General features: G+C 62.9%; 111 protein-coding genes, 1 tRNA gene and 1 pseudogene (2 of these 113 only partly in view). 55 read left to right on the forward strand and 58 right to left on the reverse strand.

Going from position 1 to position 112,129, the window contains the following annotated elements:
* From G9473_RS13260 to G9473_RS13280, 4 genes are all read right to left on the reverse strand, one after another.
* Window positions 1-383, reverse strand: partial view of a hypothetical protein gene (locus tag G9473_RS13260; RefSeq protein ID WP_291133823.1) — the 5' portion only. It extends 91 nt beyond the left edge of the window; the window shows 383 of its 474 coding nt (coding positions 1-383); the start codon lies at window positions 381-383; its stop codon lies beyond the left edge, outside the window.
* Window positions 380-961, reverse strand: a complete 582-nt coding sequence (locus tag G9473_RS13265; RefSeq protein WP_291133825.1) for a hypothetical protein — start codon at window positions 959-961, stop codon at window positions 380-382. Before G9473_RS13265 ends, G9473_RS13260 begins: the two co-directional genes overlap by 4 nt.
* Window positions 962-2,430: 1,469 nt before the next feature.
* Window positions 2,431-3,897, reverse strand: coding sequence for an exopolysaccharide biosynthesis polyprenyl glycosylphosphotransferase (locus G9473_RS13275; protein ID WP_291133826.1), 1,467 nt, complete (start codon window positions 3,895-3,897; stop codon window positions 2,431-2,433).
* Window positions 3,894-4,421: a transcriptional activator RfaH gene (locus G9473_RS13280; RefSeq protein WP_291133827.1), complete on the reverse strand. Its 528-nt coding sequence runs from the start codon at window positions 4,419-4,421 to the stop codon at window positions 3,894-3,896. The genes G9473_RS13275 and G9473_RS13280 overlap by 4 nt, the downstream gene beginning before the upstream one ends.
* A gap of 736 nt (window positions 4,422-5,157) precedes the next feature.
* Here G9473_RS13280 and G9473_RS13285 point away from each other — a divergent pair.
* The 4 genes from G9473_RS13285 to wecC all read left to right on the forward strand — a co-directional run bounded on the left by G9473_RS13285 (window position 5,158) and on the right by wecC (window position 10,063).
* Window positions 5,158-5,508 carry a MarR family EPS-associated transcriptional regulator gene (locus tag G9473_RS13285; protein WP_291133829.1) on the forward strand — a complete coding sequence of 117 codons (351 nt, stop codon included), beginning with the start codon at window positions 5,158-5,160 and terminating at the stop codon, window positions 5,506-5,508.
* Between the two features lie 359 nt (window positions 5,509-5,867).
* On the forward strand, window positions 5,868-7,685 hold the full coding sequence (gene glmS, locus G9473_RS13290) for a glutamine--fructose-6-phosphate transaminase (isomerizing) (protein WP_291133831.1): 1,818 nt from the start codon (window positions 5,868-5,870) through the stop codon (window positions 7,683-7,685).
* A 6-nt stretch (window positions 7,686-7,691) separates the two neighbouring features.
* On the forward strand, window positions 7,692-8,828 hold the full coding sequence (wecB, locus tag G9473_RS13295; RefSeq protein WP_291133832.1) for a non-hydrolyzing UDP-N-acetylglucosamine 2-epimerase: 1,137 nt from the start codon (window positions 7,692-7,694) through the stop codon (window positions 8,826-8,828).
* 11 nt (window positions 8,829-8,839) lie between these two features.
* Window positions 8,840-10,063, forward strand: a complete 1,224-nt coding sequence (gene wecC, locus G9473_RS13300) for a UDP-N-acetyl-D-mannosamine dehydrogenase (RefSeq protein ID WP_291133834.1) — start codon at window positions 8,840-8,842, stop codon at window positions 10,061-10,063.
* A 23-nt stretch (window positions 10,064-10,086) separates the two neighbouring features.
* Here the strand turns inward: wecC and G9473_RS13305 are convergent, their stop codons facing one another.
* Entirely contained in the window at window positions 10,087-11,196 is a 1,110-nt protein-coding gene (locus G9473_RS13305; RefSeq protein ID WP_291133836.1) for a glycosyltransferase, read from the reverse strand.
* A gap of 13 nt (window positions 11,197-11,209) precedes the next feature.
* On the opposite strand from G9473_RS13305, the gene G9473_RS13310 reads away from it, so the two are divergent.
* From G9473_RS13310 to G9473_RS13370, 13 genes and pseudogenes are all read left to right on the forward strand, one after another.
* Window positions 11,210-12,439, forward strand: coding sequence for a hypothetical protein (locus tag G9473_RS13310; protein ID WP_291133837.1), 1,230 nt, complete (start codon window positions 11,210-11,212; stop codon window positions 12,437-12,439).
* 512 nt (window positions 12,440-12,951) lie between these two features.
* A complete protein-coding gene (locus tag G9473_RS13315; RefSeq protein WP_291133838.1) occupies window positions 12,952-13,839 on the forward strand; it encodes a hypothetical protein in 888 nt (295 codons plus the stop codon).
* A gap of 161 nt (window positions 13,840-14,000) precedes the next feature.
* Entirely contained in the window at window positions 14,001-14,801 is an 801-nt protein-coding gene (locus G9473_RS13320; protein ID WP_291133840.1) for a sulfotransferase family 2 domain-containing protein, read from the forward strand.
* Between the two features lie 123 nt (window positions 14,802-14,924).
* Window positions 14,925-16,010 (forward strand): glycosyltransferase, encoded by a 1,086-nt coding sequence (locus G9473_RS13325; protein ID WP_291133842.1) that lies wholly within the window; start codon window positions 14,925-14,927, stop codon window positions 16,008-16,010.
* Window positions 16,011-16,084: 74 nt separating this feature from the next.
* A pseudogene (locus tag G9473_RS13330) lies at window positions 16,085-16,840 on the forward strand (IS5 family transposase).
* Window positions 16,841-16,944: 104 nt separating this feature from the next.
* A complete protein-coding gene (locus G9473_RS13335) occupies window positions 16,945-17,967 on the forward strand; it encodes an SDR family NAD(P)-dependent oxidoreductase (RefSeq protein WP_291133843.1) in 1,023 nt (340 codons plus the stop codon).
* The gene (locus G9473_RS13340) at window positions 17,967-19,094 is read left to right on the forward strand and encodes an NAD-dependent epimerase/dehydratase family protein (RefSeq protein ID WP_291133845.1); all 1,128 of its coding nucleotides are present in this window, start codon (window positions 17,967-17,969) and stop codon (window positions 19,092-19,094) included. Before G9473_RS13335 ends, G9473_RS13340 begins: the two co-directional genes overlap by 1 nt.
* A 17-nt stretch (window positions 19,095-19,111) precedes the next feature.
* On the forward strand, window positions 19,112-20,242 hold the full coding sequence (wecB, locus tag G9473_RS13345) for a non-hydrolyzing UDP-N-acetylglucosamine 2-epimerase (RefSeq protein ID WP_291133847.1): 1,131 nt from the start codon (window positions 19,112-19,114) through the stop codon (window positions 20,240-20,242).
* A 66-nt stretch (window positions 20,243-20,308) separates the two neighbouring features.
* Entirely contained in the window at window positions 20,309-21,484 is a 1,176-nt protein-coding gene (locus tag G9473_RS13350; RefSeq protein WP_291133848.1) for a glycosyltransferase family 4 protein, read from the forward strand.
* Entirely contained in the window at window positions 21,481-22,413 is a 933-nt protein-coding gene (locus G9473_RS13355; protein WP_291133850.1) for an NAD-dependent epimerase/dehydratase family protein, read from the forward strand. Before G9473_RS13350 ends, G9473_RS13355 begins: the two co-directional genes overlap by 4 nt.
* Before the next feature lie 114 nt (window positions 22,414-22,527).
* Window positions 22,528-23,226, forward strand: coding sequence for a PIG-L family deacetylase (locus G9473_RS13360; protein ID WP_291133852.1), 699 nt, complete (start codon window positions 22,528-22,530; stop codon window positions 23,224-23,226).
* Between the two features lies 1 nt (window position 23,227).
* The gene (locus tag G9473_RS13365) at window positions 23,228-23,794 is read left to right on the forward strand and encodes a sugar transferase (protein ID WP_291138478.1); all 567 of its coding nucleotides are present in this window, start codon (window positions 23,228-23,230) and stop codon (window positions 23,792-23,794) included.
* A 14-nt stretch (window positions 23,795-23,808) separates the two neighbouring features.
* Window positions 23,809-24,651 (forward strand): formyltransferase family protein, encoded by an 843-nt coding sequence (locus tag G9473_RS13370; protein WP_291133853.1) that lies wholly within the window; start codon window positions 23,809-23,811, stop codon window positions 24,649-24,651.
* A 146-nt stretch (window positions 24,652-24,797) separates the two neighbouring features.
* On the opposite strand, the gene G9473_RS13375 is transcribed toward G9473_RS13370, so the two are convergent.
* The 3 genes from G9473_RS13375 to G9473_RS13385 all read right to left on the reverse strand — a co-directional run bounded on the left by G9473_RS13375 (window position 24,798) and on the right by G9473_RS13385 (window position 28,170).
* Complete coding sequence (locus G9473_RS13375) at window positions 24,798-25,277, reverse strand: NUDIX domain-containing protein (protein ID WP_291133855.1); 480 nt, start codon at window positions 25,275-25,277, stop codon at window positions 24,798-24,800.
* Window positions 25,274-27,190 (reverse strand): nucleoside-diphosphate sugar epimerase/dehydratase, encoded by a 1,917-nt coding sequence (locus G9473_RS13380; protein WP_291133857.1) that lies wholly within the window; start codon window positions 27,188-27,190, stop codon window positions 25,274-25,276. The genes G9473_RS13375 and G9473_RS13380 overlap by 4 nt, the downstream gene beginning before the upstream one ends.
* 146 nt (window positions 27,191-27,336) lie before the next feature.
* Complete coding sequence (locus G9473_RS13385) at window positions 27,337-28,170, reverse strand: tyrosine-type recombinase/integrase (protein ID WP_291133858.1); 834 nt, start codon at window positions 28,168-28,170, stop codon at window positions 27,337-27,339.
* 110 nt (window positions 28,171-28,280) lie between these two features.
* Between G9473_RS13385 and G9473_RS13390 the strand changes: the two genes are divergently transcribed.
* The 9 genes from G9473_RS13390 (at window position 28,281) to G9473_RS13430 (ending at window position 36,979) form a co-directional block, all read left to right on the forward strand.
* Window positions 28,281-28,529 (forward strand): XRE family transcriptional regulator, encoded by a 249-nt coding sequence (locus G9473_RS13390; RefSeq protein ID WP_291133859.1) that lies wholly within the window; start codon window positions 28,281-28,283, stop codon window positions 28,527-28,529.
* A gap of 398 nt (window positions 28,530-28,927) precedes the next feature.
* Window positions 28,928-29,380 (forward strand): hypothetical protein, encoded by a 453-nt coding sequence (locus tag G9473_RS13395; RefSeq protein ID WP_291133861.1) that lies wholly within the window; start codon window positions 28,928-28,930, stop codon window positions 29,378-29,380.
* The gene (locus tag G9473_RS13400; protein WP_291133862.1) at window positions 29,377-29,937 is read left to right on the forward strand and encodes a hypothetical protein; all 561 of its coding nucleotides are present in this window, start codon (window positions 29,377-29,379) and stop codon (window positions 29,935-29,937) included. The genes G9473_RS13395 and G9473_RS13400 overlap by 4 nt, the downstream gene beginning before the upstream one ends.
* Before the next feature lie 195 nt (window positions 29,938-30,132).
* Window positions 30,133-31,557, forward strand: a complete 1,425-nt coding sequence (locus G9473_RS13405) for an O-antigen ligase (protein ID WP_291133864.1) — start codon at window positions 30,133-30,135, stop codon at window positions 31,555-31,557.
* A gap of 114 nt (window positions 31,558-31,671) precedes the next feature.
* On the forward strand, window positions 31,672-32,355 hold the full coding sequence (locus G9473_RS13410) for a polysaccharide biosynthesis/export family protein (protein WP_291133865.1): 684 nt from the start codon (window positions 31,672-31,674) through the stop codon (window positions 32,353-32,355).
* Window positions 32,356-32,365: 10 nt separating this feature from the next.
* Entirely contained in the window at window positions 32,366-34,543 is a 2,178-nt protein-coding gene (locus G9473_RS13415) for a polysaccharide biosynthesis tyrosine autokinase (protein WP_291133866.1), read from the forward strand.
* Window positions 34,544-34,578: 35 nt separating this feature from the next.
* Entirely contained in the window at window positions 34,579-35,757 is a 1,179-nt protein-coding gene (locus G9473_RS13420; RefSeq protein WP_291133867.1) for a hypothetical protein, read from the forward strand.
* A 452-nt stretch (window positions 35,758-36,209) separates the two neighbouring features.
* Window positions 36,210-36,419 carry a hypothetical protein gene (locus G9473_RS13425; protein ID WP_291133869.1) on the forward strand — a complete coding sequence of 70 codons (210 nt, stop codon included), beginning with the start codon at window positions 36,210-36,212 and terminating at the stop codon, window positions 36,417-36,419.
* Window positions 36,420-36,760: 341 nt separating this feature from the next.
* Window positions 36,761-36,979 (forward strand): hypothetical protein, encoded by a 219-nt coding sequence (locus tag G9473_RS13430; protein WP_291133871.1) that lies wholly within the window; start codon window positions 36,761-36,763, stop codon window positions 36,977-36,979.
* A gap of 255 nt (window positions 36,980-37,234) precedes the next feature.
* Here G9473_RS13430 and fabI read toward each other — a convergent pair whose 3' ends face one another.
* The 3 genes from fabI to G9473_RS13445 are packed head-to-tail and all read right to left on the reverse strand — an operon-like array spanning window position 37,235 to window position 40,098.
* Complete coding sequence (gene fabI, locus G9473_RS13435; protein WP_291133872.1) at window positions 37,235-38,059, reverse strand: enoyl-ACP reductase FabI; 825 nt, start codon at window positions 38,057-38,059, stop codon at window positions 37,235-37,237.
* 7 nt (window positions 38,060-38,066) lie between these two features.
* A complete protein-coding gene (locus G9473_RS13440) occupies window positions 38,067-39,104 on the reverse strand; it encodes a YihY/virulence factor BrkB family protein (protein WP_291133874.1) in 1,038 nt (345 codons plus the stop codon).
* A 4-nt stretch (window positions 39,105-39,108) separates the two neighbouring features.
* The gene (locus G9473_RS13445; protein ID WP_291133876.1) at window positions 39,109-40,098 is read right to left on the reverse strand and encodes a DnaJ C-terminal domain-containing protein; all 990 of its coding nucleotides are present in this window, start codon (window positions 40,096-40,098) and stop codon (window positions 39,109-39,111) included.
* Between the two features lie 252 nt (window positions 40,099-40,350).
* On the opposite strand from G9473_RS13445, the gene pdxH reads away from it, so the two are divergent.
* Window positions 40,351-41,028, forward strand: coding sequence for a pyridoxamine 5'-phosphate oxidase (pdxH, locus tag G9473_RS13450; RefSeq protein ID WP_291133878.1), 678 nt, complete (start codon window positions 40,351-40,353; stop codon window positions 41,026-41,028).
* 10 nt (window positions 41,029-41,038) lie between these two features.
* Window positions 41,039-41,869: a PhzF family phenazine biosynthesis protein gene (locus tag G9473_RS13455; protein ID WP_291133879.1), complete on the forward strand. Its 831-nt coding sequence runs from the start codon at window positions 41,039-41,041 to the stop codon at window positions 41,867-41,869.
* Here the strand turns inward: G9473_RS13455 and G9473_RS13460 are convergent.
* Window positions 41,866-43,008 carry a serine hydrolase gene (locus G9473_RS13460; RefSeq protein ID WP_291133881.1) on the reverse strand — a complete coding sequence of 381 codons (1,143 nt, stop codon included), beginning with the start codon at window positions 43,006-43,008 and terminating at the stop codon, window positions 41,866-41,868. The genes G9473_RS13455 and G9473_RS13460 overlap by 4 nt on opposite strands.
* A gap of 35 nt (window positions 43,009-43,043) precedes the next feature.
* Here G9473_RS13460 and G9473_RS13465 point away from each other — a divergent pair, with 35 nt between their 5' ends.
* Window positions 43,044-43,385 (forward strand): hypothetical protein, encoded by a 342-nt coding sequence (locus G9473_RS13465; protein WP_291133882.1) that lies wholly within the window; start codon window positions 43,044-43,046, stop codon window positions 43,383-43,385.
* A 3-nt stretch (window positions 43,386-43,388) separates the two neighbouring features.
* Here G9473_RS13465 and mnmA read toward each other — a convergent pair whose 3' ends face one another.
* A complete protein-coding gene (gene mnmA / locus G9473_RS13470; RefSeq protein WP_291133883.1) occupies window positions 43,389-44,558 on the reverse strand; it encodes a tRNA 2-thiouridine(34) synthase MnmA in 1,170 nt (389 codons plus the stop codon).
* Window positions 44,559-44,728: 170 nt separating this feature from the next.
* Here mnmA and G9473_RS13475 point away from each other — a divergent pair, with 170 nt between their 5' ends.
* The 5 genes from G9473_RS13475 (at window position 44,729) to G9473_RS13495 (ending at window position 51,895) form a co-directional block, all read left to right on the forward strand.
* Entirely contained in the window at window positions 44,729-45,124 is a 396-nt protein-coding gene (locus tag G9473_RS13475) for a hypothetical protein (RefSeq protein WP_291133885.1), read from the forward strand.
* Window positions 45,124-45,423: a DUF1153 domain-containing protein gene (locus G9473_RS13480; protein ID WP_034905904.1), complete on the forward strand. Its 300-nt coding sequence runs from the start codon at window positions 45,124-45,126 to the stop codon at window positions 45,421-45,423. Before G9473_RS13475 ends, G9473_RS13480 begins: the two co-directional genes overlap by 1 nt.
* Before the next feature lie 316 nt (window positions 45,424-45,739).
* Window positions 45,740-46,933: an efflux RND transporter periplasmic adaptor subunit gene (locus G9473_RS13485; protein ID WP_291133887.1), complete on the forward strand. Its 1,194-nt coding sequence runs from the start codon at window positions 45,740-45,742 to the stop codon at window positions 46,931-46,933.
* An 84-nt stretch (window positions 46,934-47,017) separates the two neighbouring features.
* Window positions 47,018-50,557: an efflux RND transporter permease subunit gene (locus tag G9473_RS13490; protein ID WP_291133889.1), complete on the forward strand. Its 3,540-nt coding sequence runs from the start codon at window positions 47,018-47,020 to the stop codon at window positions 50,555-50,557.
* A 117-nt stretch (window positions 50,558-50,674) separates the two neighbouring features.
* A complete protein-coding gene (locus G9473_RS13495; protein WP_291138482.1) occupies window positions 50,675-51,895 on the forward strand; it encodes a DUF445 domain-containing protein in 1,221 nt (406 codons plus the stop codon).
* 22 nt (window positions 51,896-51,917) lie between these two features.
* Here G9473_RS13495 and G9473_RS13500 read toward each other — a convergent pair whose 3' ends face one another.
* The 4 genes from G9473_RS13500 to G9473_RS13515 form a co-directional block, all read right to left on the reverse strand.
* Window positions 51,918-52,850 carry an energy transducer TonB gene (locus tag G9473_RS13500; RefSeq protein ID WP_291133890.1) on the reverse strand — a complete coding sequence of 311 codons (933 nt, stop codon included), beginning with the start codon at window positions 52,848-52,850 and terminating at the stop codon, window positions 51,918-51,920.
* A 17-nt stretch (window positions 52,851-52,867) separates the two neighbouring features.
* Window positions 52,868-53,794 carry an energy transducer TonB gene (locus G9473_RS13505; protein ID WP_291133891.1) on the reverse strand — a complete coding sequence of 309 codons (927 nt, stop codon included), beginning with the start codon at window positions 53,792-53,794 and terminating at the stop codon, window positions 52,868-52,870.
* A gap of 68 nt (window positions 53,795-53,862) precedes the next feature.
* Entirely contained in the window at window positions 53,863-54,792 is a 930-nt protein-coding gene (locus tag G9473_RS13510) for an electron transfer flavoprotein subunit alpha/FixB family protein (protein WP_291133892.1), read from the reverse strand.
* Between the two features lie 34 nt (window positions 54,793-54,826).
* Window positions 54,827-55,573 (reverse strand): electron transfer flavoprotein subunit beta/FixA family protein, encoded by a 747-nt coding sequence (locus tag G9473_RS13515; RefSeq protein ID WP_291133894.1) that lies wholly within the window; start codon window positions 55,571-55,573, stop codon window positions 54,827-54,829.
* 265 nt (window positions 55,574-55,838) lie between these two features.
* Between G9473_RS13515 and G9473_RS13520 the strand changes: the two genes are divergently transcribed.
* Window positions 55,839-56,375 carry a DUF6265 family protein gene (locus tag G9473_RS13520; RefSeq protein WP_291133895.1) on the forward strand — a complete coding sequence of 179 codons (537 nt, stop codon included), beginning with the start codon at window positions 55,839-55,841 and terminating at the stop codon, window positions 56,373-56,375.
* Window positions 56,376-56,489: 114 nt separating this feature from the next.
* Here the strand turns inward: G9473_RS13520 and sucC are convergent, their stop codons facing one another.
* The gene (sucC, locus tag G9473_RS13525) at window positions 56,490-57,689 is read right to left on the reverse strand and encodes an ADP-forming succinate--CoA ligase subunit beta (RefSeq protein WP_291133897.1); all 1,200 of its coding nucleotides are present in this window, start codon (window positions 57,687-57,689) and stop codon (window positions 56,490-56,492) included.
* 145 nt (window positions 57,690-57,834) lie between these two features.
* Here sucC and G9473_RS13530 point away from each other — a divergent pair, with 145 nt between their 5' ends.
* Window positions 57,835-58,611, forward strand: coding sequence for a 3'(2'),5'-bisphosphate nucleotidase CysQ (locus G9473_RS13530; protein WP_291138485.1), 777 nt, complete (start codon window positions 57,835-57,837; stop codon window positions 58,609-58,611).
* 54 nt (window positions 58,612-58,665) lie between these two features.
* Here the strand turns inward: G9473_RS13530 and G9473_RS13535 are convergent, their stop codons facing one another.
* On the reverse strand, window positions 58,666-59,361 hold the full coding sequence (locus G9473_RS13535) for an OmpA family protein (protein WP_291133898.1): 696 nt from the start codon (window positions 59,359-59,361) through the stop codon (window positions 58,666-58,668).
* A gap of 242 nt (window positions 59,362-59,603) precedes the next feature.
* Between G9473_RS13535 and G9473_RS13540 the strand changes: the two genes are divergently transcribed.
* Entirely contained in the window at window positions 59,604-60,914 is a 1,311-nt protein-coding gene (locus G9473_RS13540) for a hemolysin family protein (RefSeq protein WP_291133900.1), read from the forward strand.
* A gap of 127 nt (window positions 60,915-61,041) precedes the next feature.
* Here the strand turns inward: G9473_RS13540 and G9473_RS13545 are convergent, their stop codons facing one another.
* Genes G9473_RS13545 through G9473_RS13585 form a run of 9 tightly spaced genes read right to left on the reverse strand, consistent with a single transcriptional unit; the run spans window position 61,042 to window position 68,756 of the window.
* The gene (locus G9473_RS13545; protein WP_291133901.1) at window positions 61,042-61,452 is read right to left on the reverse strand and encodes a DUF3035 domain-containing protein; all 411 of its coding nucleotides are present in this window, start codon (window positions 61,450-61,452) and stop codon (window positions 61,042-61,044) included.
* A 2-nt stretch (window positions 61,453-61,454) separates the two neighbouring features.
* Window positions 61,455-61,994: a signal peptidase II gene (lspA, locus tag G9473_RS13550; RefSeq protein WP_291133903.1), complete on the reverse strand. Its 540-nt coding sequence runs from the start codon at window positions 61,992-61,994 to the stop codon at window positions 61,455-61,457.
* On the reverse strand, window positions 61,991-64,858 hold the full coding sequence (ileS, locus tag G9473_RS13555; protein WP_291133905.1) for an isoleucine--tRNA ligase: 2,868 nt from the start codon (window positions 64,856-64,858) through the stop codon (window positions 61,991-61,993). Before ileS ends, lspA begins: the two co-directional genes overlap by 4 nt.
* Window positions 64,855-65,790 carry a bifunctional riboflavin kinase/FAD synthetase gene (locus G9473_RS13560; RefSeq protein ID WP_291133907.1) on the reverse strand — a complete coding sequence of 312 codons (936 nt, stop codon included), beginning with the start codon at window positions 65,788-65,790 and terminating at the stop codon, window positions 64,855-64,857. The genes ileS and G9473_RS13560 overlap by 4 nt, the downstream gene beginning before the upstream one ends.
* Entirely contained in the window at window positions 65,790-66,296 is a 507-nt protein-coding gene (locus G9473_RS13565) for a dihydrofolate reductase (protein WP_291133908.1), read from the reverse strand. Before G9473_RS13565 ends, G9473_RS13560 begins: the two co-directional genes overlap by 1 nt.
* Window positions 66,293-67,375 carry a 5-(carboxyamino)imidazole ribonucleotide synthase gene (locus tag G9473_RS13570; RefSeq protein ID WP_291133910.1) on the reverse strand — a complete coding sequence of 361 codons (1,083 nt, stop codon included), beginning with the start codon at window positions 67,373-67,375 and terminating at the stop codon, window positions 66,293-66,295. Before G9473_RS13570 ends, G9473_RS13565 begins: the two co-directional genes overlap by 4 nt.
* A complete protein-coding gene (purE, locus tag G9473_RS13575; protein WP_291133912.1) occupies window positions 67,375-67,869 on the reverse strand; it encodes a 5-(carboxyamino)imidazole ribonucleotide mutase in 495 nt (164 codons plus the stop codon). Before purE ends, G9473_RS13570 begins: the two co-directional genes overlap by 1 nt.
* Entirely contained in the window at window positions 67,869-68,555 is a 687-nt protein-coding gene (gpmA, locus tag G9473_RS13580) for a 2,3-diphosphoglycerate-dependent phosphoglycerate mutase (RefSeq protein WP_291133913.1), read from the reverse strand. The genes purE and gpmA overlap by 1 nt, the downstream gene beginning before the upstream one ends.
* Window positions 68,556-68,594: 39 nt before the next feature.
* The gene (locus tag G9473_RS13585) at window positions 68,595-68,756 is read right to left on the reverse strand and encodes a hypothetical protein (RefSeq protein WP_291133915.1); all 162 of its coding nucleotides are present in this window, start codon (window positions 68,754-68,756) and stop codon (window positions 68,595-68,597) included.
* A 136-nt stretch (window positions 68,757-68,892) separates the two neighbouring features.
* Between G9473_RS13585 and G9473_RS13590 the strand changes: the two genes are divergently transcribed.
* The 5 genes from G9473_RS13590 (at window position 68,893) to G9473_RS13610 (ending at window position 72,187) form a co-directional block, all read left to right on the forward strand.
* A tRNA-Thr gene (locus G9473_RS13590) sits at window positions 68,893-68,967 on the forward strand.
* A gap of 233 nt (window positions 68,968-69,200) precedes the next feature.
* Entirely contained in the window at window positions 69,201-69,965 is a 765-nt protein-coding gene (locus tag G9473_RS13595; protein ID WP_291133917.1) for an SDR family oxidoreductase, read from the forward strand.
* Between the two features lie 31 nt (window positions 69,966-69,996).
* Window positions 69,997-70,965 carry a thiamine pyrophosphate-dependent dehydrogenase E1 component subunit alpha gene (locus G9473_RS13600; protein ID WP_291133918.1) on the forward strand — a complete coding sequence of 323 codons (969 nt, stop codon included), beginning with the start codon at window positions 69,997-69,999 and terminating at the stop codon, window positions 70,963-70,965.
* A 1-nt stretch (window position 70,966) separates the two neighbouring features.
* Window positions 70,967-71,953, forward strand: a complete 987-nt coding sequence (locus G9473_RS13605; protein WP_291133920.1) for an alpha-ketoacid dehydrogenase subunit beta — start codon at window positions 70,967-70,969, stop codon at window positions 71,951-71,953.
* Window positions 71,954-71,956: 3 nt separating this feature from the next.
* Window positions 71,957-72,187, forward strand: coding sequence for a biotin/lipoyl-containing protein (locus G9473_RS13610; RefSeq protein WP_291133922.1), 231 nt, complete (start codon window positions 71,957-71,959; stop codon window positions 72,185-72,187).
* Window positions 72,188-72,378: 191 nt separating this feature from the next.
* Here the strand turns inward: G9473_RS13610 and G9473_RS13615 are convergent, their stop codons facing one another.
* Genes G9473_RS13615 through G9473_RS13625 form a run of 3 tightly spaced genes read right to left on the reverse strand, consistent with a single transcriptional unit; the run spans window position 72,379 to window position 75,374 of the window.
* Window positions 72,379-73,176 (reverse strand): TIM barrel protein, encoded by a 798-nt coding sequence (locus G9473_RS13615; protein WP_291133924.1) that lies wholly within the window; start codon window positions 73,174-73,176, stop codon window positions 72,379-72,381.
* Between the two features lie 8 nt (window positions 73,177-73,184).
* Window positions 73,185-73,937, reverse strand: coding sequence for an SDR family NAD(P)-dependent oxidoreductase (locus G9473_RS13620; protein WP_291133925.1), 753 nt, complete (start codon window positions 73,935-73,937; stop codon window positions 73,185-73,187).
* Between the two features lie 9 nt (window positions 73,938-73,946).
* A complete protein-coding gene (locus G9473_RS13625; RefSeq protein WP_291133927.1) occupies window positions 73,947-75,374 on the reverse strand; it encodes an aromatic ring-hydroxylating dioxygenase subunit alpha in 1,428 nt (475 codons plus the stop codon).
* A gap of 143 nt (window positions 75,375-75,517) precedes the next feature.
* Here G9473_RS13625 and G9473_RS13630 point away from each other — a divergent pair, with 143 nt between their 5' ends.
* A complete protein-coding gene (locus tag G9473_RS13630) occupies window positions 75,518-76,069 on the forward strand; it encodes a VOC family protein (RefSeq protein WP_291133929.1) in 552 nt (183 codons plus the stop codon).
* 46 nt (window positions 76,070-76,115) lie between these two features.
* Here G9473_RS13630 and G9473_RS13635 read toward each other — a convergent pair whose 3' ends face one another.
* Both G9473_RS13635 and G9473_RS13640 read right to left on the reverse strand, forming a co-directional pair.
* The gene (locus tag G9473_RS13635) at window positions 76,116-76,352 is read right to left on the reverse strand and encodes a hypothetical protein (protein WP_291133931.1); all 237 of its coding nucleotides are present in this window, start codon (window positions 76,350-76,352) and stop codon (window positions 76,116-76,118) included.
* A gap of 191 nt (window positions 76,353-76,543) precedes the next feature.
* Window positions 76,544-77,353, reverse strand: coding sequence for a LuxR C-terminal-related transcriptional regulator (locus G9473_RS13640; protein ID WP_291133932.1), 810 nt, complete (start codon window positions 77,351-77,353; stop codon window positions 76,544-76,546).
* 138 nt (window positions 77,354-77,491) lie between these two features.
* On the opposite strand from G9473_RS13640, the gene G9473_RS13645 reads away from it, so the two are divergent.
* Window positions 77,492-79,111, forward strand: coding sequence for an AMP-binding protein (locus G9473_RS13645; protein ID WP_291133934.1), 1,620 nt, complete (start codon window positions 77,492-77,494; stop codon window positions 79,109-79,111).
* A 153-nt stretch (window positions 79,112-79,264) separates the two neighbouring features.
* On the opposite strand, the gene G9473_RS13650 is transcribed toward G9473_RS13645, so the two are convergent.
* From G9473_RS13650 to G9473_RS13705, 12 genes are all read right to left on the reverse strand, one after another.
* Window positions 79,265-80,167: an SDR family oxidoreductase gene (locus G9473_RS13650; RefSeq protein WP_291133936.1), complete on the reverse strand. Its 903-nt coding sequence runs from the start codon at window positions 80,165-80,167 to the stop codon at window positions 79,265-79,267.
* A gap of 37 nt (window positions 80,168-80,204) precedes the next feature.
* Complete coding sequence (locus G9473_RS13655) at window positions 80,205-81,413, reverse strand: acyl-CoA dehydrogenase family protein (protein ID WP_291133938.1); 1,209 nt, start codon at window positions 81,411-81,413, stop codon at window positions 80,205-80,207.
* A gap of 34 nt (window positions 81,414-81,447) precedes the next feature.
* Window positions 81,448-82,200: a ThuA domain-containing protein gene (locus tag G9473_RS13660; RefSeq protein ID WP_291133940.1), complete on the reverse strand. Its 753-nt coding sequence runs from the start codon at window positions 82,198-82,200 to the stop codon at window positions 81,448-81,450.
* Window position 82,201: 1 nt separating this feature from the next.
* Entirely contained in the window at window positions 82,202-82,972 is a 771-nt protein-coding gene (locus G9473_RS13665) for an SDR family NAD(P)-dependent oxidoreductase (RefSeq protein WP_291133942.1), read from the reverse strand.
* On the reverse strand, window positions 82,973-84,133 hold the full coding sequence (locus tag G9473_RS13670) for a thiolase family protein (protein WP_291133943.1): 1,161 nt from the start codon (window positions 84,131-84,133) through the stop codon (window positions 82,973-82,975).
* Window positions 84,130-84,555 carry an OB-fold domain-containing protein gene (locus tag G9473_RS13675; protein ID WP_291133945.1) on the reverse strand — a complete coding sequence of 142 codons (426 nt, stop codon included), beginning with the start codon at window positions 84,553-84,555 and terminating at the stop codon, window positions 84,130-84,132. The genes G9473_RS13670 and G9473_RS13675 overlap by 4 nt, the downstream gene beginning before the upstream one ends.
* Window positions 84,556-84,610: 55 nt before the next feature.
* Window positions 84,611-85,720 (reverse strand): acyl-CoA dehydrogenase, encoded by a 1,110-nt coding sequence (locus G9473_RS13680; protein WP_291133946.1) that lies wholly within the window; start codon window positions 85,718-85,720, stop codon window positions 84,611-84,613.
* Window positions 85,721-85,724: 4 nt separating this feature from the next.
* Window positions 85,725-86,966 (reverse strand): cytochrome P450, encoded by a 1,242-nt coding sequence (locus tag G9473_RS13685; RefSeq protein ID WP_291133948.1) that lies wholly within the window; start codon window positions 86,964-86,966, stop codon window positions 85,725-85,727.
* Window positions 86,967-87,057: 91 nt separating this feature from the next.
* On the reverse strand, window positions 87,058-87,438 hold the full coding sequence (locus G9473_RS13690) for a limonene-1,2-epoxide hydrolase family protein (protein ID WP_291133950.1): 381 nt from the start codon (window positions 87,436-87,438) through the stop codon (window positions 87,058-87,060).
* The gene (locus G9473_RS13695) at window positions 87,438-88,211 is read right to left on the reverse strand and encodes a ThuA domain-containing protein (RefSeq protein WP_291133952.1); all 774 of its coding nucleotides are present in this window, start codon (window positions 88,209-88,211) and stop codon (window positions 87,438-87,440) included. Before G9473_RS13695 ends, G9473_RS13690 begins: the two co-directional genes overlap by 1 nt.
* Entirely contained in the window at window positions 88,211-89,221 is a 1,011-nt protein-coding gene (locus G9473_RS13700; protein WP_291133954.1) for an NADP-dependent oxidoreductase, read from the reverse strand. The genes G9473_RS13695 and G9473_RS13700 overlap by 1 nt, the downstream gene beginning before the upstream one ends.
* Before the next feature lie 26 nt (window positions 89,222-89,247).
* On the reverse strand, window positions 89,248-91,401 hold the full coding sequence (locus G9473_RS13705) for a molybdopterin-dependent oxidoreductase (RefSeq protein WP_291133955.1): 2,154 nt from the start codon (window positions 91,399-91,401) through the stop codon (window positions 89,248-89,250).
* 121 nt (window positions 91,402-91,522) lie between these two features.
* Between G9473_RS13705 and G9473_RS13710 the strand changes: the two genes are divergently transcribed.
* Window positions 91,523-92,524 (forward strand): NADP-dependent oxidoreductase, encoded by a 1,002-nt coding sequence (locus tag G9473_RS13710; protein WP_291133957.1) that lies wholly within the window; start codon window positions 91,523-91,525, stop codon window positions 92,522-92,524.
* Here G9473_RS13710 and G9473_RS13715 read toward each other — a convergent pair.
* From G9473_RS13715 to G9473_RS13725, 3 genes are read right to left on the reverse strand one after another with little or no spacing between them, the layout of a single operon-like run.
* On the reverse strand, window positions 92,521-93,051 hold the full coding sequence (locus G9473_RS13715) for a molybdenum cofactor guanylyltransferase (RefSeq protein ID WP_291133959.1): 531 nt from the start codon (window positions 93,049-93,051) through the stop codon (window positions 92,521-92,523). The genes G9473_RS13710 and G9473_RS13715 overlap by 4 nt on opposite strands.
* Window positions 93,044-93,385 (reverse strand): putative quinol monooxygenase, encoded by a 342-nt coding sequence (locus G9473_RS13720; protein WP_291133960.1) that lies wholly within the window; start codon window positions 93,383-93,385, stop codon window positions 93,044-93,046. The genes G9473_RS13715 and G9473_RS13720 overlap by 8 nt, the downstream gene beginning before the upstream one ends.
* An 8-nt stretch (window positions 93,386-93,393) precedes the next feature.
* Complete coding sequence (locus tag G9473_RS13725; protein ID WP_291133961.1) at window positions 93,394-93,816, reverse strand: nuclear transport factor 2 family protein; 423 nt, start codon at window positions 93,814-93,816, stop codon at window positions 93,394-93,396.
* 130 nt (window positions 93,817-93,946) lie between these two features.
* Here G9473_RS13725 and G9473_RS13730 point away from each other — a divergent pair, with 130 nt between their 5' ends.
* Window positions 93,947-94,762: an SDR family NAD(P)-dependent oxidoreductase gene (locus tag G9473_RS13730; protein ID WP_291133963.1), complete on the forward strand. Its 816-nt coding sequence runs from the start codon at window positions 93,947-93,949 to the stop codon at window positions 94,760-94,762.
* Between the two features lie 18 nt (window positions 94,763-94,780).
* Here the strand turns inward: G9473_RS13730 and G9473_RS13735 are convergent, their stop codons facing one another.
* Complete coding sequence (locus G9473_RS13735; protein ID WP_291133964.1) at window positions 94,781-95,569, reverse strand: SDR family NAD(P)-dependent oxidoreductase; 789 nt, start codon at window positions 95,567-95,569, stop codon at window positions 94,781-94,783.
* A 105-nt stretch (window positions 95,570-95,674) separates the two neighbouring features.
* Here G9473_RS13735 and G9473_RS13740 point away from each other — a divergent pair, with 105 nt between their 5' ends.
* Complete coding sequence (locus G9473_RS13740) at window positions 95,675-97,294, forward strand: FAD-dependent oxidoreductase (RefSeq protein WP_291133966.1); 1,620 nt, start codon at window positions 95,675-95,677, stop codon at window positions 97,292-97,294.
* On the opposite strand, the gene G9473_RS13745 is transcribed toward G9473_RS13740, so the two are convergent.
* Both G9473_RS13745 and G9473_RS13750 read right to left on the reverse strand, forming a co-directional pair.
* Entirely contained in the window at window positions 97,291-98,571 is a 1,281-nt protein-coding gene (locus G9473_RS13745) for a cytochrome P450 (RefSeq protein ID WP_291133968.1), read from the reverse strand. The two genes, G9473_RS13740 and G9473_RS13745, sit on opposite strands and share 4 nt — an antisense overlap.
* Window positions 98,571-99,158: a carboxymuconolactone decarboxylase family protein gene (locus G9473_RS13750; RefSeq protein ID WP_291133970.1), complete on the reverse strand. Its 588-nt coding sequence runs from the start codon at window positions 99,156-99,158 to the stop codon at window positions 98,571-98,573. Before G9473_RS13750 ends, G9473_RS13745 begins: the two co-directional genes overlap by 1 nt.
* Window positions 99,159-99,327: 169 nt before the next feature.
* Here G9473_RS13750 and G9473_RS13755 point away from each other — a divergent pair, with 169 nt between their 5' ends.
* Genes G9473_RS13755 through G9473_RS13765 form a run of 3 tightly spaced genes read left to right on the forward strand, consistent with a single transcriptional unit; the run spans window position 99,328 to window position 101,623 of the window.
* Entirely contained in the window at window positions 99,328-100,659 is a 1,332-nt protein-coding gene (locus tag G9473_RS13755; RefSeq protein WP_291133972.1) for a cytochrome P450, read from the forward strand.
* Window positions 100,660-100,670: 11 nt separating this feature from the next.
* Complete coding sequence (locus tag G9473_RS13760) at window positions 100,671-101,072, forward strand: putative quinol monooxygenase (protein ID WP_291133974.1); 402 nt, start codon at window positions 100,671-100,673, stop codon at window positions 101,070-101,072.
* On the forward strand, window positions 101,069-101,623 hold the full coding sequence (locus tag G9473_RS13765; RefSeq protein ID WP_291133975.1) for a nuclear transport factor 2 family protein: 555 nt from the start codon (window positions 101,069-101,071) through the stop codon (window positions 101,621-101,623). The genes G9473_RS13760 and G9473_RS13765 overlap by 4 nt, the downstream gene beginning before the upstream one ends.
* 4 nt (window positions 101,624-101,627) lie before the next feature.
* Here the strand turns inward: G9473_RS13765 and G9473_RS13770 are convergent, their stop codons facing one another.
* Window positions 101,628-101,981: a nuclear transport factor 2 family protein gene (locus G9473_RS13770; RefSeq protein WP_291133976.1), complete on the reverse strand. Its 354-nt coding sequence runs from the start codon at window positions 101,979-101,981 to the stop codon at window positions 101,628-101,630.
* A 126-nt stretch (window positions 101,982-102,107) separates the two neighbouring features.
* Between G9473_RS13770 and G9473_RS13775 the strand changes: the two genes are divergently transcribed.
* Both G9473_RS13775 and G9473_RS13780 read left to right on the forward strand, forming a co-directional pair.
* Window positions 102,108-102,641, forward strand: a complete 534-nt coding sequence (locus G9473_RS13775; RefSeq protein WP_291133978.1) for a hypothetical protein — start codon at window positions 102,108-102,110, stop codon at window positions 102,639-102,641.
* Window positions 102,642-102,649: 8 nt separating this feature from the next.
* Window positions 102,650-102,991: a hypothetical protein gene (locus tag G9473_RS13780; protein ID WP_291133979.1), complete on the forward strand. Its 342-nt coding sequence runs from the start codon at window positions 102,650-102,652 to the stop codon at window positions 102,989-102,991.
* On the opposite strand, the gene G9473_RS13785 is transcribed toward G9473_RS13780, so the two are convergent.
* Together G9473_RS13785 and G9473_RS13790 are read right to left on the reverse strand one after the other, a co-directional pair.
* Window positions 102,988-103,506: a VOC family protein gene (locus G9473_RS13785; RefSeq protein ID WP_291133980.1), complete on the reverse strand. Its 519-nt coding sequence runs from the start codon at window positions 103,504-103,506 to the stop codon at window positions 102,988-102,990. The genes G9473_RS13780 and G9473_RS13785 overlap by 4 nt on opposite strands.
* On the reverse strand, window positions 103,507-105,102 hold the full coding sequence (locus G9473_RS13790; protein WP_291133981.1) for a fatty acid--CoA ligase: 1,596 nt from the start codon (window positions 105,100-105,102) through the stop codon (window positions 103,507-103,509).
* 109 nt (window positions 105,103-105,211) lie between these two features.
* Here G9473_RS13790 and G9473_RS13795 point away from each other — a divergent pair, with 109 nt between their 5' ends.
* Window positions 105,212-105,628 carry a PaaI family thioesterase gene (locus G9473_RS13795; RefSeq protein ID WP_291133982.1) on the forward strand — a complete coding sequence of 139 codons (417 nt, stop codon included), beginning with the start codon at window positions 105,212-105,214 and terminating at the stop codon, window positions 105,626-105,628.
* Here the strand turns inward: G9473_RS13795 and G9473_RS13800 are convergent.
* Window positions 105,625-106,164, reverse strand: a complete 540-nt coding sequence (locus tag G9473_RS13800; RefSeq protein ID WP_291133984.1) for a nuclear transport factor 2 family protein — start codon at window positions 106,162-106,164, stop codon at window positions 105,625-105,627. The genes G9473_RS13795 and G9473_RS13800 overlap by 4 nt on opposite strands.
* Window positions 106,161-107,162, reverse strand: coding sequence for an NADP-dependent oxidoreductase (locus tag G9473_RS13805; protein WP_291133986.1), 1,002 nt, complete (start codon window positions 107,160-107,162; stop codon window positions 106,161-106,163). The genes G9473_RS13800 and G9473_RS13805 overlap by 4 nt, the downstream gene beginning before the upstream one ends.
* 178 nt (window positions 107,163-107,340) lie before the next feature.
* Here G9473_RS13805 and G9473_RS13810 point away from each other — a divergent pair, with 178 nt between their 5' ends.
* Together G9473_RS13810 and G9473_RS13815 are read left to right on the forward strand one after the other, a co-directional pair.
* The gene (locus G9473_RS13810; RefSeq protein WP_291133987.1) at window positions 107,341-108,288 is read left to right on the forward strand and encodes an SDR family oxidoreductase; all 948 of its coding nucleotides are present in this window, start codon (window positions 107,341-107,343) and stop codon (window positions 108,286-108,288) included.
* Window positions 108,289-108,298: 10 nt separating this feature from the next.
* Window positions 108,299-108,763 carry a nuclear transport factor 2 family protein gene (locus tag G9473_RS13815; protein ID WP_291133989.1) on the forward strand — a complete coding sequence of 155 codons (465 nt, stop codon included), beginning with the start codon at window positions 108,299-108,301 and terminating at the stop codon, window positions 108,761-108,763.
* A gap of 7 nt (window positions 108,764-108,770) precedes the next feature.
* Here the strand turns inward: G9473_RS13815 and G9473_RS13820 are convergent, their stop codons facing one another.
* Together G9473_RS13820 and G9473_RS13825 are read right to left on the reverse strand one after the other, a co-directional pair.
* On the reverse strand, window positions 108,771-109,994 hold the full coding sequence (locus G9473_RS13820) for an aromatic ring-hydroxylating dioxygenase subunit alpha (RefSeq protein WP_291133990.1): 1,224 nt from the start codon (window positions 109,992-109,994) through the stop codon (window positions 108,771-108,773).
* A gap of 138 nt (window positions 109,995-110,132) precedes the next feature.
* Window positions 110,133-112,129 carry the 3' portion of a TonB-dependent receptor gene (locus G9473_RS13825; RefSeq protein WP_291133991.1) on the reverse strand. Its footprint extends 427 nt past the window's final position, so only the last 1,997 of its 2,424 coding nucleotides appear in the window; its start codon lies beyond the right edge, outside the window — the gene reads right to left on this strand; the stop codon is at window positions 110,133-110,135.

Here is a 112,129-nt window from a genome sequence, read left to right on the forward strand (position 1 = left end):
GCTTGCGGACCACGCGAGCCGACCCCCCCAACAACCTCTTCCACATATTGATCGAAGCTGAGTTCCTCGCGCCGGGACGTGGCAGTATGCTGCTTCTCAAGGTCACGCAGGGCCTGCTCGGCCGCGTTGAGCCGCGCCTCTGCCTGCGCCAGCGCCAGGGCACGATAGCCGCGGTCGTCGGCCGGCGTGAAGTCCTGCCCGCTGATCTCAGGCCGATCGAGAATTATCGCCAGCCAGCTTGCCACCCGCTGCGGATCGGGCTGCGCGGTTGCGCCGTGCTTGCGGGCATTGCCCGCGACCCTCGCCTTGCCGCGGGCTGTCCGCGGACCGGTGCTCTTTTTCGCATTGGCCCGGTTGCGACGCGTAAGGTGATCTGCGCTCATTGGTCGATGATCACGCCCTCGTCCGCCCGCGCCTGCACCAGCGCATCGTAGTCGCGCTTCACTTCGCGCCGGCGACGCTCCAGTTCGCGGATTTTGGCATCGTGGACTTCTGGCGCATCGTCAGCGCCGTTACCATCGGTCAGCGCCCCGTGGGTGGCGGCGCTCATCAGGTCGAGGGGATCCATGCCGAGCTGGGCGAGCTCGGCCTCGGCAGCGTCGCGGACCTGCGGGTCTCGCGACGTGATCCTGTCTACCAGCTGGCAAGCGGCCTGCTTGGCGTCCGTGTCATCGAAGACCTCAGTAGGGTTCCAGAGGTCATCGGAGTCATGAGCCGTGCGCGCGGAAGCTTTCGCTGCAGCCTTGTTGAATTCCTGCCACGCCTTCTCAACGACGGCCCTTGTGATCTCGCTACGGATCGTGCGCCTGATGCTGGCATCGCGCATCGCGCGGTGCTGGCGAAGCTCCCATTCGATGGCGACCAGGTTCTCGGCGATCACCGCTTCATGCGGTGTCCCCGGGTTCAGCGAGGCGAGCAGACCGGTGTGGAACGCCTCGTAGGTCTCGGGATTCTCGCCCACGAGCGGCGCGCGCGGCGACAGGAGCTGCGCGAAAGATTCAAGGCCAAAGCGGGCCGGGTCGGGTGGAGCAGGTTGGACGCGTTTACGTTGCCTTACCATAGCACACCTTCAATGCTTACGACTTTCCAGAACGATGTCCGGCCAGTCGCGGTTGGCTCTCTCCTAGAACAGATGTTGGTATTCGCTGCGGCATTTTGAAGGGGCAAACCGCTGGCCATCACGACCCAATGAGGGACGTAAGTTACGGCGAAGGAAGAGCGAGGCTTTTGCCAAGTTGGAGCGAGTTCGTCCTGCCCCGGCATCAATGCTGAAGCGATTATGGGGACCTGATCGGTTGCTGTTCCCTGTGAGAATTGGGTCAACGTTCGCTTGTCGCCCATGCCGGCGGCTGGCTGAAGACCGAGATCGTCGAGCCTGCTGGCGTCAGTGTCACTGTTCTCGCGGCACACTTTTGGGTATCGAGGCAGGCTCTTAGCACGCTGCTCAACGGCAAGGCCGGTCTCTCTGCCGATATGGGATCCGCTTCGAGAAGGCGTTTGGCGTCAAGGCGGATACCTTGCTGCGAATGCAGACGGCCTATGAATTGGCTCAGGCATGCGCGCATGAGCACGATATCAAGGTCTGCAAGTTCGCATAGGCAGCCTGACCGACAGAGGTATACTACCCCTCGAAGAAGAGGCCCGCCAAGATTGGTCTCGATTACCAGTGCTCGCGATCGCTTATCGTTTCTCGGCCTCGCGTCCAAACAGCCTAATTCCGCCCGTCATGGGCCCATCGGTTGTAAGCGGATAGCGCGCATCTTTGCGCGCCAACCCGCGTTATCGCCCATGGGCGCGGAGGCCGCCTTTTAACACATTATAATTCAATCATAATTTGCGATAATCTAAGGCGCCTCGCCGCGCGCTACAGCGAGCGTTCAGCCTGGAATTGATGCCGGAATGAGGTCAAAATGACAGGTGAAAACAGGAATAATTACTGGGTCGAAAGCCTCTTAAAGAGAACAACAAGAGGATTATATCAGGACGGGATAAACCGGAAATCCGGGCCCCGGGTACGGCTCCTCTTGATCGGGAGGCCCCTAGCACAAAAGACTGGTCATGGCCGACTAGCCCCCTGGCGAGCGCGATGAGAGCGGGCGGTTGCGCAAGGGCAAAAGCGGCAATCCCGCAGGCCGCCCGCGCAAAAAGCCCGACCGGCCACTCTCACTCGAAGAGATGTGACGTGAACCCAAGCTTGCCTCCAGCTTGCGTTAGATCCGCGCGGTTGAACCAATGGGCTGCGTAGCGGAGCCCGTAGGGCGTAGCGAAGCAGGCATTGCTTATCTGGTTCTGCGGCGAACGCCGCCGGGAGATCGATATTAGCGAGGTCGCCGCTCCGTCCAGATAGAGGAGGCTTGCACGAAAATCAGGCGGATGCGCGCCGCACATGTCCAGCGAATCAAGCTGCAATGGCTAAGCGGCGGCGAGGCATCACTTAGCGCCTGTTCCGATAACGATGACCCGTGCGGTTCTTAGCACGACGAGCAGGTCGAGCCAGAGCGAGATGTTCCGGATGTAATAGAAGTCGTAGCGAAGCTTGCAGAGGATGTCGTTCACATCGGTTACGTGCCCTTGGTTAACCTGCGCCCAACCGGTGATCCCAGGGCGGACGATGTGGCGATAGGAATAGAAGGGCAGTTCTTCCTCGTACCACTCTGCTAGGGCCTTCGCCTCCGGCCGCGGGCCGACGAAGCTCATGTCGCCCTTCAGTATGTTGAAGATCTGCGGAAGCTCGTCGATCCGTGTTCGGCGCAGAAAGCGACCGATCCGGGTGATTCGGTCATCGTCGCTGCGCGTCATGGCATTCTCGCGCTGCGCCTTTGCTTCTGCCACCGGGTCGCGCTCGCGCATGGTGCGGAACTTGTAGAGCCGGAAAGTGTTGCCGCGAAAGCCGACGCGGTCCTGGATGAAGAACGCGCTGCCGGGCGAATCGAGCTTGATGGCGAGCGCGATGATTGCGAACGCGATGAGGCAGAATGGCATCAGTACCAGTGCGCCAACCACGTCGATCAGCCGTTTGAGCGACATGTAGGAGACGTTCGGGATGAGCGAGCCGAGGTCATTCTCACTGAGGTGCGTGATCTTGACCTGCCCGGTCTGCATCTCCGCGATCTGGCGAAAGTGATAGACCGGGATGCCGGCGAGTGCAGCTTCCGCGAAAAGCCGTTCCCACCCGGGGGAATGCGAATAGTGAAGGTCGGCCACGATCGCCCAGTTCCGCCGGCCCGAGCGCACGAGCCCGGTCAGGTCGACCGCCGAGGGCGCGGGCAGATAATTGCCCGTAAGTTTAATCTCCGCGGCCCGTCCGCCCGGCACGATAACATGGGGCTTGAGCAAACTGCGACTGCGCACCGCAAGAAGGAAACTCGCGGCAAGCGTGCACGCGGCTCCGACCGAGAACAGCGAGGTCGAATAAGGGACGCGCAATGCCGCCATGGCCGCGAGCGCACCGCTGAAAACCAGGAAATTGACCGGGAGAATATACGACAGGTGCTGCGCCTTCGCATGCTCGCGCAGCTTCGAAAGCGCGTACCAAGCAACGAACGATGCTGCAGCGAGTACGATGAGGGTCTGGTTGAACGCCCCGGAGAACAGGGCGCGGCCCTGCAGCGCCCAGAGCGCAATGGTCGGGGCAAGGCCCAGAATGAGCTGGAGGGGCAGCTCAAACTGTCTCAACAACAGGGTCGTCCCGCCGATCTCGGAACGAACCCAGCGCTCGTCCTCGCCGCGATCCTGCACTTCATCGGTCGAGGGCGCATCGCCCTCGCCACTGTCCAGCGCCTCTGGCATTTGAGGCCCGTGCGACCGTTGGGCTGGCGCGGCGGTCGAACCAGGCCGCTCGAAACCGCCGGTGCCGCGGCTATCCATAGCGAGCATGCGCGAGGGCACCTTGTTCATCGACCGCCTCCGCTCGCGATCGCTGCACCCGAGGCGCGGCGCACACCGGCCATCGGCAGGCTCACCCGCGTCTTCTTTCCGATGAAATCGAGCAGGACAAGCACGCGGTCATTGGGCGCGATTCGTAGGACTTCCCCGACAAAGCCTGCAAACGATCCGCTCGCGACCTCGATTTCTTCGCCCTCGCCAACCTCCTGGGAAAGATCGATCACATCCTCGTCGTTGCACGCGGCGCGCAGGTCCGCGATTACCGAATCAGGTACTACGGAAGGCCGCCCCGCGAAACTCACGAGCCGGGAAACCCCATAGGTCGACCTGACGACCGACCATGGCGTGGAGGCTTCGGGATAGGAGGCGAAGAGATAGCCCGGAAACACGGGCCGTCGATAGGATACGAAGCGCCCTCCCTTGATCCGGGTGCGCTGCTCGAGCGGCTGAAAGGTGGTGAACCTCTGACGCTTGAGATTACGCCGCGCCATGGCGTCGGCGTTCGGCTTCGTTTGGACCAGGAACCAGCGTGACATAAGCCCCCATGCTTGCGACACCAGGAAGCGACGTTGCGTATGTAGCGCGAAAGGTCAAGTTTCGAATGCCCATTGGGGCAAGGTTTCTTGTGCGGTGCGGCAGGGATGAAACGACGCCAGTTCAATTTCGGAAAAATAAGGCGACACAAGGACTTGCACTGGGACGTGCTTCATCGCGCGCAATGCACGGCTGGACTTTTTGGACCTGCGCAAGCGGGTGTGGTCAGTGGTGGCGAGGGGCTGCGCGCCTTTGCGTTTGTAACGTTTCTTATGGGGCGTACGCTGCCCAAATTTGGATTGGCTTGCCTCGGGTCGCTGATAGGACCCCTCCTACTATTGGCTCCCTTTCAACTCGTCCGGCGCTCACCAGGATCGCTCACGCGGGGCCAAGCGGGCGACGCTCTCGGGGCTAGCAGGAGGGCACTGAATTGAGCGCCAAGCATCGGATCCCTTGCGGCCGGGTCGTCCATTTCTCGCATGAAGCGAAATATGGACTTTGACGCAGAAGGCCCGCAATCACTCGCTCCTGCCGCTATCAGGAGCTCAAGGCGGTCGTATTCTGATCACAGTCAGGGCAACGCCTGACGACAGAACCGTATTGCAATGCAGCGCAGGCGCGCTATCGTTCAGACTTGAACGTCATGCTTCCTTCGGTTGCTTGTCCAGAATTCGTCCAAACCTCCCGGTGGGCCTGCAGGCTGTCACCGTGCGGTAGCCGTGTTGGGATAAGTCTCAGTTGACCGCGCCGCGCGACAAGGCACGCGAAGACGCCCATTTCAAGGTCATGCGCCTGATCGAGCGCGACCCCCACATGTCGCAGCGCGAACTCGCGAGCGAACTCGGCATCAGCCTCGGCGCAACGAATTACATGCTGCGCGAACTGGTCGAAATGGGCTTGATCAAGCTGGCTCGCTTCCGGGAGGCTCAGGACAAGCGCCGCTACGCCTATGTCCTCACTCCGGGCGGAGTCGCGGCGAAAAGCACGATCGCGCGGCGGTTCCTTGCCAGAAAGCGAGCGGAATATGTCGCTCTCAAGCAAGAGATCGATGAGCTCGGCGCGGAATTGGAGCGAGGAGCGAAAGAGTGAGCCGCTCCATCTCCGAAGAGCCTGAACAATCTGTCGGGAGCCGCGCTGGCTGCGCCGGCAAAGGCGCGCCGCAAGAGCGATCGCCTGCTCATAGCAAGGGCCGAAACCACTGGCAGTGGGCGAGTTATCGAAGTTCCGATCGCTTGCGAAGGACGGAACGCCCGGGAGTTTGCGTTATCGGGGCTTTGGCCTGAGACGGATGCCTCGATGTAAACCTGTACCCATCGACAAGTGGCGTGTCGCTGTTGACACAACATGGTCACTGGCCACAACGCGCCGCGTCAGCCCTGCCCATATCCGGAACGGATCCATGCGGCGCTCATTCTTGAACTTTATGCAATGATTAGTGAGCCTTCTTCATGTGCGGTATCGTAGGAATACTCGGTCGGTCTGACGTTACGGAGCGTGTCATCGACGGCCTCTCCCGGCTCGAGTATCGGGGCTATGATAGCGCAGGCATTGCTCTGATGGATCTGGATGGTCGCGTCAGCATCCGGCGCAGCATAGGCAAGCTTGATGCTTTGCGCGACAAACTCACCACGGCTCCGATGTCAGGGTTGGTGGGGATCGGCCACACGCGATGGGCGACGCACGGCCCTGCGACCGAAGCAAATGCCCACCCGCAGGCGACACGCAATGTAACGCTTGTCCACAATGGCATCATCGAAAATTATGCCGAGCTGCGCGCTGAGCTTGAAGCGGAAGGTGCGAAATTCTCCTCGGATACCGACACCGAGGTGGCTGCGCAGGTTCTCGAACGCCTGTTGTCGCAAACAGACAGCCTTGATGATGCTTTCAAGCGCATGCTTGGCCTTATCCATGGAAGCTATGCGCTTGCCGTCATCTTCGAGGGGCGCCCCGACCTCATCTATGCGGCGCGACACGGCAGTCCGCTGGCAATCGGCTATGGCGAAGCGGCCGAAGATGGCTCCGCGGAGATGTTCATTGGCTCCGACGCATTGGCCTTGGCACCATTTACTGATCAGGTCACCTACCTTGAGGATGGCGACTGGGCGGTGATACGGTCTGACCGCGTCGTCATCTATGATGGCGAGGGCGAAGAAGTGACCCGCGATATCGTCAAGGTTCCGGTAGCTAGCTCTGCGATCGAAAAAGGACCCTATCGGCACTTCATGCTGAAGGAGATTCATGACCAGCCGCAGACGCTGGCGCGGCTTCTCACGGACCTCGTTGACACGCATACAGGTGAGCTCAAGAATTTCTTGCCCGAACTTGACTTTGTCAGGATCGATAAGGTTTCGCTCGTCGCATGCGGGACAGCGCACTACGCCTCTCATGTCGCGAAGTACTGGTTTGAAGAGCTGGCGGGGATTTCTGCGGAGATCGATATCGCGAGCGAATACCGCTACCGTCGCCGTGTTCACTCCGAGAGAGAGTTGATGATCGTGGTCAGCCAATCTGGTGAGACCGCGGATACGCTCGCGGCGATCAAGGACGTGCGCGGCAAGGTCGCCGCGCGTCTGGCGCTGGTGAACGTCGCGACCAGCTCGATCGCACGCGAAGCAGATCACGTGCTCGATATCCAAGTCGGCCCCGAGATCGGGGTTGCTTCAACCAAGGCCTTCACCGGGCAAATGCTTGGTCTCCTCGCAATTGCGCTGAAAGCAGGCGCGGAAAGAGAGTTGCTCTATAGCAAGGCGATCGCGTCTATCATCCATGACCTCACCGCCATCCCGCGTGTTGTTGGCGAGGCCATTGCGCTCGAACCACGGATCAAGGAGGTGGCGGCAGAACTTTCCTCCGCAACAGATGCCATCTTCCTCGGGCGGGGCATTCATTATCCGATGGCGCTTGAAGCCGCGCTTAAGTTGAAAGAAATCAGCTATATCCATGCTGACGGCTATGCGGCAGGTGAGCTCAAGCACGGTCCGATTGCCCTCATCGACAGGGAAATGCCAGTGCTGGTGTTCAACAGCACTGGGCCGCTCCAGGAAAAGACACTTTCGAATGCGGCGGAAGTTGAGGCACGCGGCGCTCGAATTTGGCATATTGGGCAAGACGAAGATGCAGATATTCGAACACCAGAATGCGGTGAATTTGCATTTCCATTCACATATGCAGCCGTTGCTCAGATGCTCGCCTATCACGCTGCCCTCGTGAAGGGTACTGACGTCGATCAGCCGCGCAACCTTGCGAAATCAGTGACAGTTGAGTAAGTTTAGATGTCCAATAAGTTCAAGGTTTTGCTGGTCTTTGGTACGCGACCAGAAGCCATAAAGATGGCGCCTGTCGTCAAGGCACTTATGGCTGCGCCAGAGATTGACGCGCGTGTTTGTGTTACTGCGCAGCACCGTGAAATGCTCGATCAGGTATTGAGCCTGTTCGAAATAGTGCCCGACTACGATCTCGATTTGATGAAGCCCGGTCAGGGCTTATTTGAGATCACCAGCGGCGTACTAGCAGGCCTTAAGGATGTGCTAGCCGAAGTCTCACCCGATTTGGTTTTGGTGCATGGCGACACAACGACCACACTCTCAGCGTCTCTTGCGGCGTACTATGGACGAATCCCGGTGGGTCATGTCGAGGCGGGCCTTCGAACAGGGAACATTTACTCGCCATGGCCCGAGGAAATAAACCGCAAGGTAGCCGGCGCAATTACCCGCCTGCATTTTGCACCGACCGAAAAGTCGAGACAAAACCTGATCTCTGAGAACACCCCCGAAGATCACATAGTTGTGACGGGTAACACCGTAATCGATGCCTTGCTGAATGTAGTCGAGAAACTTGATCAGGATGCAGAAACCAGCAGGCAATTTGACAAGGCTTTCGATATTGATCCGGCGCGGCGGCTAGTTCTTGTGACAGGCCATCGACGCGAGAGCTTTGGTGATGGCTTTCAGCGGATCTGCGACGCACTGGTACGTCTGGCTGAGCGCGATGATATTCAGATTATCTATCCAGTGCATCTCAATCCGAACGTAAAAGGCCCTGTCGAGGAGCGACTGGGGGCGCTGAAACGCATCAACCTTATCTCCCCGCAGGACTATTTGCCCTTTGTGCATCTGATGAAGAGAGCGGACATCATTCTCACGGATTCAGGCGGTGTGCAGGAGGAGGCGCCATCTCTTGGCAAGCCAGTTCTGGTCATGCGCGACACGACTGAGCGTCCTGAAGCCATCGATGCTGGGACAGTAAGGCTGGTCGGCACTGATACCGATCTTATCGCCAAAGAAGTCGCAAATTTGCTCGACAATCGGGAAGCTTATGAAAGCATGTCCCGCGCGCATAATCCCTATGGTGATGGGCTGGCCTCGGGCCGGATCCGTGAAGCTATTCTTGAATTTGCAGGTTCAAAGTAATCGAAATTAAAATGGAACATCAGTTCAGAAAAATCTCCGTCATCGGTCTCGGCTATATCGGCCTGCCGACGGCTGCAATGTTTGCCTCGCGCAAGGTTGAAGTGGTTGGCGTGGATATAAACCAAGACGCGGTCGACACCATTAATCGCGGCGGTATTCATATCATAGAGCCGGACCTGGACATGGTCGTCCATGCTGCTGTCCATGAGGGCTATTTGCGGGCAACTACCAATCCCGAGGCGGCCGAGGCTTTTCTTATAGCCGTCCCAACGCCGTTCAAGGGCGAGGATCACGAACCAGATCTTTCCTATATTGAAGCCGCCTCCAAGGCAATCGCGCCGGTGCTGGAAAAGGGCAATCTGGTTATCTTAGAGTCGACCTCGCCAGTTGGAGCGACTGAAGCGATGGCGAATTGGCTTGCTGCAGCGCGACCCGATCTCACATTCCCGCAGCATTGCGGACAAGAATCCGACATCCGTATTGCTCACTGCCCAGAGCGTGTGCTGCCCGGAAAAGTTATGCAAGAGCTCATCGCAAATGACCGGGTAATAGGCGGCATGACGATGCGATGCTCCAAGCTTGCGGCCACACTCTATGAAACCTTCGTCGTTGGCGAATGCGTATTAGCCACAGGGCCAAGAGTTGCAGAGATGGCTAAGCTAACTGAAAACAGTTTTCGAGACGTCAATATTGCATTCGCAAATGAGCTCTCGGTGATATGCGACAAGCTCCAGATGGACGTCTGGGAATTGATATCTCTTGCCAATCGCCACCCCCGCGTGAACATCCTGCAGCCGGGGCCGGGTGTAGGCGGTCATTGCATCGCGGTGGATCCGTGGTTTATCGTTTCATCGGCTCCCAAAGAATCGCGCCTGATCCGGATGGCCCGAGAGGTAAATGACGCTAAACCTACCTGGGTGCTTCGCCAGATAGTTGCGGCCATGCCTAGCGAGGATTATCCTGTAATTTTCTATGGAGCAACCTTTAAGGCGGATATCGATGATGTTCGCGAGAGTCCAAGCTTGGCCATAGTCAAGAAGGCCCAGCTAATCCTCGGCGACATATCTGTAGTGGAACCAAACACCCCTCTCGGTCACGAGGGCTTTAGGCAGATTGACTTATCAGATGCGAGAAATGCCGATGCACTGCATGTTGGGCTTGTCGCGCATAGAGAGTTCGAAACCGCGAAGCCCACCAATGGAATTTGTCTTGATTTCGCGAGAGTTTGGGAGTGAGAGAGTGCGCGCCAGAGACACTGTTAGGCTTTCCGAGCAAGTTGGTCGAAGACCTTCATGAAGGCTTGTACTTTTCTCGCCATACTGAACGAGCCGACGACAGTTGCCTTAGCTCCTTTAGATAGCCGAGCCCGAAGTTCTGGATTGTCTAATATTGTCTCGATTGCGTCAGCATAAGATCGCACGTTTCCAGCTTCGTAGAGCAAGGCATTATGACCATCAGATAGCGCCTCATATTCCGAGGCTTGCTGTGTCAATGAATCATCTGAGACGATGGGTACTCCATATGAAAATGCGTGATGGGCGGATAGGCCAATACAAGTTGGAATAGTGAAGACTTCAGATACCAGGAACCATCGCGCCACGGTCGGTTCGTCGTATTCTGGAGGCAAGACATAAAATACATCGTTTAAAGATCTGCGGCTTACTTCATGCTTGATTTCATCAAACATCTCTCCGCCACCTATTGCGACGATGAGGAAATCCTCGCGCCCCCGCCGGAGTAGTTCTTCGGCGAGCTCCAAAAGTTTACCTGGTTGCTTAATGCGGCTTAGCCTAACAATTTGGAGGATAATCTTTCGGTCACCCAAACCTTTCTCTGCTCTAAATTGTCGCATGTCCGCTGCGCTGAGATTTGCTGCGATGCCGAGCGGTTGTCTCTCGTCAATCGCTGTTCCTGCGACGAAAATCTTTTCAGGATGCGCGCCAAGAGAAATGAGGTTTAGACCCCCTATTCGTGCATATGATATGCAGGCATCTGATACCTTGGCCATAATTCGGTACATGGCTTGCGATACGAAGGTCGGCCCCCCTATCCGATGAAACATGCCCCAAAAGACGACTCTTTTGCCTATCAGCCTGAGCAGGACACAAAGCCAGATGGCGCCGAGATCGCGCGGATCAGCGGAAAGCACACAAATTTGAGCTCGGCTTCTTAGAAGGGCGCGCAGCCTCCCAGGGCGAAAAACGAAACCCAAACGACGAACCAATGGAATGTGAAGCACTGATATCGAGCCACGACTAGCTTGCGAATGCAGGTCGCCTGTATTTTGGACATCAGCAAACACCTGAATTTCTTCTATGACGCTTGAGCGCTGTAACTCCTTAAAGAATGCCTCTGAATAATGGGGCAAGAACGGCTGAACTATGTCGACTCGTAATTTTGTCACAAAACTCTTCCATAAGAACCAATTCGGATGGGTGGAGATTGGCAGCCGGCTTCTGAACTGGACAACAATACCAGCCGTTGGGCTTATAACCGATCCCTCCTTGTTCGGTGAGCTCGTTCTTCTCTCTACAGCGATCAATATATTGGTAACGATTGCCTGCTTTGGTCAACAGCGAACAGTGCTCCATTTTGGAGCAAATGAAGCAAGCGAATCCGACTTAGCAATTTTCACCGCGGTGGCTTTCGCAATCTTATTACTCCCACTTTGCTATCTTGCGCTCGCCTGGTTCAACGGCTTCCTGCCCGGCGAGATAGTCGCTGTTTCTGCACTGACCATCTTTCACCAATTGCTTGCAGCACAAAAAAGAGCATTCGGCAACAGACAGGAGTATTGCAAGCTGCGCGTCTCCTTGACTTTTCTACGCTTTAGCTTGGTCTTATCAGCGATCTGGCTTGTCGGAGGCGTTGCCGCTTACGTCCTCGCTGAGCTCCTCGCCATAGCTTTATCTCTATCTTTCTCGTATAGAAGTTTCTCAAACGTTCTGCGAATAAGAAGTCTTCCATCTCCATATCAATTTAAAAATGCCTGGAAAATAGGCATACCATTACTTTGGCAGTCCACTTTTCTTATGCTTCTCATGAATTATGATAAGCTATTATTTGCAAGACTTGGTAATTTTGAGGATCTCGGTAATTATGCGCTTCTATTCCTATTCGCTAGCTCGCTCGCATTCCTGCTTACATTCTTAGCTATGAGATTTGAGCCTGCTATCTATCAGAGTTCTAGCGTTAAAGAGGCGCGCGTTATAACGCAGCAGTACGCGAAGGCATTATTTGCCATACAGGGGGTCGCCGGTCTGCTGCTTATTATCATTTATCAAGTTGCGGCGAGCGCATTCCCAGCTGTCACCAATGCGTCAGAATTTGTATTTCCGATGCTCGTAATGGGCCATATACTTAATTCTGCCACGAAGCCGTGGTCGAACCTATTAACAAAACTTCGAGCAATATATGCTCCAATTATCAGCATTACGCTTGTCGCAATTGTGGCTGTAACCCTAAACTCAGCATTAATACCAAAGTGGGGTGCCGAAGGGGCTGCATTCACCTTCCTCGTTTGTAATACAGTATTTCTTATGGCGCTAAAGTTCTCCACATTGCTTGCAGCCAAGGCTGAGCTTCAGCTCAAATCGAAAGGCTCGAGATGAAGCGAACAATAATGCCTCCGTCAGTCTCGCTCTCCGCGTTCTCGCTTATATCGGCGGCGAGCGTATTTGCCATGTTCTTGTACGGAAACGATTTTGGCCCGGGCGCGAGGTCCTCGACGTTATTATGGATTTGGCTCACATCTGCGCTATTGTACATTTACGCCAACGCAAAGTTCGTCGCCCAACTCTTTACTCCTTCTGTCCTGGCGACATTATATCTTGGGTTGAGTTATGCGATAGGGGCCTCGGTCCCTTTAGAACTCCATCCATCAATTTTTGCTCTGAGGATGGCATACGTTCCTGAAATCAGTTGGGTTAATACCTATTTGATTGCATCGCTTTCGATAATGTGCCTTGTGGCCGGTCGCTCTTTGCGGCGGTCAAGTTTCGCACTAGAAAACTCTACCGGCAAAGTGCCGGAAGGGCGGCCCGCGGTCGTAATATTAGCGTTGACAATTCTGTTGCTTACAATCCCTTTCAATCATTTCCTTCTATTTGGTTTTCGATTTGGATTGGCGATCGTAATCCTACTCTACGCATTCAGAATGCGCAGCGGAGCTTTCACCATATTGTCGTGCCTCCTTACCCTCGGCATCTTCCTCCTAACCAGTTACCAAAATAAGAGAGAGCTCCTCTTCGTCATATTTCTAATAGGATTGATAGCCTCGTCGCATACGAAGTTGGGCCTGAACCTGAACCTGAAAGCCATTTTTCTGGGCATCGCCGCAATATTTCTCTCTGTCGTGGTTATAGTTGCCGCTTCGATATCCCGAGGATACGGAGGCTATCATGTCTCTAGTCCCGTAGATGCCTTACGTTATACAGGGGAATATATTGACTCACCCTACTTTGTGCAGTTCTTCCTTGAGAACATTGAGGCTGTGCACACATATCCCGCATCAGTTTTGGCAATCGACATGGCGGTGAGGGGTGATGTACCGTACCAATTCGGAGCTACTTTCCTTAAAGTCTTATTTCTGCCGATTTCCCGAGATTGGATTTCCTTTAAGCCTGAGAGCGCGCTTCAACTTTTCACGCAGAGAGTATCGCCTGAGGGTTGGGCAGCTGGACACTCCTTACCCGTCCCCCTTCCCGCAGAAGCCTTTTTGAATTTCCATGCCGTAGGGCTTCTTATCCTTCCGATTTTCTTCTTAGTATTCGATCGTTTTTTTCTCACCGCTTTGGTTAGCATTAGGGGAGCGGAGAAGTTTGTTGGGCTCGCTATGATCGGAGTTGTAATCTTGAGTTTGATCGTCGTGAGAGGGGGCGGGCTAGAGCTGCTTGTGATTACCATTGCCATGGCTCTTCCTGCCCTGCTTCTCCCAAAAGTAAGATTTGTCCGGCGTAAGCTTAGGGTGAGACTTGCCGGGCAGGAGGTTCGCTACCAGCCCGATGTGTAGTTGTTTGGCCTGCCTGCAATCCATGCATACATGGTAGAGGGCGATGTTAAGATTGAACCCCTTCATGAGCAATTCTTATTCTGGGCCCTCAGATATCCGGATGCCGGCTAAATCTGAAGCAGCACTGACCGCCATGCTATTTTGTTGAGGTAGAAACAGATATGAAGCCCATCCGCGCAGTCATCGATCCAGGACGTGTTTGGAAATTCGTCAAGCGCAAGTATGGCCAACGAGGGATCGACAAGTTCACACCAAACCAGAGTTTTGGCGGCTATGAGCGGCTATACCATGTTCATTTGCGCAAATGCGCGGGCACTTCGCTCAATAAGTGTTTCCTAAATGCGCTTGGCGGCGATCAGGACACTTATGAAAGCCTTGCCTCATCTGATACCCATAGGCTGCTGCTGGAAGGTCGCCCTGTCGTCGGGTGGAATACAGACCTTCTAAATCGTTCGGCATATTTTTTTGGTTTTAGCCACACCCCCATACATCAACTCTTGATTGATGAACGGACGTTTACGTTCACATTTCTCCGCGATCCAGTTGATCGGGTCATATCTCACTATCGTATGCTTCAGGACATGCAAAGAGCGCGCGCGAACCACCCCACGGTTCGGCATGAGGCGGGCTGGGCTTTTGGCGATTTTGATCACTTTTTAGAACGAATACCGCGATTCCATCTAGAGAACCAGCTGTACATGTTTAGTGCTGATTTTGACGTTAAAACTGCTCTCCAGGCTTTGCGTAAATTGAGCTATGTTGGCCATATTACCGAAATTGCCGAACGCTTTGTGCCCAGAATTTCCCAGATTTTTGACTTGCATCTAGAATATAAGCCGTTGCGCAAGTCTCATTTTGAGTTCGAGATTTCTGACGCTCAGAAAGCACGTTTGATTAGTATGATCGATGACGAGATCCGATTCTACGAAGCTGCGTGTGATGAGTATAACCTGCGACATTGATAAGAATTAAGATTCAATCGACATACTTGTTGCAACTGGCGCTAATATGATTGATCCAGCGGGTAGGCATCTGTGAACCAATTTATCCTAATTAACGCATCAAACTTGCACGCGGGTGGCGCCGTGCAGGTTGCGACCTCTATTGTCGACGAGCTCAGTCAATCAGGTTTGGCCTCGAATATTTATTTGGCATTATCGTCCGTTGTGCTGGAGTCTTGCCTGAAGATCGGAGCCGATCTGACCGTATTCCGGCATGTGGAAATTGTTGATATTCGTGGCTTTGAGCCCTTAAATTTGAAGCTCGATAATCTAATCAAAGAAGCGGACATTGTCTTCACGGTTTTCGGCCCACTCTACTCAGTACGGAAAGCAAGGAAGAGTATTGTCGGATTTGCTCAACCTTGGATCATTTACCCCAAGAATGAAGCTTACTTCAAACTTCCATTTGGTCAACGGACGAAGCTGAGAGTGAAGTATTTCGTTCAATGGCTAGCATTTGTTAGAAATTCAAATTTGCTGCTTGTGGAGGCAGACCACGTTCGGGAAAGGCTTAAGGTGCTGGCTCCCGAGAAGCACGTTTTAGTGGTACCCAACGCCCTGAATGCAGTTTTCCGTGAGGCGATCGAAAAATCACCTTATACTGTGCCGAGAATTGCACAGCTGAACCCAAGAGTCTCCAAGACGGAGAGAATTAAACTTGGCTATGTTGGCCGCGCCTATTCTCATAAGAATATCGAAATCTTGCCAAAAGTACGGGCGGCGCTCCGAGAGAAGTATGGGCTGATTGTGGAGATAGAAGTCACTTTGGACGATAACGAGTGGGCTGCCCAGACGGAAGATTTCCGGCGGGAGATCAGAAATGTCGGAAGTATGTCGCTGCGAGAGCTCGTTGACTTCTATGGATCGCTGGATGGCGTTCTGTTCCCCAGCCTGTTGGAATGCTTTTCTGCCACACCACTTGAGGCCATGGCTATGGGGTTGCCACTTTTTGCTTCGAACCGAGACTTCGTGCGGGACTTTTGCGAGGATTACCCTTTCTATTTCGATCCGCTAGATCCGGAGAGTATAGCTGATGCGGTCGCCAGTAGTTTGGATCTGCCTTATGATGTTCTACAGGCACGCCTGGAGGCCAGCAGGGCGCATGTCCTAAGTCTGCCGACAGCAACCGACCGGGCGAAAAGACTAATGGAACTGCTGCGCTCACTCTAGGCTCAGGACCCATTAAATCGCTTGCGCTGGCTGGGATGGCTTGATTCAATAGCGACACTGAGGAGGTGCTGCTGATGGCTGACTTGTGGTTGTTGAGCGAGGCGCAGATGCGCCGGATTGAGCCGTATTTTCCACTGTCGCACGGCATTCCGCGGGTCGATGACCGGCGGATCGTGAGCGGCATCATCTTCGTGATCAGGAACGGGCTGCGCTGGCGTGATGCACCGACCGGTTATGGCCCGCACAAGACGATCTATAATCGTTTTATCCGATGGAGCCGTCTGGGCGTGTTCAACCGGATCTTCGCCGAGCTGGCGGCCAAGGGCGGCGAGCCTGATCGGCTGATGATCGACGCCCCCCATCTCAAGGCACATCGGACGGCGGCAAGCCTGCTAAAAAAGGGGCTCTACCCCGACGTATCGGGCGCACCAAAGGCGGCCTGAACTCCAAGCTCCACGCTGTCTGCGACGGCAAGGGCCGCCCGTTGATCATGCTGCTCAGCGAAGGGCAGATGAGCGATTACAAGGGCGCTGCGCTGATGATCAATACGCTCCCGAAGGCCAAGGCGTTGTTGGCCGACCGGCTACGATGCCGACTGGTTCCGTAACGCCCTGGCCGAGCGCGGCATCGCCGCCTGCATCCCGTCTAAGACCAACCGAAAGGTGCCCATCCCGCATGATGCCGCCCTCTACCGCCAGCGCCACAAGGTCGAAAACATGTTTGGCAAGCTCAAAGACTGGCGCCGCATCCACACCCGCTACGACCGCTGTTCACACACGTTCATGTCCGCCATCTGCATCGCAGCGACCGTCATCTTCTGGCTGCAATAATGAGTCCTGAGCCTAGGGTGCAGTTGCCCCAGTGGGCCTACCGGGTTATTCGCCGCAGCGGCTCCCCTTCCCCCCGCTAACAAACGCCAAGGATATTCCCAAAGATGCGCAAACTTCTGATTACTGGCGGGACTGGGTCATTCGGTAAAACTATGCTGCGTGATATGCTGAAGCGCGACATTGACGAAGTTCGCGTGATCAGCCGCGATGAAGAAAAGCAGGACGCCTTGCGTAACGAATTGCGCGATAGCCGAGTCCGCTTCTACGTTGGCGACATTCGCGACCGCGAGAGCGTGGATCGCGCAATGGTCGGAGTCGACTGCGTTTTTCACGCTGCAGCGTTGAAACAAGTGCCAAGTTGTGAATTCTTTCCGATGGAAGCAGTCAAGACCAATATATTGGGGTCAGAGAACGTAGTGCGCTCTGCTGTGGCGCATGATGTAGGAAGCGTCGTATGCCTATCCACTGACAAGGCGGTTTTCCCAGTTAATGCCATGGGCATGTCTAAGGCGATGATGGAAAAGCTGGCGCAATCGGTCGCTCGTTCCCTGCCGGAAGACGCCAAGACCACGATTTCCATGGTGCGTTATGGCAATGTTATGTGCTCTCGCGGCTCGGCCATCCCTCTCTTCATGAGGCAGATCAAGACTGGCCGACCGATCACGATCACCGAACCGGCCATGACTCGGTTTTTGATGCCGCTGCGAGATTCGGTTGCTCTTGTCCATCATGCGTTCGACAACGCCAGCCAAGGCGACCTCTTTATCCGCAAAGCCCCTGCATCAACGATTGAAGACTTGGTCATTGCCATTAAGGAATTGTTCGGTCGGCCCGGCCATCCCGTTGAAATCATTGGCTGGCGACATGCTGAGAAGCTCTATGAAACGCTTGCTAGTGCGCAGGAGTTGGCCGAAGGCGATGACATGGGGGATTACTTCCGCATTCGCATGGATGCGCGCGACCTGAATTACCAATCCTATTTCAGCGAAGGAGATCAGGAGACGCGGCGCTTCGAAGACTATCACTCGCACAATACACAACGGCTCTCGGTACCTGAGATCAGAGAACTCTTGCTTACCCTAGATGAAGTTCAAGCCGAACTCGAAGATTGGGAGGATGGCAAGTGATGAAGATTGTCGTCACCGGAGCCTCTGGCCTGCTCGGCCATCACGCATCTGTACGCTTGCACGCGGCCAATAGCGCTGCTCGCTTTCGAGGAGAGGTGGAGCCTTACGAGCTGGTCCGCATGGGGCACGAGGCCTTTTCCGACGATGCGCAGCTCGATGAAGTGATCTCCGGCGCTGAAGCAGTCCTGCACTTTGCTGGAGTCAACCGCGCAAGTGAGGAGGAGCTGAAGCGCGGTAACCCTGCTATCGCCACTCGCTTGTCAGACGCTATCGATCGGACCGGGGCGAGCCCCCATATTGTCTATGCCAATTCGACCCACGCCGCGAGCGATACGGTCTATGGCCACAGCAAGCGTATCGCTGGTGAGATCCTGGCAGCGGCTGGGACTCCCTATACAGATCTCGTCTTGCCCCATATTTTTGGCGAAGGAGCTCGCCCTGACTACAACAATGTGACCGCGACTTTCATTGCGCGCGTCATAGATGGCATAATGCCTAACATTGATCCCAAGGGGAAAGTGCGACTTTTGCATGCGGGCGAAGCTGCGCAATTGGCGATAGACGCAGCAGTACTTGGAACTACGGGCCGAATCGCCCCTCCTGGCCGACCAACCCCAGTGCAGGAATTGTACGAATGTATTCGTGGACTTCACGAAAGCTATATGAGCGGTCTATTCCCAGATTTGCGCGATCCGTTCGATCTGGCCCTGTTTAACTCCTATCGAGCAGCGCTATATCCAGAAAATTATCCCTTCAGTTTGAAGGTCAACACTGACCCTCGCGGCATGTTATTCGAAGCTGCGAAGGGGGGCGGTGGCGGCCAGACTTTTCTTAGCAGGACACATCCTGGGATTGTCCGGGGCGACCATTTTCATCTCGACAAAGTCGAACGTTTCCTGGTGTTGGAAGGCGATGCGATTATCCGGATCCGTCCGGTTCTGGGCGAAGAGGTATGGGAATGCCGCGTAAGCGGAAGCGAACCCACCGCGATCGATATGCCGACACTTCATACGCATAATATCGAGAATGTGGGCAATGCACCTTTGCTTACTTTGTTTTGGACCAATGCTGTGTTCGATCCGGCGGCACCGGACACTTATGCCGATCCTGTTGCTGGAGCCAACTGATGTCTCGCCTAAAAGTCATGACAATCCTCGGCACGCGCCCTGAGATCATCCGTCTCTCGCGCGTTATGGCTCGCCTCGATGACTATGTTGATCATGTCATCGTCCACACCGGCCAGAATTGGGATTTTGAACTGAACGAGGTTTTTTTCGAGGACCTCGATGTGCGAAAGCCTGATCATTTCCTCGGCACCGGAGGAGGTACACTCGGTGAAACTTTGGGCAAGATTCTGAGTGAGAGCGAACGTGTAATTAGTGCCGAACAACCGGACGCGGTCTTGGTTCTTGGTGACACCAATTCCGCCATGTCTGCGATTATGGCAAGACGGATGAAAATTCCAGTTTACCATATGGAAGCGGGCAATCGATCCTATGACCGCAACGTGCCCGAAGAAACCAATCGCAAGCTTGTTGATCACATTTCCGATTTCAACCTTGTATACACCGAGCATGCTCGCCGGCATCTGTTGACCGAAGGCGTGCAGCACCGACGTATCTATCTGACAGGTTCGCCAATGCGCGAAGTACTCAATCACTACAGGGGTCGCATTGCAGCGTCGGACGTGCTCGACCGCCACAAGCTGAAGGCGAACCAATATTTTATTGTCTCGCTGCATCGTGAAGAAAATGTCGATAATGCCGGTAGGCTTCGTGCCTTGCTCGATACGCTTAACGCGCTCGCTGAGCAGTATGACATGCCAGTAATCGTTTCGACACACCCACGGACGCGGAAGCGCCTTGAAGCTCTTGACGGAGCTGAATTCGATACGCGTGTTCAATTTATGAAGCCGTTCGGTTTCCACGACTACAATGCTCTCCAGATGCATTGTTTCTGCGCGATTTCTGATAGTGGCACGATTGCCGAAGAGAGTTCGATACTCGGTTTCCCGGCGATCACTCCGCGAGACGCTATCGAACGCCCAGAGGGACTTGACGCCGGCTGTATCATTATGACCGGCCTGCACCGGGACACGATCTTGGATGGCGTTAATGCCGTTACGAGGATGTTCAGTGAACGACAGGTTGATGGTCTGCCGCACCCGATCCCATTGGATTACACTATCAACAACACTTCGGAGCGTGTGGTAAGTTTGATAATCGGCACGGCGCGTCTATCCAATGCCTGGGACGGAATCAGGCAAAACGACTGAGGCTAACTACCTAAGTCAATGACTATTTTTATGCTTCCCGTTGAACGACAAGCAAGAGATTCGGCCGTGACCGCCGCCAGCAAAGCTGTAAATCCAGAGGCTAACCAAATTCGGAGCAAGGTTGTCATTGTTGGGGAGTATGTGCGCGCCGAAGAGAATTCGACGGGTTATTTCTGGGAAGGCGCCATATCCCATTTGCGCTCAAATGGTGTGAATGTTGAAGTGGTCAGCTACACACGACCGATGTCAGCGCGGGTGCGCGCTAACGCCTTTCTCCGCCTCGCAACGAAGACTGTTGTGGCCCTCGGTTTAACACTCGGCATCTTAAAGGCCTCTCGGCGCGGCGATGTTGTTTTCTCTGGCACCAATCCCGAAATCTTACTGCCTATCTTAGCATTAGTTTGCCGACTGCGAGGGATGCGACTGTGTGTGCTTGTGCACGACGTGTTCCCCGAAAACCTCGTCGCCGCTGGACTTCTTAGGCGAGGCAGCCCAGCCATGCGCGTTCTTGGTGCGATCTACCGCCGGGTCTACGCATCTTTCGATAAGGCGATCGTGATCGGACGTGATATGCGGGAGTTGGTGGACCAGAAAGCAGGCCGACAGATTGCCTATCCCGTGCACAATTGGGTCGACAGCGACGATGTAAAAGCTGCCGATCGCCTCTCATCCGGCATTCTTGAGAAGCTGGGCTGGGAAGATCGTGTCGTGTTTCAGTTCTTCGGAAATATGGGCCGGTTACAGGATATCGATACGCTCCTGAGGGCGATGGACTTAGTCACAACCGACAAAGCTGCATTTTTATTCGCTGGATCTGGAGTAATGCGGTCTGCCGCCGAGCAAGCTTGCGAAGGGCGAGACAATCGGCACGTGATGGAAATCGACCACGGCTATTCGCGTAGCGCCATGCTTTCCAGTTGCGATGTTGCGCTCGTTTGCCTCGACCAACGTATGTTGGGGCTGGGTGTCCCTAGCAAGGCCTATTTTAGTCTTGCGGCAGATCGACCCATTCTGGCTATTATGGACGAGAATGCAGAAGTCGCGAGGTTGGTAACCGAAGAGCGCATTGGCTGGCATGTTCGAGCAGGGGATCCAATTGCGCTCGCTGCCGCAATCGATCGCATTTGCACTGAAGAACCATCAATCGGCTCGGGCCGATGCAGAGCCCTGAGCAAATCGAGACTGTCTGCCGACCTCGCCCTCGAGCAAGTTCGTCGCCAGCTCGAAAGGCTCATGGAATGACCCGTATTGGGATAACTGGAGCGACTGGGTTCATTGGGCGGGCCTTGGTCAAAAGATGGGCCAACCGTGCCGATATCGTCCCTATCGTGCGTAGTCCGATGTCTGGGATCAAGGGCGCCGTCTCTGTTGGCAATCTGAATGGTAAGACCAACTGGTCACCAGCGATCACTGGTCTCGATGCGATAGTTCACTGTGCGGGGCGGGCACACATCTTAAAAGAGCATGCAGAGGACTCCCTCGAGGCGTTTCGCAAAATCAATTTGTCTGCAACCGTCAAGTTGGGTGAAGATGCTGCCGCAGCCGGTGTGAAACGGCTCGTTTACTTAAGTTCAGTGGGCGTAATGGGAGAGCCTCAAGATGAAGATGGCGTCTTACGCATCACTGATAATCCTGCGCCAGATAAACCCTACGCCATTTCCAAATGGGAGGCAGAGGAAGCGCTACGCGAGATAGAAGCCTCGAGTGGCCTTGAGGTTGTTATCGTTCGTCCACCCCTAGTCTATGGTCCTGATGCTCCAGCGAACTTTCGGCGCTTCGTGGACTTAATCGACAAGGGCATTCCTCTGCCTATCGGCCGGGTCAATTCACTGCGATCCTTTGTTGGCATTGAGAACCTTTCAGATTTCCTTTGGATATGCGCCAAGTCGCCAGAGGCTGCGGGGGGCACCTTCTTCGTGTCTGATGGCGAAGATCTGTCGACAGCCGATCTTGCTCACTGCATTGCTAAGAATCTGGGGAAGTCAGCGCGCTTACTTCCTTTTCCAACCTCGCTTTTGCGGCTGGGAGGGGCTTTGGTAGGGCGCAAGGCCGACGTAGACCGGCTCTTGAGCAATGTCCGGGTGGATATTTCGGAGAATCAGCTTCGACTGGGTTGGCGCCCGCAACACAGTGTGGCTTCACAACTGCGTGAAACGTTGGAGAGCAGGTGAGCGATATATGCGAAACGATTGTGGCGAGCCAGTCAAGACCACGCTATCACACGGCTCTTTTATCAACTGCGATGAGGCAAGTTTCGCAATGTTAGCATTTCTCGGATGTGTACCATGAACATCTTAATCGTAGTTGCTCATCCCGATGATGAAGCTTTGGGCGGCGGCGGTTTCATCCATCGGTTGACCAAGCGGGGCCATACCGTCGACTGCTGCATACTTTCGGGGTCGGTCGATGCGCGCACCCAGCGTCCAGAAACTGCTGAACTGCACGAAGACATTCAAAAGGCTCAAGGTATACTTGGCTATCGTAATGTGCAGCTGGGTGATTTTCCAAACATTGAGTTCAATAATGTTTCGCACCTGAAGCTGGTTCAATATATAGAGAAACATATTGAGGCATTCGCGAGCCAGGCCATTTTCACCCATCACCCTTCTGACTTGAACAACGACCACACACAGACTGCCCATGCATGTCTTGCGGCATCGCGTCTTTGGCAGCGAAGGGCTTCAGTGCCGCGGCTTGAGGAACTATATTTCATGGAGGTGCCGTCTTCGACTGAATGGAACTTCCCCGGCCACAATTCTAACTTCGAAGCCAACACTTTTGTCGAGCTTGATCAAGCGGACCTCGAAGCCAAAATCGCTTCAGTGCAGGCATATCGAAATGTCATGCGCTCAGCGCCTCATCCGCGGTCACGCGAGAACATTACTGCCCTCGCGCGTTATCGAGGTTCACAAGCCGGTTACGTTTACGCAGAAGCTTTTCAGCGGGTCTTCGGCGGCCTCAGATTAAGTGAGGCATCTGACTGAAATGTACGTCCGCGTTTTTAAACCGGCTATCGACGTAGTCCTGGCGTTGACGGCATCAATGGTCCTCTCACCTCTTATGCTGGCCGCGGCCCTTGCAATCCTGATCGAGGATGGTCGGCCGGTATTCTTCATCCACGAGCGCGTCGGGCGCGAAGGGCGCGTCTTTAAGATCTTCAAGTTCCGCTCGATGGGAAAGAATACCGCAGTGGTGCCGTCAACCGATGTGGCACAGCACCAGGTAACTAAGGTCGGGGCGCTTATTCGGCGGCTCAATATTGATGAGTTGCCCCAGTTGTTCAATATTATCCAGCAGCAGATGAGTATCGTCGGACCTCGCCCTGGACTGCCTTCGCAGACCGACCTCCATGAGGCGCGGCGCTCGAACGGTGCATTAGCGTTGCGCCCAGGGATCACCGGACAGGCGCAGATCAATAGCTATGATGGGATGTCCACCGAGGCCAAGGCGGTATTTGATGGGGAGTATGCAAGGTGCATATCGTTTTGGACTGACATGAAGATCATTCTGCTCACGGTGAGATACCTATTAAAGCCCCCCCCTGTGTACTGAGCCGAGACGATCACATGACAAGAACACGCGTAGGATTTGTAACTGCCGTCCAGCTCGGCCTTGATTGCCTGATAGAGATCCACCGGCTGGGTGGGCCGATTGATCTAGTGATTACGCTTGATGATGACACGGCCAAGAAGAAATCTGGCCGTGTTTTTCTTGATGATTATGCTGCGATGAGCGGCGCGCAATTGCACAAAACCTCGCACATCAACAACCCTGAGACGATTGAAGCCATTCGCGAAGCTTCGCTCGACTACTTGCTAGTCATCGGTTGGTCGCAGCTAATAGCGGGCGAGATTTTTCCCCTGATCAAACATCCGCCACTCGGTATTCATCCGACCTTGCTGCCCGAAGGCCGTGGGCGCGCGCCCATTCCCTGGACAATTCTCAAGGGATTGCGACGGAGTGGCGTTACTATGTTCGAGTTGCGACCTGAGGCTGACTCAGGCGACATCATTGCTGCTGAGGAATACGATGTCGCGCCCGATGAGACTGCGACAACGCTCTACGCGAAGGCGTGCAATGCTCATGTTTCCTTGATCCGCCATATCTGGCCTGACCTTCTGGCTGGCACGCTAAAGGGTCGTGCGCAGGACGACACGAAGGCGACGCATTGGCCGCAGCGCCGCCCAGCCGATGGCGAAATCACCGAGGAGCTTTCACTTGAAGAAATCGACCGATTGGTGCGGGCGACCACACACCCCTACCCAGGCGCATTTGTTATGGAGAATAACAAAAAACTTATCATTTGGGCCGGCGCGATCCAGAAACTTGAGGGTGGAGAGTTCACCACTCCAAAATTGGCGCGGGGTGAGCGGGCATTCGTCCCCACTGATTTCGAGTGGGTGTCCTAGACAATCTCCACGAAACCGCGACCAAGCACGACCATTGTCAGCCCCGGATAAAGCCAACTAAGGCCCACCCGCAGTTTTCGTCTTAGCAGGTCACTAGATAGAGCCAGCAGTGCCGGCTTTACGGGCAGCAGCTCTTTATTGATATCTTACCAGTCGTCGTCTGGGTTCTGGCTTCTCACAATTTCCCTTATTCGCCTTTCCGCACCCTCATCAATTTGGCAAGGTAGTTCTTCTACGCCAAAGAAATTGATCTCGGCGATCTCCCGGCTAGTTGAGGTTACCGGCACCTCGCCCTCGGTGTCGCAAAGATAAACGAAGATATGGTCTCGCCTGCTAACTTTCCGATTTAGAAATACGCCATGAAGTGTGGGCTTGCCTATTATTTGTAGATTTGCCTCTTGTCTCAGCTCAGCCGCCAGCGCTTCCTTCACGGTTTGACCCGGCTCTACGCCGCCACCTGGAAAGTGCCATCCGGTCGTGTAAGTGTGCCGAACGAGCAAGAACTTGCCGCTTTCATTTCTGACGACAGCCCGGACTCCCAAGGTCAGGCCTCGGCTCATTCGAAAGTAAAGGTGGAGCATCTTGCTCCAAAGCTGCTCGGTGATGCCATTGTGCGTAGAGCTCATCGGATCGTCGCGATAGCGTCTGTCTGCCGCCGGGCCGGCCCCAATTCTTGCCCAGCTTCCCAAACCAAATCGGACAGGCGATCCTCAAGCGGCGCATAGTCTAGCGGTAGATTTTGAAGCACCTCGAGTATCACTGGGAGGTTGAATGTTTTGCAGGCTTCCAAAAGGCTGTCAAGAATTGGCGAGAGCTCTTCGGGCGTCATGGCAATTTCTTTGGCAGACATAATGCGGGGGTGTTCTGTCGCTTGCGGATCATTTCCAATCAAAAGCTCTTCATAGAGCTTCTCCCCTTTTCGCAGACCTGTAAAACAAATGGGAATATCGCCTTCTTCGGGGGCCACTTCGTGAGGATGATCCACAAAATATGGTGTTAGCCCATGCAGCTTAACCATCGTTGCGGCCAAGTCTGCAATCCGGACTGGCTCACCCATATCAAGAACGAAGACATCGCCGCCCTTTGCCATCGCACCTGCCTGAATGACGAGCTGGGACGCTTCTGGAATAGTCATGAAATAGCGGTTGATGTCAGGGTGTGTGACAGTCACGGGACCACCCGCCTCGATCTGCGACCGGAACCGGGGGATGACTGATCCCGACGAACCAAGCACATTTCCAAAACGCACCATTGAGAATACGGTTGTCGTGCTTTTCTGCGCGAATGCTTGGCAGATGAGTTCAGCAATACGCTTGCTTGCCCCCATCACATTGGTTGGGCGAACTGCCTTGTCGGTCGATATCAGAATGAAGCTACCAACCTTATTCTCGAGCGCCAGCCTTGCGACGGTCAAGGTGCCGAAAACATTGTTGCGGATCCCCTCAACGACGTTCTCCTCAACGAGCGGCACATGTTTGTAAGCAGCGGCGTGATAGATCGTCTCAACCTTAAAGGCCTTGATTGCCGCCTCAAGTCTCTTCGCGTTCTGGACTGAGCCGAGCACGGGGCTGATTCTGACTTCTGAGTCGATCTGAAGCGACGTTTCTCTTAGCTCTTGCTCAATTGAATAAAGCGCAAATTCCGAGATCTCGTAGAGGATGATATCCTTTGGCCCTTGACCGAGAATCTGTCGACAAAGCTCGCTGCCAATCGAGCCTCCCGCTCCCGAAACCATGACAACCTTGCCACGGATATTCCGCTCTAACAGATCCTTGTTCGGTGCGATGGGGTCGCGGCCCAATAGGTCTTCGGCAGTTACATTGCGCAGCTCTGAAATCTCGGCCTTACCACTGATGAGATCCGAAAGGCCGGGTATGGTTTTTACTTCAAGATTCATTCCTTCAAGCGAAGCGAAAATTTCTTGACGCCGCGCGCGGGTTAGGCTTGGCATCGCAAGCAGAACAACCTCAAGCGCCGTATCCTCAACGAGCTTAGGAATTGCTTGCGGATGGTAGACCGGGAAACCACTGATCGTGAGTCCTTGGAGATGGCGATCGTCATCCACGAAAGCGATGGGAGTGTAATCGCGGCCATGAAAGAGCGAGTTTAGCAGCTCAAGACCAGCCTCTCCCGCGCCATATATGACAACAGGCCTTTTGCTCACCTGCATTGGCTTTCGGAAGACCTGGCGAACTGCGAATCGGAGCCCTCCGACTGCCAAGAAAACGAGAATTCCAGCGATAATTGGAACAGATCGCGGAATGCCTGAGGCCAACAAGCTGTTGCCCACGAACAAGGTAACCGCGAAGACCAGAACGCCTTCAGCGATTGATATCAGGATTTTGCCCGTCACAAAGCGCACCAGCGTGCGGTAGAGCCCAGTAATCCCAAAGGTTCCAATTGTTACTGCGGAAGCGATAAGCACCGGCAACCAAATCTTCAGATTGAAGATAAATTCTAGGCTCTCGAGCCTGATTGCCATTGCCGCCAAGAAACAGAAGATGATCAAGCCAGCATCGGCGATAAGCTGAAGCGCCATCTTTCGCCTTCGGCTCAGGGCAGAGAGACGCCTAAAGTGATCAATCATTCAAACTTTTCCACATCAACTCTTGCTTTTCGAACTTCTCTTTTCGGTAGTGTAAGCGCTTGAATCATGCAACACGAACGGGCTTGTGCATGCGAGCTTCACGCCCAGACATTGTGTTCGGCCTTTTCCAGATAGCGCGCCAGCACATTCACTGACTTCCAGCCTCCGGCCCGCATGATCGCGGCGGCATCGAAGCCGCGCTTCAAAAGATCCTGCGCCGCGCCGACCCGCATTGAGTGGCCACTGAAAGACGCGACCTGATCTGCGCGCAGGCCGCAGCGCTTCGCCGCCTTCTTAATCACTCGCCGCACCGTCGTTGTTTCGAGGCAGCGATCGATCACCTTGCCTTGGTAGATCGGGCAAAACAGCCATTCGATTTCGGGGCCGCGATAGGTGAGCCATTCGCGGAGTAGATCAGCAGTTCGCGCAGAAGTAAATGCGATGCGTCCTTCGCCGAAAGGATCGGCTTTGCTTCGCCGGATGAGCACTCTCAAAGTGCCATCAGTACGCTCGGTCAGGTCCTGATTGCGCAGCGCGATGAGCTCTGATCGCCGCGTCATCAATTCATAGCCGAGCGCGAGCATCGCACGATTGCGTAGACCCCACGGCGTATTGGGGTCGCTTTCAAGAAATTGATCTAGATAATTGCGCGTCAGCCCTTTGGCCTGGCGGGGACGGGTGGATTTCTGGCGCCTGACCTTGCGCATGGCGAGATTGATATCCTCGTCATAGGTCGGGTCGGGAAGCCGGAGCAAGCGGTGGACCTTGCGGATCGCGTAAAGCCGACGCTGTACGGTAGACGGAGCTTTCGTCTGCCCCTGGTCTTCGAGGAAGCGGCACACGGTTTCCACGCTGGCAGGGAAAGGCTCTCCGATGCCATTTCTCACGCACCAGCATTCGAAAGCCTCGACATCCGCGCGGTAACTGCGCATTGTTGATGGTGCATAGGCACCCTCAAGGCGCTGGAATTCGGAACGCCAGTCAGCTCTTGGGTGTAATAGATGCATAGTGATAATATGATACCAAAAGGATCATAATACAAGTGTCAGAGATCACGGCCGAGCAAATTAAGGCGGCGCGGGCAGCCCTTGGCTGGACAATCAACCAGATTGCTCAGGCGACCGCGATCGGCTCCGCAACGCTTAAGCGGTATGAGTCTACTTCCGGAGTCCCCAAATCGCGGAAAGGTCATTTGGGGCGGTTACGTGAGCACTTTGAGGCTGCCGGCATCGAATTCATCGGCTCGCCCAATGATCGGCCGGGCATCAGGATAGGTCCGCCTTCCGCCTAGAAAAGCTAAGGCCGTGCCTGTTTCTCGCAAAAACGTTCGATGCAATTCCAAGGGACCCCGGTCTGTTTCCCAATATGGGACGTAAAGTCAGGTATTTACCCTTTAAAATGATAAAGGGGATGCCAATATAGAAGTTTGGGAGAGGCAAGCACAGGAGGTCAACCATGACCCGACAGCGCACTCGCCAACAATCGACTCTTCCCGATCCCGCGCGCTTTGGTCTCGATTCTTTTGCTCAGCTTCTACCCCAGCACGAGCCGCTCGTGGGCGAAAAGCCTGAGAACTATTAGGCGCTCCATGCAGGTCTTCTAGAGTCCTTGAACCCGAGGACACCTCACGAGGCGGTCCTCACGGAGGGTGTCATCGCAGTTAATTGGGAGCTCCTTCAGCACCGCGCTATGCGCGATGCCTGCATTCGGCGTCAGATCAAAACCGCTGTCACCAAGGCTCTCCTCGAGAAGGAGCGGATGAAATACGACCGGGCCATGGGTCAACACTATAACGAGCATCTCGATAGTCACGGCTACGATGAGCCTTGGGAGGCGCCCTACGAGTTTGACGAGAGTGCAGTTACGAAAGCTGCAGAGCAACTGAATGATCGCGCTACTTCACGAGACCCACAGGTTCAGCAAGCCGCCTCCGCTGAGATCTCAAAGCTCGGCTTAAGCCCCTTGGACTTATTGAGTGCATCGCATCGAGGCACCCTTGGGGAAGGCGATGCAGTGGATCTCTCGGCAGAGTACCACGACGCTAAAATTCGCGAGCTTGAACGTCGCCGACGCGAGCTCAAGCGCGATTACGATCAACTGCAGCAATCGCGGCCGGATGAAGGCGCGCTTATCGAGCAATGAGCTCTGATCCTATCTCGCGCCGCAATCGCAACAATGCCAAGCGGAGTACCGGCCCAAAATCCAAAGATGGCAAGGCCAAGGTTGCGCGCAATGCGCAAAAGCACGGCGCAACCACGCAGCCCGATCCGGCCAGTGTTGCCACCTGGCTCGCCATCATTCTCGACCAGCCGGAGATCATGGCTCAGGACCTTATACCCACAGGCGACCAGGCATACCGAGCACTGGCCTTGGCGCGAGCCGATGCGCGGCTCATTGCGGCTGAGAACGCCTTGCTCGAATTCGAACAACACCACGCAAACGTGTCACCGCGAGAGGAACTTGGCTTCGATGAATTTGTCGAACGAGTCCTTCCCGCATGCGAATTTGGACCCAATAGGCATGCCCGCGTCACCGCCGTCCTCGAACTACAATATTCCGCTCAATTGTCCCAAATGGCCCACGAGAGGCGCGAGCGCCGCCGCCTGCTCAAGCGCTACTTGTCAGAAGCGAAATCGAAACGCCGCAAGGCCTTTGCCGCCTGGCTTGAGATCAGCCAGCGCGAAGCAGCAAAGGCATGAGAAACCCATTTTCCCGAAACAAAGCCAGATTGGCGATTGGCCGGGCAAATGCCCGATAACGTGCACTGCCATGCGTTGATCGGAACGCGGGTTGTCGAGGGAAATTCGCTAGGCAGTCTTGTCGGGTGAGCATCGCGCGCCTATCCCAGCAGCCCTGCCTCGACCGGGGCTCTCCCTCATCTTCCCGAGCTTCATTTGCCAGATTCAACAGCACCTTCTCGCCAGTCCAAAAAGGCCCATCGGCGGAACGATGTTCCCAGTGAGCCTCTCGGTCTGCAGGCATGGCTGGTGCTGGGCGGATTTGCATTTCTGGCGGCAATGCTGGGCGGTAGTTCGCGCCCCGATGCGCTGCAGATGGCTTTCTTGAGGCCACTTGCCGCGCTGTTCTTCATCCCTGCCCTCTGGCATCTGCGCACAAGGCAGGTGCAAGAGGCGTGGCTCCCGGTCCTGCTGCTTGCGGCACTAGCCCTCTGGATGGCGCTCCAGCTCGTCCCGCTGCCCCCCTCGATCTGGCATTCGCTTCCTGGCCGGGCGGTCGTCGCCGAGATCGATGCATTGCTTGGTGAAGCGGATCGTTGGCGTCCGCTTTCGCTCGTTCCCAGTCGGACTGTTAATGCGCTTGCCAGCCTCGCTGTGCCGGCAAGCGCGCTTCTCCTCGCGCTGGCCTACCGTATGCGGGGCGTTCATCTGCTCCTCATGATCGCAAGTGTGGGGGTGCTTGATGCGGCGCTTGGCCTCGGGCAAGTGATAACCGGGAGAAGCAGCCCACTCTATTTTTACGAAGTGACAAACCGCGGCTCGCCGGTTGGCGTGCTGGCCAACGAGAACCATTCCGCCGTTCTGTCCGCCGTTTCGCTGCTGGCAATTGCGCGTCTTGCGATCGGCGCGCGCGCGCTCGAGGCTCCGCAATGGGCCCGGTTCGTGTATGTGCCTGCCTACGTGCTGGTGCTGCTTGCGGTTCTCGTGAGTGGATCGCGTGCTGGGATTGCCCTCGCCGGGCTCGCAATCCTCGTTACCGCGCTGATCGCATGGCATGCCGTGCGATCGTCTTCCTCGCAATCTCGCTCGGCACACCGCGCCGAGAGCGCTCCCCGCCCGCGTCTCCTGCTTGGCGCATTTGCTGTGGCCATTGCATTAATGGTCGCAGCATTTTTCCTGCTCGAGCGCACGCCGGCGTTCGAAGACCTGCTTGCGCGCAATGCCTTCGAGGACCTGCGTGCAAGGATCTGGCCTAGCCTTACGGAAATGATGTCAACCTTCTGGTTTCTCGGCTCCGGCTTCGGTTCATTCGAGGAAGTCTACCATATCTTCGAGCCAACGGCGTTGCTTCTTCCTTCCTATGTCAACCAGGCTCATAATGACTGGGCTCAGCTCGTGATCGAAGGGGGGCTTCCGGCGATTGCCCTCCTTGTCATCCTACTTGGCTGGATAGCGAGTACGATCCGCCAATTGTTTGCACGGGGCGGCCAGTCAATGCAGCGCGCGCTGTTCTGGATGGCGCTGATCGCGATCCTCGCCGCGGCATCGATTGTCGATTATCCCTTGCGAACGCCGATTTTTCAGGTGCTTGGGGTCTGGCTTCTGGTCGTCCTCGCGCGGGATAGAAGTGCAGCAAGGTGACAGGCTCTCACCGATTTGCGGTAATGCGGGAGGCTGGGGCTTGGCACTTCTGCCAAATGCCCTATCAAGCCGTCAGAGAATAAAAGGAAAAGCGTGCTCGTGCTTCGATGCTCTGTGATCATTCTCGCTGCCCTTGGTCTGGGCGCATGTGCCACTGATCGCTCGATCGGTCTGTCGCCTGAAATCGAGGTGACACAGCTTGAGATGCTCCCCGAGCCGCGTGGCGAAATATCATACCGGATTGGTCCGCAGGAGGTTCTCGAGATCGAGGTGGTCGGAGCGGAACAGCTCAGCGGCAAGTATCTGACCGATGAAAATGGTCATATCGTCTACCCCTATATCGGCGAGGTTCGCACGGGCGGCGTGTCGCCGCGAACAGCCTCGCAGATGATCCAGGATGCGTTGCGCGGTCGGTTCGTGCTCGATCCGCAAGTGAGGGTGATCCCCGAAGAATTCCCGCCGCCTTCGATTTCGGTGGGGGGGCAAGTTAAGCGCCCAGGCTCTTATCCTGCCGTAGGGCAACCAACCCTGCTGAAAGTGGTCAATCAGGCCGAAGGCTTGACGGAGTATGCCAAGACCGATGATGTCGTGGTGCAGAGGATCGTGGAGGGCCAGCGTTATGTCGGTCTGTATAATGTGGGCGCGATTCAGCGCGGCAATTATCCCGATCCGCAGCTTTTTCCTAACGACATCGTCATCGTCGGCGACTCGCCCACCAAGCGGCGGATCGACAATATCCTGCAATTTTCGCCGCTCCTTGCACCGCTTGTTCTCCTGATTAACCAACAGACTCGCTAAGGCTGCCGGCATGAATAATCCAGGTTTCGAGCGCTCCGTGCAGCCTTATGTCGAAGGTGGGGCTCCGGTCGAACAGCAGGCAGGTCATGTTGCGGCTGCGGGGGTCGATGATAGCTTTCATCTCGATCTCGAGCGCTACTGGCTCGAAGCGAGGACGCTCCGCTACTGGATCGCAGGCATCGTCGTGGTTTGCCTGCTCGTAGGCCTGATCATCACCTTGCTCCAAACCCCGCAATTCAGAGCGAGCGCGCGTATCGAGGTGTCGCAGATCAGCGCGAATGTCACGGACATAGACCCGCTCGAGGCAACGAGCACGGTTTCCGAACTGCAGTACCTCAACACGCAATACGAACTGCTTGAATCGCGCTTTATGGCGTCGAGGGTCGTGGAGGCGGGTAATCTCCTTCGTGACGAAGAGTTTCTGACTGCGTTCGAGTTGCAGGAGGAGGACGATCTTGTCGAAGCGGATATCGAGAAGCTTCTCCTCGATCGGATCAGTGTCGAAGGCATCACCCAGTCGAGCCTTGTCGATGTCGCGTTTCTGAGCCCTTCGCCGCGGGTTTCCGCTTCGGTAGCGAATCTCTGGGCCGACGAATTCATCGCGGCCAATTACGAGAAACGTTTCGGTACAAATATCGAGGCGCGCGAATTCTTGCGTTCGCAGATCGAGGAGCTCCGCGAAGTGCTCGCACGCTCGGAGGAAGAACTGGTCGAATATGCCAATACGAACGAGATCCTGGTGCTCGACACGGGGGGCGATCAAGAGGGCTCTGCGACGGCAGCACAGACCCTGATCGCGACCGACCTTGCCGCGCTGAATGCGGCTTTGGCGCAGGCCGTGACCGACCGGATCGCTGCCGAGGCTGCCGTGGCATCTGGGGACCTGGCGGGCAATGCTGAGGATGCTCAACTCAATTCTGCGCTGGCCGTTGCCGAGGCCGAGCTTTCGACCTTGCGCGAGAACTTCGGGCCTGAATATGCCGAACTCCGTGAGAAGGAGGCGGAAGTTCGGGCGCTCCGCGACGCGCTTGGATCGAAGGCATCCGCCGCACTCGCTTCGGCGAGAATGCGGGAGCAAGAACTTCGGGCTCAGCTCGAGGAAACGAAGTCGAGGTTCCTTGGCCAGCAGAACCAGGGGATTCAATACGGCATCCTCAAGCGGGAAGTGGAAACCAACCGAGCTCTCTATGATGCGCTGCTGCAGCGATACAAGGAACTCGAAGCGTCCGGAGCCGGGCAGAACAATATCAAGCTAATCGACGAGGCTAACGTGCCGGAAGTACCGGCTTCTCCCTCGCTGGTGCAGAACATGCTGATCAGCCTCGTCGCGAGTTTTGTGTTCGCAGGCGGCCTCGTCTACCTGCGCGTGGTGCTGAGCCAGACGTTGAGGAGCCCTGAGGATGTGACTGCGCGGCTAGGTTTGCCGGTGCTCGGCGCGATTCCGAAATTCAGCGGTGAGGACATTCTCGATGAGCTTAAGGTTCGTTCCTCCGAAACGAGCGAGGCCTATCGCTCGCTTCGGTCGAGTCTTGCCTTCCTGACACCGGAAGGGGAGCCGAAGGCGCTCCTGCTCACATCGACAGTGCCGGCGGAAGGCAAGAGTATTTCGTCTGTCGCCCTGGCGGCGAGCTTTGCGCAGCTGGGTCGGCGTACGCTGCTGATCGATGCTGATATGCGCAATTCGCGGCTCGAAAAAACACTCGATCTAGAGCATGATAGGAAGGGCGGGCTCGCGGCGCTTCTGACGCGTCCCGGGGCCGCGATATCGAACGAAGTTGTGCCGATTGATGACTTCGGCTTCGACTGCATCCCGGCAGGCCCCCGCCCACCCAATCCAGTCGATTTGCTCGCCACCTCGCGCCTTTCAGAAATCATCGCCGAGGCGCGCGGAATCTATGACCAGATCATCATTGATGGCGCGCCGATGCTCTCTTTGGCGGATGCAATCGAGGCAGCGCGGGCCGTCGATGGCGTGCTGTATATGTCCGAGTACGACCGCGTGAAGGCCAAGGCGATCGAAGCAGCAGTCAGGCGTTTGCAGCAGAGCGGCGTTCGGATCTTCGGTGTCGTCATGACGAAACTCGATCAGCGCGCGGCAGAGTATGGCTATGGCTATGGCTATGGCTATGGCTATGGTTACGGCTATGGTCAGACTGGGAAAGCGCCTGACGCCCTCCCGGATCATTGATCTCGTATGGAGTTCTTTGGCACAGGAGCGCTGAGATGATTCAGCGCAAGACCATCAAACTCTTGGCGATTACTATATTCTGTTTGCTCCTCGCACTTTTGCTCGGAGCACAGGCTTTCAGCAGCGTCCTTACTCGGAAAGGGCCTGAGCAGGCGGTTTCATTGCTCAGCCATAATGGCCTCGCCCGCGAGCAACTCGCCTTTCGCAAGTTTCAGGAGGCCGCTACCGCTCCCGAAGAAGTTCAGAGTGCGGCATTGCTTGCAAAGCCAGATGCTTTGACGGCCATCAGCCTCGAGCCTCTAGTGCCTAAAGCTTACGCTATCCTGGCCGCCTCGATTGACGATCCCGCGCAGAAGAGCGCAATTTTGAGCCTCGCCTCGAGGCTGAACCGGCGCGATATCGCACTGCAGGGGCTTGTTCTTGAGCAGGCCCTCGCCGAAGGCGATTATGACCAAGTGGTGACCACGCTTGACCAAATCCTCAGGGTACATCCGAATTTCCGAGAGCAGTTCTACCCCGTCCTGTTGCAAGCGCTATCCGCGCCTGAAGCCGCGCCAACCTTCGTTCGCCTGCTGGACGGGGCGTCTCCTTGGCACGAGGATTTCCTGCTCAGAGCGGCTCGGCAAGGTGCCGTGCAACCCGTGCTCGCGAGTGTCCGGGGTGACCTCTTTATCAACGACATCGAGTTTGACCGCAGACTGATCGCAGGACTTGTCCAACAAGGTGCTTTTGCTGAAGCTACCCGTGTCTATGATTTCGTAAGGGCCGGAGAGGGGAAAGACGACCCTTCCGAAGACGCCCTATCCTGGCAATCGGACTTCCCTCCCTTTGATTGGAAGCTAGCCGATGAAAACGACTTTCGAGGTCAAACGAGCCTGGATGGTGAAAGTCTCGAGATCTATGCCCGGTCTGGACAAGGAGGCGTCGTAGCGCAGCGTATCTTGCCGATGCCGAAATCCCCTTTCCCGATCAACATGAGAGTGGAAGCCGGCAGAGAGCTAACCCCGCAAAACTTGCGGATCCAGCTGCGATGCAGCGATGCGCGCAACGCCTTTTTCGAGGAGGCACTCCGCCCTGGACGCAACCAGATCCTCGTCTCTCAAGTTCCAGAGGAATGTCCTGGCTTAAGCCTCGAACTCTACGCCCGTGCAATGAGCGGCGAGCCGACTTTACGTGCAGAAGTGGGCCGTATCACACTGGGCAGCGCCGAGTGACCTTACGGCATCGGCGCGAGAGCGGCTAAGGCTCCGCGGCTTTCTAAACCTAGCGCTTCAGGACTTGTTAGCCTGCATACCGGGCTTCCCCCCGTATGGGTTCGCAAACTGCAGTGCGATTTTCATCCCATCAGGAGTTTCTCGGCCTGGATTGGTATCTTGATCGGCTTGAAACCGAAAACGCTATTCTACGGAACCTGTGAACTCCATGAATATGTGGAATCATATTTTGTATCGCAGGTTGCCCGTCTGACACCACATCACAACCTACCCTCGTGACCCTCGGTTGCCTGCTTCGCAAATAAAGGGGCGGCAAGAGTAACCCCGCGCTCCGCAACACGCATTTCCCTTGAGGTCAGCAACAGAGGTAGCACGTTGAGCCGTCTGGTACGCCAGTTCACGAATTGAAAACATTCGATATGTAACGGGTGAGGGCGACAAAGGAGAAGCCCATGTTCACATTCGCTGCCGCGGCCATAGGTGCCCTTGCGCTGGTTAGCACCCCGGCTCTTGCCCAGTCTTTTCCAACTGTTGCCCCGGTCAAGGGAGAAAATGAGATTGGCGGCGGGGCTGGCATCATCGCAGCGACCCTTATCGCAGGCGTCGCTACCATCGGCATTCTTGCTTTCACCGAAGATGATGACGATCCCGTCAGCCCCTGAGGTTTGCAACATTTGAATTGGGAAGCCTCGCCCCGCCGCTGCAGGGCATGTCGAGGAACAATTCCTCCATGCTGAACTTTGTCGATTGCCTCCCCTTTTCGCGCTCCGGTTCCGATCGCTTATTCAGACAGCAACCACGACCGTTGATCAGGGGTCTAACGTGTTTCGCTGAGGAGCTATCGGAATGAATATGCCATCATGACTTGGCCTCGCAGTGACGCAATTCGAGCGAGTTGCGCGGTTCAGCGCCAAAAAATGCGAAAGGTTTCATGTCGGCTAACTTGTTAGTAACCCCCACCTCTGCTATAAGGACAAAGAATCGCTCGAAAAGGGGATCAAGAATGCGCTTCCAAACCTTCGCTCTTGCGACCGCTGCAGTGTCGCTTGCTGCGGCTCCCGCCGTTGCACAAACCGCGTTTGAGCGGTCCATCGCTCCTGTAGAAGGCGAGAGCGAACTTGCCGGTTCGAGCCTCGTTCTCGCCCTCCTCGGCGCTGCCGCTGTGATCGGTGGGATCATCATCATTGCAGACGATGATGATGACAACGCGGTCAGCCCTTAAGGCGCTCATAACTTCGAGTGAAAAGGGCCCGGTTTCGGGCCCTTTTTTTGTTAAATTTGCAGTGGCTTACCGCGGAAATGCCTCCGGGAAAAGACACCAGCCTGTGAACCAACTACGCGTTTGTTGCCCGCTCGCGAACAGCGACGCGCCAATTGTCCAATGTCTCGCCGTTGACCTGAACAATGAAGCTTGCGGCCCGCATGGTCAGGTTCCGCAACTCCCCTGCCCACGCGCGTCCAATCCAATCAGCTTCGTTCAGCTGAGCGCGATATCCGGCGCGTCTTCCTGTTTCATGCCTACCACGTGGTATCCGCCGTCGACATGGTGCACCTCGCCGGTCACGCCCGAAGCCAGGTCGGACAGGAAATAGAGCCCGGCCCCGCCCACGTCCTCGATCGTGACGTTGCGGCGGAGCGGCGCGTTCAGCTCGTTCCACTTGAGGATATAACGGAAATCGCCGATCCCGCTCGCGGCGAGCGTCTTGATCGGGCCGGCGCTGATCGCGTTCACCCTTATGCCCGCCGGGCCGAGGTCGTTGGCGAGATATTTCACGCTGGTCTCCAGCGCGGCCTTGGCGACGCCCATAACGTTGTAATGCGGCACGACCTTTTCCGCCCCGTAATAGGTCAGCGTAAGGATGCTGCCCCCGCCGCTCCCGTCCTCGGCCTTCGGCGGCATCATCGCGGCGGCGCGCTTCGTCACCGCGACCAGCGAGTAGGCCGAGATGTTCATCGTCATCAGGAAATTGTCGAGGCTCGTGTCGACATATTTGCCCCGCAGCTCGCTCTTGTCGGAAAAGCCGATCGCGTGAACCACGAAATCGAGCGTGTCCCAGCGCTCGCGCAGCGTCTCGAAAGCGCGGTCGAGCGATTCCATGTCGGCGACATCGCATTCGAAGGTGAAATCGCTGCCCAGCTTCTCCGCGAGCGGCTTCACGCGCTTCGCAAGCGCCTCGCCCTGGTAGGAAAAGGCGAGCTCCGCCCCCTGTTCGGCCAGCTTGCTGGCGATGCCCCAGGCCAGCGACTTGTCATTGGCGAGCCCCATTATCAGCCCGCGCTTGCCCCGCATCAGATCGCCCATCTCCGTCTCACTCCTCCGTCTGCGCCGGGCCCGTTTCGTCTCCGGCAGGCTCGTCACCGGTCGCTTCCGGCTCCGCCAGCGCCGCGTTCAGTTCCGCCCCGATAACGAGCCCCAGCCCGACGAGCCAGAAAAAGAACAAGGCGACGATGATCCCGGCAAGGCTGCCATAGGTCAGGTCATAGGCGAAGAAGCTCGACAGGATCGGCGGCAGCGCGGTCGTCACGCCAAGCCACCACGCCGCGGTGAACAGCGCCCCGGGCCATTTCGGGTATGCCTTCGCGCGGTATTCGTGCGGCGTCAGGCTGTAGAACAGGAGGTAGAGCGAAAGGGCCAGTCCTATCGCGGGCACGATCCGCGACAGCCGCAGCGTCCCGATGAGTTGCGAGAGCTGCGGCAGGCTCGCATCGATCACCGCCTGCGCGGTCCCGATGACGACCTGTGCGAAAAGCGAAATCAGCAGCAGCACCACGGCACCGAGGATGATCCCGGCGGAAAACAGGCGGTATTTCCAGAAGGCGTGGATCGCTTTCGTGCCATAGGCGCGGCGCAGGATGTCGCGAATCGTCTCGACCAGGCTCGAGACGGTCCACAGCGCGACGATCGCCCCGAGCCACAAAAGCCAGCCCGAACGCGCTTCGACGATGTTCGCCGCGACGGGGCGGATCGTGTCGGAGACGGTCGGCGGCAGCGTCACCAGAACCGCCGCGATCATCTGCGAGGTCCGCTCCGCCCCGCCGACCAGCTGGAACACCGCCGCGCCGAGGATGAAGAAGGGAAAGATCGCCAGCATCGAGAGATAGGCGAGGTTGCCGGCATGGATGAATCCGTCCTGGTAGGTGCCCACCAGCGTTCGCTTCGTCACTTCGAAGGTGCGCGTGCCCGGTCCGACCCGGCGCGCGATCACACGCCGCAGGCCGGGGGACGGCTCTTCCGGACGGGGCGTGCGCGAGGCGTGGCGGCGCGCCTCCGGCGAAAGCGAGCGGATCTCGCGCTCCTCGGCGGGGGGAAGCTTCGAAGAGCGCAGGGAGGAGGTCTGCCCCGCCACCCGGTCAGAGCCCGAATTTCTCGCGCGGCTTCGAGGTGTCGACCCAGCCATCGAGCCGCTTTTCAAGCTCCGACACGTCATCGGGCAGCTGGATTTCCAGCGTTACCAGCTGGTCGCCGCGAGCGGGCTTATCGCCGGCCATTTCGCCCTTTTTCGTCCAGCCCTTGCCTTTCAGCCGCATCACCGTGCCGCCATTGGTCCCCGGCTGGATCGTGAGCATTACCGGGCCGTCGACGGTCGGGCACTTGACCTTGCCCCCGCGCACTGCCTCGCCCAGCGTGATCGGCAGGTCCATGCGGATATTGTCGCCTTCGCGGCGAAAGAAGGGGTGCGGGCCGACCTCGACCGTGACGATCCCGTCGCCGTCGCCGCCCGGCCCGGAATGGCCTTTGCCCTTGAGCCGCATCTGCGTTCCCGTCTCGACTCCGGCGGGCAGCTTGAGGCTGATCGCCTTGCCGTCGGCCAGCGTTATGCGCTGATCGCGGCCCGCGGCGGCATCGGTAAAAGGCACGGCGAGGCGATAATGGATGTCGGCCCCGCGCTTGGGCGGCGGAGGCGGCGGGCGTTGCCCGAACCCGCGCGGGCCTGCGCCGGCGCGCGAGCGGCCACCGCCGAACAGCCCTTCGAACAGGTCGCTGAGATCGAGGTCCTCCGCGCCCATCCCGCCGGCCCCCTGGTCGCGATAGCCGCCGCGCGCACCTCCGGGCCCGTAGTTCCCGCGAAAGCCGCGCGCACCGCCGCCACCGCCCATGCCGGCGAAGGGGTTGAGTGGATTGCCCTCGGCATCGATCTCGCCCCGGTCGAATCGCGCCCGCTTGTCCTTGTCGGAAAGCAGGTCATACGCCTTGGTCACGTCCGAAAAGCGCTCGGCGGCTGTCGGGTTGTCCTTGTTGCGATCGGGATGGAGTTCCTTGGCGAGCTTGCGATAGGCGCTCTTGATCTCCTTTTCGGAGGCGGTGCGCGCTACACCAAGTGTGCGGTAAGGGTCGGACATAGCGTGTTAGCTAGGTGCAACAGCGAGGCCGCGCAAGTTTGCGCGCGATGCAAGTTGCGGATGTTCGGGCAGGGGACGGCTCCCCCTTTCGCCCGCGGCGCGCCCGGCCTAAGGCCGGCTCCGCAGCCCGCCGGGCCCCGACCTGCGCGACGCCGTGCCCGTGGAACCGCTCCACGGGCCGCGGATTTCCTGTCCGGGGTCGCGCGCGATGCGGCTCTTGCCTTCCATACCAACAGATTGCCGGAACCATCGATGACCACTCCCGACACCCTCGACGATGCCCAGCTCGCCGACAGCGAGATTCCCTCCGGCGCCGATCCCTTCGTCCTGTTCGCGCAGTGGCTGGCCGAAGCCCAGGAAAGCGAAGTGAACGATCCCAACGCGATGGCGCTCGCCACTGCCACGCCGGACGGCGCGCCGTCCGTGCGGATGGTGCTCTTGAAGGGCCACGGGGCCAAGGAAGGCGCGGATTACGGCGTGATCGGCGGCGGCTTCACCTTCTTCACCAATGCCGGCAGCCGCAAGGGCGGGGAGATCCGGGCCAATATGCAGGCTTCGCTCCTGTTCCACTGGAAAAGCCTGCGCCGCCAGGTCCGCATCGAAGGCCCGCTGATCGAAGTCTCTCCGACACGCGCCGATGCCTATTTCCACTCGCGCCCCTACAAGAGCCAGGTCGGCTCGGCGGCGAGCGACCAGTCGCGTCCGCTCGACACGCGCCAGACCTATATCGACCGGGTGAAGGCGATCTGGGAGGAGCACGAGGCGGCGGGCCAGGTTCCGCGCCCGCCGGAATGGACCGGCTTCACCCTCTCGCCGCAGCGGATCGAGTTCTGGCGCGATCGCGACAACCGGCTCCACGACCGCCGCCTTTTCACCCTGTCGGGCGCGGGCGATGCGCTCGGCTGGACCGACACGCTCCTTTATCCGTGAGGCAACGCGCATGACCGACACGATCCCCTACTGGCACGTCGATGCCTTTGCCGCGCAGCCCTTTGCCGGGAACCAGGCCGCCGTCATGGTGCTCGACGAATGGCTGCCCGACGAGGTGCTCCAGCAGATCGGCGAGGAAAACAACTTCGCCGAGACCGCTTTCGTCGTGCGGGACCGGAGCGGCGAGGCGGACTGGGAGCTGCGCTGGTTCACGCCGACCGACGAAGTCGCGCTGTGCGGCCATGCGACGCTGGCGAGCGGGCACGTCCTCCTGTCCGACCCGGAGCGGTTCGGGCACGACCGCCGCGTCACTTTCCGCACCCGCAGGGCGGGTATTCTCGAGGTGGTCAAGGCCGACGCAGGCTACGAACTCGCGCTGCCCGTCACGCTGGTCGAGCGCGCCTCGCACCCCGACCTTCTCGGCGCGATAGGCTTTCGCGGGGAGGTGTTCCTCTCTTGGTACGGGGCCGAGCAGACCGCGATCGTCGCGATGCAGTCCGAAGCCGAAATCCGCGGGCTCGCCCCCGACATGACGGCCCTGCGCGGGATCGACCTCATGGCGATCTGCACCGCGCCCGCCGACGAGGGCAGCGATTACGACGTGGTCAGCCGCGTTTTCGTGCCCGCATGGGGCGTCGACGAGGACAGCGTGACCGGCAGCGCCCACGCCGCGCTCGCCCCGTTCTGGGCCGAACGGCTGGGCAAGCTCGAAATGCGCGCGCACCAGGCTTCGAGCCGCGGGGGCGACCTCACCATGCGGCTCGAAGGCGAAGGCAAGGACCAGCGCGCCTGGCTCGGCGGGCCTTGTGTCACGGTCGTCGAGGGCGCGTTCCGGCTCTAACGTTCGGGATAAAGCTCGATCACGTCGGCCGCCTGCTGGAGCATGGCGCGGCGCTGCTCGGCGTCCGAATGGCCCAGCCGCACGACTGTCAGCCGCCGGTCGGGGGCGACGAGGACATATTGCCCCATATGCCCGATCAGCGAGAAGAGCTCGTCGGAGGCGCGGTCGGGGAACAGCGGGTGCGGGAATTCGAGCCCTTCGACCGGGCGGTTGAGCCACGTTTGCAGGCCGTAATGCGGGCTCTTCGGGCTGGGGGTCGTCATCGCCTCAACCCAGCGGCTCGGCACGAGCTGCTCCCCGCCCGGCGCGCGGCCCCGGCGGCGCAGGAACTCGCCGAATTTCGCCCAGTCGCGCGCGGTCGCGTGCATCAGGCTCCCGCCGATCAGCGTGCCGGACGCATCGAATTCGGGGACCATCGAGGTCATGCCCAGAGGGCCGAAAAGCCGCGCTTCGAGGAAATCGGCCACGGCCTTGCGGCGCGCCTCGGGATCGTTGCTGTCGGTCAGCGCGTTCGCCGCGATATCGGCAAGGATCACGGTCGTGTTCGACGAATATTCGAACCGCTCTCCGGGCTCCGCCTCGAGCGGTTGTTCCTTGGCCCATTTCGCCATGTCGTCGCGCCCGTCGAGGAACAGCATCCGGACCTCGGAGGATTCGTAGGGCGGATCGCCCGATTCGGTGTGTCGCAGGCCGGAGCGCATCTGCAGCAGGTGGCGAAGCGTGATCCCCGCACGCGGATCGCCCGGGCGCTGCCACAGTTCCACGGGCGCGGGCTCGTCGAGCGCGAGCAGGCCGTCGGCGACCAGCATCCCGATCATCACCGCGGTCACCGTCTTCGCCATCGACCAGCTGACGAAGCGCGTCTCGGCGTCGTAGTCTTGCCCATAGCGTTCGGCGGCGAGTTCGCCGTTTGCCATTACAACGACCGCGCGCGTCTCACCGAGCCCGTCCATCATAAAAAGATCGTCGATCTCGCGGGCGAGCTGCTCCCTCGGCGCGCCCGCCTTGTCGGTCACGGCGGCGCGCGACTCGTCGGTCAGCGGCGCGGGCGAGGGCGGCGCGGAGGCTCCGCAGGCGGCGAGAAGAAGGGCTGGCGCGAGGCAGGCGGCGCGCCTAACAGGCTGGTCTCGAAACATCATCGCGCTCCCAATCCCCGAACCGGTCAGGCTTGGCAATGTCAAATTCGAAACGCTCTCTCGCATCGCGCCTCGGCGTGTGGTTCCTGCTGCTGGTGGTCGGCGGAGTTGCCGCCGCCGCGCTCGCCTATCGCGAACCGATCGAAGGCTATGCCGAAGTCGGGACCGCCTATGCTGCGCGGGTCGCCTGCTCATGCCGCTTCGTGGCCGGGCGGAGCCTCGAGGACTGCGCCAAGGACAAGCTCGCAGGCATGGAACTGGTCACGCTGGTCGACGACGAGCGGGCGAAAAGCGTCACCGCGCGCTTCCCGCTCGTAACCGACACCACGGCGACCTACCGCGAAGGCTATGGCTGCGTGCTGGAGCCCTGGGAGGGCTGAGTTTTAGGCGCGCACGGCTTCGGTCGCATCGATCCAGCCGCCGCCGACAACCCGCTCGCCGGCATAGATTACCGCCGCCTGTCCGGGCGCGACGCCGTATTCGGGCTGGGCGAAGCGGATGCGGATGGAGTTGCCGTTCCCCATCGCGCCTTCGATCGTCACGGGAACCGGCTTCGCCATCGAGCGGACCTTGGCGGTCAGGCCCTCGGCCGGCACGTCGCCGATCGCGTTCGTCTCGATAACCTCGGCGCTGGTCACAGCGAGCATCCGCTTCGGCCCGACGCGGACCTCGCGGCTCTCGGCATCGACGCCGATGACATAGAGCGGTTCGGGCTGGCCGCCTATGGCGAGACCCTTGCGCTGGCCGACGGTGAAATGGACGATGCCCTGATGCTCGCCCAGCTTCTCGCCCGTGGCGGCGTGGACGATGTCGCCCGGCGTGCCGCCCTCGGGGCGCAGCTTGGTGACGATCTTCGCATAATCGCCGTCGGGGACGAAGCAGATGTCCTGGCTGTCGGGCTTGGCCGCGTTCCTCAGCCCCGCCACCTCGGCCAGCTCGCGCACCTGCGTCTTGGGCAGGCCGCCGAGCGGGAAGCGAATGTAGTCGAGCTGCGCCTGCGTCGTCGCGTAGAGGAAATAGGACTGGTCGCGCGCCGGGTCCAGCGCGCGGTAGAGATGCGGGCCGCCCTCGGCAGGCACGCGGCGGACATAATGCCCGGTGGCGAGGCAGTCCGCGCCCAGCTCGCGCGCCATGCGGAACAGGTCGGTGAACTTCGGCCCCATGTTGCATCGGATGCAGGGCACCGGTGTGCGCCCGGCGAGGTATTCGTCGGCGAACTGGTCGACCACATCTTCGCGAAAGGCGCTTTCATGATCGAACACGTAATGCGCGATGCCGAGCCGATCGGCCACCGCGCGCGCATCGGAAATGTCGTCGCCCGCGCAGCACGCGCCCTTGCGCCCGGTCGCCGCGCCATAGTCGTAAAGCTGGAGCGTGATGCCGATCACTTCCGCCCCGCTGGCCGAAGCCAGGGCGGCGACGACCGACGAATCGACCCCGCCGCTCATCGCCACGACGATGCGGCTTTCGGCCGCCGGGCGGGGCAGGTCGAACAGCGAAGCGGCGTCGAGCCCTGCAAGCGGGCCGGCATCGAGGCGAGTGGCGGTGTCCATGGAAACGCGGGCGCATATAGTCACACGGCGCGTCTTTCGCCACCCCCGGCCGCGCTTCGCGCCGCGCGCCCTGCGCCGAGCGAGGTTATGAGATCGACAAGCGGTATTCCTAAGCGCTGGTAAATTCGGGTTTTACCACATCTTGAGAACCGCGCGTTAGAACGCAGCCCATGTTCGAAAAGGCCAACTCGATTATTCCCTTGGCGCAGTCCCGCCCGGAGGGTCGCGCGGGGCAGGACGCCCGGGCTCGTGAAGGCGTGGCCCGTTCCGAGGCCGGTGATCGGCCAGCACGGGGCGGCGAAGCCCTTCGCGCGATCGACTGGAGCGAGCTCAACGCGCGACTCGGCGCGGCGCGCGACCTGCGGCTGCTGCTGCGGCGCGATGCCGACCGGAATATCGAGGCCAATGCGGCCAGTTTCGGGGATGCGGCGGCGCGTTACTTTGCCGCTCTCGGACAAGGCGAACGACCTGTTAACCCTGATGATTTAGAGGCTCGCAAAGCCTCGGGCGGCATTCTTCGTGCAAGCGAAGGGGATGCGGCAACAGGCGATGCGAGAGACGATTGATGATTGAGAACCAGGACATCCGCCCCGCTCAGGTGATCGGCCCGCTCGGTGAGCCGCTGACCCTAGAGGACCTGCCTTCGCCCGATACGAAGCGCTGGGTCGTGCGGCGCAAGGCCGAAGTGGTCGCCGCGGTCAACGGCGGATTGCTCACCCTCGACGAGGCGCTGGAGCGCTATGGCCTGACGCTTGAGGAATTCGCCTCGTGGCAGCGCGCGGTGGACCGGGTGGGGATGCACGGCCTGCGCGTCACCAAGATCCAGTTCTACCGCGAGAAATACGAGCGGCAGCTCAACTTCTGAATTCCACCACCGCAAAGCCCGCCCGGCGGTGCGCCTGCCCGGTGCGCCGCCGGGCGCTTGCTTATGGGCGCGTGAGATCCTGCGGAAGCGGCTGCCGCGCGGGCAAGGCTGGAACCGACGCGCTCGTCCTTCGTCTAGGCTCCAAGTCATCAGTCGAACCGCGCATTGCCGCCGCGCGCGCGGCTCCCTATGTAGGTTGCGCAAGGTGCACTAGGCATATAATACACCATCAGATCGGCGGCTGCCCTCGCGGGTGGACGCGATCGGCCGGGGCATGACACGTGAAAAGCGATCGGCCGGTCTCGAGGGAAGCGCAATGAATTACGAGACGACCATCACGGCAGAGGCGGCGGACAGCGTTCCGGCCGAAGTCGCCGCGGGCGAGGGGACGCAGGAGTCCCCGCTGCTGCGCTGGCTGCTGATCGGCGGCGGCGGGCTGCTCGCCCTGCTGCTTGCGATCGCCGCCTACTTCGCGCTTGCGGGCGGCCAGCCGACTCCGGCTGCCGACGACAAGTCGCAGGCACCTGTGGTGAGCGTCGTCGTTCCCGGCCGCACCACGATCGAAGGCACGGTCGAGGTTCCCGGCACGATCGCCGCGCGGCGGCCCATGCCGGTCGGCGTCGCGGGCGAAGGCGGGCAGGTCCTGAGCGTGCGGGTCGATGCTGGCGACTGGGTGCGCGCGGGCGAAGTGCTCGCGGTGATCGATCGCTCCGTGCAAAGTCAGCAGGCAGAGGCGCAGGCCGCGCAGGTCGAGGTCGCGCGCGCCGATGCGCGGCTTGCCGAGGCCAATCTCGAACGTGCGCTGCAGCTGGTCGAGCGTGGCTTCGTTTCCAAGGCGGATGTCGACCGCCTGCGCGCCACGCGCGATTCGGCGGTCGCCCGGGTCCGCGTGGCCGAAGCGCAGCTCGAGGAATTGCAGGCCCGCAACGCCCGTCTCAACGTGATTTCGCCGGCCTCGGGCTATGTCCTCGAACGTAATGTGGAGCCGGGCCAGACGGTCGGGGCGGGCAGCGGCGCGCTGTTCCGGATCGCGAGCGGCGGCGAGATGGAAGTGCTCGCGCAGGTCAGCGAGGACCAGCTCGCGAGCCTTTCGGTCGGCATTCCGGCCTCCGTCGTGCCGAGCGGTTCGGACAAGGAGTTTTCCGGCCAGGTGTGGCAGCTTTCCCCGGTGATCGACCCGCAGACCCGGCAGGGCACGGCGCGCATCGCGCTGCCCTTCGCCCCCGAGCTGCGTCCCGGCGGCTTTGCCACGGCGCGGATCAACTCGGGCGCCGTGACCGCGACTCTCCTGCCCGAAAGCGCGGTGCTGGCCGACGATGACGGCGCTTTCGTCTATGTCGTCGACAACGAGAACAAGGCGCAGCGTGTCGGCGTGCGCACCGGCATGGTGACCGCCGACGGGATCGCCATCATCGAGGGCCTCGACGGGACCGAGGAAATCGTGCTCAAGGCGGGCGGCTTCCTCAATCCGGGCGAGACGGTGAACCCGCGCCGCGCCGGGCGGGAATGACGCTGGCCTGCCGACCGACACAGGCGCGCGCGGGCCGGCCGGGCAGTGCCGACTGACGAGTGCCAGGAAACGAGTGACTGACGAATGAGCCTCCGCAACATCTCCGCATGGTCGATTCGCAACCCGGTGATCCCGCTGGTGCTGTTCACCGCGCTGCTGATCGCCGGGATCGTCAGCTTCATGCGGATGGACGTGACCAACAACCCGGACGTCGATTTCCCGGCGGTGCAGGTCACCATCGTCCAGCCGGGCGCTTCGCCGGTCGAGATCGAGAACCAGATCACCCAGCGGGTCGAGGCCGCCGTGCGTTCGATCAACGGGGTCAATTCGATCCAATCGAGCGCGAGCGAGGGTTCGTCGGGCACGTTCGTCGAATTCGAGATCGGGACCGACCTGATCGAAGCGGTGAGCGAAGTGACGACCGCGATCGATTCGATCCGCGGCCAGCTGCCCGACGGCATCCTCGAACCGCGCGTGCAGAAGGTCCAGGTGGTGGGCGAGCCGATCGGCTATTTCGCGGTCGAGGCCGACGACATGACGATCGAGGAGCTGAGTTGGTTCATCGACGACACCGTCTCGAAGCGCCTGCTGAAGATCGACGGCATGGCCGAGGTCGAGCGCTTCGGCGGAGTCGACCGCGAGATCGAGGTGATCCTCGATCCCGCCAAGATCCAGGCGCTGGGCGTCACGGCCTCCCAGATCAACAACGTCCTGCGCCAGACCAATCTCGACGCGGCGGGAGGGCTTACCGAATTGGGCGGGACGCGCCAGTCGCTGCGCGTGCTCGGCAATGCCGAGACGGCCTATGAATTGTCGCAGCGCCAGATACAGCTCGGCGGCGGGCGCACAATCCGCCTCGCCGATATCGCCACCGTGCGCGACGGCTATTCGGAGCGCACCTCTCTGAGCGAGGTCAACGGCAAGGAAGTGGTCAACTTCCTGATGAACCGCGCGCGCGGCTCGTCCGACCTCGCCGTCTACGACAAGGCGCTCGAGGAAATGGAGGCGATGGAGCAGGAGATCGAGGGGATCGAATTCATCCCGCTCGGCACCAGCACCAATTATACGCGCGACCAGTACACCTCCTCGATCTGGGCGCTGGTCGAAGGCGCGCTGCTCGCGGTGGTGATCGTCTTCCTGTTCCTGCGCGACTGGCGCGCGACCTTCATCTCGGCGGTGGCGATCCCGCTGTCGGCGATCCCGACTTTCTGGTTCATGGACCTGCTGGGCTTCAATCTGAACTTTCTCTCGCTGCTTGCGCTTGCGCTTGTCGCGGGCGTGCTGGTCGACGATGCGATCGTGGAGATCGAGAATATCGTGCGCCATATGCGCATGGGCAAGTCGGCCTACCAGGCGAGCATCGACGCCGCCGACGAGATCGGCCTGCCGGTGGTCGCGACCTCCTTCTGCATCGTCGCCGTGTTCCTTCCCGTGGGCCTGATGCCGGGCGTTTCGGGCCAGTTCTTCCAGAACTTCGGCCTGACCGTGGTGGTCGCCGTGCTCATGTCGCTCGCGGTCGCGCGCATGGTGACGCCGCTGATGGCGGCCTATTTCCTCAAGGCCAAGGGCCACGGCGCGCACGGCGAGGGCGTCTGGATGGACCGCTACATGGCGGTGCTCGGCTGGACGCTCGACACCGGCAAGATGGCCGCGCGCCGCGCCGGGGTAGAGGGACCGCGTTCGCGCCTCGTCTATATCCTCGCGCTGCTGCTGACGGTGATCTTGCTGCTGGGCGTGACCGGCTTTGCGATGTTCATCGTGTTCGACCTGCTGACGAAGCTGAACGTGCCGGACCAGGTTGCGAGCGCAGTGTCGAGCGATCCCTACGGCCTCCTCTATCACCTTGTCGCCAAGACCTTCGAAGTCGTCATCGTGCTGCTGACCTCGGCCCTTGCCTTTGTCGCGGGCTTGGGCGTGTTCAAACTCGTCGAGCTTACCGCCAATGCCGGTGGGCGCTTCGGCAGCGGGATTCGCTACCTCACCGCGCGTTTCTACGACCACCGCGTGTGGATGCTCGGCGTGGGCTGGTTCTCGCTGCTCGTCACGATCCTGCTGTTCGGCCAGATCCCGGGCCAGTTCCAGCCGACCATCGACGACGAGAATTCCCGCGTCGAGATCGAGACCGTACCCGGCACGACGCTCGAGGAGACCAGGCGGATCGTGAACTCGGTCGCAGAACGGCTGTCCGAGGAACCCGAAGTCGAACGCCAGCTGCAGCGCATCCGCCAGGGCGCGAGCTCGTCGATCTTCGTCAAGCTCAAGGACGACCGCGAGCGCACCTCGATCGAGTTCGAGCGCGAGCTTGCCCCGGTCCTCGCGCAGATTCCCGATGCGCGCGTGCGCTTCCAGTCGCAGAGCGCGGGCTTCGGTTCGGGCCGCGACCTCACCATCATGTTGGCCGGGTCCGATCCCGACCTGCTCGAGGAAACCGCGCTCACCCTCGTCGAACAGATGAAGGAACTCGACACGCTGGTCGCGCCGCGCATCGCGGCCGACCTCAACCGGCCCGAGATCATCATCACCCCGCGTGAGAAGATCGCTGCCGATCTCGGCGTGACCACCGCAGCGCTGTCGCAGACGATACGCATCGCGACCTTGGGCGAGATCGAGCAGAACGCGGCGCGCTTCTCGCTTTCCGATCGCCAGATCCCGATCAAGGTCCGCCTCAGCGACGAGGCGCGCGGCGATCTCACCAATATCCGCAACCTGCCGGTGCAGACCGCGGGCGGCGGGTCGGTCCCGCTCGGCCGGGTGGCGACGATCGAGTTCGGCTCCGGCCCGACCACGATCCAGCGCTACAACCAGAGCCGCCGTGTGCTGATCGGAGCCGACCTTGCGAGCGGGGTGCTCAAAGGCGAAGCGCAGCAGCAGGTCGATGCCCTGCCGATCCTCCAGAACCTCCCGACCGGCGTGATCCGCGACGCGGTGGGCGAGGAGGAATGGCAGGCCGAGCTGATCCAGAACCTGATCGTCGCGATCATCTCGGGCGTGCTGCTGGTCTTCGCCGTGCTGGTGCTGCTCTACAAGCGGCTGATGAGCCCGCTGGTCAACATGACCTCGCTCGCGCTCGCACCATTGGGTGGCGTGCTGCTGATCTGGCTCGTAGGGATGCCGCAGTCGATGCCGGTCTATATCGGCATCCTGCTGCTGCTCGGCATCGTGTCGAAGAACTCGATCCTGCTGATCGACTTCGCGATCGAGGAGATGGACCGCGGCACGTCCAAGCTCGAGGCGATCATGGAGGCGGGTCACAAGCGCGCCCAGCCGATCGTGATGACCACCGTGGCAATGACCGCGGGCATGGTCCCGGTCGCGCTCTCGCTGTCTGGTGACGGGGCATGGCGCCAGCCGATGGGCATCGTCGTGATCGGCGGCCTGCTGCTCTCGACCCTGCTCACGCTGCTGATCGTGCCCGCGGGCTTCAGCCTTGCCGATGGCTTCGAGAAGCGCGTCGGCCCGTGGCTGCGCGAGCGGATGCTGACTTACCGCCCCGGCGACGACGGCCGCGCGGCTCCCCCGGCAAGCGGCGGCGAGCCGGTCGGTCCGCGCCCCGATGCGCCCGTTTCGGGCGGCTCGCCCGTGCCCGCCCGCCGTCTTCCGCCCGGGACCGAACCGGCGGAGTGATCGCAAGGGACGTGACGCGAGCGGCGTTCCGGCGCTATCGGTGCCTTCATGGCGAGCACTAGTCCCGGCTCCTATCCCTATGGCGGTGCGCCGCTGCCGCCCGACCGCGCGCGGCGGATGCGCTGGACCGCGACCGGAATGCTCGCTGCGATGGCGGCGATCTTCTTCACGACGCACGGCTTCGTCGGCAGCCACCCCGCATGGGGGTATGTCAATGCCTTCGCCGAGGCGGCGATGGTGGGCGGGCTGGCCGACTGGTTCGCGGTGACCGCGCTGTTCCGCCACCCCTTGGGCCTGCCGATCCCGCACACTGCGATCATCCCGCAGAACAAGGACCGGATCGCCGACACGATGGCGTCCTTTCTGCGCGAGAATTTCCTCACCCCCGCGGTCGTCGCGCGGCGAATGTCGAACATGAACGTCGCGCGCGCGATCGGCGATTTCCTCGTCGCCAGCCCCGAACGCGGGGGCGAGGACGCGCGCTCGCGCATCACGGCGGGCGCGGCGGAACTGATCGCGGAAGTGCTCGAATCGCTCGATCCCGACCGGCTCGGCAACCAGGTAAGGAGCGGGCTTGCGGGCCAGCTTGCCAAGATCGAGATCTCGCCGCTCGCAGGCCGCATGATCGAGAGCATGATGGCCGACAAGCGCCACCAGCCGCTGATCGACGGGCTGATCCGCTGGGCCGGGCTGACGCTGGAGGACAACGAGGACACGATCCGCGCGATCATCCACGAACGCACCTACCGTATCGTCCGCTGGATCGGGCTGGAGGACAAGGTGTCCGGTCCGGTGCTCGACGGGCTCTACAAGCTATTGGCCGAGGTGCTGGTCGATCCCGACCACCCGCTGCGCCACAAGGTCGAGGAAGGGCTGCAGAAACTCGCGCAGGACCTCCAGCACGATCCCGAAACGCGCGAGCGGGTCGAGGAACTGAAGCGCGAACTGCTCGAGAACCCGGCGGTCGCCGAATGGTGGATGGGCGTGTGGGAGCGTATGCGCCGCTCGCTGATCCGCCGCGCGCGCGACGCGGAAAGCGGGATGGGGGCGGAAATGCGCTCGACGTTGGCGGAGCTTGGACACGCATTGAAACAGGACGAGCGGTTGCAGGTCCAGATCAACCGCTTCGCCCGCCGCACCATGGTGGGCGTCGCGACTCGCTACGGCTCGCAGATCGTCACGCTGGTGTCGGACACGGTTAAGCGCTGGGACGCGACCACGATCACCGACCGGGTCGAAGGCGCGGTCGGACGCGACCTCCAGTTCATCCGCATCAACGGCACGCTGGTCGGCGGGCTGGTGGGGATGACCCTCCACTTCATCACGGGGTTTCTGTGACGCCGGCCGCGCCCGCGCTTCTCTACCTGATCGCGTAGGTGACGCGGGTCTCCCAGAAGGCCGGGACGGGATTGCCCTCGTCGTCCTTCGCCGGCTTGAAACGGGCGTGCTTGATGAGGTTGAGGCAGGCGGTCTCGTTGAAGCTCGCCGGGCCGGAGAAATCGGTCACCTCGCAGAAGCTCACGCGGCCCGTCTTGCCGACGGTGAGCCTTACGTTGACCGACCCTTCTTCCTCTTTCCTGAGCAGATGAGCGGGGTAATCCTCGATGATTTCCCGGACCCACGCCTCCTGCCCGTCGGGTTCGGGTGGGGTCCATCCGTCGGAGCCCTGCCCCTCGAGCCTGTCCGTCAGGTCGGCGGTGCAGGTGGCGAGATCGGCCATCGCCTTTCCGAAGCCGTCGAATTCGAGCGTGACCGGTTCGATGATCGCGCCTTCCATGTGCAGGCTTTCGATCCCTGAAAGCCGCTCGGCGACAAGCTTCTCGCTGACCCCCGTGTCTGAAGCGCTCGCCGCGGCGAGGTCGACCTCTTCGTCCGCGAGCGAAGCATCGGGCTCGATGAGATCGACCACCGGAAGCTCGGGGACCGCATCCATCGGCCGGACCCCGAACAGGACCAGCACGGGCCGCCCCGCGCTGCTGGTGACCTTGACGTAATTGCGCTCGGCCTTTCCCGCCTCTGCGAAGGCGAAGCGCACCGTCGGGCCGTAGGGGTCGCGCATCGGGCGGCCGATGAAGGTCAGGTTGACGCTCGGCCCCGGGCCGCCCTTGTCGATCCACAGCGTCACCGCGTCCTCGCCCGCGCCGAAATCGCGCGCGATGCGGCACTTGTCGTCGTATGTGCGCAATTCCCAGTCCGAAGCGGGCGCGAGTTCGAGAGTGCCGGCGGAGGCTGGCGCAGACGGCGCGAGCGCGGCCCCAGCGAGCGCCGCGAGCGCGAGCTTGTTCCTCTTCATGCTGTTCCCCCGTTCAGTCAGTTCATCGCATAGGTGATCGTGGTCGCGTAAAAGGAGCGCATCGGCGCACCCGTCGCATCGCGGGCGGGCTTGAACCGCGCCCGGCGCATTTCCCGGCAGACGGTGGGATCGAGGTGCTTCGCCTCGGTCGAGCGCTCGAGGTGGCAATCCTCCACCGTGCCATCGAGCCCGATGATCACGCGCATCCGGAAAACGGCCATCTCACCGCGCAAAAGGGCTTCGTCGGAGTAGGTCTGCATGATGCGCCGGACGATGTATTTCTGGTTCGTCCATTCGGGCGGGGCGTAGGCGCGATGCTTTTCGGCATCGAGGCCCCATTGCGTGAGCAGGTCGGACGTGCAGATATTGAGCGCCTGCAGCGGCTCGGCGAGATTGCCCGTTTCGAAACTGACGACCGTCTCGCCTTTCGCAACGACGATCCGCGCGGCCTCGCCCGCTGCGTCGAGATCGATACCGGCAGACCAGAGCGAGGGGCCTTCGTCGGCACTATCGGTGCTGCTTCCCTTGCTGTCGCCGAGTTTGAAACTGGTGAATATCAGCGCGTTGCCGAACCCCTCCACGAGCCCGTGTCCGTGGTCGTCGCTTTCGCGCATCGGTCTGCCGCTCCGGTGACCTACGGAAAGCCTCGGGGCGTTGTAGAAAGCCTTCATCTGCGACCCGGCCAACGTCAGTCCGAAGGCGCCCCCCGGCGCAGCCTGGTCGATCAGCAGGAGGTGCTTTTCCTCCTCATTGCCGAACAGGCCGGTCAGGCGGCAACGGTTCTCCCCGAAATCGAGATTCCAGGGGCCAACGGGGTCAAGCCGGATTGCCCCTTCGCGGGCGGCGAGATCGTCCGGGAAATCCTGCGCAAGCGCGGGGCTCGCGGCGAGGAAAGAGATCGCGAAGCCGAGCCACGCGGCATCCGGTAACGCCCTGACGTTCATGAAAAACCTCCGCCACGCATGGTAGCGGGGCGGAGGTCGTTCACAAGATTAAGTTTTTCTACAGGGGCTTAGAGCTCGTTCGTCAGCTCCGGGACCGCGTTGTAGAGGTCCGCGACGAGGCCGATGTCGGCGACCTGGAAGATCGGCGCGTCCTCGTCCTTGTTGATGGCGATGATGACCTTGGAATCCTTCATCCCGGCAAGGTGCTGGATCGCGCCGGAAATGCCGATCGCGATGTAGACTTCCGGGGCGACGATCTTGCCGGTCTGGCCGACCTGGTAATCGTTCGGGACATAGCCCGCATCGACCGCCGCGCGGCTCGCGCCGATCGCGGCGCCGAGCTTGTCGGCAAGCGGCGTGATGATCTGCTCGAAGGTTTCGCTGTCCTTGAGCGCGCGGCCGCCCGAGACGATGACCTTGGCGCTGGTCAGTTCGGGGCGGTCGCTCTTGGCGATCTCGCGGTTGACGAAGCTCGAGATGCCGGCGTCGCCCGGACCCGAGACGTCCTCGATCGACGCCGAGCCGCCTTCGGTCGCCGCCTTCTCGAACGCGGTCCCGCGCACGGTGATGACGAGCTTGGGATCGCTCGACTGCACGGTGGCGATGGCGTTGCCGGCATAGATCGGCCGGGTGAAGGTCTTGTCGCCTTCGACCGAGAGGATGTCGGAAATCTGCATCACGTCGAGATGCGCCGCGACGCGCGGGGCGATGTTCTTGCCCGAGGTTGTCGCCGGGGCGAGGAAGGCGTCGTAGCCTTCCATCACAGACGCGGCGAGCGGGGCGACGTTTTCGGCAAGACCGTGCTCGTAGGCGGCATCGTCGGCCTTCAGCACCTTGGTGACGCCCGCGATCTTGGCGGCGGCATCGGCCACCGCGCCGCAGTCCTTGCCCGCGACGAGCGCGTGGACTTCGCCCAGCTTCGACGCGGCGGTGACGACCGCGAGAGTCGCGTCATTGACGGTGGAATTGTCGTGTTCGACCAGAACCAGAGTGTTCATCTGTCTATCCCTTTCTAGCGCTTGCAGGCCCGCCTCAGGCGATGCCGAGCGCCTTGATCTTCTCGACCAGCGCGGCGACGTCCTCGACCTTTTCGCCCGCCTGCCGCACGGGCGGTTCGGCGACGTTGGTGGTCGTCAGACGCGGCGCGATGTCGACGCCGAAATCGGCCGGGGCCTTGGTGTCGAGCGGCTTCTTCTTCGCCTTCATGATGTTGGGCAGCGAAGCATAGCGCGGCTCGTTGAGGCGCAGGTCGGTGGTGACGATCGCGGGCATGGTGAGCTTGACCGTTTCGAGCCCGCCGTCGATTTCGCGCTTGACGGTGACGCTGTCCCCGTCGACCTCGACCGTGTTGGCGAAGGTCCCCTGCGGACGGCCCATGAGCGCGGCGAGCATCTGGCCGGTCTGGTTCGAATCGTCGCTGATCGACTGCTTGCCGAGCAGGATGAGGCCGGGCTGCTCGTCCTCGGCGATCGCCTTGAGGATCTTGGCCACGGCGAGCGGTTCGACCTCTTCATCGGTTTCGACGAGGATCGCGCGATCGGCGCCCATGGCGAGCGCGGTGCGGAGCGTTTCCTGCGCCTTGGCCGGTCCGATCGAGACGGCGACGACTTCCTCGGCCTTGCCCGCCTCTTTCAGGCGGATGGCTTCCTCGACGGCGATTTCGTCGAAGGGGTTCATGCTCATCTTGACGTTGGCGAGGTCGACGCCCGAGCCGTCGGGCTTCACGCGCGGCTTCACGTTGTAATCGATCACCCGTTTGACGGGGACGAGGATCTTCATCTGCGTTTCCTTTCCCTTTGGCCCGGTCCGCGCCCGGCGTTGCCTTTGGCGGAACGTGGCGAAAACTCTCGCGGCGCGCCCTAGCTGGCGTTTACGTAAACGTCAACCGAGGCGGCTGGTTCCGGGTCGCGCGCGAACCGGTGCAAGCGGGCCATGTCCTTGCGCTGGCCCGGTGCGAGGTCAAGTGCCCAATTTGCGTGGGAAGCGGCGAATCGTGCAGCTATGAAGGGCGAGCGCAAACCGGCGCGACGATGGGGAGGGCAGTATGGCGAAGGGCACATGGCTGGCAGCGCTTGCCGCGCTGGCGACGGCAGGAACTGGGCAGGCCGAGGAGCCGACGGAGACGCGGCTGGCGGTCGAGGGCGCGACGCCGCCGCCCGCGACGCTGGCGCAGGTGGACTGGCTCGTCGGGCAATGGGCCGGAACCGGGATCGGCGACGCCCCGGCGCAGGAGAACTGGCTCCCGCCCGCAGGCGGCACGATGGTCGGGACATTCGTCCAGCAGGACGAGGACGGCGAGGTGCGCTTCACCGAGCACGTCTATCTGATGGAGGAGGATGGCTCGCTGGTGCTCCGCCTCAAGCACTTCAACGCCGACCTTACCGGGTGGGAGGAGAAAGACGACATGGTCACCTTCCGCCTCGCAGCGATCGAGCCGTGCGCGGCCTTCTTCCACGGCTTGACCCTGCGCTGCGCCGACCCCGCGAAGCCGGGCGAAGGGCTCGTGGCGGCGGTGCGGATGGAGTCGGGCGAGGAACTGGTCTTCCGCTACGAGCCGATCGGTCGGCGGAAGGCGGAATAAGCCGTCTCGGTCGCGCCAGCGACCGCAAGGGCAAGCGCCCGCCCCGCAGATGCCCGCCGCGCGAGCGGCGCAGCAGCACCGAGGGGGCCCGCCCGGACGGGCGGGCCCTATCGGTTACGCCGCCTGCTTCACCTCGGCGACGATCTTGCGCGCGGCATCGCCGAGGTCGTCGGCGCTGACGATGGCGAGGCCCGAATTGTCGAGGATTTCCTTGCCCGCCTCGACATTCGTGCCTTCGAGCCGGACCACCAGCGGGACCTGCAGGTTCACGTCCTTCGCCGCCTGCACGATGCCGTTGGCGATCACGTCGCACTTCATGATCCCGCCGAAGATGTTGACGAGGATGCCTTCGACCGCCGGGTCCTTGAGGATGATCTTGAACGCCGCCGTGACCTTTTCAGTGGTCGCCCCGCCGCCGACGTCGAGGAAGTTCGCCGGGAAGGCGCCGTTCAGCTTGATGATGTCCATCGTCGCCATGGCGAGGCCTGCGCCGTTGACCATGCAGCCGATGTTCCCGTCGAGCTTGATATAGGCGAGGTCGTATTCGCTCGCCTCGACCTCGGAGGGGTCTTCCTCGGTCTCGTCGCGCATTTCCGCGATGTCCTTGTGCCGGAAGAGCGCGTTCGAATCGAAGCTCATCTTCGCATCGAGCACGGTCAGCTTGCCGTCCTCGGTTTCGACCAGCGGGTTGATCTCCAGCATCGAGGCATCGGTCGCCATGAAGGCTTCATAGAGCTGCTTGGCGAGTTTCTGCGCCTGCTTGTTGAGATCGCCTTCCAGCTTCAGCCCGAAGGCGAGCGAGCGGGCATGGTGCGGCATGAAGCCCTGGGCGGGGTCGATCGTGATCGTCGTGATCTTCTCCGGGGTGTCGTGCGCGACCGCCTCGATGTCCATCCCGCCTTCGGTCGAGGCGACCATCGCGACGCGCCCCGTCGCGCGGTCGACCAGCAGGGAGAAGTAGTATTCCTTGGCGATGTCGACCCCGTCGGTTACGTAGAGGCGGTTCACCTGCTTGCCTTCATCGCCGGTCTGCACGGTTACGAGCGTGTTGCCGAGCATTTCCTTCGCGTGGGCCTCGACTTGCTCGAGGCTCTTGGCGAGCCGCACGCCGCCCTTCGCGTCCTCGCCCAGTTCCTTGAACTTGCCCTTGCCGCGGCCGCCCGCATGAATCTGCGCCTTCACCACGTAGAGCGGTCCGGGCAGCTTCTTCGCCGCCGCGACGGCTTCCTCGACGCTCAGCGCCGCGTGACCATCCGGCACCGCGATGCCGTGGGCTTTCAGGAGTTCCTTGGCCTGGTATTCGTGGACGTTCATCAGCTTTCGATCCCTTGTTCGTGTCGCTCGCGAGGTTGCGCGGGGCCTAAGCACGGATCGCCGCGCTTGAAAAGTGTCTCTCTTCCGGCCAAGCGGGATGAGCGTTTCATCCCCCGCCAACACCCCGTTTTCGAAGACCGCCGAAGTGATAGACAGGAACCGCTTTACCGAGATCGTCCGCGAGGCGGGCCGGATCGCCCATGCCCGCTGGCCGGGTGCGGGACACCGGCTTGAAAGCTGGGACAAGTCGCCCGGCAACCCTGTGAGCGAGGCCGATCTCGAGGTCGACCGTTTCCTCAAGCGCGAGCTCGGTCGGCTGCTGCCTGCTGCCGCATGGCTGTCGGAGGAAACCGCCGACGACAAGCAGCGCACCCGCAGCGGGCTTATCTGGGAAGTCGACCCGATCGACGGGACGCGCGATTTCGTGCGGGGGCGGAGCGGCTGGGCGGTGTCGGTCGCGCTGGTGAACTCGGGCAGGCCGCTGATCGGGATGCTGGTCGCGCCCGCGCGGGGCGAGGAATGGTGTGCGGTGGCCGGGCAGGGGGCGACGCTCAACGATGCGCCGCTCAGGGCCAGCGCGCGCAGCGAGTTCGCGGGCGCGCGCGTGCCGGTCGACCGGTTGCCGGACGAGGATTCAATGCTGGTCGCAGTCGAGAAACCCAATTCGATCGCGCTCAGGATCGCAATGGTCGCCGACGACCGCGCCGACCTCGTCGCGACCCTGCGTTGGGGCTTCGAATGGGACATCGCCGCCGCCACCCTGATCGCGCGCGAAGCAGGCGCGCGGGTGAGCGATGCCTTCGGTCGCCCGCTCGATTACAACAAGCACGACCCGCGCGATTTCGGCGTGCTCGTGTGCGCGCCGGGCATCCACGAGGCGGCGGTCAAGCACCTCGCCAAGCGGGCAGCCCAGCTCAAATGAAAGGGCGGGCGGCACCGTCGTGCCCGCCCGCCCGCAAATCGATCCGCGCCGAATTCAATTGCCGCGCGCGGCGTTCACGTCGTCCTGCGAGATCGGGATGATCTTGATCTCGACCCTGCGGTTGAGCGGCTCGGCCACGCCGTCCGCGGTCTTGACCCGCAGGTAGTCGTATTGCTCGCCATAGCCCTGCGTCGCGATGCGGCTGCGCGCCACGCCGCGCGCGGCGAGGTAATCGGCGACCGCCTGCGCGCGCTGTTCGGACAGGCGCTGGTTGAGCGCGTCGGAGCCGGTGGTGTCGGTGAAGCCGTACACGTCGATCAGGCTGTTGGGATATTCGAGCAGGTTCTGCGCCACCGCGTTGAGCGTGTCGTAGAAACCGGGATTGATCTGGGCCGATCCGGTCGCGAAGGTCACGCCGTCGGGCATCCGCAGCAGGATCGCTTCCTGGTCGCCGACTTCCTCGACTTCCACGCCGGTGCCTTCGGTCAGTTCGTCGAGCTCGCGGATCTGGTCGTCATACTGCTTGCCGATGACGGCGCCCGCGCTGCCGCCGATCCCGGCGCCGATGATGCGCGCGGCATCGCCGCCGATCGCGCCGCCGAGCAGGTAGCCCAGCGTGCCGCCGATCCCTGCGCCGATCGCCGTGCGCGACGCCTTGCGCTCGCCCGTGTTGGGGTCCGTGACGCAGCCGCTCGTCCCGATCAGGGCGAGGGCAGCCGTGCCCGACAAAAGGATCCGTGATACTTTCATTATTGTCCTCCACTTTTCGGCACGCGCCGCGCGGCCTTCGCGTGGCGCATCCTTCCCTAACAAGGCGCGGAACAGCCCCCTTGTTCCGCATCGCGTCCCCCGGATGCGCGACCGGGGGCGAGAGCCGACCGGACGGGCAAGAGCTACGATAACCCCGGAAATCCGCCAATGACAGAGGTTTTGCGCCCCTGTGCGCTTTTGCCCGCTGGCATGGCCCTGCAATTGTGCTAGCGCTTTGCGTCGTGACCCCGTTTCCCTGGCCAGAACTCCTGATCATCGCCGGGCTGATCGTGCTCAACGGCGTCTTCGCCATGTCCGAGCTGGCGATCGTTTCGGCCCGGACCTCGACCCTCAAGGCGAAGAAGGACGAAGGATCGAGCAGCGCCGAAGTGGCGATGGCGCTCGCGGCGGAGCCGGGCAAGTTCCTCTCGACCGTGCAGGTCGGCATTACCCTGATCGGCATCCTCAACGGCGCGTTCTCGGGCGCAAGCCTCGGATTGCCGGTGGCCGAGCGGCTCGCCTTTCTCGGCGTGCCCGGTGACATCGCGGAGGAACTCGGCTTCACGCTGGTGATCGCGCTGACGACCTATTTCACCATCGTCGTGGGCGAACTCGTGCCGAAACAGCTCGCCCTGCGCGCGGCGGTGCCGATCTCACTCGTCATGGCGCGGCCGATGGACTGGCTCGCGCGGATCGCGGCGCCGCTGGTGTGGGTGCTCGACAAGTCGTCGGCCGCGATGATCAAGCTGTTCGGGATCACCTCCAAGGGCCAGTCTTCGGTGACTTCCGACGAATTGCGCATGATCCTTGCCGAGGCGACCCGGTCGGGCGTGATCGAGGCCGAGCAGCACCAGATCCTGACCGGCGTCGTGCGCCTTGCCGAGCGGCCCGTGCGCGAGATGATGACGCCGCGCACCGAAGTCGACTGGATCGATGCCGATGCCGACCGCGACCAGATCCGAGAAGCGATCGCGGGCAGCCCGCATTCGGTCCTGCCGGTCGCCGAAGGCTCGCCCGATGCGATCCTCGGCCTCGTCAAGGTGCGCGAGGTGCTCGCCCGGATGGTCGAGGGCGAGGCGGTTTCGATCCGCGACATGATCCGCCGCGCAGAAGTCGTGCCCGACCAGCTCGATGCGATGGACGCGCTGAGAGTCCTGCAGGGGGCCGACATCGCGCTCGCGCTGGTGCACGACGAATACGGCCATTTCGAAGGTGTGGTCACGCCGGTCGACCTGCTCACCGCGATTGCCGGCGACTTCGCGAGCGACCGCGAGGAAGGCGACAGCCCGCAGGTCGTCGAACGGGCCGACGGATCGTTGCTGGTGTCCGGTGCGCTGTCGGCGGACGCTCTCGCCGACCGGCTCGGGCTCGAATACGGCGAGGATCGCGAATTCGGGACCGCGGCGGGTTATGTCCTGTCGGTGCTCAAGAAGCTCCCGGTCGAGGGCGAGGCTTTCACCGACCAGGGCTGGCGCTTCGAAGTGATCGACATGGACAACCGTCGCATCGACAAGCTGCTGGTGAGCCGCGTCGAGGAAGCCGAGGACAGCTGAGCGACAAGATTTGAGGGCTGGTTGCATCGGCCTGCACAGCAGGCCGCAAGCGCGACCGCGCGCCCGCAGCGATGCGACCTTCAGGTCGCGTGAGCGAGGAAAGGTGCGCCCGGATGGGCGCACCGCATCAAGAAGGAATCAACGTCTGCGCGTTCTGACCGTCGCCTTCGGGAGCGGCGATGATGTCGCGGGTCACGCGACCCTTGGCGACCGTGTTGGTCTTTTCATCGCCCGCCTGCGAGCGGATGCTCGGTGCGGCGCTGCCGGCGCGGTTCAGCGCCGTGCTCTCGATCTCGCTGCGCGGGGCTGGGCCGCCGAACAGGGCTTCGAGCGCCTGCTCCGCCGCGGTGCCTTCGGCCGGGCGCGGGGCGCCGGGCTCGGGCGGGGAGAGGCTGAAATCGGGCGGCACGACAAGCGGCGCCTGGCGCTGCACGGCGAATTCGTCGGGCCGGTCGCGGTTGAACAGCCCGCCGCCGCCGCACGCGGCGAGCATCGCGCTTCCCGAGGCAAGCAGGATGGCGGTCTTGAGGTTACGCATGGTCATTGCTCCGTCTCGCCCGCTTCGAGCGGGCGCGCTTTCTCGCCGTTGTCGTCCTTCTCGCGCACCAGCAGGCTGCGGGCAAGGATAATGACGACGCCGATGGTGATCGCGGCATCGGCGATGTTGAAGATGAGGAAGGGGCGGAAAGTCCCGATGTGGAAATCGGCATAGTCGATGACGTAGCCGAGATCCCAGCGGTCGACGATGTTCCCGATCGCCCCGCCGAGGATCAGCGCCAGCGCGGCGATGTCGCCGAGCTTCCTCTCGCGCATCATCCACACGAACACGACCAGCGCGATTCCCGCAGTGAGCAGGACCAGCAGCCAGCGCATCTCCATGTTGGTCGCCTGCAGCATCCCCAGCGAGACGCCCCGGTTCTCGGTATAGGTGAGGTCGAAAAAGGGCAGCAGGTCGATGTGCCGCACCTCACGCAGCGCGAGCGGGCCGATGACGAGCCACTTCACCGCCTGGTCGATCGCCGCGATGAACGCGGCAAGGCCCAGCCCGATCAACCGGTTGCGAGTGGCGGGAGGGTTCACGCCGCCGTCTCGTCGAGCTGCGCGACGACATCGGCGCAGCGCCCGCACAGCGCGCCGTCCTCGGGCACGTCGGGGAGCAGACGCCAGCAGCGGCCGCACTTGTTGTCGCTGGAGCGGGTCACGGTCACCTCGTCGCCCTGCCCGCGGGTCACTGTCGCGCTGATGAACAGTTCGGCGAGCTGTTCGTCTGTGATGCCTTCGGGCACGGCGGAGGCGGGGACGGTGACGGCGGCCTCGTTGCTCGACCGGATCACCTTTTCGCGCCGCAGCGGTTCGATCGCTTCGGTGACTCGTTCGCGCAGCGCGCGCAATTGCTCCCACTTGCCACGGTCGGAGGTGACGCTGGGCACGCTCGGCCATTCGAGCAGGTGGACGCTGCCGCCCTGCTCGCCGTCCTGCGGGTAGCGGGTGAGCCAGACCTCTTCCGCCGTGTGCACCAGAACCGGCGCGGCGTAGCGCACGAGCGAGTGGAACAATAGGTCGAGCACGGCGCGATAGGCGTTGCGCGTGTCCGAATCCGGTCCGTCGCAATAGAGCGTGTCCTTGCGGATATCGAAGAAGAAGGCCGAGAGGTCCTCGTTGCAGAAATCGACCAGCAGGCGGGTGTACGCGTTGAAGTCGTATTCCTCCGCCGCGCGCCGCAGCTTGCCGTCGAGCTCCGACAGCAGCGAGAGGATGTAGACTTCGAGTTCCGGCAATTCGCCCACGTCGCTGAAATCGCCGATCCACCCGTCGAGCGCGCCGAGCAGGTAGCGGAAGGTGTTGCGCAGGCGGCGATACTGGTCGCCCACGCCCTTCAGGATTTCGTCCCCGATGCGGTGGTCGGCGGTGAAATCGACGCTGAGCGCCCACAGCCGGATGATGTCCGCGCCGTATTGCTCCATGACCTTGAGCGGATCGACCGTGTTGCCGAGGCTCTTCGACATCTTCATGCCCTTGGCGTCCATGGTGAAGCCGTGGGTGAGGATCGCGTCATAGGGCGCGCGGCCGCGCGTGGCGCAGCTTTCGAGGAGCGAGGACTGGAACCAGCCGCGATGCTGGTCGGAGCCTTCGAGGTAGAGGTTGGCGGGCCACTGGAGGTCGGGCCACTTGCCGCTTTCGAGGACGAAGGCATGGGTGCAGCCCGAATCGAACCAGACGTCGAGGATGTCCATGACCATCTCGAACTCGTCCGGGTCGTGGTCGGGGCCGAGGAATTCGGCCTTGCGGCTCTCGTCCCACGCATCGACGCCGCCTTCGCGGATCGCGGCGATGACGCGGGCGTTGACCTCCGGGTCCTGCAGGTAGGTCCCGTCGGGACGGACGAAGAGCGTGATCGGCACGCCCCAGGCGCGCTGGCGCGAGAGCACCCAGTCGGGCCGGCCTTCGACCATCGAGCCGATCCGGCGACTGCCGCGCGCGGGGGTGAAGTCGACCCGTTCGATTTCGGACAGGGCGCGCTCACGCAGGGTCCCGCCGCCTTCAAGCGGCTTGTCCATCGGCACGAACCATTGCGCGGTGGCGCGGTAGATCACCTTCGCCTTGGAGCGCCACGAATGGGGGTAGGAGTGTTCGTAATCCGCGCTCGCCGAAAGCAGCGCCCCTGCTTCGCGCAGATCGGAGCAGATCGGCCCGTCGGGGGCATTGAAACCCGCATTGATGACCGCGCGGCGGCGTTCCTTGCCCTCGTCGTCGAGGTCGCCCGCGCCGAGCCACGGCCAGTCGTCGCGATAGCGCCCGTCGCCCATCACGGCGAAGACCGGGTGGATGTCGGCGGTCTTGCACAGCTCGAAATCGTCCTCGCCGTGGTCGGGCGCCATGTGGACGAGGCCGGTGCCGGAATCGGTGGTGACGAAGTCGCCCGCGAGCATCGGGCGCGGCGTCGCGTAGAACCCGCCGAGATGGTGCATCGGGTGGCGGGCGACGGTGCCGGCGAGGTCTGCGCCTTTGAAGCGAAGCTTGGGCTCTTTGAAGATCATGACGCCGCTAGTCGCGGCGCTCGACAGCCGTTTCTCAACTTCAGCGACGAGGTCGCAAGCAAAGACCAGAAAGTCAGGCTCGTTTACGTTGTCGTTGTCCGAATAGTAGACTTCGAAGAGGCCATAATCGATGTCCGGCCCATAGGCCAAAGCCTGGTTCACCGGGATCGTCCACGGCGTCGTCGTCCAGATCACCGCGTGCGCGCCCACCAGTTCGGGGATCGGCGACTCCACGATCTCGAACGCCACGTCGATCTGGGTCGAGGTGATGTCCTCGTATTCGACCTCCGCCTCGGCCAGCGCGGTCTTTTCGACCGGGGACCACATCACCGGCTTCGCGCCGCGATAGAGGTTGCCGGCCTCGGCGAACTTCATCAGCTCGGCGACGATGGTCCCTTCGGCCTCGTAATCCATCGTGAGGTAGGGGTTTTCCCAGTCGCCCAGGAGGCCGAGCCGCTTCAGCTGCCCGCGCTGCACGTCGACCCAGTGCTGCGCGTAGGCGCGGCATTCGGCGCGGAATTCAGGCCGGGGGACGTCGTCCTTGTTCAGTTTCTTCTTGCGGTACTGTTCCTCGACCTTCCATTCGATCGGCAGGCCGTGGCAATCCCAGCCGGGAACATAGGGCGCGTCCTTGCCCATCAGGCTCTGCGAGCGCACCACCATGTCCTTGAGGATATGGTTCAGCGCGTGGCCGATATGCATCTCGCCATTGGCGTAAGGCGGGCCGTCGTGGAGGATGAACTTCTCGCGGCCCTTCCGCGCCTCGCGCAGTTTCGCGTAGAGGTCGATCTCTTCCCAGCGCGCCTGGATGCCCGGTTCCTTCTGCGGAAGGCCGGCTTTCATGGGGAAATCGGTTTTGGGGAGGAAAACCGTATCCTTGAGGTCGCGCTTGGTTTGGTCGGTCATGGCGCAAGCGCGCTTAGAAGCCGCCGCGCCTCGGCGCAATCCTTCTCCATCTGGTCGGTCAGCGCCTCGAGAGTGTCGAACTTCGCCTCGCCGCGCAGGAAGTGGTGGAAGGCGACTTCGATCTCCTGCCCGTAGAGATCGCCCGAGAAGTCGAAGAAGTAGGGCTCGAGCAGCTCCTTGGGCGGTTCGAACTGCGGGCGGATGCCGATATTGGCCGCGCCTTTCAGCACCTCGCCGGTCTGCAGGATCTTCCCCGTCACCGCATAGATCCCGTATTTCGGGCGCAGATACTTGTCGATCGCGAGGTTGGCGGTGGGATAGCCGATCGTGCGCCCGCGCTTGTCGCCGTGCTCGACGATGCCGCGGATCGCAAAGGGGCGGGTGAGGAGGTCGGCGGCAAGTTGCGGGTCGCCTTCGCGCAGCGCCTCTCGGATCCGGCTGGAGGAGACGATCCCGTCCTTCTCGACCGCCTCGACCACGCGCGATTCGAGGCCGAGTTCGCCGCCCAGCGAGCGCAGGAGGTCGACATTGCCCTTCGCGCCCTTGCCGAAGGTGAAATCGCCCCCCGTCACCACGCCATGCGCGCCGAGCCGGTCGATCAGGATGGTGCGGATGAAATCCTCGGCCGTGGTCCCGGCAAGGTCGGCGTCGAAATGGAACACCAGCATCGCCGTCGCGCCTGCGGCGAGGTAGAGTTCCTGCCGCTGTTCGAGCGTGGTGAGGCGGAACGGCGGCACGTCGGGCTTGAAGAAGCGCACCGGGTGGGGGTCGAAGGTCGCGATGATCGAAGGCCGGCCCTCCGCGTGCGCCCAGCGGATCGCCTCGCCCGCGACCGCCTGATGGCCGCGGTGGAAGCCGTCGAAATTGCCGAGCGCGATCACCGCGCCGCGCAAGGGTGCGGGGACGGGATCGCGGTGATCGAGCCAGCGCATCAGGAGGTTCCCCTTTCGGCGCGCTCATAGGTCAGGAAGGCGTAGGCGGGAAGGTCACCTTGAGCCGGATGCTCTTCGCGGTGGACGACTTCCCAGCCCGCGCCGGGCGCGGACATGAAGGTGTCGCCGTCGAATTCGGCGTGGATCTGGGTCAGTTCGATCCGGTCGGCATGGTCCATGAACACGTCATAGATCGCCGCCCCGCCGATCACCGCGATCGCTTCGGGATCGTCCTTGTGGGCGAGGGCCAGTGCGTCTTCGACCGACGGTGCGACCTCGGCGCCTTCGCTGTCCCACCGCTCGCGCCGGGTGAGGACGATGTGGCGGCGCCCCGGCAGCAGGCCCGGCAGGCTCTCGAAGGTCTTGCGCCCCATGATCATCGGCTTGCCCATGGTGAGCGCCTTGAACCGCTTGAGATCGGCGGGCAGGTGCCAGGGCAGGCTGCCGTCCCGGCCGATCGCGCCGTTTTCGGCGCGCGCATAGATCAGGACCACCGGAGCGCTCACGGAAGGCGCGCGCCCACCCGCGTGACGTGGCCCATCTTGCGCCCCTCGCGCGCCTCGCACTTGCCGTAGAGGTGGAGGTGCGGCTCGCCTTCCTCGGCGAGGATTTCGTGCGCAGCGAGCGCCTGCTCTCCGACGATGTTGCGCATATCGATGCTGGCGAAGCGCGTCGCGGTCTCTCCCAGCGGCAGGCCGCAGATCGCGCGGACGTGGTTCTCGAACTGGCTCGTGGCCGCGCCCTCGATCGTCCAATGGCCCGAATTGTGGACCCGCGGGGCCATTTCGTTGAAGACCGGCCCGTTTTTCGTGGCGAAGAATTCGAGCGTGAGGACGCCGACATAGGCGAGCGCGTCCGCGACCTTGCCGGCCAGTTCGCGCGCGGCTTCGACCTGCTCTTCGACAATCGCCGGGGCAGGCAGGACCGACTGCACCAGCATCCCGCCTTCGTGGGTGTTGGCGGTCGAATCCCAGAACCGGATCTCGCCGTCCGCCGCGCGCACGAGGATGACCGAGAATTCCGCCTCGAAATCGACGAAGCCTTCATAGATGCACGTCCGCCCCGGAAAGCGCACGCCCTGCGCCTCGCTTCCGCCCTGCACGCGCCACTGACCCTTGCCGTCATAGCCGTCGCGCGCGGTCTTGAGGATGCCGGGCGTGCCGATGCGGTCGAGCGCACCGGCGAAATCCTCGTCGCTTTCCACCCGCAGGTGCGGCGCGGCGCGGCCGCCGAGATCCTCGACGAAACGCTTTTCCGCGAGCCGGTCCTGCGCCACTTCGAGCGCGCGGGGCGCGCAGGCGAGACGCGCCGCCGGGATGCGCTCGACCGCCGACACGGGGACGTTCTCGAACTCCCATGTCACGACATCGCACTTCGCGGCGAAGGCCGAGAGAGCCTCGCGGTCGGCCCAGTGGTTCTCGAAGAAATCGGCGCAGGCGTCGGCCGCGACATTATCGCCTGCCGGCGCGTATCCGATGCAGCGATAGCCGAGCTGCATCGCGGACATCGCCATCATCCGGCCGAGCTGCCCGCCTCCGAAGATGCCGATGGTCGAGCCGGGGGGGAGGGGGGCGCTTTCCGCCATCAGTCCTGCGGCACCTCGCCCACGGCGGCGCTGCGCGCGGCGCGCCAGTCCTGCAGCCGTTCGGACAGGTCCTCGTCCTTCAATGCGAGTATCGCCGCAGCCATCAGCCCCGCATTTGTCGCTCCGGCCTCTCCGATGGCGAGCGTGCCGACCGGAACCCCGGCGGGCATCTGGGCGATCGAAAGCAGGCTGTCCATGCCATTGAGCGCGCGCGACTGCACCGGCACGCCGAGCACAGGCAGGTGCGTCATGCTTGCGATCATGCCCGGCAGGTGCGCCGCCCCGCCCGCGCCCGCGATGATGACGTCGAAGCCTTCGCCCTCCGCACCTTTCGCAAAGGCGCTCATCCGGTCGGGCGTGCGGTGGGCGGAAACGATCCGCGCCTCGTGTGCGACCTCGAGCTCTTCGAGCACTTCGGCGGCGCATTTCATGGTCGGCCAGTCCGACTGGCTGCCCATCACGATCGCGACCTTGCCCCCCGTCTGCGCTGCCATCAGCTGTCCTTCAGGTAGTAGCGTTCGCCGGGCACCATGTCCTCGTCGAAGTCATAGACGATCGGCTCGCCGGTCGGAATTTCGAGCCCGGTGATGTCATCGTCGGAGATGTTCGAGAGGTGCTTGACGAGCGCGCGCAGCGAGTTGCCGTGGGCGGAAATGATGACCGTCTCCCCGCTTGCAAGGACGGGCAGGATGTCGCTTTCCCAATAGGGCAGCACCCTTTCGATCGTGAGCTTGAGGCTTTCGGTGTAGGGCACGTCGATCCCGGCATAGCGATCATCCGCGCCCGGATCGAACTCGCTGCCCGGCTCCATTTCGGGCGGCGGCACGTCGAAGCTGCGGCGCCAGATATGGACCTGCTCGTCGCCGTGCTTGTCGCGGGTTTCCTGCTTGTCGAGCCCGGTCAGCCCACCGTAGTGCCGTTCGTTGAGCCGCCAGTCCTTGACCTCGGGAATCCAGAGCCGCCCGGCGTATTCCAGCGCGAGGTGCAAGGTCTTGATCGCGCGAGTCTGGAGCGAGGTGAAGGCGCGGGTCGGAAGCACGCCCTTTTCGCGCATCAGCCGGCCGGCTGCCTTCGCTTCCTCGACGCCCTTCTCGGTGAGGTCGACGTCCCACCACCCGGTGAAGCGGTTCTCGAGGTTCCACTGGCTCTGGCCGTGGCGCACTAGGATCAGCTTGGGCACGGAAACTCTTGCTCCTGTCTCGTCGGGGAGCGCGTGTGGTTAGCTTTGCGCGTCCGGCTTGGAAAGCCCGTTGTCGCGCGATTCGCTCGCCGGTTCGGCCGATTGCGCGCGGGCTTGCGCCTTTCGCCGCCGCAGGTTCTCGCGCAGCTTGGCCGCCAGGCGCTCCTCACGCGACATATTCTTGCGCGTTTCTTCACTCATGCCTAACGCCTTGGCTTTAGGAGCGTCCGGGTTCAAGCCCTGCGCTCAAACAGCGAAGCGATAGCGCAACAAGAGCGTTGACAATGTGTGTCCGCGCGACAATAGCGCGCGCCTGCCCGCAACCGGCAATGGTTACGCTGCTGTAGCTCAGTGGTAGAGCGCACCCTTGGTAAGGGTGAGGCCGGGAGTTCAATCCTCCCCAGCAGCACCATATTTTCTTTCTGCGCTTACCCATCCGGGCGAGCATCCTCGGCGCGGTTCCTCCATTTCGCTTCGCTCCATTCCGGGCGCCTGCGGGCGGCCGGTCGGCCTTGCGGTCGCTGCGCGACCGTTCGAGCCGGGCGACGCATCACTTTTCTTCGCCCCCACACTTTTGACGATACGCCCGGCACGCGGGCTTCGCTATCCCATCGGCAATCATTCACCGCATGGGAGAGGTGCGCCATGGATCTGGGACTCAAGGGCAAGAAAGTCATCATGAACGGCGGGGCGCACGGGCTCGGCCTTGCCTCCTTGAAGCTGTTCGCCGCCGAGGGCGCGGATGTCGCCTTTTTCAGCCGTAAGGAAGACAAGATCGAGGCCGCCAAGGCCGCGATCGACGCCGCCGGGCCGGGCAAGGTCTTCGCCGAGGTCTTCGACATGAACGACGGGCCCGATGCCTACAAGGCGTGGCTCGAGAAGGCCGCGAAGGAGCTGGGCGGCTGCGACATCTTCATCCATACCGCCTCCTCCTCGGGCACGGGCGGGACCGGCGACTGGCAGGCGACGCTCGACATGGACATCATGGGCGCGGTCAACGGGGTCGAGACGCTCACCCCCATGCTGGCCGAATCGGATGCCGGGTCGATTCTTTTCATGAGCTCGACCGCCGCGCTCGAGACCTTCATCGCCCCGCAGGCGTTCAACGCGATGAAGGCCGCGCTCATCACCTACGGCTCGCAGCTTTCGCAGGCGCTCGCGCCGCAGGGCATCCGGGTCAACACCGTCTCGCCCGGCGCGATCTATTACGAGGGCGGCAACTGGGAAGCGATCAAGGGCATGATGCCCGAGCTTTACGAAGGCACGCTCGCCAAGATGCCGATGGGCCGGTTCGGCAATGACGAGGAGGTTGCCAAGGCGATCGTCTTTGTCGCCAGCCCTGCCGTGCCCTACATGACCGGCGCGAACGTGGTGGTCGACGGCGGCTTTACCCAGCGCGTCCAGTTCTAAGCTCCCCAAACAACAGGAAGGCTCGTCCCCCATGGCCGAAATCGACCGCGACAAGCTGCTCGACATCTACACCCGCACGATGAAGGTGAACCGCACCGACGAGAAGTTCCGCGAGCTTCTCATGCAAGGCAAGGTCGCCGTCATGTATTACTGCGTGCGCGGACAGGAGCTCGTCTCCGCCGCCGCCATGGCCGCGCTCGAGCCGCAAGACTATGTCGTGTGCACCTATCGCGGGCAGGGCGAACAGACCGCCAAGGGCATCCCGATGGAGAAGTGGTGGGGCGAATGCCTCGGCAAGGCGACCGGCACCTGCAAGGGCAAGGGCGGGACCATGCACATCACCGATCCGGACACCGGCATCATGGTGACCACCGGCGTGGTGGGAAGCGGCATCCCAATCGCCAACGGGCTTGCCATGGCGAGCCAGAACAATGGCGACGGGCGCGTGACGCTGGTCAGCTTCGGCGACGGGGCGGCCAATATCGGCGGCTTCCACGAAGCGATGAACATGGCCCAGCTCTACAAGCTGCCGGTCGTCTTCCTGTGCCAGAACAACCGCTATGGCGAACACACCGCCTATGCCGACCACACCGACAGCCCGACCATCGCCGAGCGTGCGGCGGGTTACGGCATGAAGGGCGTGCGGGTCGACGGCAACGACGTGAACGCGGTCTATCCGGCGGTCAAGGAAGCGGTCGACCGGGCCCGCGCGGGCGAAGGCCCGACGCTGGTCGAGGCGATGTGCTACCGCATGATGGGCCACTTCTTCGGTTCGGACTTCAGCTATATGCCGCCCGAACACATCGAGGAGATGAAGAAGGAGGACCCGCTGCCCAAATTGAGGAAGGTGATGCTCGAACGCCAGTTCACCGAGGAGGAGCTCGACAAGATCGTGGCGGACATCGACGCCGAGATCGACGCCGCGGTCCAGCACGCGCTCGACGCGCCGCTGCCGGACACCGATGAAATCTACAAGGACGTGCTCGAGGAGGTGAACTGAGATGGCCGAGATCACCATGACCCAGGCGCTCAACCTCGCGATCGACGAGGCGATGGCCGAAGACGACGGCGTGTTCTGCCTCGGCGAGGACGTCAGCGCCAAGCAGGGCGGCGGCGTGTTCAAGGTCACCGCGGGCCTAACCGAGAAATACGGCGAACACCGCGTGCGTGCGACGCCCATTTCCGAAACCGCCATCGTCGGCGCGGCGGTGGGCGCGGCGCTCGCCGGGCAGCGCCCCATCGCCGAGATCATGCTGATGAACTTCGTCGGCGTGTGCATGGACCAGATCGTGAACCACGCGGCGAAATTGCGCTTCATGTCGGGCGGGCAGACCCCGTGTCCGATCGTGATCCGCACCACGACCGGCGTCGGCGTGGGCTTCGGCGGGCAGCATTCCGATATGCTCGAAGCCTGGTTCGCCCACGTCGCGGGCATTCACGTGGTCACGCCCAGCAACGCCGCCGATGCGCGCGGGCTGATGCGCTCGGCCATCGATGCGAACGACCCGGTGATCTTCATCGAGAACATCCTGTGCTACGGCCTCAAGGCGGAGGATCCGGGCAAGGGCTACCGCGTGCCGCTCGGCAAGGCGGCGGTCGCGAAGGAAGGCAGCGACATATCGCTCATCACCTATGGCCGGACCGTGCTCGACGCGCTGGAGGTCGCTGGCGAGCTCGAGAAGGAAGGCATCAGCGTCGAGGTGATCGACCTTCGCACGATCGCGCCCTATGACGAGGAGACGGTGCTCGCCTCGGTGAACAAGACCGGCCGCGCGCTCACCCTGCACGAAGCGGTCCGCCCCTTCGGCACGGGCGCGGAAATCGCGGCCAACATCCAGGAAAAGTGCTGGGACAAGCTCAAAGGCCCGGTGCGCCGGATCGGCGGGACCTTCTCCGCCGTGCCTTTCGCGAGCCACCTCGAACAGGCGTGGATCCCGACCAAGGAAGAAATCGTCGGCCAGATCAAGGCCAGTGTGGGGAAAGACTGACGCATGGCAACCGAGATCCGCATTCCCAAGCTCGGCATGAGCGCGACTGAAATGACTCTCGTCGAATGGATGTTCGGCGACGGCGAAACGGTCGAGAAGGGCGAGGTGATCTACACCGTCGAAACCGACAAGAGCACGACCGAGATCGAGGCGCAGGCTTCAGGCACGATCCATCCGACCGGCGAAGAGGGCAAGGTCTACAAGGTCGGCGACCTGATCGGCACGATCGAATAGGGCGCGAAAAGCGGACAAAAGTTACACCCTGTCACTTTTCCAACCGCCTCATAAGTCAATATATTTCAGAAGGTTGAGGCCCCGAATCCCCAAAGTGACACTTGGGGGCGAGGGGCCTTTTCGCTCGCGCGCGGGGGGACAAGGATGAGAAGGAGCCGGCCCCTCCTAATGCACCGTGCAGAGGTAGGAAATCAGCCGCGCGCGTCGAGGAAGGCGCGGCTGGTGCGCCGCACTTCGGCGGCGCGTTCGTTGAGGTCGGGGAAGGCTTCGCGCAAGGCGGCGGAGCGTTCCTCGACCGCGCAGGGCAGCGTGTCGGGGAGCGCGTCGAGCATCGCCCCGACCGCCAGCCCGCCTTGCCCCAGCGGCATCCGGCGATTGACCGCATCGTCGATCACGGCATCGCCGTCCGACAGGTCGGGCGGCTCGGCGGGCGCGTCGCAGGGCTGGCAGTAGGACAGCCATTCGCGCGGGAGAGCTGCAAGGTCCTCCGCCGTCCCGCCCGAGCGCGACCAGTGCAGCGTATCGACCAGCAGCGCCTTTGCCTCGCCCTCTACGCTCTCGAGGATGGCGCGCGCGTCGTGCACGGTCTTCACCTCGGTGAAGAGGCCGAATTCGAGATTGACCCGCACGCCCGTCCCCTTGGCCCGGTCGACCAGCGTCTGGAACTTGGCAGTGGTCGAGGCGGGGTCGGGGTCGCTCGAGACGCACAGGAGGTTCGCCGCGCCCAGTTCGGCGGCGATGTCGACCAGCTCGGTGAGCCACGGGTCCGGATCGCCCGACTTGATCCACGCGACTTCGAGATCGAGCAGCTCCACCCCCGCCTCGCGCGCCTGCCGCCGGACCGCGCGGGTCGTTGCCGGAGTCCAGCTGTCCTGCTCGGCCCACATCCCGCCCATGTCGAAGCCCGCGCCCGCCGCCGCCTCGACCAGTTGCGCAGGGGTCGCCTCGGGCATGATCCCGGCGGCGAGAGAGATGCGGCGGCGGGGCATGGCGCGCGCTAGAGCGTCTGCCCGTCGTCGAGCACGAAGTCCGCGCCGGTGACGAATTCCGCCGCGTCCGAACACAGGAACAGAACGGGTGCGTCGAGCCCCTCCTCCTCCATCAGCCGCTTCCGGGGAAAGCGTGCGACCTGCTTTTTCCCCGCCTCGGTGTCGAACCATTCGTCGTTGATGGCGGTGCGGATATAGCCGGGCGAGATCGTGTTGACGCAGATGCCGCGCCGCGCCCATTCGCGCGCCATGCTGCGCCCGGCCTGCACCACGCCCGCCTTGCTCGCGGCGTAGGCGACGAGGCCGGGGGAAGGCTCGAAAGCGGTGATCGAGGCGACCAGCACGATGCGGCCTTTCGTCACGCCCGCCGCCATCATCCGCTTCGCGCCCTCTCGCGCGGTGAGGATCGCGCCCTTGAGATTGATCGCGAGCGTGCGCTCGATCTCCTCCTCGCTCATTTCGGTCATCAGCCCCGCGCCGTCGATCCCGGCATTGGCGATGACGGTGTCGACCGTGCCGAAAGCGGCTTCGGCGGCGTCATAGCCCGCGATCACGTCTGCCTCGCGAGCGACGTCCATCGCGATTGCCGCGGCGTTCTCCCCGATCTCGGCGGCGAGCGCCTCGAGCCGGTCCCTGCGCCGCGCGCCGAGCGCGACGCGCGCGCCGTTCGCGGCGAGGATGCGACCGAAGCGCGCGCCAAGGCCCGAGGACGCGCCGGTGACGAGCGCGGTGCGCCCCGAAAGGTCAATCTCGATTGTCATGGGAAGCGCCTATGCCTTGGCGGGCAGTTCCCCGTCGATATATTTCCGGAGCGTCGTCTGGAAATGGCGCACCCGGCTGTCCTGGTAATGGCCGAGCTCCATCAGCCCTTCCTTCATCGTCTTCATGCCTTCCTGCACAAAGGGGAGGTTCGCCATGTCCTGGTCGAACACGTTGGCGAGCGCGGGCCCCATCTTGTCGGCGGCCCAGGCGAAGGGCTCGTCGTCCGGGATGTAGGTCATCTCCACCGCGCGCGGGCGTTCCTCGCCCTTGGGCGTGGGGAAGAGCAGGCGGATTTCCATGATGCACCAGTCGGGCGTGTCGCCGGGCAACCAGCGATAGACCAGCGTCGGCAGGAAGCCGATCCACGGGGCGAAATTGGGGAAGATGTTGTAGGTGTGGTTGTCGAGGATCTCGGTATCCGCGGCGTCGGAATAGTCGTAGCCGTATTGTTCGGCGAAGCCCTGCCGCCCCGCCTCGGCCAGAACCTTGCGCGCAGCGAGCGGATCGTCGGGATCGTATCCTTCCGCTCCGCCCTGTCCGGCAGTGAAGCGGCGGTTGGTCTGGGCATCGTCCCCGCCCGAAAACTCGTTCATCTTCTCGAGAACGTAGTCCGAATTCTTGCCCTTCACGTGCGGGCTCAGCACGCCCGAGGGCGTGATCGCGCGGTTGAAATGGTCGCCGATCAGGTCGTAGCGCGTGTTGGCATCGCCGAGGAACGGCAGCAGCTGCGGGTGGGTGGTGATCGAGTGCCAGGCTTCCATGAAAGCCTCGGCGGTGGCCTTCCAGTTGGCCGGGATCTTCTTCTGCACCCACATTCCGGTGTAGCGGTTGCCGAAATCATAGCGCTCGTAATGCGAAGCCGCCGGGCCGAGCCAGGTCTTGAAATCGGGCAGGTCGTGGTTCTCGGTCAGCATCACGAAGCCTTCCCACAGCTCCACGCGCGCCTCGGGCAGGGTCATGTCCTTGCCTTCGAGATGCTTGAAATCCCACGCGCAGGGGATTTCCTTGAGGCTTCCGTCATTGCGCCAGGTGAAGCCGTGGAAGGGGCAGCGCAGCTGGATCGAATTGCCGCCCTCGGTGCGCAGCTTGCGCCCGCGGTGGAGGCAGGCATTGTAGAACGCCTTGACGCTGCCGTCCTTCTGGCGGACCAGCAGGAAGCTCTTGCCGGCGATGTCGAAGACGACCGTGTCGCCGGGATCGGGCATTTCGTCCTCGCGCGCGGCGAAGAGCCAGACGTTCGGCCACATCTTCTCGCGTTCGAGACGGGCGAATTCCTCCGAGATATAGGGTTCGACCGGGAGCGGGTCGTCGGGCATCTCGATGTTCGATTCCTCGAACAGGTAATCGGGCGGCGTGCGCGTGTCGCCTTCGAGCATTTCGGTGTAGCTCATGCCGGGGCACCGGTCCTCGCGCGCGACGTGCTTGATCTCGTTCATGGTTCCTCTCGATCCGCTTCCCGATGCGAGGTTCCCCGCCGCTCCCCCGGCGGTCGGACCCTCGCAATTTGTGCAGTGTCACTCGTCGATAATATCACACAGCTTTGCGGGCGGGTCACCCTAGCGGATTGGAGAGGATGGACATGGTCCTGGCGGGAGATGCGGATGAAAAGGGGCTGAGCGAGCTGGGCGAGGTGATGCAGCTCGCCTTCGTGCCGGAGGATTTCGACGCGGCGGTGAAGCACTGGACCGAGGTGATGGGCGTCGGCCCGTTCCACCTGATGGAAGGCATCCATCTCGACGGGATGAAATACCGCGGCGAGCCGACCGAGGCGGCGTTCGACCTCGCGCTCGCCTATTGGGGGGACATCCAGATCGAACTGATCCGCCCGCGCGACGACCACCCCTCCATCTATCGCGGCGAATATGCCGAGGTCGGAGATGGGCTCCACCATGTCTGCATCCTCGTCGATGACATCGAGGAGGCCCGCCGCGTCTGCGACGCGCGCGGGGCCGAAGTGGTGATCGAGGGCGCGCTGGGGGACAGCCGGGTGATCTATGTCGATCCCGGACGGGGGCCGGGCAGCCTCGTCGAGATCCTCCAGCAGGGCGATGACGGCCCGGGCCTGTTCGCGATGATCAAGCAGGCGTGCGAGGACTGGGACGGGACCGAGCCGCTGCGAAAGCTGGGTTAGGGATAGATCTTTTCGGGCATCTGTTTGTTCTACAAGGCCGCGCCCTTCAGCGAGATTTTCCTCGCACTAAAAGCGGCAAGAGCTCGAAGGCCAATCCTAATAATGCGCCTACCGCGACGGATTTGATGATCGTTAGCCAAGCAAAACCGGGTTGGAAAATTGCAATTCCAACGCCAATGAATAAGGCGACGGTTGCAGTTCCCCAAACCGCGTTTTGGCCCTTAGGGGCGTAGATACCGAGTGCGATCACGCCCCCGGCGATAACAAACCACCACAAATTCATAAGTTCGCTCCCCTTGCCGAACTTGCCTTTCGGTAGCTAACGAAGTCACTCTTCTTGGCGTCTCGACTCCGCTAGGCGCGTGAGCCTGACGTTCCCCGTGCAATCCGAAGGGATACCGCCCTCAAGCAGCGAAGCGGTAGGGCAGAAAAGGACTCACCGAGGACGCGCCCGCGGATGCGGGCGCGCAAAAATCAGTCGCTCGCCCCCAGATACCCCAGCTGGCCCGCCTTGAAGATCGTCTGCGCGCGGTTGACGCTGTCGAGCTTCTCGCCCGCGCGGTGGATGTGGTAGCGGATCGTCGCGTGGCTGCGGTTGAGGATCATGCTGATTTCCTTGTCCGTCTTGCCGATCGCCGCCCAGCGCAGGCATTCCACCTCTCGTTTGGACAGTACGCAGTCGGACGGGATCCGCCGCTTGGTCCGCATCGCCTGGACATAGCCCGCGACGAAGCGCCTGACGACCTGCGCGAAGAGCGAGCCGTAGGCCGCGAATTCCTCCGACAGGTCTTCCTTCTCGCGGTCGACGCTGATGAAGCTCGAGGCCGAGATCTGGCCGAAGGGCAGGTGCACCGGAACCACGATCGCCGCCTTGCACAAGGCGCGCTTTTCGAAATCGGTGAGGTCGATTTCCTCAAGGTAGCAATTGCGCCAGCCGGTGTTGAAGCCCTTGGCATTGACCCAGAACGGCTCCGATTCGTAGCGGCACGCGCGCGGCAGCGGCGAATGCAGCGCGAGGCGATGGTCCTCCCACCAGCGCGCGCCGTCGTCGAGCCAGCGGAAGATGTCGGCATTGAGGATCGTGCCCTCGGCATCGACCATCGGTTCCTTCGACGAAATGTCGTCGCACACCGCGACCTGCATTCCGCGCTCCTGCGCGATGCGGGCGAGTGCGACGGCGGCATCGTGGATATCTTCGGGGCAGGTGATCGTCACCGCTTCGAGCAATTGCTCAAGCGATTCGCGGCCATGCGGCACGCGCAACTCTACGACGTTGGTACTCACTGGTTCCTCTCCTCCAGTTGATCCCGTCATGCGCCAGCGTAGCGTATTTCTGTCGATTCGCCTCGCACTTTACGCAGGGGAATTGCGGTCCGCCCCACTCTAGGCGAAAGAAACGAAAAGGGAAGGAGGTTGCACCCAATGGCATGGTCGGGATCGAATTTCGCAAGCGCTCTCTCGGCGCTGGCGCAGCGGATCGAGCCGGAACGGCCCGCGATCATTCATGGCGAGCGGGTGGTGACCTGGGGCGAGCTCGATGCCGCGACCGACCGAATCGCCGCCGGCCTCAGCGCGGGCGGCCTCGCGCCGGGCGACATTGCCGGGCAGATGCTGCGCAACACGCCCGATTACCTCCTTGCCTGGTTCGGCTGCGCCAAGGCGGGCGTGGTCCCGGTCAACGTGAACTACCACTACAAGGAGCGCGAGCTCGCCGACATCGCAGGCCGGTTCGGGTTGAAGGCGATCTTCACCGAGGGCGATTTCGCCGACCTCGCGCGCGAAGCCGCGCCCGAAGGCACGCGGGTGATCGACGTGTCGGGCGCGGATTGGGACGCGCTGCAGGAAAGCGACCTGCCGAGCGATTTCCGCGTGCACGAGGATCCGACCGCGCTCTTCCTCACCGCGACCGGCGGGACCACGGGGATGCCAAAGGCGGTGATGTGGCCGATGGTCGAGGCGTGGCAGGCGTTCTCCATCTCGGTCTGGCAGCGCGGGCCGGGCCAGCCGCCTTTCGTTGCGACCTCCTTGGAGGAACAGGTCGCAGAAGCCGTCAAGATCGGCCCCGACCACCCGGCGAGCACCTCGCCGCTGCTGCTGTTGTCGCCGCTGATGCACGGGGCGGGGCAGTTCACCGCGCTCATTCACCTGCTGAAGGGCGGCACGCTCGCCCTGCTGCCGCATCCGAAATTCGACGCCGACATAGCCTTGGACGAAATCGCGCGGATCGGGGCGAAGGGCGTGTTCATCGTCGGCGACGCCTTCGCCCTGCCGCTCGCCGACAGGCTCGACGCGCGCGGGGATGCTGGCGAGGTGCTGAAGAGCCTGCGCTCGATCACCTCGTCGGGCGCGGTGTTTTCGCCTTCGCTCAAGCAGCGGCTGATCGCGCATCACCCGGCGCTGATGATCGTCGATGCCTTGGGCTCGTCGGAAAGCTCGGGCACGGGCATCGTCATCACCACCGCGCAAGGGTCCACCGGCGGGGGCAAGTTCCAGCCGCTGCCGGGCCGCGAGACCAAGCTGTTCGATGAGAACCTCGAGGAAATCCCGCCCGGCTCCGACGGCGTCGGCATCGTCGCGCGCACCGGGCCGCTGCCCTTGGGCTATCTCGGCGAGGATGAGAAGAACGCTGCGACCTTCCCCGAGATCGGCGGGCGGCGCTGGCTGATGACCGGCGATCGCGCGCGCTGGGCTGCGGACGGGAGCCTCGAATTCATCGGACGCGACAATATGTGCATCAACACCGGCGGCGAGAAGGTCTTCCCCGAGGAGGTCGAGGCCGTGCTGATGGACCACCCGCGCGTCCACGATGCGCGCGTCGTCTCGCTGCCCGACGAACGCTTCGGGCGAAAGGTCGTCGCCGTGGTCGAACCCGAGGGCGAGGCTGAAGGGCTGGAAGAGGCACTCGACGCGCACGCCCGCGAAGGGCTGGCGGGCTACAAGATCCCGCGACTCTACGTCTTCACCGACGGTTCGCTGCGGCTCAACAACGGCAAGCCCGACTACAAGACCGCGCAAAGGCTGGCCGACGAGGCGGCGGGGTAGCGGCTACTCAGTCTTTTCCGGGACCGTTTCCGTTGCCGCTCATGAAGAGAATGGCAATCAGCGTGGTGAATATGGCCAGCAGGGGTAGCACGATCGCTATGGTCTTCGGCTCCATCAGCCCTCTCTCCGCTCCGCCCGGGCTATAGCCGCCGCTCACCCCGTCGTACGTTCGGCCTTGTCCTTTTCGTTCGTGCCCTTGATCATCGCGCGCATCTGCTCCCATTCGGCATCGCCGAGCGCGTGGAGCACGGGGTAGAACGTCCCGCCGTGCGCCTGGTAGCCCGCGCCGTCGATCGCGATGGTCTGGCCGTTCACGTATTCCGCGCCCGGTCCCATCAGGAACACCGCAAGGTTCGCGAGTTCGTGCATTTCGCCCGCGCGGCCCATCGGGTTCGTGTCGTTCTTGGAATTGCCGCCCTGCCCACCGGGGGAGAGGCGCGCGCTCATGCCCTTGGTCGGGAAAAGGCCCGGCGCGATCGCGTTGAACCTGAGGCCGTAGCGGCCCCATTCGGTCGCGAGGCTCTGCGTCATCGCGTGGATCGCGGTCTTCGACATGGCCGAGGGCACGACGAAGGCGCTGCCCGACCACACCCATGTGGTGAGGATCGACAGGAAGCTCGCTTTCTTGCCTTCCGCGATCAGCCGCTTGCCCACGTCGAGCGTCACGTAGAACGTGCCCCGCATCACGATGTCAGCGATGGCGTTGAAGCCGTTGACCGACAGGTCCTCGGTCCGGCTGATGAAATTGCCCGCCGCGTTGTTGACGACGCCAGTCAGCGCGCCGCCATCGGCCCAGATCGCGTCGACCATTTCATGGATCGCATCGGCATTGCGGATGTCGCAGGCGTGGGCGACGACCTTGCCGCCGTGCTTCTCCATCAGTTCGGCCGCTGTCTCGTCGAGCTTGCCCTGCCGCCGACCGCAGATATAGACCGTCGCGCCCAGTTTCAGGAAACCCTCGGCCATTTCCTTGCCGAGGCCCGTCCCGCCGCCGGTGACGAGGATGCGTTCGTCCTTCATCAGCCCGTCGCGGAACATCAGCTTCGATACGTCCATTGCGTTTCCCCTGTCGTGGTGCGCCTTGCGGTCCGGCTCAGAGCCCGAGCACGGTCTTGGCGATGATGTTCTTCTGCACCTCGTCCGACCCGCCGAAGATCGTCGCGGCGCGGTTGTTGAGGTAGCGGCCCATCGCGGTCTGGGCGAGTTCGCTGCCGACCGGCTCCGGAGCCTCGTTGCCGTAGAGCGGGCGCTCCATCGGCAGTTGCAGCGCATCGGGGCCGAGCAGTTCCAGGCGCAGCGTGTCGATGGTCTGGCCGATATTGGAACCCAGCAGCTTCACCAGCGAAGTCTGCGGCCCCGGCGCGCGGCCCTTGGCGAGTTCGGCGAGGATCCTGAGCTCGGTCACCTCCAGCGCTTCGGCCTCGAGCCGGGCGCGCGCGAGCCGGTCGCGGAAGCGCGCGTCATGGCCGACCGCGCCGTTGACGCCGGAAGGCTGTTCCTTCGCCAGCTGTTCGAGCTTGTCGATAGACTGGAGCAGGCGCGGGGCGAAGCACGATCCGCCGCGCTCGTTTTCGAGCAGGAACTTGGCGATGGTCCAGCCTTGGCCTTCCTCGCCGATGCGATTCGCAGCCGAGGTGCGCGCGTCGGAGAAGAACACCGCGTTGACCTCGTGATCGCCCGACATCGAATGGATCGGGGTGACCTCGACCCCTTCCTGGTCCATCGGGATCAGGAGGAAGGTGATGCCCGCCTGCTTCTTGACGTTCGGATCGGTTCGCACGAGGGCGAAGATCCAGTTCGCGTGGTGCGCGTGGGTGGTCCAGATCTTCGACCCGTTGACGACATATTCGTCGCCCTCAAGCTTGGCCGTGGTCTTGAGGCTCGCAAGGTCGGACCCACTGCCCGGCTCCGAATAGCCCTGGCACCAGTAATCCTCGCCCGACAGGATGCGCGGGAGGAAGCGTTCCTTCTGCTCTTCCGTGCCGAATTCGCAGATCACCGGACCTACGAGGCGCAGGCCGAGGATCGCGAGCGCGGGGGCGCCGGCAAGCGCGCATTCCTTTTCGAAGATGAACTTCTGCGTCGGGGTCCAGCCCGTCCCCCCGTTCTCCTTGGGCCAGTGCGGGGCCACCCAGCCCTTTTCATAGAGGATGCGGTGCCATTCCATGCCGATGTCGGGCTCGACGAAGACGCCGGGCGTGCGCCGCGCCCCGTCGCGCAGGCGGTCGGGCAGGCTGTTCTTGAGAAAATCGCGCACCTCCTCGCGGAAGGCGATGTCCTCGGGCGAAAAGTCCATATCCATAAGTCGTCAGTATCCCGTCAGTCTTCGCGGCGCCTCAGTCCGCTCGCATGGCCCACGCGATCGAGCGGCGCAGGAGGTCGTAATAGACATCGTAGTTCCACGCGCACATTTCCTTGTGCGGGTAGAAATCGGCCATGCCGGGAAGGTCATAATGCCCCCGGCAATGGCCGAGCGTGTTGTAAACGATCCGGCCCTGCCCGATATCCCTCGTATAAAGGATAGGGACCGTGGTCTTGTCCCAGTCCGCCGCGACGAAGCCGGTCGCCTCGCCTTCGAAGGTGGTCTGCATCAGCGTGTCGATGGGGGCGGTGGTGTTCGAGAGGTAAAGCTCGTCCACCACTTCGAAATCCTCGATTCCCCTGGTGAGTTCGTGGTCCTTGTTCACCACCTCGACCGGGAAGGGACCGATCGGCGGGTGCGCCTTGAACTGGGTGCCGAGCATATCCATCACGTCGGGCCGGTCGTTCGGAGTGTCGACCAGCCCCTCCTCGGTGAAGACAAGGATCGAATTGGTCCCGTGCAGCGCAAGCCACTTGCCGCCGCCTTCCAGCCACGCGCGAAGCTGCTTCGCTTCTTCCTCGCTCGGCATCAGGTCGCAGGTATAGGTGATGAGGAAACGGCAGGCGTCGAGCCGTTCCAGCCCCGAATAATCGCAGGCGACCGTGGTGCGGATGTGCGGATGCTCGGCAAGCAGCTTGAGCACTTCCAATCGCGGGTAGTCGATGTCGTGATACTTGCCCGCGGCGATGAAATGCGCGTCGATCCGGGTTGCGGGTTGTTCGGCCATGTCAGCTCCTTATCGACCCGCCGCCGTCGACGGTGAAATCGCAGCCCGTGGTGAAGCTCGCCTCGTCGCTGGCGAGGACGAGCACGGCGCGGGCGACTTCTTCCGGTTCGCCGATGCGGTTCATCGGGTGGGTCGCGGCGAAGTTCGTCTCGATGTTCTCCGGCGTGTCGGCGCCGGAAAACTTGTAGCGTTCGTACATCGGCGTGCGGATCGCGCCGGGGTGGACCATGTTGACCCGGATCGGCAGACCGCGCTCGGCAAGGTCGAGCGCGACGCTCTGAGTGAGGCCGCGCAGCCCGGCCTTGGACGCGCTGTAGGCCGCGACGAAGGACGCGGGGCGCATCGCGATCATCGAGCCGATATTGACGATCGCGCCGGGCTCTCCGCTCGCTTCGATGGCGGGAATGGCCGCGCGCATCCCGTAATAGGGACCGTTCAGATTGATATCGATCGTGCGCTCCCACACGTCGTCGGACCCGTCCGGCACGTTGCCGGGTTCCGAAATCCCCGCGACGTTGCACAGCACGGTGAGCTTGCCGAAGCGCTCCTGCGTAGCCTTCACCGCCTCGTCCCAGCGCGCCGCATCGCGCACGTCGAGCTCGAAAGCCTCGGCGTTGTCGCCGAGTTCCTCCGCCAGCGCGCGCGCCTTGTCGATCTGGACGTCGCACAGCATGACCTTGCCGCCCTCGGCGACGATCATGCGGCCGATGGTTGCCCCGATCCCTTCCGCACCGCCGGTGACGAGCGCGACCTTGCCGGTCATCCTGCCCATCTAGCGCTCCAGTATCGCGACCGCCGAGAGGCCCGGCGCGCCGTAGACGTGGGAATAGCCGATCTTCGGCCCCTTGCCGTCGCGCCCCGCCACTTGGCGTTCACCCGCGCGGCCGCGCAGCTGTTCGACGTTTTCGTAGACCTGCCTCAGGCCGGATGCGCCGATCGGCTCCCCGCAGGCGAGGCAGCCGCCGTCGGTGTTGATCGGCAGCTTGCCGTCAAGCGCCGACCAGCCGTTCGCCAGCCATTCCTCCTGCTCGCCGTCCTTGCAAAAGCCGTTCTCGGCCATGTGCATGATTTCAGCGCCGCTTTCGGTGTCCTGAAGCTGCGCGACCTCGACATCCTCCGGGCCGATGCCCGCGCCCTCGAAGGCGGCCTTGCTCGCGAGCACGGTGGGCTTTCCGCCTTCCTTGACGCTGACGCCGGGCTGGAACACCTCGAAGCTGTCCGGCGGGCGGGTCTTCACCGCGATCTTGGCGATCTTCACCCCGTGCGCGCCGAGTTCCTTCGCCTTCTTCTCGCTGGCAAGGATCAGCGCGACCCCGCCCTCGCTGGGCGAGCAGAACATGAACTTGGTCAGCGGATCGTTGATCATCGGCGCGTTCATGATCGTCTCGAGGTCGATCTCGCTGCGCCGCCACGCATGGGGCGTCTTTGCCCCGTTGCGAAACGCCTTTTCCGCCACCCGGCCCAGCGTCTCGCGGCTGATGCCGTGGAGTTGCATATAGCGCTGGATCTTGAGCGCGAAGAACTGCGTCGTCAGCATCATGCCGGTCTGGCCGTACCAGTCGGGCAGGCCGTAATCGGCGGGCTTGGCGTTGAAGGCCCCGCGCGGATGCTTGTCGAAACCGACCGCGAGCGCGAGGTCGTACATTCCGCTCGCGATCGCCTGCTGCGCCGCCGCAAGGGCGCTGCCGCCGGTCGCGCAGCCGTTCGCGACATTGGTGAAGGGAAGCGAGGTCAGCCCCAGCTCGTTCACCATGATGTCCGCGCTGCCCGCCGCGGCCGAGCCGCCATAGGCGCATTCCATGTCGGCCCATTCGAGGCCCGCGTCCTTCAACGCCTCGCGCACGGCGTAGACGCCCTGTTCTCGGCCCGAACGTTCCTCGGTCCGGCCGAAGGGGTGGATGCCCGCCCCGATGATGTAGACGCTCTCGCTCATGCGGCTTTCTCCCGAGCCGCCCCGACCGGGCGGAAGGCATAGGTGTCGTATTCGGCGTTGAACGGCACGATGCAGAATTCCATGTCCATGCCGAGCTCGAGATCCTCGAGGCTCGCATCGACGATGCGGCTTTCGACGATCACCTCGCCGGGCAATTCGACATAGCCGAGCAGGAAGGGCTTGAAGTCGGGCGGCCCTTCGCCGGGGCCGGAGCCGGGGCCTTCATAGGGTTCCTTCGGCAGGAAGCCCTGCGAAGTCCACGACCACAGCTTGCCCCGGCGCGAGAGCCTGTAGGGCTCGACGTCCTTCGCCGCGTCGCCTTTCGGCATCGGGAAGACGATTTCGCCCGAAGGCAGCTTTCCGCCCATCAGGTGCGGCTCGGGGCCGTCGCTCCACAGCTCCGGGTCGATCTTTGCGCCCATCAGTCCCTCCTCTCCTTGCGCCTGTATTCAGGCCGCAGCCGTCATGCCGCCCCAGTCACGCTGCCAACGCGTATTCGGCGAGCACGGTGTCGGTATCGCCGAACAGGCGGGCGAGCACCATGACGCGCTTCATCGCGTGGCCGATGGCAAGCTCGTCGGTGATTCCCATGCCGCCGTGCATCTGCACCGCCTCGCGGGCGATGGCGTCGGCGTTTTCGCCGATATAGGCCTTGGCCCCGGCGACCGCGCGCTGCCAGTCGGCTCCGGCATCCTCGCCCCCGGAATTCTCGGCGCGCGCGCCCATCGCGGCGCGGTAGAGCATGGAACGCGACTGTTCGATCTTCGCATAGGCTTCGACCAGCCGGTGCTGGAGCGCCTGGAAGCTGCCGATGGGAACGCCGAACTGTTCGCGCTCCTTCACATAGGCGAGCGTGTCGTCGAGCAGGCGCTGGGCGAGCCCGACCATCTCGGCGGAGGCGTGGAGGCGGATTTCGCTCGCGATTTCGCCGAGCGCCTCGGCGTCGAGATCGAGCAGCGCGGCTTCGCTCACGGAAACCCGCGTCAGCCGGAGTTCGCCCGCAACGCTGCCGTCGGCGAGGCGATAGGGGCGCATCTCGAGCCCCTCGGCATCCGAGGCGACGAGGAAGACGCGCGTCTCTCCGTCCAACTCGGCGGTGACGATGAACAGGTCGGCAAGCGCCGCGCCCAGCACCATGGTCTTCTCGCCGCTGATCCGGAAGCCCTCGCCGTCGCGCTCGGCCTTCGTGCCCTTGGCCGTCAGGCTGTAACGCTGCGCCCGTTCGGTCCAGGCGAAGGTCGCGATGGTTTCGCCCGACAGCACCTTTTCGAGCGCCCCGTGCGCGCCGCCGCGATCCAGCAGGAGGGCGGGCAGCACGCCGAGTTCGAGCCACGGGTCGGGCGCGTTCGCCTTGCCGATGGCCTCGGCCACCAGCGCGAGGTCGAGCGGCGATCCGCCCATGCCGCCCGCGTCCTCCGACGCGGCAAGCGCAACGAGCCCGAGTTCGGCAAGGCTTCCCCAGCGCGCGCGGTCATAGCCGCCCTCGTGCATCCGCAGCTTGCGCCGCGCCTCGACATCGATCGGCGCTGCGAACCGCTCGACGCTCGAGCGGAACATTTCCTGTTCTTCGGACAGGTCGAAATTCATGAAGTCAGGCTTTCCGGGTAAAGGTGATCGGCAGGCGCGTGACGCCGCGCAGCAGGATGTTGGGAAGGATCGTGATCCCGTCCTCGTCTGCAATCGCGAAGTTATCGAGCCGCTCGAGCAGCTCGTCGAAGGCGACCAGCATTTCCTTGCGCGACAGCATATTGCCCACGCACATATGCGGCCCCTTGCCGAAGGCGAGGTGCGCGCGCGCATTCTTGCGCTCGATGTCGAATGTGTCCGGGTTCTCGAACTTCTTCGGGTCGCGATTGGCGGCGGCATAGCGCAGCTGGGCGATGGAGCCGGCGGGCATTTTCACGCCGCCCAGTTCGGTGTCCTGCTTGACGATGCGCCACATCCCCGCGGTCGGGGTTTCGTAGCGCAGCGATTCCTCGACGAGATTGGTGATGACCTTGGGGTCGCGCCCACCGGCCGCGGCCTTCGCCTTTTCCATCTGGTCGGGATTGCGGATCAGCTGGAGCAGCCCGCCCGCGAGCGTCGAGGTCGTCGTCTCGTTACCGGCGACCATGAACTGCTGCATGATCGACATGATTTCGGGGTCGGTCAGCGGCGTCTCGCCTTCGACCCGCGCTTCGACGAGGTCGGTGAGCAGGTCATCGCCCCCGTTCGCGCGGCGGTCGTCGATCTTGCCCTTCATGTAGTGCTGGAATTCGACGAGGCTGCGCGCGCATTCCTTCTTGCGCTCGTGATCGACCATCTGGCTGAACCGGTCGACCGCCGCGTCGGACCATTCCTTGACCTTCTTGGGGTCGTCGTCGAGCCCGATCTGGCCCGCGATCATGGCGACCGGCAGGGGGACGGCGAATTCCTCGACGAATTCGCATTCGCCCTTGTCGGCGAAGGCTTCAATCAGCTCGATCGACTTCGCGCGCATATCGGCCTCGATCGCGTTCACGCGCGGGGCGGAGAAGGCGAGATTGACGAGCTTGCGGTTGCGGGTGTGGACCGGGTGGTCGGCGGTCAGCAGGGTGGGGACGTCGTCCCAGCCGTCCTTCAGGATCTCCTTGATCTCGTCGTCCGCTTCGCGCCCCATCAGGGTGCTGAAATCGTTGGAGAAGATTTCCGGCTTCGTATTCGCCTCGCTGCACAGGTCATAGGCGTAGACGACGAAGGTGTTCATTTCGGGCAGGTGCTCGATTTCGACCCCCGCCTCGTGGACCGCGCGGTAGTAATCGAACGGATCGACCAGCGTTTCTGGCGCGAAAACGTTGCCCTCGGGCTTGTTCATGGCTTCGGCTCCCAACCGGCAAGGAATGTCATGCGCGATTCCTAACGCCGCCGGGGCGCGGTGCGCGATGCGCGAATGTGTTAGGGCGCTCTCAGCCGCCTGCGAATTCGCGCTGGAACTCGCCCATGTCGAAATAGTCGCGCCACGCGGTGATGAGTCCGTCCGCGCCGAATTCGAACGTACCCATGACCCGGATCGCCGCCCGGCGCCCGTCCTTCATGCGAAAGGCATCGGTGCGTTCGGTCAGGACCGCACCGCCGTCGCCCTCGGCGATCGCGTGCACCTCCCATTCGCAGCCCTCGACATCGGCCATGAAGCCTTCGACCGCCGCGCGCATCGCGGGCTTGCCGGAAAAGGGCTCCATCGGGATGTTGTGCCAGGTAACGTCCTCGGCACACAGGGCATACATCGCCTCCATGTCACCGCTGTTCCAGTGGTCGATGAAGGCGCGGACCGTGTCGATATTGCTCATCAGGTTCCTCCCGAAGTGTAATGAAGCGCGTTGGCGACGGCCTGCCGGACGGGCGGGTTGGCATAGGTCGCCGGGCCGTCGCCGAATTGCAGATAGACGAGCGGTGCGGCGAGGGCGCGCGCCTCCCACCCGACAAGGTTCGACTCGGGCGGATGCTCCCAGCCCTCGCGGCTGAACATATCGCCCGCGACCGCGTTGGCGGCGGAATAGAAATTGTCGCGCGTAAAGGCGAAGCCCTCGGCGCGGATCAGCGGGGTGACGGCGCTTTCCTCGATGGGGCAGAGATAGAGCTCGTCGGTGACCGGGAAGCTGGCGGGCAGGCCCTCTGTCACCGGATGATCGGCGGCGACGCGGGCCTCGTAGGCGACATCGTGGCGATAGCCCGAACCCGGCATGGCGACCCCGCGCCATTCGCCCGGCTGGTAGAAGAATTGCCCGCCGAGCCAGTCGTGCCACGCCTCCCACTCGGCCCACCCGGCGAGCGCATGGTGCAGCGCGACCGCGCCGCGGCCCGCCTCGAATCGCCGCGTGATCGCTCCCACGAAGCCGGGCGCGGGCGGACGGGTCGCGACGCGCCCGTCGGCGAAGGTGTAGCCGGCCATGTCATAGAAAAGCAGCGCGTCGGCCTGTTCCGCCGCGCCCGCCGCAACGCGCTCTTCCGCCTCCGGATGGACGAGGTGCGTCACCTCCCAATCGCCGAGCGAATGGATGAATTCCTCGAAAGGCTTCTCCTCGTAAGGGTGGCCGCCCGAGAGAACGAGGAGAGAGCGCATCAGGCGATCTTGAGGATCATCTTGCCCTGGTTCGACCCGGCGAAAAGGCGCATGAAACTGTCGAAGGCGTTTTCGAGCCCTTCGTCGATATGCTCGTCGATGGTGATCTTTCCGGCGGATGCCCATTCGCCCATCTTGGCCGCGCCCTCACCGAAGCGTTCGACGTAATCGGCCACCAGCAGCCCGCGGATCTGCGCGCGCTTGACGATCAGCTGCCACAGGTTGCGAATGCCGCGCGGTGCGGTGTTGTATTCGCTGATGAGCCCGCACAGGCCGACGCGGGCGTAAAGGTTGAGGTTCATCAGCCCCGCGTCGAGGATTTCGCCGCCGACATTCTCGAAGATGACATCGACCCCGTCGGGGCAGGCTTCGGCGATGGCTTTCGTCAGCGCCGCCTCGTCCTTGCCCTTATAATCGATCGCCGCGTCGAAACCGTATTTCTCGGTCAGCTTGGCGCACTTCTCAGGCCCGCCCGCGATGCCGACTGCGCGGCAGCCCTTGATCTTGGCGAGCTGGCCGACGACGCTGCCGACCGCGCCCGCAGCCCCGCTCACCAGCACGGTTTCGCCTTCCTTCGGCTCGCACACTTCGAGAAAGCCGAAATAGGCCGTCATCCCGACCGCGCCGAAGAGGGAGAGGTAATTGGTGACGCTCGGCACCATGCCCGGATCGATCGGCTGGGTGAAACCGCCCGCGACGCCGATGGAATAGTCCTCGAGCGCGTTGAGGCCCATCACCCACTGGCCCTTTTCAAAGCCGTCGGCGCGGCTTTCCTCGACCACGCCGATGGTCGTTGCGCGCACCGGCGCGCCCAATGGGATCGGCTCCATGTAATTGCCGCCCGCATCCATCCAGCCGCGCATGGCAGGGTCGAGCGAGGCGTAGTGGTTGCGGATCAGGAACTGGCCCTCCTCGAGCGCCGGAGTGGGCTCGGTGACGAGTTCGAAATCCTCACGCACGGGTTCGCCATCGGGGCGACGCTGCAGCAGGAAGCGCCGGTTGTCGGGCATGGTGTGTCCTTGTTTTATGAGTGGGGTCAGGCGGGGACCAGCTTCACCGGAATCGCGCTCTGCAGCGCCTGCCCGGTGATCGGGTCGATATCGACCGTGTCGCTGGTCAGCCGGTTGGTCGAAGAGCCCCGCTCGCGCACGTCCTCCTTCGTCGCATCGGCATCGCCATAGGCGTGCGCCATCGACACGAGCCCGCGGCGAACCTTGGCGCTCGCCTTGACGACACCGTGAATGGTCGCGTGCGGGGAGCTGATCTCGACGATCCCGCCTTCCTCGAGGCCGAGGGCCGCGATGTCGTCCGGGTGGATATAGGCGGGGTTGGTGGTGGTCTTAGCCTGCAGCTTCTTCAGCGGATGCCCGATCGAATTGAAGCGCGTCTTCGACCGGCGGCTGATGAGCTTGAAGTCATAGCCTGCCTTGAGCGGCGGGTTGTCGGCATAGCGCAAAATCGCGCCCGGCATATCGCCCGCGGCAAGGTCGAAGCGGTGGAATTCGCTTTCCTCCGCCGGTTCGACGACCGGGTGGCGATCCGAATAGACCACCGCCGCGCCGCCGTTCGCCTGGCAGTCGCGCCGCACCTGGCTGGGCGGAACGAGGCATCCGGCGACCGAGAGATCGAGGAACTGCTCCTTCGTGGGCTTTTCGTCCATCGGCAGCGGGCCGCCCGCAAGGTTCATCGGTGTGCCGAGATGCTTTGCCAGCATCCAGAACATCTCCCATTCGTCGATCACGTCGCCCGGCGGTGTCGCCACCGCCTCGACATAGCGGGCATAGGGTTCCTCGTGCCACCATTCGGACAGGTTGGTGATGTCCTCGCGCTCGAGGCATTGCGACGGGGCGAGCACGACATCGGCGCGCTTCGCGCTCGCGCTCATCCACGGGTCGATCTGCACGAAGAGGTCGAGATCGTCCAAGGCGCGGACCATCTTCGCCTGGTCGGGAAAGCCGACGACCGGGTTGCCGCCGACCGAGATGAAGGCGCGCACCTGCCCCTCGCCCGGCGTGAGGATTTCATCGGCGAGCACGTTGCACGGCATTTCCCACCCCAAGTGGCCGAGCCCGCGGAAGCGCGATTTGGGCATTCCTTCCGCGCCGAACATCGGCATCGGCGGGGCGACCTGCGCGCGGCGCGGGCCTTGCGCCGGGGTGAAGACGCCGGGGATCGCGGCCTTCTCGCCCTCCTGCCGGAATCGCCCGCAGATCGTGTTCAGACAGGTCACGAGATATTCGGTGAGCGTCCCGTTGCCCGCCATTTCGGGGCCGGTCCCGGTCACCGCGCAGCCTTTCGTGCCGCCCGCGAACATCCGCGCGGCGGCGGTGATCTGGTCGGCGTCGAGCCCGGCGCGCTCGGCGGCGATTTCGGGCGTCATGGTCTCGACCGCCCGCGCAAGCTCGTCGAAGCCGTCGACATGGGCGGCGACGAAATTGCGGTCGTAGAGTTCTTCCGAAATGATGACGTTGAGCATCCCCGCGAGCAGCGCGGGGTCCTCGCCCGGCTTGACCGGCAGGTAGAGGTCGGCAAGCCGCGCAACGTCGCTTTCGCGCGGGTCGGCGACGATCAGCTTGAGCCCTTCGGCCTTGCGGTCGCGAATCCGGCGCGACGGGCTGAACGGCGGAACCCCGCCCACCGGCGCATAGTGCGAGACGACCGGATTGTTGCCGATGAACATGGCAACGTCGCTTTCCGAGAACGTGTTCGGCCCGCCCATCCAGCGCCCGTAGCGCGCCGTGGTGTAGACCTTGGCCGGCTGGTCGAGCGTCACCGAGGTGTAGAAATTGCGCGTGCCGATCCCCTGCGCGAAGCTGAGGCTTGCGGCCATGGCCGAAGAGTTCTGGAAGCCCCCCGAACCCATGAACACCGCGACCGAATGGGGGCCGTGCTCGTCGATGATCCGGCGCAGCTGCGCTGCGACATGGGCGAGCGCTTCGTCCATCGGCGTCTCGACGAATTCGCCCGCGTCGTTGCGCACAAGGCTGTGCTTCAAGCGGTGCTCGGCATTGTGCGAATCCGGCAGTTCGCGGCCCTTCATGCAGGTGTAACCGCCATAGGCCGGATCGTCCGGGTCGCCGCGCACCTCGACCACTTTGCGCGTGCCGTCGTCCGCCACCTCGACATCGACCAGCATCGCGCAGTTGGCGTGGCAGAAGCGGCAGAACGTCTTTTGCGTCTCAAGTCCCATCGCACCTCTCCTTGTCCCGCAGGATAGCACAGGGCGGCAGGCCAGCGACTGACACTTTTGTCCGTGGAAGGAAGCGGCGCGAGGCCCGCATTAGGGCATCCACGCGAAAAGGAGGTTTTCCATGCCCACCACCACCCGCCAATGGCTGCTCAACGGACACCCGCGCGGCCGCCCGATCGCCGAGGACGATTTCAAGCTCGCCACGGTCGAGCTCGCCGACCCGCAGCCGGGCGAGATGCTGCTGAAGACGCATTACCTCGGCTTCGACCCGGCGCAGAAGGGCTGGATGGAGAACATCGCGGATTACGTCGCGCCGATGAACATCGGCGACGTGATGCGCGGCAGCGGCATCTGCGAGGTGGTGGAAAGCAACGGCGGCAAGTTCGCGAAGGGCGACATGGTCTTCGGCACGACCGGCTGGCGTGAATACCTCGTCACCGACGGCGAGGGGTTGACCAGGGTCGAAACCGAATTGTCGCCCACCGCTGTGCTGTCGGTGCTGGGGACCACCGGGCTCACCGCCTATTGCGGCCTGTTCAAGGTCGGAAAGCCGGTCGCGGGCGACACCGTGCTCGTCTCCGGCGCGGCGGGCGCCACCGGGAGCATCGTCGGCCAGCTCGCCAAGATCGCCGGCTGCCGCGCGGTCGGCATCGCGGGCGGCCCGGACAAGTGCAGGTGGCTGGTCGAGGAAGCGGGCTACGACGCCGCGATCGACTACAAGGCGGGCGGCGTGAAGGAGCAGATCAGGGAACACTGCCCGCGCGGGGTCGATGTCATCTACGACAATGTCGGCGGCTCGATCCTCAACGATATGCTCAGCCAGATCGCCACCGGCGCGCGCGTCGTCATCTGCGGCGGTATCAGCCGTTACGAGACCGGGAGCCTTCCGGCAGGCCCGGAGAACTACTTCAACCTCGTCTTCCGCCGCGCGAGCATGGCGGGCTTCATCGTGCTCGACTGGGCGAGCGAATTCCCCGCGATCCGCAAGCGGCTGGAGGGCTTCGTCAAGGACGGGACGCTCAAATACCAGGAAGACATCCAGCACGGCTTCGAGAATGCGCCCGACACGCTGCAGCGCCTGTTCAGCGGGCAGAACCGTGGCAAGCAGATGCTCAAGCTCTAGCTTTCGGGCAGGTCGCCGGGCCGATTGACGTTGAGCAGCGGGGCGGGGAGCGCGACACGGCGCGCCCCGACGCGCTCGGCGAATCCGTAGAGCGCGCGCCCGCCCTCGGCGATGAAGTCCGCAAGGTCTTCGGCCACGCTCACCGGCCACAGCCCGATCACCGGCTGGTCCGCGACGACGCCCGCGCCCTCGCCTGCGAGGTGCGCGGCGAGGTCTTGCGGAAGGTCGGGGCAGTCCACCCCGGCGGTGAGGACATGGGCGAAGCCGTGCGTCTCGGCGAAGCGAAGCGCGGCATTGAGGCCGCCCAGCGGGCCGAGGCCGGGGCCGGGACGGTCGGGCACGCAGCCGAAGCCCGGCTCCTCGCGCCCGCATACGACCAGCGCCGTGGTCTGGCCGCCCAGCGCATCGGCCACATGATCGATCAGCCGCCGCCCGCGCCAGAGCGCCTGCGCCTTGTCGCTGCCGAAACGGCGCGCCTGTCCCCCGGCGAGGATTGCGCCGAGGATCGCGGGCCGGATGTCAGTCAAACGCCTCGGTCGCCACGCCAGCCTCGTTGTAGACCGGCCCTTCGGCATCGACCCGATACTTGCGGCTCACCGCGTTCGTCAGGCCGAAATTGCCGATATGGTCGCGCATCCCGGCATAGGCTTGGCCCTTGAAATGCGCGGCGAGCGCGTCCTCGCTTTCCCACTCCTCGAACACGTTGACCCGCGCGGGGTTGTTGCCGTCGGCGCTCCAGTCATAGGCGAGGCAGCCGGGCTGTTCGAGCGCAGCGTCGATATGCGGCTTGGCGCTGGTCAGCGCTTCGGCGCGCTGCGCCGGGTCGAGGTCGATCTGGGCGGCAATGACGATCTTGGCCATCTGCGGGCTTATCCTTCCTGCGGGTTGTATTCGGCGACGATGGCGAAGGCGCGCTTGGTGTAGACCCAGCGTCCGCCGCGCTTTTCCAGTTCGTCTGTATAGAGCCCGCCGATCATGCGGGTCGTGCCGTCCTTCGCCTTGAGCACTTCCTGCGTCTGGATGCGCGAGGTGGCGGTGTTGCCGTCGACCTCGATCGCGGCGGGGACGCAGGAAAAGCTCACCGCGTCGAAATTCGACATCGCGCCGAGCCACGTCTCGACGATCTGATCGCGGCCCTTGAGCTGCATTCCCATGAAATCCCAGTCGGCATCCTCCGCCCAGACCGAGGCCCAGGTGTCCTTGTCGAACCGGACCACGCCGTCGCCGTAGACCTCTGCCAGTTCGCGGATTTCGAGGCGGTCCTCGATCGGGCCGGTGAACATGAGCTGCATCCTCCCTCTTGTCGTGCCTGTTTCGCCTATCCGCGGCGGTGGCCAAGCGGAATGGACACTTTTGTGAAGGGCGCGCGGCCCTCGCGGAGCCTAGAACGGACGCGGAAAAGGAAAGTCACGGGAGGAGATCATGGGCCAGCTCGAAGGCAAGACCGCCGTCATTCTCGGCGCGGCGACCAAGGGGAACATGGGGCAGGTGACCGCCCGCCTGTTCGCGCAGGAAGGCGCGACGGTGATGGTCGCGGGGCGCAACGAGGAGCCGCTGGCCGAACTCGCGAAGGAAATCGGCGGCCATTACGCGCTGTGCGACATTTCGAGCCACGAACAGGTCCACGCGCTTGCCGACAAGGCGAAGGCCGACATGGGCCGCGTCGATGCCGCTATCAACACGACCGGCTGGGGGCTGCTCGCGAGCTTCCTCGAGATCACGCAGGAGGATCTGGACCGCATCACCGATCTCCAGTTCAAGGGCGTGCACCATTTCATCCAGGCGTTCGTCCGGGTGATGAGCGAGCAGGAGCCGACCGGAGGCTCGCTGATCTCGCTGTCCTCGGCGACGACCAAGGCGATCATCAACAACCACGCCGCCTATATCGCGTCGAAGCGCGCGGGCGAGGCGATGATCGAATGCGCTGCGAACGATTACGGCCACCTCGGGATCAAGGCGAACACGGTCTCGCCCGCCTTCACTGAGAGCCCCATGACCGAAGGCGCCTTCGCGACGCCCGGCCTCGTCGATGCCTTCCTGCCGCGCTATCCGCTCGGACGGCTCAATACGTCGGAGGACGTGGCGCACGCCTGCCTGTGGCTGTGCACCGACCATGCCTATGTCACGGGGCAGAACATCCAGCCCAATGGCGGCGTGACCCTGCGCGGCAACCCGCAGGCGCGCGACATCGAGGCGGCGGTCGGCGCGGCGATGGCGAAGATGGAATCGGAAGGCTGACGGAAAGCCCGACCCCCGTCAGAACTGCGCGGTTCCCCCGTCGACGCTGATCTGCGCGCCGGTGATGCCCGCGCCTTCGGGCGAGGCGAGCAGCAGGGCGACCGCGGCGATTTCCTCGACCGTGTTGGGCCGCTTGATCGCGCTTTCCGATGCGAACAGCGCGATCATCTCGTCGAATTCCATCCCCATCGCCTCGGCGGTTGCGGGGCCGTTGTTCTTTATGATGTCGGTGACGACGAGGCCGGGGCAGATCGAATTGACCGTGATCCCCTGCTCGCCGACTTCGCGCGCCAGGCTCTTGGTGATCCCGTTCACCGCGTGCTTGGCGGCGGTGTAGGCAGTGAAGACGGGCTTGCCGTGCTTGCCCTCCATCGAGCTCATGTTGATGATCCGCCCGCTCTTGCGCTTGAGCATGGTCTGGAGCGCGCGGCGGGTCGCCCAGAAGGTCGAATAGACGTTCCACTTCATCGCCTCGTCGAACGCCTCGTCCGATAATTGCGCGAGCGGCTGGAGATCGCCCGCTCCGCCCGCGTTGTTGACGAGGATGTCGATCGTGCCGAACTGCTCGACCACGCCATCGATGAAACCCTCGACATCGGCCTGGTTCATCACGTCGCCCGCGAAGAAGGCGACGCGATCGCGGCTGCCGCGCCCGACGCGCAGTTCCTCGACCACGCGCTCGCCCTTCTCCCTGTTGCGGGCGAACAGCGCGACCTTGGCGCCTTCGTGCAGGAACGCCTCCGCGATCCCGCGCCCCAGCCCTGCCGTGCCCCCGGTGATGGCGGCGACCTTTCCTTCGAGTTTCATTGGCCTTCTCCCTCGCTTGGCTCTTGCCTAGCCCCCCGCAGGCAGGCGCGCACCTTGCCAAAATGACGAATTGGCACGCCGCGCACCGCCGCGATGATGCAAACCATGGAAACCGTCGACATCATCGTTATGGGCTGCGGCCCTGCCGGAATGACCGCCGCGCTCGCCGCGCATGAGGCGGGCGCCGAGGTCGCGATCCTCGAACGCTTCGAGCGCATCGGCGGGACGGGCGCGGTGTCGGGCGGGGTCATCTGGGTCGCCGACAATCCGCGCCAGCGCGCCGCGGGCATGGCCGATTCGCGCGACGAGGCGCTGGCCTATTTCCGGGCGCTCGATCACGGCGATCTCGTCGATGAAACGCTTGCGGCGTTTGTCGATTACGGCCCGGAAGCGCTCGCCTTCCTCGAGGACCGGGACGCGCTCAAGGTCGCGCTGCTCGACGGCTATCCCGACTACTACCTCGACCGGCCCGGCGCGAAGCCGGAGGGCGGGCGCGCGCTCGATCATGACCTGTTCGACTACCGCGAATTGGGCGAATGGGCGGGGCGGGTCTACGGTATCGAGGAACCGCGCCCGATGATGCTGCGCGAAACCCCGCTCGGCGGCGGGACGGGCGTGGTCCCGCCCGAAGAACTCAAGCGCCGGATGGAAGCGAACGAACGCGGTTTCGGGCAGGCGATGGTGGGGCGGTTGCTGAAGGCGTGCCTTGATCGCGGGATCGAGCCGCTCACCGGGGTCGAGACGAAGCGGCTTTTGCGCGAGGGCGGGCGCATCGCCGGGGTCGAGGGCGAGAAGGACGGCAAGCCCTTCGCGCTTGCCGCACGCTCGGGCGTCATCATCGCGACCGGCGGCTTCGAATGGGACGAGGAATTGCGCCAGACCTTCCTGCGCGGCCCGGCCCCTGCGCCCGCATCGCCGCCCACGGCGCGGGGCGAGGGACTGAAGCTGGCGATGGCGGCGGGCGCGAAGCTCGGCAACATGACGAGCGCGTGGTGGTCCCCGACGCTGGCCGATCCGGACGCCTCGTGGCCCGAAGGCGGCGGACGCGCCGCGCCGATGCTGATCGAGCGCACCGTGCCGCACTCGATCATGGTGAACGCTGCGGGCAAGCGCTTCTGCAACGAGGCGGCGAATTATTCCGCGCTCGCCGGCGCCTTCCACCAGTTCGACGCGCAGACCTATTCCTATCCCAATATGCCATGCTGGCTCATCTTCGACGAGCAATACGCCGCGCGCTATCCGCTCGGCACACGGATGCCGGGCCAGCCCCTGCCCGATTGGGTGACGAGCGCGGACAGCTTCGAGGCGCTGGGCGAAAAGCTCGGCATCGACGGCGCGGCGCTCGCCGCTACGGTCGAGCGGTTCAATGCCTTCGCGCGAGAAGGCCACGATCCCGATTTCGCACGCGGCACATCGGCATACGACCATTTCTACGGCGACCGCAGCCGCGAGGGCGCAGGCGTCACGCTCGGCGCGGTCGAGCAGGCGCCCTTCCATGCGGTGCCGGTCCACATGGGAATGCTCGGCACCAATGGCGGCCCGCGCACCGACGGCGAGGCGCGCATCCTCGGCCATGACGGGGAGCCGATCGCGGGACTTTACGGCGCGGGCAATGCGATCGCGTGCCCCACCGGCGGCATCTATGCGGGCGCGGGCGGCACGCTCGGTCCGGCGCTGACCTTCGGCTACATCGCCGGACGCAGCGCGGCGCGCGCCAACGCCTAGCGCTTCTTCGGCTCGAAGGTGATGTGCAGCTGTTTCAGGCTGCGCAGCAGGAAATGCGGGTGGTAGGTGAAATCGTTCTTCTCACCTGCGAAATCCATGTCCTCGAACCGGTCGACCACGGCGGTGAAGCCCCAGGTCAGCTCGCGCCTGGCAAGCGGCGCGCCGAGGCAGTGGTGCGTGCCCGACCCGAAGGCCATGTGCGCGCCCGCGCGCGGTCGGTCGAGATCGAGCTTTTCCGGGCATTCGAAAGCGCGCTCGTCCCGATTCGCCGCGCCATAGCGGACATTGATGATCGAGCCAGCGGGGATGGTCACTCCGGCGAGTTCGACATCCTCGTGGGCGAAGCGCATGAGGCTTTGCACCGGGCTTTCGAGCCGCAGAACCTCCTCGACGAAGGTTCGCATATAGCGGCCCGGATCGGACTTGAGCTTCGCCCACACGTCCTTGTTCTCGATCAGCAGCTTCATCCCCGCGGCGAGCGCGTTGGTGGTCGTCTCCGACCCGCCGACGAAGGTGTCGGCCATCATCTCGGCGTGGAGTTCGTTGTCGTTCAAGGGCCTGCCCCAGCCCTCGATCACCGTGTTCACCAGCACCGAGATGAGGCTTTCATCGGGCCGTTCGCGCAGCTTTTCGAAGATCGGCTGGAAATAATGCTGCGCCTCGATCTCGCGGTCGACCATTTCGAGATGGCGGTCTTCGGGCAGCATCATCGAGATGCGGTGGAAAAAGGCGTCGGTCCAGCCCTTGATCCGCCACATATCCTCGCGCGCCGCGCCCATCTGCTCGCCGATGATGAACAGCGGCAGGGGGATGCAGAACCGGCTCACCCAGTCGCATTCGCCTTCGTCGAGAAATCCGTCGATCAGTTCATAGGCGAGGGTTTCGACGCGCGGGTCGATTTCCTTGATCCGACTGGGCTTGAACGCCTCGTTGAACATCGCGCGCATCTGCTTGTGATTGGGATCGTCGCGTCCGGCGAGGGTGGGGGCGGGGAGCCAGCCCTTCTCCTTGAAGCGCTCGGCGACCTTGCGCCCGCGTTCGATGTCGGTGGGGCTGGCGCGCATCAGCTCGTTCTTCGCGCTGCTGGGAAAACGCTGCGGGTCCATCAGCACTTCGCGCACGTGTTCGTAGCGGCTGACGACGAAGATGTCGGTGCCCGGGATGCGATAAACGGGCGCCTCGTCGCGCAAGGTGCGATAGGCGTCCCACGGGCATTGCTGCACCTGCGGGTCGAACAGGTTGACTTGCGGCCCGGAGCCTTCCGCCCGCGTCGCCATCAGCGCACCTCGACCTTGTCCGAGCCCCACGGCGCGATGCTCTCGGCCTCGCGGAAGGCTTGCGGCAATTCCTCGACCATGTGCCAGGTCGCCGCGAGCCGGCCGAAGCCGACGAAGAAGGCGCAGGTCATGCCCAGTTCGACGATCTCGGCCTCGCTGAAATGCTCGCGCAGCTCGGCATAGGTGTCCTCGCCGATCGCGAGGTGGTCGGTTGCCATCAGCTCGCCGTAGCGGATCGCGGCCTTTTCGGCCGGGGTGAGGTTTTCCGCCTCCTGCGGGCGTTCGAGCGAGCAGACCAGCCCTTCGTCCACGCCGTCGGCGACCGCGTCGGAATAGCGGATCGCCATGCACGAGCGGCACTGGTTGAAGAAGGCGATCCTGAGGCGCACCAGTTCGACCAGCCGGTCGGGCAGCGAGCGGTGCATCTTCAGCGCCCCGCCGAAGCCCATCAGGCCGAGCGCCTGTTCCGGGCAATGGGCGAAGAAGCGGGTGAGGCCCTGCTCCAGTTCGCTGAGCGCGTCAGGGTTCACCGCATCGCGCAGGCGCGGATCCCACTGGTCGGGGGGAAGCTTGGAAATGCGGCTCATCGCGGTCTCTCCCGAAGAGGCGCCTCACTGGCAAAATAGCCCGTTTCCGTAGCGGCGCGCTTGGCTGACAAGGGTGCGGGCGAGCCCCCGGCGCTGCAATTGGCGCTTTTGCCAAGCGCAAAACCGCCGAGCGCGCGGGGATGCATCGCGCTGTTGGTGGGAGCCGGATTTGGCAAGGCAGACGCACGAGGCATCGGACCATTACGCCGCACCGCCGCGGCTGCTGGAGGACGTCGACCTGTTCGCGCCCGGCGCGCAGGAGCACTGGTACGATGCCTATGCCATCCTCCACGAACACGCGCCCGTCCAGCGCCTGCCGGGCGAGGGGCTGACGCCGGAAAGCGATGCCTTCGTCCTGACGAAATACGAGGACATCAAGCGCGTCGTGCGCGACTGGGACCGCTTCCCGCCGACGCTTTCGCTGCTGGTCGCGCAGATCCTCGAATCCGGCGAGATGCCCGCGCACATTCCCGACATCGATGCCATGGTCGCCTCGATCGTCTCGCTCCGCCCGACGCCCGAATTGTGGCGCGCGCACAGGAAGGAGCTGACCGATCCGTGGGTCGGGCCGGGCTGCACCCGCCACGCTGCGATGATCGAGCGCCATGTCGATGACCTGCTCGGCCCGATGATCGAGCGCGCGCGAGCGGGCGAGACGATCGATTTCGTCGCCGAATTCGCCCGCCCCCTGCCGCAGCGCGTGATGGCGAGCGTGCTCGGCTTTCCTCAAGGTGACATCCCGCAGCTCGAGGAATGGGGCAATGCGCAGGTCATGTCCTATGTCCACGGGCGCACGCACCGCAACCTGCTCACGCCCGAACAGACCGCCGAGAAGTTCCGCCTGCTGGACGGCATGAAGGATTACGTCGCCGAAAAGACCCGCGAGAAGCGCGCCGACCCGAAGGACGACATGATCTCCTTCCTGACGCAGACCAGATACGAGGCGCTCGGACGCAAGCTGACCGACGACGAGGTCGGCGGCGTCGTCTACGCGATGGTGATCGGCGGGCTGGAGACGACGCAATACGCCATCGCCGAACAGGCCCAGCTCCTGTGCGAGCGCGAAGGGCTGTTCGATGCGATCCGCGCCGATCGTGCGGCGATCCGCACCTTCATCGAGGAAGGGATGCGCCTGCGCTCGCCCACCCAGGGGCTTTCGACCCGCATCTGCGCGCATGACGAGGTGTTCCAGGGCGTGCGCGTGCCCGCCGGCTCGATGCTCCACCTGCGCTGGGCGGCGGCGAATATCGACCCGGACGAATTCGAGGATCCGCTCGAGGTGAAGCTCGACCGGCGCGCGGCGACCCGCCATCTCGCTTTCAGCCAGGGGCCGCGCTCGTGTCCGGGCTCGAACCTGTCGCGGCTTGAACAGACGATCGTCTGGAACCGGCTGTGCGACGCCCTTTCCGGCATGGCCTATGCACCCGGCAACGACTTCGCCCACCAGGGCGGCATCATGCTCGGCATCCACCAATTGTGGCTCGACCTCACCCCCGCCTGAAGGAGACCGCCATGGCGACATTGCTTGCGCATATCAGGATCAAGCCCGGCAAGGAGGAGGCGTGGGAGGCGATCATGCGGAACATGGTGCTCGAGACCTTCCGCACCGAGGCGGGCGTGATCCGCTACGAATACTGGAAGGGCGAGGCCGAGCGGTCCTACTACTGCCTGCTCTCGTTCAGGGACAAGTGGGCGTTCTATGCCCACCAGATGTCCGACCACCACGAAGGCCATGACTTCGCGGAGGTGCTGGAAGACATCCGGCTCGAATATGTCGGTCCGGTAGAAGGCGCGGGCGGGGGGCTGCCGCCGACCCGCGACCCGGCCCTGCCCGATGACGCGAACGAGGCGATGCGGACCGCGCAGGAACGCTTTCCCCTCACCATTCCCGCATGGTGGGAGGCGCGGCTGTGAGCGTGAGCACGGGGCCGGACGCGCGGCTCGAGGCGCTGATCGCGAAACAGGAGATCGCCGAGGTCATGCAGCGCTATTCGCGCACGCTCGACTGGCTCGACGACGAAGGGCAGGCGAGCTGCTACTGGCCCGATGCGCCGGTCGATTACGGCTTCTTTTCCGGCACGGCGGCGGATTTCGTGCCCGTGGTAATGGAGATCGAGCGCGCCAGCCAGCGGCGCTGGCATATGCTTTCGGGGCTCGCGATCCGGCTCCATTCGCTGACCCGGGCGAGCGCGGAATGCTATGGCATGGCGACCGGAATCCGCCAGCAGGAGGACGGCAGCTGGCAGGGCAACCTTTATGGCGGGCGCTATCTCGACGAATTCGAGAAACGCGCGCCCGCAGGCGATCCCGACGGCGAGATGGAATGGCGCATATCGAAGCGGCAATACGTGATGGACTGGCGCGTCCCGCTGACCGACCAGCCGGGCAATGACCCCGATCCGAACCTGCCGCTCCCGATCCTGCAGATCGTGGAGAGCGGGCACGAGCTCTACCGCAGGATGTGACGGTTCATTCGCCCGCCGGCGGGTCCATGTAGTCGCGATAATAGGTGAGCTGCCCGCCCGCGACCTTGTAGATGCCGCAGCCGCCGCGCGTGCCCTCGGGCGAATGCAGCGTCCAGCGCGCCCAGCAGGCGTGGTCGTCGCCGCAGATCTCGTCGACGGTGAAGGTGATCTTACGGTTGCCCATTTCCTCGACCATCTTGGTCATGAACGACAGGATCGCATCGCGTCCCCTGTAGGTTCCCCAGACCGGATCCTCGACCACCGCGTCCTCGGCGAAAAGCGGGGCGAGTTTCGTGTAGTCGCCCTCGTCCTGAATGCGCCAGAATTGCTCGATCACGTCCTGTGCCTGTCCCGGCATGGCTCTTCCTCCCGGTTTTCCGATGCCGCGAACGTGCCACGCGAAGCGCCGCGCGGCCCCCTCTGAAAATGTGGAGGCGGCCGCGCAGCGCGCGGCGCGTTACACTTGGCCCCAAGGAGAAGCCTCATGTCGACCATACCCCGCGCCTCCTCGGCGATCGCCGGCGAGCCCGCCCATTTCGGCTCGGTCCTCGCCCACCAGCCCGCCATCGCGCAGGCCTTCGCCGAGCTTTACGGGCGGTTCTGGGACAGCGACGTGCTCGCGGCGCGGCTCAAGGAAGTCGCCCGGATGCGCAACGCGCGCGTCACCGAATGCGGGTTCTGCCGCAATGTCCGCTTCGACAAGGCGGTTGCCGAGGGGCTGGGCGAGGAGGTGGTGGACGACATCGACGACGGCTATGAAACGTCCGCCCGGCTGACCGATGCCGAAAAGGCGGTTCTGAAATTCACCGACGCGCTGATCCACGATCCCGAGCTTCTCACCGGCGATGCGAAGGCGGCCCTGAAGCGCCACCTGTCCCCGGAGCAGATCGCCGAGCTGGGCCTTGGCGTCACGCTGTTCCTCGCGCTCGCCAAGGCGCTGATCGTGCTGGGGCTGGAACCCGAGCAGATGGACCGCACCGTGCTCCCCACTCCCGCCGTGCCGGAGCCTGCGCAATGAAGGGGCCGGTGGCAGAGGCACTCGCCGGATCGCCTGAGCTTGCGGGGCGCTACATGGCCTTCCGCGATGCCGCGCACGAGGCGCTCGGCCCGGAAATCGTCGCGGAAGTCCGCCGCGCCGTCGCCGGCGTGCACGGCATGGGAGAGGGCGCGCGCGGGAGCGCTCCTGCAGCGGTGATCTCCTATGCCCGGCGCATGGTGTTCGAACACACCGCGATCACCGATGAAGAGGCCGCCGCCGTCACAGCCGAACTGGGCGAGCCGGGCCTCGTCGCGCTGTCGGTCGTCGCGGCGCTCGCCGATGCCGAATGCCGCGCCGAAGCGGTCGGCCTGCCGGACCTCGCCTCCTAGAGTTCGAGCGGGCGCACCGGGTCGCTGCCGTCCCAGCCTTGTGCGGCATCGCGGACCATGGCGTAGAAGCTCTCCAGTCCCTCGTCTCGGGCATAAAGCTCGATCATGTGGCCGAGGCTCGCGGTCGCATCGAGGAAAGCGAAGGCGGTTCCGAAAGCCGTGACCGAATACTGCGCGAGCGGTATCCCGCGCGCTTCGTATCCGGCGATCGCGGTATCGAGATCCTCGACCCAGATCGCCGCATGGTGGAGGCCGTAGCGGCCCGAGCCGGGCGGGAAGACATCGCTTATCGCGCTGGGATCGTTGCTGTGCAGCGCGACGAATTCGACCATCAGGTCGCCCCACTGGCCATAGGCGGAGGAATGGTCGAATTCGCGTTTCACCCCGCGGTGGACGCTGTAGTTCAGCGGGACGTGGGAGAAGGTGAAGAAGGGGCCGGAGCCGAACACCCGCGAATGCTCACGCGCCGCGCGTTCGATGTCGGGCACGTAATAGGCGAGCTGGCGGACCTGCATTCAGTTCACCGCGCGGTCCTTGCCCTCCCAGTAGGGCGCGCGCAATTCGCGGCGCAGGATCTTGCCCGAAGGGTTGCGCGGCAGGGCTTCGATGAAATCGACCGACTTGGGGCACTTATAGCCGGCGATATGCTCGCGCGCGTGGGCGATCAGCTCGGCCTCGGTGATTTCCTCGCCCGGCTTGACGACGACGCAGGCTTTCACCTCCTCGCCCCATTTCTCGGACGGGATGCCGATCACGGCGACGTCGGCGACCTTTGGGTGGGCGTAGAGCGCGTTCTCGACCTCGGCCGGGTAGACGTTCTCGCCCCCGGAGATGATCATGTCCTTCACCCGGTCGTGGATGTAGAGATAGCCGTCCTCGTCGAGATAGCCCGCATCGCCCGTGCGTAGCCAGCCGTCCTCGTCGATCGTCTCGGCGGTGGCTTCGGGATTGTTCCAGTAGCGGCTCATGTTCTTGGAAGACCGCGTGGCGATCTCGCCCACCGTGTTCGGCGGCAGGGTGTTGCCCTCCTCGTCGATGATCTTGAGCTCGACACCGGGAAGCGGCGTTCCGACGCTGCGCATCCGGGGGCTGCCTTCGGGGACATGGTCTTCAGGGTCGAGTGCGACGATCGTTCCGCTCGTCTCCGTCATCCCGTACATCTGGACGAAGCCGCAGCCCAGCACCTCCATCGCCTCGCGCATCAGTTCCAGGGGAATGGGCGAGGCGCCGTAGGTGACGTATTTGAGGCGGCTGAAATCCACTTCCTTCACGCGCGGGTGATTGAGCAAAATCTGGATCGCGGCGGGGACGAGGAAGATCTTGGAGATGTTGTAGTTCTCGATCAGCTCCAGCGCCTTGGTCGGGTCGTATTCGGGCAGGACGATCGAATTGCTGCCCGCGACCATCGTCCCGATGCCCGTTCCCGTCCCGCTGATGTGGAAGCACGGCATGGCGAGCAGGGTCACGTCGCCCTCGACCGGTTCCTGCCATTCGCGCATTTCGCCTTCCTGGCCGACCGCATCGCGGCTCGAGAGGATCGAGCCGTGGGTCATGACCGCGCCCTTGGGCCGGCCGGTCGTGCCCGAGGTGTAGAGCTGCAGCGCATCGTCCTCCAGCCCGACGCGGGTGGCCGGCGGGCGGGCGGAAAAGCCGTCGCGCCAGATGCGGTAATCGGTCCCGGCATGGTCCGGCGCGTCGATCCCGATCACCTGTTCGACGTCGGGGACCTGTCCGCGCACCCGCGCCAGCACATCGGCGAAGCCTTCGCCCACGAAGACCACGCGGGCGCAGCAATTGTCGAGGATATAGGCGACCTCGGGGGCGGCGAGGCGCCAGTTCACCGGTGTCATCACCGCGCCGATCTTGGCCGCGCCCAGCAGCGCCTCGAAATAGAGCGGGTGATTCTTGCCGAGAAAGGCGACCCGCTCGCCCTTCTTCACCCCGAACGCGGCGAGCGCGTTGGCGACGCGGTTCGAATTCTCGTCCAGCTCGGCGAAAGTGATCGTCTCGTCGCCATAGGTGAAGGCGGGGGTGTCGCCGCGTTCCTGCGCGTGTTCGCGCACGATGTCGCAGAACGAGCCCGCCTCGGCGAGCGCAGCCTCGATGGCCATGATAGGTGTCTCCTGTCCCATGGGCGCGAGCCTACGCCCGCTTGCCCGCCTCACCATTGGCACAATTCATAGCATTTGGCCCGCGCCAATCGCGGTCTATGCTTGCCCCATGACCGACACGCCGCCTCCCCCGGGCTTCGAGCCCGCCCGCTTCTCGCCCGGCTTTCTCGACCATGGCGGGCCCTATTTCCTCGGGCGCAAGCGGGAGGGCGTGCGGGTCATGGGCCTGCGCATCTGCCCGCATCACATCAATTACAAGGACGGGGCGCATGGCGGGGTGATCTCTACCTTCGCCGATGTCGCCCTGAGCCACGCGGTCTACGATGCCGAGCGCCCGCGCCTCGCGCCTTCGACCATTGCATTGCAGGTCAATTACCTCGCCGCCGCGCGGCTGGGCGAGTGGCTCGAGGCGCAAGTGACGATCGACCGGCTGGGCGGACGCACCGCCTACACCAGCGGGCGGATCATGCGCGGTGAGGACGCGATCGCGACGATGAGCGGGGTCTTCGCGATCCGGCGCGGTTAGCCGAGGAAGCGCGCCACCACCGGGGTCGAGGGGTCGCGCTCGTCATGATAGCCGCTCGCGCCCTCGGGAACGTCCGACAGGTCCACGCCCTCGACCTCGCGGAATTCGCGCCAGTCGTAGAGCCCGATGCGCCGCGCGATGCGCCACTGGTTGTCGCGCTTTTCGAAGCGGTCGACATAGCGCCCGGCGATGACCGCGGAATAGGTGCGGCCCTTGTCGGGAAAGACCTCGGCCACCGGATAGCCCGCGGGCACAGTGTGCATCGCGGTCATGTAGGTTTCGGTGTGGCACACAAGGTCGTTCTCGAAACCGAACTGGACCTGGCCCAGCTGGTGCTGGGTGGCGAGGCAGGGGTCGATGATCGCGCGCGCCTGCTCGACGAAACCGCGCCAGTCGCCCGATACCGTGCCGAACTGGAATTCGGCGTCCTCGTGGAACAGCTGGTCCATCATCTGCCAGCGGCGGCGGTCGATCGCGTGGGCATAGGCGGCGATGACGTCGCTGATTTCCGCGCGCGCTTCGAGATGCAGTTTCATGGCTCCAGCTCCACGATGACCTTGCCGATATTGCCGCCGGTGAACAGTTTTCGATAGGCCGCGAGCGTGTTGTCGAGGCCCTTCGTCACGTCATAGGGCATGACGAGATCGCCCGCCTCGGTCCATTCGCGCAGGCGCGCGGTGAGCGCTTCGCCTTCGTGCATGAAATCGGGCGAGAAGAAGCCTTCGACCCGCAGGCGCCGCATCAGGATCTGGTCGAATTCGCGGGGCGCGGTGCGCCTCCCCGAGTTGTAATCGGCGAGCAGGCCGCACACCGCGATCCGGCCATAGTGGTTCATGCGGGTGAGGACTTCGTCGAGCATGGGCCCGCCGACATTGTCGAAATAGACGTCGAACCCGCCCGCCTTATCGAGCTGCGCGCCAAGATCGCCCGCCTTGTAATCGACCGCCCCCGCGATCCCGAGCTCCTTGGTCAGGAAACGGCATTTATCCGCCCCGCCCGCGATTCCCCATGCCTCGCAGCCGAGCAGCTTGGCGATCTGCACCGCGAGGATACCCGTGGCTCCGGCAGCGGCGGACACCAGCACCCGTTCGCCAGATTTTGCTGCGCCGGTGCGCTCGATCCCCCATAGCGCGGTCCAGCCGTTCATGCCGAGCGGGCCGAACCATGCGCGCCGGTCCTCGACAGCAGGATCGAGCTTCACCGCGCCCGACAGCGCCGCATCGACCTGGCTCACCTCGCCCCACACGCCGAAGGCGCGCACGAGATCGCCGACGGCAAAGTCTTCCGTCCGGCTTTCGATCACCTCGCCCAGCACCAGCCCGGTCATCGGCGCACCCACGGGGAGCGGCGGCTGGTAGCCGTCCTCGCGGCTCGTCAGCCACAGGCGCGTGCCCGCGTCCATCGACAGCATCGCGTTGCGGATACGGATTTCCCCCTGCGCAAGCTCGGGCAGCGGGGCGTCAACGAGCGCGAGCGCCTCGTCGAAATCGGTTCCCTCGGGGCGGCGCTCTATGCGCCAGAAACGGTTTTCCATGCACGCCTTGTCCGGCCCGTGGCAGCGCGCGGCAACCCCGCCATTTCGCTAGGGCGCGCGCGTGCGGCCCCTGTCATTTTCGCGCTATCAAAAAACACCGGAGCGGCGCGGCGGGCGCTTGGCCTAGGTTGCGCCGGGCGCATGGGATAGCGGCTAAATTGCGAAGGGGAGAGAGACAATGGCACTCATCACGGTGATCGGCGCATCGGGCCGGCAGGGCATGGCTCAGGTGCGCCAGGCGCTCAAGGCAGGATACGAAGTGCGCGCGATCTCGCGCCAGCCGGACCCGTTCGCGGGGCTGCTGATCGACGGCATCGAGAATGTCGAGGTGCGCCCGATGGACCTCTACGACACGTCCACCTACCGCGCCGCGCTCGAAGGGTCGGATTACATCTTCTACACCCACCCGCTGCAGGCCCGCGCCGACCGCGCGGTGCTGGTCGGACAGGTCGGCAAGGCGGCGGCGGAGCTGGACGTGAAGCGGGTGGTCTGGAACACCTCGAGCTGGATTCCCGACCGTCCCGGCGACCCCTTCACCTATGCCGGGAACACGGCGGGCATCAACGCGCTGTGGCGCTCCGGCGCGCCCGGCACGGTGTTCGGCAGCGTGCTGTTCATGGACAACCTGCTGACCAACTGGGCGCGGCCTTTCATCATCAACGAAGGGCGCTACGTCTATCCGCACAATCCGCAGCTCGAGGCGAATTGGATCAGCCTCGACGATGTCGCGAAGTTCATGCTGACCAGCCTCGAGCGGCCCGACATGGAAGGCGCGTGGCTCAATATCGGCGGGCCGGAGCGACTGGTGGGCTCGCAGGTCACGCAATACCTGTCCGAAGCGCTCGGCAGGGAGATCGAATACGACCCCTGCACGCCCGAGGAATTCGGCCGCTATCTCGTCGAGGCGGCAGGGGATTCGATGCCGGAGGAAGCGCGCGAGGAATTCGCCAAGGGCATCCAGGCCTTCTACGAATACAACAACGAAGCGCCCACCCGGCCCTTCGAGGTCGACATGGACCACGTCTACGAACGCTTCCCCGAACTCGAGGGCGAGCTGGAGACGATGGGCGAATGGACCAAGCGCGTCGACTGGGGCGAATCGAACTTCCGCCCCGCGTTCGGCTGAGGCGCGCGCCATGGCCGACACGCGCGAGGCCAACATCGCGCTGGCGACGCGCTATTACGAAGCGCTGGAGGCGGGCGATTTCGACGCGCTCGCCGATCTCCATGCCGACGACGTCGTGTTCAACCTCGTCGGCTCCACGCCCGTTTCAGGGCGTTGGGTCGGCAAGGCGGAATGCTTCGGCCCGCTGGTGGCGGACAATGTCGTGGGCAAGCTGGTTCCCGAGACCGTGCAGTTCTCACGGCAGTGGCGGATCATGTGCGCGGACGAGAACTGCGTCGTCGGCATCATGCGCGGCGGCGGCATGGGTGTGAACGGCCACGAATACCTGCAGACCTACTGCCAGGTGATGACCATCCGCGACGGCAAGATCGCCGAGCTGCACGAATTCTTCGACACCGCGCTGGTCGAACTCGCGCTCAACGACAATCCCACGGCGAAGGGGCCGAGCGAGGTGGCCCGGCCCTTCGAATTCTAGCGCCCGCCTATTCCGCGGCCTGACGCTGCTCGCGCGCGAAGATGTCGAGCAGCTCTTCATCCGAGGCGTTCACGAGCTTCTCGGCCCACTGGTGAAAGACCTGCCCGCCGCGCTCGTTGCGGCCGAACAGGACGTGGTCCATCAGGCCCGATTGCAGCGCCTCGTGCTGGCGCTTGCCGGTGGCGTAATCCTCGTCGCGCACGACCACTTCGAGGAAGTCGAACTGTTCGTGGGCGGATTTGACCTGCTCTTCGGTCTCGGGGCGGTTCTCCATCACGTAATACTGGGTGGTCCAGCTTTCCCCGACCGTCTCGCCGGGGAAGAGCTGGCTGATCATCGCCCCGCGCTGCCCGCCGCCGTAGAAGCTCGCGATCGAGATGTGGGGGAAGATCGTCCACACGCCCTGCACCAGCGCGTCCTGCGGGATTTCCTCGTCCGACATCTGCGTGAGGTCGATCTGCTCGTCGCTCCCGGTGCGCTGGGCGAATTTCGACGGGCTTGCGAGCCTTTGGTGCGGCCCCCAGGCGAAGTAGTTGGCGCGGTTGAAGAAATCGGCTCCGAACGTGTCCTTGTGGAGGACCGGCAGGTGGTAGAAATCGAGATAGCCGTCATAGGCCGTCTTCCAGTTCGGCCCCGCCAGGGTGCGCTTGGCGAACAGGGTCCAGCCTGAAAACCCGAAGGCTTCGAGCAGCGCATCGTAGCCGCACAGGTAATCCTCGATGGCGAGCTTCGAATTGGGATCGAGCGTCACCCAGATCAGCCCCGCGCGTTCGAGCACCGGGAAGCGCTTGAGGCAATGGGCGGCCTTGTCGACCTTCCCGAAATCCTGCGGGCTGGCGACGCCCAGCAGGTCGCCGTCCTGGCGGAAGGTCCAGCCGTGATAGCCGCAGGTGAAACGGCTCGCGTTGCCCGTCCCCGAGGCGAGCGGATTGCCGCGGTGGGTGCACATATTGAGGAAGGCGGCGATCTCGCCGTCCTTCTGGCGCGACAGCAGCAGCGGCACGCCGCAGATGTCCATCGCCTTGTAATCGCCCGGTTCCGGCAATTCGCACGACGGCGCGACCATTAGCGGGAGGCGGCGGAAGATGTTGCGCTTCTCGCGCTCGAACAGGCTCTCGTCGGTATAGCTGCTTGCCGGCACGCGCACGACCTCGTCGGCGAGCTCCATCGTGTCCGCCTCGCCATGCGCGACGAGGCTGCGGGTCATGCCGACCAGTTGTTCGCGCGACATCTCTCTCTCCCTTGTCCGTCTGCCCGCAAGGATGCGCCTTGGTCCCCGCTGCGCGCAATGCTCACTTTTGAAAGGGGCCACGCAAAAGGGGCGGACCGCAAGGCCCGCCCCCATCGTGTCCCATCGGAAGCCCGTGCTTCAGAAGCGGAAGCGCGTTTCCACGAAGACCTGCCGCCCGCGGTTCTGGGTGAAGATCAGGTCGTCGCCGGTCGGCGGCAGGAAGGGCCGCGGCGCGGAGGTGTTGACCCAGATTTCGTCCGCGAGGTTCACCCCGATCAGCGAGACCTTCCACGTCCCGTCGGCAGCGCCGATCGAAACCGACGCGTCGAAGGTCACGTAATCGTCCTGGATGAAGTCGTTGCGGGTGTCCTCGTTGGTGAAATACTCGCCCGAGTAGATCATGTTGCCGTTCAGCCCGAAATCGAGGCCGTCGGAAATCGGCGTGACGAAGTCGAAGGCGAGGTTCCCCGACCAGGTCGGCGCGCGTGCCGAAGAACGCCCGTCGAGGTCGTTGCCCGCGCTGGTGATGAAGGTGTCGGTGAACTCCGCATCGAGATAGGACAGGTTGCCCGAGAAGCTCAGCCCGTCGACCGGGGTGAGCCAGTTGGCCTCGAGGTCGATGCCCTGCGAGGTCACCTGCCCTGCGTTGAGCGTGAGGAACTGCACCGCCACCGCGTCGAAGTTCTGCACCTGCAGGTCGTCGAACACGTAGTAATAGGCGGTCGCATTCAGGGTGAAGGTGCGGTCGGCCCACTGCGTCTTGATGCCGACTTCGCCGCCCTGCGCCGTTTCCGACTGGAAGATCAGGGGCGAGAAGTCGCCGCTGTTCGCTGCCTGGCTGAGGCTGTTCGACGGCAGCGCCGAGTTGTCGATGCCGCCCGACTTGAAGCCGGTCTTGAAGCTGGCGAAGACGTTGATGTCCTCGGTCGCCTTGTAGCGCAGCGTGATCTCGGGCGAGAAATTGTCGTCCGAGAACTCGATCGGGCCCGAATTGAAGCCCGGCGAGACGAAGCCCGGACCCTGCAGGAAAGTGTGCAGGTAAGGCACGGTGATGACCGCGGTCTTCTTTTCGTCGGTGTAGCGCACGCCGCCCGACAGCTCGAGATCCTCGGTCAGGTCGATCATGACCGAGCCGAACACCGAGAACGCCTCGGTGTCGGTGTCCTGACGGCGGTCCCAGTCATAGGTGAAGCCGGTGACCGGGTCCGGGCCGAGGAAGGAGATGTTCACCGCCTGCTGCGCGGTGTCGAAGACGAACTTGCGGTCCTCGTAGAACACGCCCAGCATGAAGTTGAACGCGCCCTCGAAATCCGAGGCGAGGCGCAGTTCCTGCGTCCACTGTTCGAGCTGGTTGACCGGGTCCGAGGTGCCGACGCCGCCGGGCACGCCCGGGCCGAGCAGGCCGCCGTAGGAATAGTTGTCGAAGTCGACCGCATCGAGGTTGAGATAGCCCGTGGTCGAAGTCAGCGTCAGGTTCTCGGTGATGTCCCAGTTCATCAGAAGGCGGGTGAACCAGACGTCGGTTTCGCCGAAAGGCACGCCGTTGCGCCCGGCCGCAGCCGACGGGGTCGGCACGCCGCCCGCCAGCGGCGGGGCGGTGTCGGGCAGGAAGTAGCGCTGGTCGAAGGCGTTGCAGTCATAGCCGCCCGGGATGTTGATCGCGCCGCCCAGCAGCGTGATCGGGTCGGCCACGCCGTTCGCCCCGCAAAACAGGTCCGAATGCTGGATCGCGCCGTCGTTCTCGTTGCGGACGTATTGTACCTTGAGGTTGGCGTCGAAAGTCGGGCTCGGCTGCCATTCCAGAGTGCCGCGCGCGACGATGTTCGTGAGCCCGCGGAAACGGCCATTGGCGGCCGGAGTGCCGTCCTGCAGCACGACATATTCGTCGATGTCGTTGAACTGCGCGGCGACTCTCATGCCGAGCGTGTCGGTCAGCGGGCCGGAGACGTAGCCCTGGACGATGTAGCCGTCTTCCTCGAATTCATAGGAAGCCGCGCCGCCCACTTCCCAGGTCGAGGTCGGATCGGCCGAGCGGATCGCGAACACGCCCGCCGAGGCCGATTTCCCGAAGAAGAGCGACTGCGGACCCTTGAGGACGTCGATCTGCTCGACATCGAAGAAGCCCGCCTGCACGA

Source organism: Erythrobacter sp. (assembly GCF_011765465.1).
GTDB lineage: Bacteria > Pseudomonadota > Alphaproteobacteria > Sphingomonadales > Sphingomonadaceae > Erythrobacter.

Bases quoted from the DNA above. Each gene is read 5' to 3' on its own strand.
- G9473_RS13275 (WP_291133826.1), bottom strand. From the start codon at position 3,897: ATGAACAAGGTGCCCTCGCGCATGCTCGCTATGGATAGCCGCGGCACC.
- G9473_RS13280 (WP_291133827.1), bottom strand. From the start codon at position 4,421: ATGTCACGCTGGTTCCTGGTCCAAACGAAGCCGAACGCCGACGCCATG.
- glmS (WP_291133831.1), top strand. From the start codon at position 5,868: ATGTGCGGTATCGTAGGAATACTCGGTCGGTCTGACGTTACGGAGCGT.
- wecB (WP_291133832.1), top strand. From the start codon at position 7,692: ATGTCCAATAAGTTCAAGGTTTTGCTGGTCTTTGGTACGCGACCAGAA.
- wecC (WP_291133834.1), top strand. From the start codon at position 8,840: ATGGAACATCAGTTCAGAAAAATCTCCGTCATCGGTCTCGGCTATATC.
- G9473_RS13310 (WP_291133837.1), top strand. From the start codon at position 11,210: ATGTCGACTCGTAATTTTGTCACAAAACTCTTCCATAAGAACCAATTC.
- G9473_RS13320 (WP_291133840.1), top strand. From the start codon at position 14,001: ATGAAGCCCATCCGCGCAGTCATCGATCCAGGACGTGTTTGGAAATTC.
- G9473_RS13335 (WP_291133843.1), top strand. From the start codon at position 16,945: ATGCGCAAACTTCTGATTACTGGCGGGACTGGGTCATTCGGTAAAACT.
- G9473_RS13340 (WP_291133845.1), top strand. From the start codon at position 17,967: ATGAAGATTGTCGTCACCGGAGCCTCTGGCCTGCTCGGCCATCACGCA.
- wecB (WP_291133847.1), top strand. From the start codon at position 19,112: ATGACAATCCTCGGCACGCGCCCTGAGATCATCCGTCTCTCGCGCGTT.
- G9473_RS13355 (WP_291133850.1), top strand. From the start codon at position 21,481: ATGACCCGTATTGGGATAACTGGAGCGACTGGGTTCATTGGGCGGGCC.
- G9473_RS13360 (WP_291133852.1), top strand. From the start codon at position 22,528: ATGAACATCTTAATCGTAGTTGCTCATCCCGATGATGAAGCTTTGGGC.
- G9473_RS13365 (WP_291138478.1), top strand. From the start codon at position 23,228: ATGTACGTCCGCGTTTTTAAACCGGCTATCGACGTAGTCCTGGCGTTG.
- G9473_RS13370 (WP_291133853.1), top strand. From the start codon at position 23,809: ATGACAAGAACACGCGTAGGATTTGTAACTGCCGTCCAGCTCGGCCTT.
- G9473_RS13375 (WP_291133855.1), bottom strand. From the start codon at position 25,277: ATGAGCTCTACGCACAATGGCATCACCGAGCAGCTTTGGAGCAAGATG.
- G9473_RS13380 (WP_291133857.1), bottom strand. From the start codon at position 27,190: ATGGCGCTTCAGCTTATCGCCGATGCTGGCTTGATCATCTTCTGTTTC.
- G9473_RS13385 (WP_291133858.1), bottom strand. From the start codon at position 28,170: ATGCGCAGTTACCGCGCGGATGTCGAGGCTTTCGAATGCTGGTGCGTG.
- G9473_RS13395 (WP_291133861.1), top strand. From the start codon at position 28,928: ATGCGCGATGCCTGCATTCGGCGTCAGATCAAAACCGCTGTCACCAAG.
- G9473_RS13400 (WP_291133862.1), top strand. From the start codon at position 29,377: ATGAGCTCTGATCCTATCTCGCGCCGCAATCGCAACAATGCCAAGCGG.
- G9473_RS13415 (WP_291133866.1), top strand. From the start codon at position 32,366: ATGAATAATCCAGGTTTCGAGCGCTCCGTGCAGCCTTATGTCGAAGGT.
- G9473_RS13420 (WP_291133867.1), top strand. From the start codon at position 34,579: ATGATTCAGCGCAAGACCATCAAACTCTTGGCGATTACTATATTCTGT.
- G9473_RS13425 (WP_291133869.1), top strand. From the start codon at position 36,210: ATGTTCACATTCGCTGCCGCGGCCATAGGTGCCCTTGCGCTGGTTAGC.
- G9473_RS13430 (WP_291133871.1), top strand. From the start codon at position 36,761: ATGCGCTTCCAAACCTTCGCTCTTGCGACCGCTGCAGTGTCGCTTGCT.
- fabI (WP_291133872.1), bottom strand. From the start codon at position 38,059: ATGGGCGATCTGATGCGGGGCAAGCGCGGGCTGATAATGGGGCTCGCC.
- G9473_RS13445 (WP_291133876.1), bottom strand. From the start codon at position 40,098: ATGTCCGACCCTTACCGCACACTTGGTGTAGCGCGCACCGCCTCCGAA.
- pdxH (WP_291133878.1), top strand. From the start codon at position 40,351: ATGACCACTCCCGACACCCTCGACGATGCCCAGCTCGCCGACAGCGAG.
- G9473_RS13455 (WP_291133879.1), top strand. From the start codon at position 41,039: ATGACCGACACGATCCCCTACTGGCACGTCGATGCCTTTGCCGCGCAG.
- G9473_RS13460 (WP_291133881.1), bottom strand. From the start codon at position 43,008: ATGATGTTTCGAGACCAGCCTGTTAGGCGCGCCGCCTGCCTCGCGCCA.
- G9473_RS13465 (WP_291133882.1), top strand. From the start codon at position 43,044: ATGTCAAATTCGAAACGCTCTCTCGCATCGCGCCTCGGCGTGTGGTTC.
- mnmA (WP_291133883.1), bottom strand. From the start codon at position 44,558: ATGGACACCGCCACTCGCCTCGATGCCGGCCCGCTTGCAGGGCTCGAC.
- G9473_RS13475 (WP_291133885.1), top strand. From the start codon at position 44,729: ATGTTCGAAAAGGCCAACTCGATTATTCCCTTGGCGCAGTCCCGCCCG.
- G9473_RS13480 (WP_034905904.1), top strand. From the start codon at position 45,124: ATGATTGAGAACCAGGACATCCGCCCCGCTCAGGTGATCGGCCCGCTC.
- G9473_RS13485 (WP_291133887.1), top strand. From the start codon at position 45,740: ATGAATTACGAGACGACCATCACGGCAGAGGCGGCGGACAGCGTTCCG.
- G9473_RS13490 (WP_291133889.1), top strand. From the start codon at position 47,018: ATGAGCCTCCGCAACATCTCCGCATGGTCGATTCGCAACCCGGTGATC.
- G9473_RS13495 (WP_291138482.1), top strand. From the start codon at position 50,675: ATGCGCTGGACCGCGACCGGAATGCTCGCTGCGATGGCGGCGATCTTC.
- G9473_RS13500 (WP_291133890.1), bottom strand. From the start codon at position 52,850: ATGAAGAGGAACAAGCTCGCGCTCGCGGCGCTCGCTGGGGCCGCGCTC.
- G9473_RS13505 (WP_291133891.1), bottom strand. From the start codon at position 53,794: ATGAACGTCAGGGCGTTACCGGATGCCGCGTGGCTCGGCTTCGCGATC.
- G9473_RS13510 (WP_291133892.1), bottom strand. From the start codon at position 54,792: ATGAACACTCTGGTTCTGGTCGAACACGACAATTCCACCGTCAATGAC.
- G9473_RS13515 (WP_291133894.1), bottom strand. From the start codon at position 55,573: ATGAAGATCCTCGTCCCCGTCAAACGGGTGATCGATTACAACGTGAAG.
- G9473_RS13520 (WP_291133895.1), top strand. From the start codon at position 55,839: ATGGCGAAGGGCACATGGCTGGCAGCGCTTGCCGCGCTGGCGACGGCA.
- sucC (WP_291133897.1), bottom strand. From the start codon at position 57,689: ATGAACGTCCACGAATACCAGGCCAAGGAACTCCTGAAAGCCCACGGC.
- G9473_RS13535 (WP_291133898.1), bottom strand. From the start codon at position 59,361: ATGAAAGTATCACGGATCCTTTTGTCGGGCACGGCTGCCCTCGCCCTG.
- G9473_RS13545 (WP_291133901.1), bottom strand. From the start codon at position 61,452: ATGCGTAACCTCAAGACCGCCATCCTGCTTGCCTCGGGAAGCGCGATG.
- ileS (WP_291133905.1), bottom strand. From the start codon at position 64,858: ATGACCGACCAAACCAAGCGCGACCTCAAGGATACGGTTTTCCTCCCC.
- G9473_RS13560 (WP_291133907.1), bottom strand. From the start codon at position 65,790: ATGCGCTGGCTCGATCACCGCGATCCCGTCCCCGCACCCTTGCGCGGC.
- G9473_RS13570 (WP_291133910.1), bottom strand. From the start codon at position 67,375: ATGGCGGAAAGCGCCCCCCTCCCCCCCGGCTCGACCATCGGCATCTTC.
- purE (WP_291133912.1), bottom strand. From the start codon at position 67,869: ATGGCAGCGCAGACGGGGGGCAAGGTCGCGATCGTGATGGGCAGCCAG.
- G9473_RS13585 (WP_291133915.1), bottom strand. From the start codon at position 68,756: ATGAGTGAAGAAACGCGCAAGAATATGTCGCGTGAGGAGCGCCTGGCG.
- G9473_RS13595 (WP_291133917.1), top strand. From the start codon at position 69,201: ATGGATCTGGGACTCAAGGGCAAGAAAGTCATCATGAACGGCGGGGCG.
- G9473_RS13600 (WP_291133918.1), top strand. From the start codon at position 69,997: ATGGCCGAAATCGACCGCGACAAGCTGCTCGACATCTACACCCGCACG.
- G9473_RS13605 (WP_291133920.1), top strand. From the start codon at position 70,967: ATGGCCGAGATCACCATGACCCAGGCGCTCAACCTCGCGATCGACGAG.
- G9473_RS13610 (WP_291133922.1), top strand. From the start codon at position 71,957: ATGGCAACCGAGATCCGCATTCCCAAGCTCGGCATGAGCGCGACTGAA.
- G9473_RS13615 (WP_291133924.1), bottom strand. From the start codon at position 73,176: ATGCCCCGCCGCCGCATCTCTCTCGCCGCCGGGATCATGCCCGAGGCG.
- G9473_RS13620 (WP_291133925.1), bottom strand. From the start codon at position 73,937: ATGACAATCGAGATTGACCTTTCGGGGCGCACCGCGCTCGTCACCGGC.
- G9473_RS13625 (WP_291133927.1), bottom strand. From the start codon at position 75,374: ATGAACGAGATCAAGCACGTCGCGCGCGAGGACCGGTGCCCCGGCATG.
- G9473_RS13630 (WP_291133929.1), top strand. From the start codon at position 75,518: ATGGTCCTGGCGGGAGATGCGGATGAAAAGGGGCTGAGCGAGCTGGGC.
- G9473_RS13635 (WP_291133931.1), bottom strand. From the start codon at position 76,352: ATGAATTTGTGGTGGTTTGTTATCGCCGGGGGCGTGATCGCACTCGGT.
- G9473_RS13645 (WP_291133934.1), top strand. From the start codon at position 77,492: ATGGCATGGTCGGGATCGAATTTCGCAAGCGCTCTCTCGGCGCTGGCG.
- G9473_RS13650 (WP_291133936.1), bottom strand. From the start codon at position 80,167: ATGGACGTATCGAAGCTGATGTTCCGCGACGGGCTGATGAAGGACGAA.
- G9473_RS13655 (WP_291133938.1), bottom strand. From the start codon at position 81,413: ATGGATATGGACTTTTCGCCCGAGGACATCGCCTTCCGCGAGGAGGTG.
- G9473_RS13660 (WP_291133940.1), bottom strand. From the start codon at position 82,200: ATGGCCGAACAACCCGCAACCCGGATCGACGCGCATTTCATCGCCGCG.
- G9473_RS13665 (WP_291133942.1), bottom strand. From the start codon at position 82,972: ATGGGCAGGATGACCGGCAAGGTCGCGCTCGTCACCGGCGGTGCGGAA.
- G9473_RS13670 (WP_291133943.1), bottom strand. From the start codon at position 84,133: ATGAGCGAGAGCGTCTACATCATCGGGGCGGGCATCCACCCCTTCGGC.
- G9473_RS13675 (WP_291133945.1), bottom strand. From the start codon at position 84,555: ATGGGCGCAAAGATCGACCCGGAGCTGTGGAGCGACGGCCCCGAGCCG.
- G9473_RS13680 (WP_291133946.1), bottom strand. From the start codon at position 85,720: ATGAATTTCGACCTGTCCGAAGAACAGGAAATGTTCCGCTCGAGCGTC.
- G9473_RS13685 (WP_291133948.1), bottom strand. From the start codon at position 86,966: ATGAACAAGCCCGAGGGCAACGTTTTCGCGCCAGAAACGCTGGTCGAT.
- G9473_RS13690 (WP_291133950.1), bottom strand. From the start codon at position 87,438: ATGAGCAATATCGACACGGTCCGCGCCTTCATCGACCACTGGAACAGC.
- G9473_RS13695 (WP_291133952.1), bottom strand. From the start codon at position 88,211: ATGCGCTCTCTCCTCGTTCTCTCGGGCGGCCACCCTTACGAGGAGAAG.
- G9473_RS13700 (WP_291133954.1), bottom strand. From the start codon at position 89,221: ATGCCCGACAACCGGCGCTTCCTGCTGCAGCGTCGCCCCGATGGCGAA.
- G9473_RS13705 (WP_291133955.1), bottom strand. From the start codon at position 91,401: ATGGGACTTGAGACGCAAAAGACGTTCTGCCGCTTCTGCCACGCCAAC.
- G9473_RS13710 (WP_291133957.1), top strand. From the start codon at position 91,523: ATGCCCACCACCACCCGCCAATGGCTGCTCAACGGACACCCGCGCGGC.
- G9473_RS13720 (WP_291133960.1), bottom strand. From the start codon at position 93,385: ATGGCCAAGATCGTCATTGCCGCCCAGATCGACCTCGACCCGGCGCAG.
- G9473_RS13725 (WP_291133961.1), bottom strand. From the start codon at position 93,816: ATGCAGCTCATGTTCACCGGCCCGATCGAGGACCGCCTCGAAATCCGC.
- G9473_RS13730 (WP_291133963.1), top strand. From the start codon at position 93,947: ATGGGCCAGCTCGAAGGCAAGACCGCCGTCATTCTCGGCGCGGCGACC.
- G9473_RS13735 (WP_291133964.1), bottom strand. From the start codon at position 95,569: ATGAAACTCGAAGGAAAGGTCGCCGCCATCACCGGGGGCACGGCAGGG.
- G9473_RS13740 (WP_291133966.1), top strand. From the start codon at position 95,675: ATGGAAACCGTCGACATCATCGTTATGGGCTGCGGCCCTGCCGGAATG.
- G9473_RS13745 (WP_291133968.1), bottom strand. From the start codon at position 98,571: ATGGCGACGCGGGCGGAAGGCTCCGGGCCGCAAGTCAACCTGTTCGAC.
- G9473_RS13750 (WP_291133970.1), bottom strand. From the start codon at position 99,158: ATGAGCCGCATTTCCAAGCTTCCCCCCGACCAGTGGGATCCGCGCCTG.
- G9473_RS13760 (WP_291133974.1), top strand. From the start codon at position 100,671: ATGGCGACATTGCTTGCGCATATCAGGATCAAGCCCGGCAAGGAGGAG.
- G9473_RS13770 (WP_291133976.1), bottom strand. From the start codon at position 101,981: ATGCCGGGACAGGCACAGGACGTGATCGAGCAATTCTGGCGCATTCAG.
- G9473_RS13775 (WP_291133978.1), top strand. From the start codon at position 102,108: ATGTCGACCATACCCCGCGCCTCCTCGGCGATCGCCGGCGAGCCCGCC.
- G9473_RS13785 (WP_291133980.1), bottom strand. From the start codon at position 103,506: ATGCAGGTCCGCCAGCTCGCCTATTACGTGCCCGACATCGAACGCGCG.
- G9473_RS13790 (WP_291133981.1), bottom strand. From the start codon at position 105,102: ATGGCCATCGAGGCTGCGCTCGCCGAGGCGGGCTCGTTCTGCGACATC.
- G9473_RS13795 (WP_291133982.1), top strand. From the start codon at position 105,212: ATGACCGACACGCCGCCTCCCCCGGGCTTCGAGCCCGCCCGCTTCTCG.
- G9473_RS13800 (WP_291133984.1), bottom strand. From the start codon at position 106,164: ATGAAACTGCATCTCGAAGCGCGCGCGGAAATCAGCGACGTCATCGCC.
- G9473_RS13805 (WP_291133986.1), bottom strand. From the start codon at position 107,162: ATGGAAAACCGTTTCTGGCGCATAGAGCGCCGCCCCGAGGGAACCGAT.
- G9473_RS13810 (WP_291133987.1), top strand. From the start codon at position 107,341: ATGGCACTCATCACGGTGATCGGCGCATCGGGCCGGCAGGGCATGGCT.
- G9473_RS13815 (WP_291133989.1), top strand. From the start codon at position 108,299: ATGGCCGACACGCGCGAGGCCAACATCGCGCTGGCGACGCGCTATTAC.
- G9473_RS13820 (WP_291133990.1), bottom strand. From the start codon at position 109,994: ATGTCGCGCGAACAACTGGTCGGCATGACCCGCAGCCTCGTCGCGCAT.